General features: G+C 64.9%; 107 protein-coding genes, 1 pseudogene and 2 riboswitches (2 of these 110 cut by a window edge). Of the genes and pseudogenes, 60 read left to right on the forward strand and 48 right to left on the reverse strand.

Annotation, left to right across the window (positions count from 1 at the left end; translation table 11 throughout):
• The 3 genes in view from SCD90_RS02050 to SCD90_RS02060 are tightly spaced (each overlapping or abutting the next) and all read left to right on the forward strand, a layout consistent with a single transcriptional unit that may run on beyond the window.
• A protein-coding gene (locus SCD90_RS02050) for an extracellular solute-binding protein (protein ID WP_319842951.1) crosses the window boundary here: on the forward strand, positions 1-76 show its final stretch. The gene continues 1,025 nt to the left of window position 1, outside the view; 76 of the gene's 1,101 nt are visible here — the last part of the coding sequence; the start codon falls outside the window, past its left edge; its stop codon occupies positions 74-76.
• Positions 73-1,173: an ABC transporter ATP-binding protein gene (locus SCD90_RS02055; RefSeq protein WP_319842952.1), complete on the forward strand. Its 1,101-nt coding sequence runs from the start codon at positions 73-75 to the stop codon at positions 1,171-1,173. Before SCD90_RS02050 ends, SCD90_RS02055 begins: the two co-directional genes overlap by 4 nt.
• Entirely contained in the window at positions 1,151-2,893 is a 1,743-nt protein-coding gene (locus SCD90_RS02060; protein ID WP_319842953.1) for an ABC transporter permease subunit, read from the forward strand. Before SCD90_RS02055 ends, SCD90_RS02060 begins: the two co-directional genes overlap by 23 nt.
• A 28-nt stretch (positions 2,894-2,921) precedes the next feature.
• On the opposite strand, the gene SCD90_RS02065 is transcribed toward SCD90_RS02060, so the two are convergent.
• The 5 genes and pseudogenes from SCD90_RS02065 to SCD90_RS16575 form a co-directional block, all read right to left on the reverse strand.
• Positions 2,922-4,694: a hypothetical protein gene (locus tag SCD90_RS02065; protein ID WP_319842954.1), complete on the reverse strand. Its 1,773-nt coding sequence runs from the start codon at positions 4,692-4,694 to the stop codon at positions 2,922-2,924.
• Positions 4,691-5,572 carry a glycoside hydrolase family 191 protein gene (locus SCD90_RS02070; RefSeq protein ID WP_319842955.1) on the reverse strand — a complete coding sequence of 294 codons (882 nt, stop codon included), beginning with the start codon at positions 5,570-5,572 and terminating at the stop codon, positions 4,691-4,693. The genes SCD90_RS02065 and SCD90_RS02070 overlap by 4 nt, the downstream gene beginning before the upstream one ends.
• A gap of 5 nt (positions 5,573-5,577) precedes the next feature.
• Positions 5,578-7,614, reverse strand: coding sequence for a polysaccharide deacetylase family protein (locus SCD90_RS02075; protein WP_319842956.1), 2,037 nt, complete (start codon positions 7,612-7,614; stop codon positions 5,578-5,580).
• Between the two features lie 279 nt (positions 7,615-7,893).
• Complete coding sequence (locus SCD90_RS02080; RefSeq protein ID WP_319842957.1) at positions 7,894-8,556, reverse strand: hypothetical protein; 663 nt, start codon at positions 8,554-8,556, stop codon at positions 7,894-7,896.
• A gap of 36 nt (positions 8,557-8,592) precedes the next feature.
• Positions 8,593-8,760, reverse strand: a pseudogene (locus SCD90_RS16575) (helix-turn-helix domain-containing protein); the annotation flags it as partial.
• A 208-nt stretch (positions 8,761-8,968) separates the two neighbouring features.
• Between SCD90_RS16575 and SCD90_RS02085 the strand changes: the two are divergent.
• The 11 genes from SCD90_RS02085 to SCD90_RS02135 all read left to right on the forward strand — a co-directional run bounded on the left by SCD90_RS02085 (position 8,969) and on the right by SCD90_RS02135 (position 20,198).
• On the forward strand, positions 8,969-10,369 hold the full coding sequence (locus SCD90_RS02085; RefSeq protein WP_319842958.1) for a polysaccharide biosynthesis/export family protein: 1,401 nt from the start codon (positions 8,969-8,971) through the stop codon (positions 10,367-10,369).
• 8 nt (positions 10,370-10,377) lie between these two features.
• Entirely contained in the window at positions 10,378-11,409 is a 1,032-nt protein-coding gene (locus SCD90_RS02090) for a GAF domain-containing protein (protein WP_319842959.1), read from the forward strand.
• Positions 11,406-12,461, forward strand: coding sequence for a hypothetical protein (locus SCD90_RS02095; RefSeq protein WP_319842960.1), 1,056 nt, complete (start codon positions 11,406-11,408; stop codon positions 12,459-12,461). The genes SCD90_RS02090 and SCD90_RS02095 overlap by 4 nt, the downstream gene beginning before the upstream one ends.
• A complete protein-coding gene (pelF, locus tag SCD90_RS02100; protein WP_319842961.1) occupies positions 12,458-13,966 on the forward strand; it encodes a GT4 family glycosyltransferase PelF in 1,509 nt (502 codons plus the stop codon). The genes SCD90_RS02095 and pelF overlap by 4 nt, the downstream gene beginning before the upstream one ends.
• Positions 13,966-15,351 (forward strand): exopolysaccharide Pel transporter PelG, encoded by a 1,386-nt coding sequence (gene pelG, locus SCD90_RS02105; protein ID WP_319842962.1) that lies wholly within the window; start codon positions 13,966-13,968, stop codon positions 15,349-15,351. The genes pelF and pelG overlap by 1 nt, the downstream gene beginning before the upstream one ends.
• A 271-nt stretch (positions 15,352-15,622) precedes the next feature.
• Entirely contained in the window at positions 15,623-16,459 is an 837-nt protein-coding gene (locus SCD90_RS02110) for a transporter substrate-binding domain-containing protein (protein ID WP_319842963.1), read from the forward strand.
• 33 nt (positions 16,460-16,492) lie between these two features.
• The gene (locus SCD90_RS02115) at positions 16,493-17,146 is read left to right on the forward strand and encodes an amino acid ABC transporter permease (protein ID WP_319842964.1); all 654 of its coding nucleotides are present in this window, start codon (positions 16,493-16,495) and stop codon (positions 17,144-17,146) included.
• A complete protein-coding gene (locus SCD90_RS02120; protein WP_319842965.1) occupies positions 17,143-17,793 on the forward strand; it encodes an amino acid ABC transporter permease in 651 nt (216 codons plus the stop codon). The genes SCD90_RS02115 and SCD90_RS02120 overlap by 4 nt, the downstream gene beginning before the upstream one ends.
• Positions 17,790-18,605 (forward strand): amino acid ABC transporter ATP-binding protein, encoded by an 816-nt coding sequence (locus SCD90_RS02125; protein WP_319842966.1) that lies wholly within the window; start codon positions 17,790-17,792, stop codon positions 18,603-18,605. The genes SCD90_RS02120 and SCD90_RS02125 overlap by 4 nt, the downstream gene beginning before the upstream one ends.
• A gap of 13 nt (positions 18,606-18,618) precedes the next feature.
• The gene (locus tag SCD90_RS02130) at positions 18,619-19,218 is read left to right on the forward strand and encodes an urea carboxylase-associated family protein (protein WP_319842968.1); all 600 of its coding nucleotides are present in this window, start codon (positions 18,619-18,621) and stop codon (positions 19,216-19,218) included.
• A complete protein-coding gene (locus SCD90_RS02135; protein WP_319842969.1) occupies positions 19,215-20,198 on the forward strand; it encodes a D-2-hydroxyacid dehydrogenase in 984 nt (327 codons plus the stop codon). Before SCD90_RS02130 ends, SCD90_RS02135 begins: the two co-directional genes overlap by 4 nt.
• Before the next feature lie 51 nt (positions 20,199-20,249).
• Here SCD90_RS02135 and speB (SCD90_RS02140) read toward each other — a convergent pair whose 3' ends face one another.
• Genes speB (SCD90_RS02140) through SCD90_RS02175 form a run of 8 tightly spaced genes read right to left on the reverse strand, consistent with a single transcriptional unit; the run spans position 20,250 to position 27,062 of the window.
• A complete protein-coding gene (speB, locus tag SCD90_RS02140) occupies positions 20,250-21,203 on the reverse strand; it encodes an agmatinase (RefSeq protein WP_319842970.1) in 954 nt (317 codons plus the stop codon).
• A complete protein-coding gene (gene speB, locus SCD90_RS02145; protein ID WP_319842971.1) occupies positions 21,200-22,192 on the reverse strand; it encodes an agmatinase in 993 nt (330 codons plus the stop codon). The genes speB (SCD90_RS02140) and speB (SCD90_RS02145) overlap by 4 nt, the downstream gene beginning before the upstream one ends.
• 2 nt (positions 22,193-22,194) lie before the next feature.
• The gene (locus SCD90_RS02150) at positions 22,195-22,968 is read right to left on the reverse strand and encodes a creatininase (RefSeq protein WP_319842972.1); all 774 of its coding nucleotides are present in this window, start codon (positions 22,966-22,968) and stop codon (positions 22,195-22,197) included.
• A gap of 10 nt (positions 22,969-22,978) precedes the next feature.
• On the reverse strand, positions 22,979-23,680 hold the full coding sequence (locus SCD90_RS02155) for an SDR family NAD(P)-dependent oxidoreductase (protein WP_319843226.1): 702 nt from the start codon (positions 23,678-23,680) through the stop codon (positions 22,979-22,981).
• The gene (locus SCD90_RS02160; protein WP_319842973.1) at positions 23,677-24,438 is read right to left on the reverse strand and encodes an SDR family NAD(P)-dependent oxidoreductase; all 762 of its coding nucleotides are present in this window, start codon (positions 24,436-24,438) and stop codon (positions 23,677-23,679) included. Before SCD90_RS02160 ends, SCD90_RS02155 begins: the two co-directional genes overlap by 4 nt.
• Positions 24,435-25,208 (reverse strand): ABC transporter ATP-binding protein, encoded by a 774-nt coding sequence (locus tag SCD90_RS02165; protein ID WP_319842974.1) that lies wholly within the window; start codon positions 25,206-25,208, stop codon positions 24,435-24,437. The genes SCD90_RS02160 and SCD90_RS02165 overlap by 4 nt, the downstream gene beginning before the upstream one ends.
• Positions 25,209-25,215: 7 nt before the next feature.
• Positions 25,216-26,070 (reverse strand): ABC transporter permease, encoded by an 855-nt coding sequence (locus tag SCD90_RS02170; protein WP_319842975.1) that lies wholly within the window; start codon positions 26,068-26,070, stop codon positions 25,216-25,218.
• Between the two features lie 2 nt (positions 26,071-26,072).
• Complete coding sequence (locus tag SCD90_RS02175; RefSeq protein ID WP_319842976.1) at positions 26,073-27,062, reverse strand: ABC transporter substrate-binding protein; 990 nt, start codon at positions 27,060-27,062, stop codon at positions 26,073-26,075.
• Positions 27,063-27,166: 104 nt separating this feature from the next.
• Here SCD90_RS02175 and SCD90_RS02180 point away from each other — a divergent pair, with 104 nt between their 5' ends.
• Positions 27,167-28,078, forward strand: a complete 912-nt coding sequence (locus SCD90_RS02180; RefSeq protein ID WP_319842977.1) for a LysR family transcriptional regulator — start codon at positions 27,167-27,169, stop codon at positions 28,076-28,078.
• Here the strand turns inward: SCD90_RS02180 and SCD90_RS02185 are convergent, their stop codons facing one another.
• The 7 genes from SCD90_RS02185 to SCD90_RS02215 all read right to left on the reverse strand — a co-directional run bounded on the left by SCD90_RS02185 (position 28,079) and on the right by SCD90_RS02215 (position 35,691).
• Complete coding sequence (locus SCD90_RS02185; protein WP_319842978.1) at positions 28,079-29,584, reverse strand: amidohydrolase family protein; 1,506 nt, start codon at positions 29,582-29,584, stop codon at positions 28,079-28,081. It lies immediately after the preceding gene.
• A 28-nt stretch (positions 29,585-29,612) separates the two neighbouring features.
• Positions 29,613-30,695, reverse strand: a complete 1,083-nt coding sequence (locus tag SCD90_RS02190; protein ID WP_319842979.1) for an ABC transporter ATP-binding protein — start codon at positions 30,693-30,695, stop codon at positions 29,613-29,615.
• A 7-nt stretch (positions 30,696-30,702) separates the two neighbouring features.
• Positions 30,703-31,512 (reverse strand): ABC transporter permease, encoded by an 810-nt coding sequence (locus SCD90_RS02195; protein ID WP_319842980.1) that lies wholly within the window; start codon positions 31,510-31,512, stop codon positions 30,703-30,705.
• Complete coding sequence (locus SCD90_RS02200; protein ID WP_319842981.1) at positions 31,509-32,390, reverse strand: ABC transporter permease; 882 nt, start codon at positions 32,388-32,390, stop codon at positions 31,509-31,511. Before SCD90_RS02200 ends, SCD90_RS02195 begins: the two co-directional genes overlap by 4 nt.
• Positions 32,391-32,441: 51 nt before the next feature.
• Entirely contained in the window at positions 32,442-33,593 is a 1,152-nt protein-coding gene (locus tag SCD90_RS02205; protein ID WP_319842982.1) for an ABC transporter substrate-binding protein, read from the reverse strand.
• 26 nt (positions 33,594-33,619) lie between these two features.
• Complete coding sequence (locus SCD90_RS02210; protein ID WP_319842983.1) at positions 33,620-34,096, reverse strand: nucleoside deaminase; 477 nt, start codon at positions 34,094-34,096, stop codon at positions 33,620-33,622.
• A 299-nt stretch (positions 34,097-34,395) separates the two neighbouring features.
• Positions 34,396-35,691, reverse strand: coding sequence for an amidohydrolase family protein (locus tag SCD90_RS02215; protein WP_319842984.1), 1,296 nt, complete (start codon positions 35,689-35,691; stop codon positions 34,396-34,398).
• Between the two features lie 573 nt (positions 35,692-36,264).
• On the opposite strand from SCD90_RS02215, the gene SCD90_RS02220 reads away from it, so the two are divergent.
• The gene (locus SCD90_RS02220; RefSeq protein WP_319842985.1) at positions 36,265-36,882 is read left to right on the forward strand and encodes a class I SAM-dependent methyltransferase; all 618 of its coding nucleotides are present in this window, start codon (positions 36,265-36,267) and stop codon (positions 36,880-36,882) included.
• Positions 36,883-36,988: 106 nt separating this feature from the next.
• On the opposite strand, the gene SCD90_RS02225 is transcribed toward SCD90_RS02220, so the two are convergent.
• The 3 genes from SCD90_RS02225 to SCD90_RS02235 are packed head-to-tail and all read right to left on the reverse strand — an operon-like array spanning position 36,989 to position 40,799.
• Positions 36,989-39,145, reverse strand: coding sequence for a xanthine dehydrogenase family protein molybdopterin-binding subunit (locus SCD90_RS02225; protein WP_319842986.1), 2,157 nt, complete (start codon positions 39,143-39,145; stop codon positions 36,989-36,991).
• Positions 39,145-40,146: an FAD binding domain-containing protein gene (locus SCD90_RS02230; RefSeq protein WP_319842987.1), complete on the reverse strand. Its 1,002-nt coding sequence runs from the start codon at positions 40,144-40,146 to the stop codon at positions 39,145-39,147. Before SCD90_RS02230 ends, SCD90_RS02225 begins: the two co-directional genes overlap by 1 nt.
• Positions 40,146-40,799 carry a (2Fe-2S)-binding protein gene (locus SCD90_RS02235; RefSeq protein ID WP_319842988.1) on the reverse strand — a complete coding sequence of 218 codons (654 nt, stop codon included), beginning with the start codon at positions 40,797-40,799 and terminating at the stop codon, positions 40,146-40,148. Before SCD90_RS02235 ends, SCD90_RS02230 begins: the two co-directional genes overlap by 1 nt.
• Before the next feature lie 302 nt (positions 40,800-41,101).
• Between SCD90_RS02235 and SCD90_RS16555 the strand changes: the two genes are divergently transcribed.
• From SCD90_RS16555 to SCD90_RS02250, 4 genes are all read left to right on the forward strand, one after another.
• Complete coding sequence (locus SCD90_RS16555; protein ID WP_341849672.1) at positions 41,102-41,290, forward strand: hypothetical protein; 189 nt, start codon at positions 41,102-41,104, stop codon at positions 41,288-41,290.
• Positions 41,206-41,880, forward strand: a complete 675-nt coding sequence (locus SCD90_RS02240; RefSeq protein ID WP_319842989.1) for an AraC family transcriptional regulator — start codon at positions 41,206-41,208, stop codon at positions 41,878-41,880. The genes SCD90_RS16555 and SCD90_RS02240 overlap by 85 nt, the downstream gene beginning before the upstream one ends.
• Before the next feature lie 91 nt (positions 41,881-41,971).
• Positions 41,972-43,132, forward strand: coding sequence for an alpha/beta hydrolase (locus SCD90_RS02245; protein ID WP_319842990.1), 1,161 nt, complete (start codon positions 41,972-41,974; stop codon positions 43,130-43,132).
• Positions 43,133-43,317: 185 nt separating this feature from the next.
• On the forward strand, positions 43,318-44,289 hold the full coding sequence (locus SCD90_RS02250) for an XdhC family protein (protein WP_319842991.1): 972 nt from the start codon (positions 43,318-43,320) through the stop codon (positions 44,287-44,289).
• 26 nt (positions 44,290-44,315) lie between these two features.
• On the opposite strand, the gene SCD90_RS02255 is transcribed toward SCD90_RS02250, so the two are convergent.
• The 5 genes from SCD90_RS02255 to SCD90_RS02275 all read right to left on the reverse strand — a co-directional run bounded on the left by SCD90_RS02255 (position 44,316) and on the right by SCD90_RS02275 (position 49,679).
• Positions 44,316-45,353 (reverse strand): AraC family transcriptional regulator, encoded by a 1,038-nt coding sequence (locus SCD90_RS02255; RefSeq protein ID WP_319842992.1) that lies wholly within the window; start codon positions 45,351-45,353, stop codon positions 44,316-44,318.
• An 82-nt stretch (positions 45,354-45,435) separates the two neighbouring features.
• Entirely contained in the window at positions 45,436-46,092 is a 657-nt protein-coding gene (locus SCD90_RS02260) for a DedA family protein (protein ID WP_319842993.1), read from the reverse strand.
• A 2-nt stretch (positions 46,093-46,094) separates the two neighbouring features.
• Positions 46,095-47,069 carry an SDR family oxidoreductase gene (locus SCD90_RS02265; protein WP_319843227.1) on the reverse strand — a complete coding sequence of 325 codons (975 nt, stop codon included), beginning with the start codon at positions 47,067-47,069 and terminating at the stop codon, positions 46,095-46,097.
• Between the two features lie 118 nt (positions 47,070-47,187).
• Complete coding sequence (locus SCD90_RS02270) at positions 47,188-48,393, reverse strand: MFS transporter (RefSeq protein ID WP_319842994.1); 1,206 nt, start codon at positions 48,391-48,393, stop codon at positions 47,188-47,190.
• A 323-nt stretch (positions 48,394-48,716) separates the two neighbouring features.
• The gene (locus SCD90_RS02275; protein WP_319843228.1) at positions 48,717-49,679 is read right to left on the reverse strand and encodes an MBL fold metallo-hydrolase; all 963 of its coding nucleotides are present in this window, start codon (positions 49,677-49,679) and stop codon (positions 48,717-48,719) included.
• Between the two features lie 158 nt (positions 49,680-49,837).
• On the opposite strand from SCD90_RS02275, the gene SCD90_RS02280 reads away from it, so the two are divergent.
• From SCD90_RS02280 to SCD90_RS02300, 5 genes are all read left to right on the forward strand, one after another.
• On the forward strand, positions 49,838-50,734 hold the full coding sequence (locus tag SCD90_RS02280) for a LysR family transcriptional regulator (protein ID WP_319842995.1): 897 nt from the start codon (positions 49,838-49,840) through the stop codon (positions 50,732-50,734).
• Positions 50,735-51,145: 411 nt separating this feature from the next.
• A complete protein-coding gene (locus SCD90_RS02285; protein WP_319842996.1) occupies positions 51,146-51,526 on the forward strand; it encodes a VOC family protein in 381 nt (126 codons plus the stop codon).
• 103 nt (positions 51,527-51,629) lie between these two features.
• A complete protein-coding gene (locus tag SCD90_RS02290) occupies positions 51,630-52,136 on the forward strand; it encodes a VOC family protein (protein ID WP_319842997.1) in 507 nt (168 codons plus the stop codon).
• Between the two features lie 372 nt (positions 52,137-52,508).
• Positions 52,509-52,718, forward strand: coding sequence for a cold-shock protein (locus tag SCD90_RS02295; protein WP_319843229.1), 210 nt, complete (start codon positions 52,509-52,511; stop codon positions 52,716-52,718).
• Between the two features lie 644 nt (positions 52,719-53,362).
• Positions 53,363-54,409 carry a fatty acid desaturase gene (locus SCD90_RS02300; RefSeq protein ID WP_319842998.1) on the forward strand — a complete coding sequence of 349 codons (1,047 nt, stop codon included), beginning with the start codon at positions 53,363-53,365 and terminating at the stop codon, positions 54,407-54,409.
• A 29-nt stretch (positions 54,410-54,438) separates the two neighbouring features.
• On the opposite strand, the gene SCD90_RS02305 is transcribed toward SCD90_RS02300, so the two are convergent.
• The gene (locus SCD90_RS02305) at positions 54,439-54,969 is read right to left on the reverse strand and encodes a gamma carbonic anhydrase family protein (protein ID WP_319842999.1); all 531 of its coding nucleotides are present in this window, start codon (positions 54,967-54,969) and stop codon (positions 54,439-54,441) included.
• Between the two features lie 179 nt (positions 54,970-55,148).
• On the opposite strand from SCD90_RS02305, the gene SCD90_RS02310 reads away from it, so the two are divergent.
• The 12 genes from SCD90_RS02310 to atzF all read left to right on the forward strand — a co-directional run bounded on the left by SCD90_RS02310 (position 55,149) and on the right by atzF (position 70,439).
• Entirely contained in the window at positions 55,149-56,153 is a 1,005-nt protein-coding gene (locus SCD90_RS02310) for a tripartite tricarboxylate transporter substrate binding protein (RefSeq protein WP_319843000.1), read from the forward strand.
• A gap of 88 nt (positions 56,154-56,241) precedes the next feature.
• Positions 56,242-56,724, forward strand: coding sequence for a tripartite tricarboxylate transporter TctB family protein (locus tag SCD90_RS02315; protein WP_319843001.1), 483 nt, complete (start codon positions 56,242-56,244; stop codon positions 56,722-56,724).
• 21 nt (positions 56,725-56,745) lie between these two features.
• On the forward strand, positions 56,746-58,284 hold the full coding sequence (locus SCD90_RS02320; protein ID WP_319843002.1) for a tripartite tricarboxylate transporter permease: 1,539 nt from the start codon (positions 56,746-56,748) through the stop codon (positions 58,282-58,284).
• A 120-nt stretch (positions 58,285-58,404) separates the two neighbouring features.
• Positions 58,405-59,097: a GntR family transcriptional regulator gene (locus tag SCD90_RS02325; protein WP_319843003.1), complete on the forward strand. Its 693-nt coding sequence runs from the start codon at positions 58,405-58,407 to the stop codon at positions 59,095-59,097.
• A 68-nt stretch (positions 59,098-59,165) separates the two neighbouring features.
• Positions 59,166-60,413: a CaiB/BaiF CoA transferase family protein gene (locus SCD90_RS02330; protein ID WP_319843004.1), complete on the forward strand. Its 1,248-nt coding sequence runs from the start codon at positions 59,166-59,168 to the stop codon at positions 60,411-60,413.
• Positions 60,410-61,183, forward strand: a complete 774-nt coding sequence (locus tag SCD90_RS02335; RefSeq protein WP_319843005.1) for an enoyl-CoA hydratase/isomerase family protein — start codon at positions 60,410-60,412, stop codon at positions 61,181-61,183. Before SCD90_RS02330 ends, SCD90_RS02335 begins: the two co-directional genes overlap by 4 nt.
• Before the next feature lie 124 nt (positions 61,184-61,307).
• Positions 61,308-62,495, forward strand: a complete 1,188-nt coding sequence (locus tag SCD90_RS02340) for a L,D-transpeptidase family protein (protein WP_319843006.1) — start codon at positions 61,308-61,310, stop codon at positions 62,493-62,495.
• A gap of 46 nt (positions 62,496-62,541) precedes the next feature.
• The gene (locus SCD90_RS02345; protein WP_319843007.1) at positions 62,542-63,333 is read left to right on the forward strand and encodes a phosphodiester glycosidase family protein; all 792 of its coding nucleotides are present in this window, start codon (positions 62,542-62,544) and stop codon (positions 63,331-63,333) included.
• 91 nt (positions 63,334-63,424) lie between these two features.
• Positions 63,425-63,532, forward strand: a riboswitch (guanidine-I (ykkC/yxkD leader).
• Positions 63,533-63,606: 74 nt separating this feature from the next.
• A complete protein-coding gene (locus tag SCD90_RS02350) occupies positions 63,607-64,377 on the forward strand; it encodes an urea amidolyase associated protein UAAP1 (protein WP_319843008.1) in 771 nt (256 codons plus the stop codon).
• Positions 64,378-64,388: 11 nt separating this feature from the next.
• Positions 64,389-65,048 (forward strand): urea amidolyase associated protein UAAP2, encoded by a 660-nt coding sequence (locus SCD90_RS02355; protein ID WP_319843009.1) that lies wholly within the window; start codon positions 64,389-64,391, stop codon positions 65,046-65,048.
• Positions 65,049-65,055: 7 nt separating this feature from the next.
• Positions 65,056-68,646: an urea carboxylase gene (uca, locus tag SCD90_RS02360; RefSeq protein WP_319843010.1), complete on the forward strand. Its 3,591-nt coding sequence runs from the start codon at positions 65,056-65,058 to the stop codon at positions 68,644-68,646.
• A complete protein-coding gene (gene atzF, locus SCD90_RS02365; RefSeq protein ID WP_319843011.1) occupies positions 68,643-70,439 on the forward strand; it encodes an allophanate hydrolase in 1,797 nt (598 codons plus the stop codon). Before uca ends, atzF begins: the two co-directional genes overlap by 4 nt.
• A 186-nt stretch (positions 70,440-70,625) precedes the next feature.
• Here the strand turns inward: atzF and SCD90_RS02370 are convergent, their stop codons facing one another.
• The 3 genes from SCD90_RS02370 to SCD90_RS02380 are packed head-to-tail and all read right to left on the reverse strand — an operon-like array spanning position 70,626 to position 73,337.
• Positions 70,626-71,399, reverse strand: coding sequence for an ABC transporter ATP-binding protein (locus tag SCD90_RS02370; RefSeq protein ID WP_319843012.1), 774 nt, complete (start codon positions 71,397-71,399; stop codon positions 70,626-70,628).
• Positions 71,396-72,214: an ABC transporter permease gene (locus SCD90_RS02375; RefSeq protein ID WP_319843013.1), complete on the reverse strand. Its 819-nt coding sequence runs from the start codon at positions 72,212-72,214 to the stop codon at positions 71,396-71,398. Before SCD90_RS02375 ends, SCD90_RS02370 begins: the two co-directional genes overlap by 4 nt.
• A 58-nt stretch (positions 72,215-72,272) precedes the next feature.
• A complete protein-coding gene (locus SCD90_RS02380; RefSeq protein ID WP_319843230.1) occupies positions 72,273-73,337 on the reverse strand; it encodes a putative urea ABC transporter substrate-binding protein in 1,065 nt (354 codons plus the stop codon).
• Positions 73,338-73,445: 108 nt separating this feature from the next.
• Positions 73,446-73,542: riboswitch (guanidine-I (ykkC/yxkD leader) on the reverse strand.
• A 350-nt stretch (positions 73,543-73,892) separates the two neighbouring features.
• Between SCD90_RS02380 and SCD90_RS02385 the strand changes: the two genes are divergently transcribed.
• The 3 genes from SCD90_RS02385 (at position 73,893) to SCD90_RS02395 (ending at position 77,725) form a co-directional block, all read left to right on the forward strand.
• On the forward strand, positions 73,893-74,333 hold the full coding sequence (locus tag SCD90_RS02385; protein ID WP_319843014.1) for a Ros/MucR family transcriptional regulator: 441 nt from the start codon (positions 73,893-73,895) through the stop codon (positions 74,331-74,333).
• A 239-nt stretch (positions 74,334-74,572) separates the two neighbouring features.
• Positions 74,573-75,703 (forward strand): sensor histidine kinase, encoded by a 1,131-nt coding sequence (locus tag SCD90_RS02390; protein WP_319843015.1) that lies wholly within the window; start codon positions 74,573-74,575, stop codon positions 75,701-75,703.
• Positions 75,704-75,904: 201 nt separating this feature from the next.
• Positions 75,905-77,725, forward strand: a complete 1,821-nt coding sequence (locus SCD90_RS02395; protein WP_319843016.1) for a sensor domain-containing phosphodiesterase — start codon at positions 75,905-75,907, stop codon at positions 77,723-77,725.
• Positions 77,726-77,759: 34 nt separating this feature from the next.
• Here the strand turns inward: SCD90_RS02395 and gntR are convergent, their stop codons facing one another.
• Positions 77,760-78,800, reverse strand: a complete 1,041-nt coding sequence (gene gntR, locus SCD90_RS02400) for an HTH-type transcriptional regulator GntR (RefSeq protein WP_425265620.1) — start codon at positions 78,798-78,800, stop codon at positions 77,760-77,762.
• Positions 78,801-78,924: 124 nt separating this feature from the next.
• Here gntR and SCD90_RS02405 point away from each other — a divergent pair, with 124 nt between their 5' ends.
• From SCD90_RS02405 to SCD90_RS02420, 4 genes are read left to right on the forward strand one after another with little or no spacing between them, the layout of a single operon-like run.
• On the forward strand, positions 78,925-79,479 hold the full coding sequence (locus SCD90_RS02405) for a gluconokinase (RefSeq protein WP_319843018.1): 555 nt from the start codon (positions 78,925-78,927) through the stop codon (positions 79,477-79,479).
• On the forward strand, positions 79,476-80,054 hold the full coding sequence (locus SCD90_RS02410) for a TRAP transporter small permease (protein WP_319843019.1): 579 nt from the start codon (positions 79,476-79,478) through the stop codon (positions 80,052-80,054). Before SCD90_RS02405 ends, SCD90_RS02410 begins: the two co-directional genes overlap by 4 nt.
• Entirely contained in the window at positions 80,051-81,328 is a 1,278-nt protein-coding gene (locus tag SCD90_RS02415) for a TRAP transporter large permease (protein ID WP_319843020.1), read from the forward strand. The genes SCD90_RS02410 and SCD90_RS02415 overlap by 4 nt, the downstream gene beginning before the upstream one ends.
• Positions 81,329-81,371: 43 nt before the next feature.
• Positions 81,372-82,373, forward strand: a complete 1,002-nt coding sequence (locus tag SCD90_RS02420; protein WP_319843021.1) for a TRAP transporter substrate-binding protein — start codon at positions 81,372-81,374, stop codon at positions 82,371-82,373.
• Here SCD90_RS02420 and SCD90_RS02425 read toward each other — a convergent pair.
• The 7 genes from SCD90_RS02425 to SCD90_RS02455 form a co-directional block, all read right to left on the reverse strand.
• On the reverse strand, positions 82,340-84,232 hold the full coding sequence (locus tag SCD90_RS02425) for an L-lactate permease (RefSeq protein WP_319843022.1): 1,893 nt from the start codon (positions 84,230-84,232) through the stop codon (positions 82,340-82,342). The two genes, SCD90_RS02420 and SCD90_RS02425, sit on opposite strands and share 34 nt — an antisense overlap.
• Positions 84,233-84,489: 257 nt before the next feature.
• Positions 84,490-84,969, reverse strand: a complete 480-nt coding sequence (locus SCD90_RS02430; RefSeq protein WP_319843023.1) for a hypothetical protein — start codon at positions 84,967-84,969, stop codon at positions 84,490-84,492.
• Between the two features lie 310 nt (positions 84,970-85,279).
• Complete coding sequence (gene nhaA / locus SCD90_RS02435; protein ID WP_425265621.1) at positions 85,280-86,485, reverse strand: Na+/H+ antiporter NhaA; 1,206 nt, start codon at positions 86,483-86,485, stop codon at positions 85,280-85,282.
• A gap of 169 nt (positions 86,486-86,654) precedes the next feature.
• Entirely contained in the window at positions 86,655-87,839 is a 1,185-nt protein-coding gene (locus tag SCD90_RS02440; RefSeq protein ID WP_319843024.1) for an MFS transporter, read from the reverse strand.
• A gap of 48 nt (positions 87,840-87,887) precedes the next feature.
• A complete protein-coding gene (arsC, locus tag SCD90_RS02445; RefSeq protein ID WP_319843025.1) occupies positions 87,888-88,310 on the reverse strand; it encodes an arsenate reductase (glutaredoxin) in 423 nt (140 codons plus the stop codon).
• Entirely contained in the window at positions 88,307-89,356 is a 1,050-nt protein-coding gene (gene arsB / locus SCD90_RS02450; protein WP_319843232.1) for an ACR3 family arsenite efflux transporter, read from the reverse strand. Before arsB ends, arsC begins: the two co-directional genes overlap by 4 nt.
• Before the next feature lie 47 nt (positions 89,357-89,403).
• Positions 89,404-89,739 (reverse strand): ArsR/SmtB family transcription factor, encoded by a 336-nt coding sequence (locus SCD90_RS02455; protein WP_319843026.1) that lies wholly within the window; start codon positions 89,737-89,739, stop codon positions 89,404-89,406.
• Positions 89,740-89,888: 149 nt separating this feature from the next.
• Between SCD90_RS02455 and SCD90_RS02460 the strand changes: the two genes are divergently transcribed.
• Positions 89,889-90,098: a hypothetical protein gene (locus SCD90_RS02460; RefSeq protein ID WP_319843027.1), complete on the forward strand. Its 210-nt coding sequence runs from the start codon at positions 89,889-89,891 to the stop codon at positions 90,096-90,098.
• A 123-nt stretch (positions 90,099-90,221) separates the two neighbouring features.
• Positions 90,222-91,772 carry an aspartate ammonia-lyase gene (locus tag SCD90_RS02465; RefSeq protein ID WP_319843028.1) on the forward strand — a complete coding sequence of 517 codons (1,551 nt, stop codon included), beginning with the start codon at positions 90,222-90,224 and terminating at the stop codon, positions 91,770-91,772.
• A 53-nt stretch (positions 91,773-91,825) separates the two neighbouring features.
• Here the strand turns inward: SCD90_RS02465 and SCD90_RS02470 are convergent, their stop codons facing one another.
• Positions 91,826-93,085, reverse strand: a complete 1,260-nt coding sequence (locus tag SCD90_RS02470; RefSeq protein ID WP_319843029.1) for a GAF domain-containing sensor histidine kinase — start codon at positions 93,083-93,085, stop codon at positions 91,826-91,828.
• A 551-nt stretch (positions 93,086-93,636) separates the two neighbouring features.
• Here SCD90_RS02470 and SCD90_RS02475 point away from each other — a divergent pair.
• Genes SCD90_RS02475 through SCD90_RS02485 form a run of 3 tightly spaced genes read left to right on the forward strand, consistent with a single transcriptional unit; the run spans position 93,637 to position 95,542 of the window.
• Positions 93,637-95,016, forward strand: coding sequence for a cryptochrome/photolyase family protein (locus tag SCD90_RS02475; RefSeq protein WP_319843030.1), 1,380 nt, complete (start codon positions 93,637-93,639; stop codon positions 95,014-95,016).
• 11 nt (positions 95,017-95,027) lie between these two features.
• A complete protein-coding gene (locus SCD90_RS02480) occupies positions 95,028-95,195 on the forward strand; it encodes a DUF2256 domain-containing protein (RefSeq protein ID WP_319843031.1) in 168 nt (55 codons plus the stop codon).
• Entirely contained in the window at positions 95,192-95,542 is a 351-nt protein-coding gene (locus tag SCD90_RS02485) for a hypothetical protein (protein WP_319843032.1), read from the forward strand. Before SCD90_RS02480 ends, SCD90_RS02485 begins: the two co-directional genes overlap by 4 nt.
• 508 nt (positions 95,543-96,050) lie before the next feature.
• Here SCD90_RS02485 and SCD90_RS02490 read toward each other — a convergent pair.
• Both SCD90_RS02490 and SCD90_RS02495 read right to left on the reverse strand, forming a co-directional pair.
• Positions 96,051-96,815 carry an anti-sigma factor gene (locus SCD90_RS02490; protein WP_319843033.1) on the reverse strand — a complete coding sequence of 255 codons (765 nt, stop codon included), beginning with the start codon at positions 96,813-96,815 and terminating at the stop codon, positions 96,051-96,053.
• A gap of 27 nt (positions 96,816-96,842) precedes the next feature.
• Positions 96,843-97,328: an RNA polymerase sigma factor gene (locus tag SCD90_RS02495; RefSeq protein ID WP_319843034.1), complete on the reverse strand. Its 486-nt coding sequence runs from the start codon at positions 97,326-97,328 to the stop codon at positions 96,843-96,845.
• Positions 97,329-97,917: 589 nt separating this feature from the next.
• Between SCD90_RS02495 and SCD90_RS02500 the strand changes: the two genes are divergently transcribed.
• Positions 97,918-99,219: a S8 family serine peptidase gene (locus tag SCD90_RS02500; protein WP_319843035.1), complete on the forward strand. Its 1,302-nt coding sequence runs from the start codon at positions 97,918-97,920 to the stop codon at positions 99,217-99,219.
• Between the two features lie 28 nt (positions 99,220-99,247).
• Here the strand turns inward: SCD90_RS02500 and SCD90_RS02505 are convergent, their stop codons facing one another.
• Both SCD90_RS02505 and SCD90_RS02510 read right to left on the reverse strand, forming a co-directional pair.
• Positions 99,248-99,976, reverse strand: coding sequence for a DUF1236 domain-containing protein (locus SCD90_RS02505; protein WP_319843036.1), 729 nt, complete (start codon positions 99,974-99,976; stop codon positions 99,248-99,250).
• Positions 99,977-100,030: 54 nt separating this feature from the next.
• Entirely contained in the window at positions 100,031-100,336 is a 306-nt protein-coding gene (locus SCD90_RS02510) for a DUF1236 domain-containing protein (protein WP_319843037.1), read from the reverse strand.
• A gap of 191 nt (positions 100,337-100,527) precedes the next feature.
• Between SCD90_RS02510 and SCD90_RS02515 the strand changes: the two genes are divergently transcribed.
• Both SCD90_RS02515 and SCD90_RS02520 read left to right on the forward strand, forming a co-directional pair.
• Complete coding sequence (locus SCD90_RS02515; RefSeq protein WP_319843038.1) at positions 100,528-100,737, forward strand: hypothetical protein; 210 nt, start codon at positions 100,528-100,530, stop codon at positions 100,735-100,737.
• A gap of 147 nt (positions 100,738-100,884) precedes the next feature.
• A complete protein-coding gene (locus SCD90_RS02520; protein WP_319843039.1) occupies positions 100,885-101,439 on the forward strand; it encodes a DUF2141 domain-containing protein in 555 nt (184 codons plus the stop codon).
• A 27-nt stretch (positions 101,440-101,466) separates the two neighbouring features.
• Here the strand turns inward: SCD90_RS02520 and SCD90_RS02525 are convergent, their stop codons facing one another.
• The 3 genes from SCD90_RS02525 to SCD90_RS02535 all read right to left on the reverse strand — a co-directional run bounded on the left by SCD90_RS02525 (position 101,467) and on the right by SCD90_RS02535 (position 103,936).
• A complete protein-coding gene (locus tag SCD90_RS02525; RefSeq protein ID WP_319843040.1) occupies positions 101,467-101,916 on the reverse strand; it encodes an RrF2 family transcriptional regulator in 450 nt (149 codons plus the stop codon).
• 71 nt (positions 101,917-101,987) lie between these two features.
• Entirely contained in the window at positions 101,988-102,764 is a 777-nt protein-coding gene (gene phnF, locus SCD90_RS02530; protein WP_319843041.1) for a phosphonate metabolism transcriptional regulator PhnF, read from the reverse strand.
• A 5-nt stretch (positions 102,765-102,769) separates the two neighbouring features.
• Entirely contained in the window at positions 102,770-103,936 is a 1,167-nt protein-coding gene (locus tag SCD90_RS02535) for an alpha-D-ribose 1-methylphosphonate 5-triphosphate diphosphatase (RefSeq protein ID WP_319843042.1), read from the reverse strand.
• Between the two features lie 129 nt (positions 103,937-104,065).
• Between SCD90_RS02535 and SCD90_RS02540 the strand changes: the two genes are divergently transcribed.
• The 8 genes from SCD90_RS02540 to SCD90_RS02575 all read left to right on the forward strand — a co-directional run.
• Entirely contained in the window at positions 104,066-104,923 is an 858-nt protein-coding gene (locus SCD90_RS02540; protein WP_319843043.1) for a PhnD/SsuA/transferrin family substrate-binding protein, read from the forward strand.
• 73 nt (positions 104,924-104,996) lie between these two features.
• Positions 104,997-105,746, forward strand: coding sequence for a phosphonate ABC transporter ATP-binding protein (locus SCD90_RS02545; RefSeq protein ID WP_319843044.1), 750 nt, complete (start codon positions 104,997-104,999; stop codon positions 105,744-105,746).
• A complete protein-coding gene (gene phnE / locus SCD90_RS02550; RefSeq protein ID WP_319843045.1) occupies positions 105,730-106,533 on the forward strand; it encodes a phosphonate ABC transporter, permease protein PhnE in 804 nt (267 codons plus the stop codon). Before SCD90_RS02545 ends, phnE begins: the two co-directional genes overlap by 17 nt.
• A 630-nt stretch (positions 106,534-107,163) precedes the next feature.
• Entirely contained in the window at positions 107,164-108,168 is a 1,005-nt protein-coding gene (locus SCD90_RS02555; RefSeq protein WP_319843046.1) for a glycosyltransferase, read from the forward strand.
• Complete coding sequence (glf, locus tag SCD90_RS02560) at positions 108,161-109,309, forward strand: UDP-galactopyranose mutase (RefSeq protein WP_319843047.1); 1,149 nt, start codon at positions 108,161-108,163, stop codon at positions 109,307-109,309. The genes SCD90_RS02555 and glf overlap by 8 nt, the downstream gene beginning before the upstream one ends.
• 5 nt (positions 109,310-109,314) lie before the next feature.
• Positions 109,315-111,363 (forward strand): family 1 glycosylhydrolase, encoded by a 2,049-nt coding sequence (locus SCD90_RS02565; protein ID WP_319843048.1) that lies wholly within the window; start codon positions 109,315-109,317, stop codon positions 111,361-111,363.
• 69 nt (positions 111,364-111,432) lie between these two features.
• On the forward strand, positions 111,433-112,593 hold the full coding sequence (locus SCD90_RS02570; RefSeq protein ID WP_319843049.1) for a beta-glucosidase: 1,161 nt from the start codon (positions 111,433-111,435) through the stop codon (positions 112,591-112,593).
• Positions 112,590-113,543 carry the 5' portion of an ABC transporter ATP-binding protein gene (locus tag SCD90_RS02575; protein ID WP_319843050.1) on the forward strand. Its footprint extends 915 nt past the window's final position, so 954 of the gene's 1,869 nt are visible here — the first part of the coding sequence; the start codon lies at positions 112,590-112,592; its stop codon lies off the right edge, out of view. Before SCD90_RS02570 ends, SCD90_RS02575 begins: the two co-directional genes overlap by 4 nt.

Consider the following 113,543-nt stretch of genomic DNA (forward strand, 5'->3'; position numbering starts at 1 on the left):
CGTCGTTTACCAGAAGCCGGAAGATCTCGACCGTCGTCTCCAGATCTGGAACGACTTCAAGGCCGGCACCCTGTGACCGCAGCGGTCCGTCTCCCGGCACCGGCGCAAGAGGCTGCGAGCGTCCTTGCGTTGGAAAGCATCGACAAGACCTATGAGGGGGCCGATAAACCGGCCCTCGACAGGGTGTCGTTCCAGGTTGCTCCCGGAGAGTTCTTCTCCCTGCTGGGGCCGAGCGGCTCCGGCAAGACCACGATCCTTCGCATGATCGCGGGCTTCGAGACCCCCGATCGCGGCCGCGTGCTGATGGACGGGCATTCCGTGAACCACGTTCCGCCGAACCGGCGGGACGTGCGCACCGTGTTCCAGAGCTATGCCCTGTTCCCGCACCTCACGGTGCGGGACAATGTGCAGTATTCGCTGAAGGTCGGCGGCACGCCTCGGGCCGAGCGCGACCGTCTGTCCGCCGACGCGCTCGCGATGGTGGACATGAGCCCTTATGCCGACCGCCTGCCGCACCAGCTTTCCGGCGGCCAGCGCCAGCGCATCGCCCTCGCCCGGGCCATCGTGTGCCGCCCGCGCATCCTGCTGCTGGACGAGCCGCTGGGCGCTCTGGACCTGCGCCTGCGCCAGCAGATGCAGCACACGCTGGTCGCACTCCAGAAGGAGCTCGGCATCGCCTTCGTCTATGTCACGCACGACCAGAGCGAGGCGCTCTCGATGTCGAACCGGGTCGCCATCATGCGCAACGGACGCATCGCGCAGCTGGGCACGCCGCAGGATCTCTATTTCGCACCCGCATCCGAATTCGTGGCCGGCTTTGTCGGCCGCTCCAACCTCATCCCGCTCCAGTTCGTCAAGACCGGCGGGATTGCCATCGCCGACGTGCTCGGCGTGCCGGCGCCGGAACTGACTGACAGCCGCGAGGGCGCGGCGCGCATGGCGCTGCGGTTCGAGGCGGTCAGGCTGGAAACCCTCTCCGAACAGACGGCACCCGGGCCGACCGGCGTGATCGAGGACGTGCTGTTCCTCGGCACGAACTTCGAAGTCAATGTGCGTTGCGGAGACCTCAACATCATCGCCAGCGTGCCCGCCACCAAGGACCAGCATTTCGCAGTCGGACAAAAGGTCCGCGTCGTCCTGGATCTCAGCCATGCCCGCATCTTCCGTGACTGAAACCCTGCCGGCCTCGGCGCTTGGTTCCCCTGCACATCCGGCCTGGCTGTCCCGCCTCGGCCTCAAGCCGAGCACCGGCATCCTGCTGCTGTGGCTGGTGCTGATCGTGCTGGTTCCCAACCTCCTCCTGATCGGGACGAGCTTCCTCAAGACCAAGAGCGGCTTCCTCGCCTTCGACCCGTCCTTCGACAACTATCTGAGGCTCTGGAAATCCACGGGCTTCTGGGTGCTGCTGGAGCGGACGCTTCGCCTCAGCTTCCTGTCCTGCGTGGCGGGTGCGCTGGTGGCCTATCCGCTGGCCTTCTACGTCGGCCGGGTGGTCCGCCGCCACAAGCCGTTCCTCGTCCTGCTGATCGTCCTGCCATTGTGGATCAGCCTGCTGATGCGCGTCTTCGCCTGGCGGCTCATCCTTGGACAGTCCGGCGTTCTCAACAATTTCCTGGTGTCGAGCGGCCTCCTCGACAAGCCGTCGGAGGCCTTTCTCTACACCTCGTCCTCCGTCATCCTCGTCTTTGCCTATATCTCCATTCCCTTCATCTTTATCTCGACCCTGAGCGCCTTCGAGAAGATCCCGCAATCGCTGCTGGAAGCTTCAAAGGATTCCGGGGCCTCGGCATTCCAGACATTCCGCTTCGTCGTATGGCCGCTGACACGCCGCAGCCTTGCCATTGGCTTCTCGCTGGCTTTCCTCGTCACCGTGGGAGACTATGTGACGCCCGCGATGGTGGGCGGCGTGGACGGCACGACCATTGGCGTGCTGATCGCCTCACAGTTCGGCATGGCGAACAACTGGCCCTATGGCGCGGCTGTCGCGATCGTCCTCATCCTCAGCGTCGGCAGCGTCCTCGCCGTCGTCTTGGTGCTCTGCCCGTCGCGCGGCATCCTGCTGGGAGACGAAGGCGTGCGCGTGATGGCGCCACCGCAGACCCCCGGCGCCCGCGTCGGCGCCTTGTTCTCGGGAGTGGGCTTCACCGCCGCCATCCTGTTCCTCTATGCCCCGCTGGCCCTGATCTTCCTGTTCTCGCTGAACGATTCCACGCTGCAGACCTTCCCGATGCAGGGCTTCAGCACTCGCTGGTATTCCGAGCTCGTCCAGAACGAGGGCCTGCTGACGGCCGCCAGACGGTCACTGGTCGTGGCGTTCTTTGTCGTCACCTTCTCGACGGTGGTGGGCACGGGCTTTGCGCTGGCCTTGCACTACAGCCGCCTCTCCTGCAGCCGCCTCGTGGAGGTCGCACTGGCCTTGCCGCTCGCCACGCCGGGTGTCGTCCTCGGCGTCGTCATGGTGCTGGGCACGGAATGGCTGTCGATCCCGTCCGGCCTCGTCCGCACCGTGATCGGGCAATCCAGCTTCGTCATGCCGGTGACCCTCATGCTGGTGCTGGCCCGCCTGCGGCGTCTCGACCCGACCCTGGTGGAAGCATCGCTGGATGCCGGGGCGACACGGCTCCAGACCTTCGCCTATGTGCTCCTTCCGCTGATCCGGGGCTCGATCACCGGGGGAGCACTGCTCGGCCTCACCCTTTCCGCCGACGACGTGATGGTGACCCTGTTTCTGGCCGGCCCATCACAGACACTGCCGATCTGGGTACTCAACCAGATGCGCTTCGGCTTCACGCCGACGGTGAACGCAGTCTTCGTCGTCTTGGCCGTCGCCTGCGTGCTTCTTGTCCTGGTGGCCACCCGAACAAGCAAGCCGTCCTCGATCGGTGCGAGATAAGCGCCGTAAGCGGCTAGGGCACCACCGCCTAGTCCTTCGGGTAGCTGGCTATGTGCAGGTTCGTGACCCAGGGCTTCCTGAGTTCTACGCGTGTTTGCGCCAGCAGCAGCTGATCGCTGTCGCTGCCTCGGCGGGAACAAAGAATGGCGGCGGCGGATTCCGCGACCGGATATGCTTTTCGCCGGATAGCGTCAGCGGCGATCTGTTCCAGGTAACTGATGGGAGCATCGGCAGCGGTTGGGCCTGACAACTGACTGAGGACCCAGTCGTGTTTGTCCGTGGCCAGAGCAAGGCGGATCATTCCCAGATCGAGAATGCTCGACCCCGCGTGCGCCTGCAGGCCGCTCAGCCGACGCCACCCTTCACGCGGCCTGTCCAGCAGCATGAACAGCACTGCCGCGTCGTCGATCTCCTGCCGGGACAGAGGGATGGCGGATGTTCCCCCGACGGGCGCGTCCCCCGCGAGGACCACCCCGCGTCTCAGGGCTGCGAGCGCCCGCTCCGGCCGCTTGAGCCTGAGTTCGAGGGATGCAAGGCTTATCAAAGCCCCGGCATCATCCCAGTCCTCGCGGGCTGCAAGATGCGCCCAAGGTTTCGCGGCTTCGTTGCTCCCGAGGCTGATCAGGATATTCGCCGTCAGCTGCGGCTGGGCCAGCTGCAGTTCTTCCGGAACAGCCCTGTATACTCTGCGGAGCAGATCCTTGTCGCGCGAGATGATGGCGATCTCTGCCAGCGCCGGAAGAAGATCGCGCGGTACATTTGCCAACCCTATGCGGTCGATCAGACCGCCGACGTAAAGTGGCTTGCGAAGGTGAACAGCGGTTCGCAGCCTCACCTGTTCGTCCGCGGCACCAAGGCTGCGGCGGGCCATCAGCATGTCCACAGCCCGCTCGGCCGCCGACAGGCGCTCCGCGGAATGATTGGCTTCGGCAGCGGCGGCCAGGATTTCGGGTGCCGCGCCTTCGGACGCGAAGTCATCCAGCAGGTCGGCAGCGAGATCGTAGCGGCCCGATCCGGCGAACACCTCTGCCAAGGCCGGTGCCGTCTTCGCTACGTCCCTGCGGTCTGCAAGCCAGGCTCGTGCGCGCTCCAGGGCCACATCCTCATCCCCTGCGGCGACAAGAAGGGCCAGTTCCATGTGGACGGTGTTGAGATCATGCGCCTCCGGAAATGCTTGCCCGAGACGCTTCAGCACGCCGGCCGCCTCCGCTCTGCGACCATGCGTGGCAAGCGCCTGCGCGAGATCGAGGTAGTCGTCCGCGCCAGCGGCGCCGATGTTCAGAAGGCTCGAAAGGGCGGAGATGTAGTCGTCAGGCCGCTCCAGATTGTCATATATCTGAGACAGGTCACGCTGCCGGGCGGCGGTCGGCGACAGCGACTGCATCTTCTCGAGAGCTTCGGCATAGGCGTCGAGATAGCCTGCCGCGGACAGGTATTCGGCAAGCGCGGTCAGGATGGACATGTCGTCGGGATGTCGGGCGCGAAGGACGAGCAGGTCTGTGATCGCACCCTGGACATCGCCGCTGTCGACGCGCGCACGGCTCAACGCCGCCACGACAGCCGGTGATCTCGCGCCTCTGCGAACCTCTTCCTCCAGCCGCGAAATCCCAGATCCGAGATCCCCGCGGGCAATGTCCTGAAGAGCAAGATCGGCATTGCGCGGCAACAGCATCACGCTGCAGCCAATGGCCATCACCACCAGCACGAGGGCAAGCGCCTGTCGTTCCAGGAACGTGCGCATGCGGCGTGGCCAAAGCGCCTGCGCCCGTGCCAGTGCGTGAAGACGGCCGGCGCGTTTCATGGCTCAGGCACGATCGTGGAGAGCTCACGGGTCGACACATAGGGCGTGAAACCGTTGGCCCGCTGCGTCGCATACAGGCTCGCGATGCCTGCGGTGTCTTTCAGGTTCCAGTAATCGAGGGAGAACAGCCGCAATCCGGGATCGCGTTCCCGCGCCTGCCACATCATGGCACGCTGCCACCTGTATTCCTGATCAGACAGAAGCACGTAAGACCCACCGGTGCCTTGATAGCTTGAACGTACGGATTCCCCGAGCAGCATATCGAACTGGCCGGCAATGCGAGGCAAGGTCGCGTATCCGCGGTTGATCATGATCGCGGCCTGCGGGAACGCCTGCCGCAGCTTGCGGACCAATTCCGCCGCGCCCTCGATCATGCCGGCGCCGGCGGCTCCGCTCTTCTGTTCGAGATATTCAGCGTTATCGAGCGTGTCGAGGAAGATGCCGTGGAAGCCGCGCCGGAGAATATCGGGCACCAGTTCCTCGACAACCCGGCGGTGCCAGCGCGAATCCCGCATGTCCACGAAACGTGCGTCGGGCCAGTTCACATTGCGGTTGCCCAACAGGCCCTCGGCGGCGACGTCCCTGTAGTAGGGCCGGTAAGCAGCCACTTCCCCAATGCTGAAATAGCCAAGGATCAGGCTGTTGCTTGCATGGCGAAAGGCAGCGGGTTCGACCTCGGAGTCGAGGACAACCAGATCGTAGCGGCCAATTTCGGGCCGTGCGGCGTGCCCGTAATAGATCATGAACGGGTCGAGCCGCCGGCCTCGCCAATCCTGCTGGGCGGATGCTTTCGGCACACGGACATAGGGAAGCAAGCCGAGCAAGGCCGCAAATTGTCTGCGATCAAGCCGGGGCGTGCCCCGATGCGGCTTGTCCATCGCTGTTACTCCTCGCGTGTGACGGGATCGGCGCTTTCCGCGCTGTCCAGAAGCCGCCGGACGCGGACGGAAAAGACGCCGGCGGAGTTCGTGGCCGGTAGAGAGAAGCTGATCGTGCCATCGGGGCGGCGGGCGACGATCTGCGTCAACGTGCCGGCACCACCTCCCGCCCATGTAACTTGATGGCGGGCGCCATTCGGCACCCGCCAGGTCATCTCGCCGGGGCCGAAGCCTGCAGCGATGAAGCTGAACCCGCTGTCAGCGCGAGCCATGTCGCGCACCGGCCATCTGCTTTCGACGAGGCTGGCCGGCTGCTCGGCGGGTTCAGGGCCAAGGGCCAGAACAGGCGCCGGATGCGCAGGATCCAGGGCGACATAGAGGCTTCCCTGATGGCGGCGCCAGCCCAATACGCCCTGGGAGCGCGCCAAATCGGGCACCTCACCGATCCGGTCGTCGACCCGCATTGTGTTCAGGGCACCACGATCTTCGATGCGCCACTGCCCATCTCCAAGTTCCACGATCCGGCACGTGTAGAAGCCGTTCGCGATCTCGACATAATCTGTGGTTCTGATCGGTGCGATTTCCTGAGCCCTGGCGGCTCGCAGGTTCTCGATCAGCGCGTTCAGGCTCGAAAGCCGTTCTCCGCTGTAGACGTGATAGTAAACGTTGATCGGCTTGAGTCTTCGGGGGCTCTCCATGCGGCGGAGATTCTCGGACAGCTGCTGGAAGCCATAGAATCTTCCAGTCCAGAGATAGGTATAGGTGTTCTCGTTGCTCGCCGCCGCGTAGATCTGCCAGCCTCCCTCGGTGTAGCGTCCCAGCGACGAGACCCAGGATACCGAAGGAAAATTGGCGTCGAACCGTGAGTCCCCGCCATTGATGTTCAGAAGGCCGGCCGCACGGCTTGCCGCAACCGCCCCTGGAAACGGGCTCGTGTCGCCGCTCCATTGCAGCAGGCGAAGAGGCTTGCCCGGCGGAAGGAAGCGCGCGATGTAACCGGCCGCGCCACTGACTTCCAGATCCAGGTTGAAGGCCCTCGCAGAATAGGCGCGCGCAACCGGATGGGCGACCGCCCCGGATGCGCCGGCACAGCGGGCATCTCCGATCCTCTCCCCTGTCGCAGCACCATTCTCGAACATGCCCCAGTAGAACGGATGGCTGTAGGTGTGGCTTGCCGCTTCCACATGAGGCAGTGCGTAGACGGCGTATGCGGCACTGATCGCACGTTCGTCACCGCACCATTCAGGATCGAGGTCCGCTGCTATCGCGGCCACGGTCACGGGCAGATCGGGAAATCCGTTCAGGACTTCGTTCAGGATCACGTCGATCGCACGGGCATTCCGTGTGCGGTAGTTTGCGATCTTCGTTTCATTGCGCCAGCCATCGCCGTCGATGTGGCTGAAGAAGATCCGACGGCCGCCGATCGTCGTGGTGTCGGGCACAGGCAAGCCACCGGTGCCGAATGTCAGCGAGAACAGTCGGAACGGGTTGATGTACCATTGCCGGAAGGTCGAGCCTTCGACCGAGTAGTGAGTGTAGCCGTCCGAGACGAAGCCGGCGAAGGGCGTGACGATCACGAGATCGGACGTGCCTTGCTTGCCCTCGGCGCTCAGGAAGACCTTCGCGTCAGTGTTCAAAGCCCGCAGCGCTTCGGTCACCCTGCCCGCCGGGGGAAGCGCGCGCTCGAACTCGACCATCCCCTGGTCCTTGACGATGGGGGCGGACAGAAATGCCGGATCGTTGGCGTTCCGCAGCATCCGCACGCCAAGACGCCGCAGAAGCCGGTCGACAAGATAAGCTGGCGTCGCTTCGCCGGCGCGAGATCGCTGGAACCCAAGACTTCCGAGGAAGAGGAAACGCGTGCCGCGATCAGCAGCCTCGGAGGCCCATTGCAGGAAGCCGTCGGGATCGTCGTAAACGTCATCCGACCACCAGGTTACGATGCCGCGAACGTCGTCGCGCCCCGCCAAATCGGGCAGTGGTTTCCGGATGTCGTGCGGCTCGACGATCAGGCCGAGATGGTTCAGCGGCATCTCCGCCATGCGGTGCAGCCCGGTATCTGCCCAAGCAACGTCCGAACCGTCATAGAGTGCGATGATGGTGCGCGGCAGGCGATGCGCCGCGGCTCCTGCCGGGACGGATGCCGAGAATAGACACACGAGGCAGACAGCGACACCGGCAAGTTGACGAGACCAGCTAAGTCTGCCGGAATTGCGATACTTTGCTGGATATCGTCTTAGCCTCATTTCCCGATGGCTCGCTTCAACGATGTAATCAACGGATTGCTGCTAATAGTCGCCCTGCCCTGCTCAGTTGATCGGCTAAACTCCACCTTGGGCTGAAGGCCGCCACGCGGCGGGGGACAGCATCTGCTGATCAACAATTGCACCAGGCCTGCCATTCGCAGGCCTTCGCGGAGCATCTGTTAGGCTCGCCTTGGCGAGAGCCGAGGCCAATTGAAGGAGGCGCCGATCTGCTGATCGCACCGTGACGGCAAGCTTCGGCATCCTGGGGAGCCCTCCGATAAGGCTCGTCGCAAAACGGCCCGTCTTCCCGGTGATGCAGGGGGATAGGCCGAGGCCGCCGACCGCAAGCTCATAGGCGCCGGCACTGGAGTTGACCTCCACGATCCGGCTTATGGTGGCCCCGCTTGCGCGCAGCACATGCAAGGCGACGTCCCACATATGCGGCTCTTCGGTCGAACGGATGAAGACCCCGTTGGACACACCGATCCAATGCACGTCCACGGCCAGCGGATCGTCCTCCGCCGCCTGCAACGGCGGCACATCGATACAGATTTCAAGATCGGTTCGTGAAGCAAGCGCCTGCGACGTTCCGAACACCATGACCAGATCACAGGCCCCGGACTGCAAGGGACCAACCACCGACGCCAGGTCGCACGCGCTGAGAAGGCTGGAAATGCCGACACCGATGCGCGACGGGAGCTTTTTTCCTTTCAAGGAGCTCTGGAAGATCTCGTCCATCTTCCGCAGTCCATCCAGGATTCGTTGGCCATCCTCTGAAACGCTTACATTGTGTCCGTGTCGCTCGAATATTCGTACGGCGAACTCTTCTTCGAACCTTTTCACGGCAAGAGATATCGCCGGCTGCGAAAGCCGCAGAAGGTCCGCAGTTCTTGTGAAAGACGCCGTATCGGCGACTGCCAGAACTATCTGGATGTCTCTCATGCGCACGAGGATCTTACCTCCCGGCGGATGTCGTCCGCTGTCTTCTTAGGTTGCATGTTTGCGGGAGCCTCACCAAGGGCCCAATGCATCTGAATTTTTGGGCTTTTGGCCAAGACCTAGGTCTGAGGTCCCGGATTAGATTTATTAATTTTACCAGCCGGTTACGTGGCCCTAACTTACATTCATTCGCATCAAGTGCGGTCTTCGCATGATCGCGGCCGAATTATACTTCCAGAGGTTCACCGTGGGAGCGCATCATTACTTGGTCGGACCTGCGCAAGAGAGCAGGTATTGGTCCACACGATCAATATTCAGACGCTGGCACGGCTACTTCTCAGCCTGCGTTCTCGCGTTCGCGTCTCTCTGGTGCGGATCCCTGGGGGCACAGGAATATGAGCTCGGGCCGCAGGACAAGATACGCGTGGCGGTGGTCGAGTGGGTCCTTGAGGAGTTGCGGTCGCCCATAAACGGGGAGTTCACCGTCGGATCGACGGGGCTGGTCTCACTTCCACTGATCGGCGATGTCTCGGCGCTGGGCACGACCCTCCCCGGTCTGGCAGCCTCCATCTCGGAAAAGTTGAAGGCTAAGCTTGAACTGTCGGAAGAGCCCAAGACGTCTATCGAGATCGTTGCGTTCAGGCCGTTCTACATTCTCGGCGATGTTGAACGGCCCGGCGAGTACGCTTACCGGCCGGCGATGACCGTTCTCCAGGCGATCAGCCTTGCAGGCGGTTTCCGGCGTTCGGAAGCAGGTGCCCTGCAGCTGAAGCGGGAAGCCGACAGCCTTCGCAGCGAGATGACGGCCGGTCTGCATGCGATGGACGAGCACCGTGCCCGCGAGGCGAGACTGGAGGCCGAAATCGAGAGCAGGCCCTCGATCCAGTTTCCCGACGACCTGCTGGGCCGGCAGAAGGAGCCCGCCATCGCAGAACTGCTGCACGGCGAGACGCTTCTGTTCGAAGCGCGCCGCCGCGCGCTGGCATCCAACATGCAGTCCAGCAGCCGCCTGATCACCCTGTTCGACGAGGAGGCGACCTCCCTGGGCCGCTACTCCGCCGCCTTGGCCGAGCAACGGGAAATGACCAGCCGACAGCTGAAGCTGTTCCTTTCTCTGAAGGAGCGCGGCTTGGCCTTGCCAGGCCGGGAACTCGATCTTGAGCGGGCGCTTGCGGATGTCCAGAGCAGGCATCGCGAAGCCGGAGCCCAGACGATCCGGAACGCACAGGAGCGCGCAAGGGCGGAAGCCGCCGTCGCGCAATCGCTCGAACAGCGGCAGATGGAGGCGATCACGCAGCTGCGTGAGACAAGGACGGCCACCGAAACGCTGCGCCAGCGCAATGATCGGACGCGTGCCGCGATCAGCATGATCCAGACCATCTATCCTGATCACGGGCGCCAGGATTATGCGATCGTGCGGCCCGACAGCCCTGCCGGGTCGCAAGCTGCAGCACATGAGAGCACGGCGATCCGTCCGGGCGATGTCCTGCAGGTGACCGTCCGGCAACAACACCCTCAACTGCTCGAACCGTCAGTGGAAGGTCCTGATCAGCACGTCCCCGAACAGGGAACCGGACTGGTCGCGGCGGAGGAGAGGGCCGGCGAGCCATGACGATGCCGATGACCACCGCCAAGCCGCTGGAGGGCGGGCCACAGGTCGTGACGCACGGGCACGGCCCCCTCGCCGCGCTTGGCCTGCGAACCTCGGCGCTGGTGGAAATCCTGCTGTTCCTGGCGGCTGCCTTGCTCATCGGCGCCATCTTGGGCGTCCCGGACCGCTTTGCGGATGTGTCGCCTCACCCGTTCTGGATCATCGTTCTCCTGATCTCATCCTTCTATGGAGTGTCCAATGGCCTCTTGGCGGCCGGGCTCTCAACGGCGGCTCTCCTCGCCGGCAACACTCCGGAGCAGGCCTTTGATGAAACGGCCTCGGTCTGGCTCGCGCGGGAGACCATGCTGCCGCTCATGTGGTTCCTCGCGGCTCTGGCACTGGGCAGCATTCGCGATGGCTTCCGTCGCAAATTCGATGACCTGTCCGCGAAGCTTGCAAAGACGCAGCAACAGGCTGAGGGCATTGCCGAAGCCTATGAACGCCTCATGCAGGGCCAGATCTGCTTGCAGGAGCAGGTTGCGTCGCAATCCCTCACCTTCAGCAGGCTTTATGAGGCTTCGCGCGCCGTCTCCTGCCAGCGCTGCGGAGAGGTGCTTCTCGGCGCCATCGATCTTGTCTGCGCGGTTCTTTCTCCCTCGAAGTCTTCGATCTACCTGCTGAACGGAAGCGAACTCGAGGCTGCCTTGTGCGACGGCTGGGAACAGCAGGATTGCTTTCCCAGCCACATCCCCGCCGGCACCGCGTTGTTCGAAGCCATCGTGACCCGGCGTCAGGTGCTCAGCGTCGATCGGCCCGATGATGAGAACTGCCTGCGAGCCCATGGCCTGATCGCAGGTCCGCTTGTCGATCCACGCACCGGCGAGGTTTTCGGCATGCTGAAGATCGAGCAGGTGGCGTTCGCCGATTTCAACTTCGTCGCCTTGGAGAACTTCAGGATCGTCTGTGAGTGGATCGGCACAAGCCTCGCGGCAGCCATTTCCATCGAGGAGCGAACAGAGCCAGCAACGCACACTCCAGCCGCATCGAGGGAGGCCGCATGATGGACGCAGGGGAAGGCCGCGGGCGGCCAAGCCGCTACGACATGGCCTGTATCTTCGGGGTGGAAGCCTTCCTGTGCATGCTCGTTCTCACCGGGGGGATCGGGGCGGAGCTCGCTATCCTCCTGCATGGTGTCTGGTCAGCCCTGCTGCTGGCGGCATGCACGTCCGCAATGCGCCGCCACGGCCCAGCCAAGTCGCGGCGAGCGCTGTTCATCGCATCCACGGCCCTGCTCGGCCCCATCGGAGCGGTCGGCGGTGCTCTCACCTACGCCGTCGGTCGCCTTCTCGCGCCCCACACCCCGAGCTTCGGGGACTGGTACGCTTCGCTGTTCCCTGACCCGGAAGCCGACATCGTCGATCGCCTCTACGATCAGATTGCCATCAGGGGAGCGGCCGCTGACCGGAATGCGGCCGCCGTTGCCTCGTTCCAGGACATTCTGGCGGGCGGCACCATCGAGCAGAAGCGCCAGGTCCTCAGCCTGATCGCCGATCACTTCAGGCCCGCTTTCGCTCCCGCACTTCAGGAAGCCCTGATCGACAAGGAACCGACAATCCGGGTTCAGGCGGCGAGCGCGATCGCGGTTATCGAGAACCGCTTTCTGGATGGCCATATGCAGCGGCATGCGGCTTGCGCGCGGAGCCCCTCGGATGTTCCGCTCAGGCTCGATCTCGCTCAGCATCAAAAAACCTATGCCGAAGCCGGGCTGCTTGATGACGACCGCCGCCGGCAGGCTCTCCAGCGGGCGCTGTCGCTCTACGAGTCTTCTGTGGACTCCCTTGACGCCGGTGCTGTCGTCGCGATGGGCGATACCCTGCTTCAACTGGGGCGGCCACGGGAAGCGATGACGCTGCTGAAGCCGTTGATCAGCCAGCCAGGGGGGAGCGGACCGTTCGCCGCCTGCTATCTCCGATGCCTCTATGAGCTTGGTCTCTATGGCCGCCTGCGCAGCGAAGCGGCGCGGCTGGAAAGCCCGGCGCGGCGGCAAGCGGGCGAGTGCATGAACGTCTGGGCCGGTGCGGGCAGTGGTCCTCGCCTCCGGGGCGCCCGATGAACTCCCCGACCTACGACTGCGATGTCTGCCTTATTCTCGAAGGAGCCTATCCTTACGTGCCGGGCGGCGTGTCCTCCTGGGCGCACGATCTCATCAAGGCGCATGCCGACCTCCGCTTCCACCTGGTCGTGCTGTGTGCGGACAGCGCCCCGCGAAACCTGTGCTTCGAGCTGCCGGAAAATGTCGTCGGCATGGCGACCATCGCGCTGCAGCAGGAAGAGAAATCCGTCCGCAACGCAGCGTCCACGCGTGCATTGATGGCCGCGCTCGAAGAACCGCTGCAGAGGCTCTTATGCGCGGGCAGCCTCGCCGATCTGTACGAACTGCTCCGCCTCCTGCGAGCACACCCGGCAACTTGTCGGGCCGACCTGCTGAACTCGCAGGCTTCCTTCGAACTGGTGCAGCGCATGTATCTGCGCACGGTGCCTGGCAGTTCGTTTCTTCGCTACTTCTGGAGCTGGCGGTCCCTGCTGGGTGGCCTCTTCTCGCTGCTGTTCGCGCCGTTGCCGCAGGCGCGCGTGTACCACGCCATTTCGACGGGCTATGCGGGCCTCGTCCTTGCCCGGGCGACGCTCGAAACGGGCCGGCCCGGCCTTCTGACGGAACACGGCATCTACACCAATGAACGGCGGATAGAGATCATGATGGCGAACTGGCTCGCCGACGACCTGCCGCCATCTCTGGGCGTGGACCATGCACGACGCGATCTTCGCAATGTCTGGAACGATGCGTTCAGCTCCTATTCCCGCATCTGCTACCAGGCTGCCAGCCGCATCATCACCCTGTACAAGGGTAATCAGCTGCTCCAGATGCGGGACGGCGCGCCGCCTGAGCGGCTGATGATCATTGCCAACGGCGTAGATGCGGATGGCCTGTCCCGCATCTCCGTCGATCCCGCGCCGCGCCCGCCGACCGTCGCACTGATCGGCCGCGTCGTGCCGATCAAAGACGTGAAGACCTTCATCCGGGCCATCGCGCTGCTGCGCGTGACAGTGCCGGACGTGCAGGCGCTGGTGCTGGGCCCCGCGGACGAGGATCCGGGCTACATGGCCGAGTGCCAGAGCATGGTAGCCCATCTGGGTCTTCAGGAGGCGTTCCATTTTCTGGGCAAGGTCAGGCTCGCCGACCATCTAGGCCGCATCGACGTCGTCACGCTGACGAGTATCAGCGAGGCGCAGCCCCTGGTCCTGCTGGAGGCGGGCGCGGCCAGGGTGCCCAGCGTGGCGACCGATGTGGGATCATGCCGCGAGATCATCGACGGACGTGCGGATGAGCAGCCGTCATTGGGACCGGGGGGCCGTGTCGTGCCACCGGGCAATCCGGCGGAAACGGCTCGCGCACTGGCGCAGATCCTGAAGGATCCCACCCTCCGCCTCCGCTACGGCGAGAGCATTCAGCGCCGCGTCACCCTCCACTACAACAAGAACGTGATCGACCGGATCTACGGGGATCTCTACCGCGAATACATCCAGATGCCGGACAGTTCGCAGCGCAGGGCCGCCTGATGGCCGGGATAGGCTTTGCGCTCCGCCGCCTTGCGCAACGCGACAGCTTCGGTTCATCGGTGCAGGCTTATGGCTATGCACTGATGATATCCGGCGGGCCCTGGATGTTCACGGTAGCCGCGCTCGCAGGCGCCGGATGGTTCAGCCGGGATTTGCTGACCATCGAGGCTCAGCCCCGCTTCTCCATCATCATCATCTACAATTTCGCCGCCTCCCTGGTGGCCGCAGGCCCGCTGGTGCTCGTCGCGACCCGTGATCTCGCGGACCGCATCTACGCGAAGAACGTGGCCGACGTGCCCACGTTGCTGTTCGGGGCGCTCGGCACCATCAGCGCGGTACTGGCGGTGACCGGGCTCGCCTTCTGGGGATGGGTCGGGGATCTCACCATCGGCGAGCGGGCGGTGGCCTATGCCAATCTCCTGATCGTAGGCGGCATCTGGATCGCGTCCGCCTTTCTCTCGGCGACCAAGAGCTTCGTTGCCGTCAGCGTCAGCTTCGCCGTCGGCATGGGCCTTGCTTTGCTCCTGAGCGGGCCGCTGGGCGCGCGCCTCGGTGCCGTCGGCATTCTCCTGGCGATGACCATCGGCCTTGCAGTTGTTCTCTACAGCCTGCTGGCCTGCATCCTGGCCATCTATCCGGACCCCGTCGCGGGTCCGGCGCTCTTCTGGGCGGGGCTGAGGAGGTATTGGGAATACGCGGTGGCCGGGTTGGCCTACAACGCGGCTACCTGGGTCGATAAGTGGATCATGTGGCTCTCGCCGGGCCACACCACCTTCATCGGCAGCCTGCCGGCGCACCCGGCCTACGACGCGGCCATGTTCCTCGCCATCCTGTCGGTGCTTCCCTCGATGGCGCTGTTCCTCATCGCCATCGAGACGCGCTTCTACGAAATCTATCTCGAATTCTACCACGGCATAGCCGCGCATGCGACGCTGGCGCAGCTAAAGGCGCTGCACCGCAAGCTGGTCGCTGGTCTCACCGAGGGCATCCGCAGCATTGCAATCCTTCAGGCAGTCATCTGCTATACCGGAGTGGTCGCCGCGCCCGTCCTCATCGATCTCCTTGGCGGTGGCCTGGAGATGATCCCGATCTTCAGGCTCGGCCTTCTCGGCGCGATGTTCCACGCACTGCTGCTCTTCGCGCTGGTCGTGATGTCCTATTTCGACCTGCGCCGCCCGCTGCTTGCGGTGTGCGTTCTGTTCTTCGTCTCCAACGCCGCATTCACGTGGATCAGCGTCGTCGCCGGACCAAGCTATTCCGGCTACGGTTACTTCGCCTCGGCGCTGGTCACCACGCTCTTCGCCTACGTTTTGGCCGCACGGAACATCAAACAGCTTCTCTACGTGACCTTTGTCACCAACAACTGCATGATCAGGATCAGATGACCAGAGGATCTGCCCGGAGGCGTCAGGGGCAATTCTGTGCTCATGATCGAAACCGTCGAGCACGCCATGCGGCCCGACCGAAAACTCACTGACGAGTACATCTGCTTTTCCGAATGCGTCCTTCTATAAAAACCAATTTTTCTTCATGTCATTGCAGTTGATCCTCTGCAAACTCGTCTGGGAGAAACAAGGGTTCGTTCGTCGCGAAGGCGGTGTGGGAACCCCCGCCAACTCCGAGATCGCAGTTCAGAACGATAGACGGAGCCGCCCGATGTCCAAGCTGCTGACCAAATCCTTGATGCTCACGCTGGCGGGCCTGATGCTCGGCTCCACGGCTGCGAGAGCCGACCTGCTGGACGACATCAAGAAGAAGGGCGAGGTCAGCGTGGCGACCGAAGCCCGCTTCCAGCCCTTCGAATATGTCGAGGACGGCAAGATCGTGGGCTATGGCCCAGACATGATGAAGATGGTGTTCGAGAAGTACCTGCCGGGCGTGAAGGTCAAGCAGCTCGATCTGCCCTTCCAGGGCATCCTGCCCGGCCTCGGTGCCAAGAAGTTCGACGTCGTCATCACCGCCGTCACCGTCACCAAGGCGCGCACCGAGCGCTACGCCTTCACCACGCCCATTGCGGAAGCCACGACGGGCCTGCTGAAGAAAGCCGGGGACGACAGCATCAAGGTTCCGGCCGACATCGCCGGCAAGCCCGTGGGCAGCCAGACCGGCGCGGCGCAGCTCCAGGTGCTGAAGGACTTCAATGCCAGCCTTGGCGGCAAGGGTGTGTCCGAGATCAAGGAATATGTCGGCTTCGACGAAGCCTATGCGGATCTCGCCGCCGGGCGCATCAAGGCCGTGGCCCAGTCCGGCGCCAATGTCGCACCGCTGGTGAAGAGCAAGCCGGAGACCTTCGAGTTCATGAAGGAGACGATTGGTCCGAAGACCTATTTCGGCTGGGCGGTGCGCAAGGAAGACGACAGCGCAAGCCTGCTGGCTCTGCTGAACAAGGGGCTGCTGGAACTGAAGGCGAGCGGCAAGATGGCGGAGCTGCAGACCAAGTGGATCGGCTTCACCTACGATCTGCCCGACGAGATCGGCGAGCCCGCGCAGTAAGGCCGGAGATCGCCAGAGCAGGCGTGCGGCAACGTGGATTTCACCGCAGTCATAGCTCAGTTGCCGAGGCTGGTGGCGGGCGCCCAGACGACAGTCTGGCTGTCCGTCGCCGCTCTGGCATGCGGCGCTGTGCTGGGGCTGGTGATGTGCGCAGCACGCCTGTCCGGCAACATCGCGCTGCGCGCAGTGGCCGCCGGGTTCGTGAGCGTCTTCCGCGGCTTGCCGCTTCTCGTGGTCCTGCTGATCCTGTTCTACGTTCCGCCGAATTTCGGCATCGAGACGACGCCGATCACCGCCGCGTTGCTGGGGCTGACCCTCAACACCGCCGGCTACCAGACGGAGATCTACCGCGCCGGCTTCCTCACCTTGCCGCCGGGGCATGCCGAGGCCGCGCGCATGCTGGGATTCAGCAGGCTCCAGATCGCCCGGCACATCTTCCTTCCGCAGATCTTCCGCGTCACCATTCCGGCACTCACCAATGAAGCCGTGGACGTGGTGAAGAGCTCCGGCCTGCTCTCCGTCATTGCGGTGACCGAACTGTTGCGCGTGAGCCAGCAGATCGTTTCCTCGACCTACCGGCCCCTCGAAACCTATCTGGTCTGCGCGGTCTTCTACTTCGTTCTTTCCAGCACGGTATCCTGGACCGGACGCGCGCTCGAACGGCGCATGAGCCTGAAGCCGGCATGATCGACCTGACCGCCCTTGCCGAATTCGCGCCGGCCATCTGGCGGGGTCTCCTCGTGACGGTGGAGATCTGCGCGGTTTCGCTGATGCTGGGGCTCGTCCTCGGCCTCGTGGTCGCACTGCTCGGTCGCCTGCCCTTCCGCCCGCTGCACTGGCTGATCCGCGGCTATGTCGAGATCTGGCGTGGCACGCCGCTGCTCCTGCAGCTCTTCATCCTCTATTACGGCGGCCCCAGCCTTGGCTTCACGCCCAGTGCCTATCTGGCGGGCGTGCTCGGCATGTCCCTCTACACGGGGGCCTACCTGTCGGAAATCTTCCGGGGCGGCTTCGACGCCGTTCCTCCCGGGCAGATCGAGGCCGCGCGCATGCTGGGCTTCACAAGGCTGAAGACCGTCCGCCACATCGAAGTGCCGCAGATGCTGAAGCTCGTCGTGCCGCCCACGACCAACCAGATGATCAGCATCATCAAGGAGTCCGCCGTGCTGTCCGTCATCACCGTGCCGGAACTGACGCTGACCACCACCCGCATCGTCAGCGAGACGTTCAACGTGGTCGAGCCCTATCTGCTGCTGGGCCTCGCCTACTGGTCCATCACCAGCCTCGTGGCGTTCGCCAGCCGGCGCGTGGAACGACGATTGGTGCAGGCATGACCGAACTCATGGAGATCGGCGCGCGCAACGCGGCCATCCAGCTGCGGGGCGTTGGCAAGAGCTTTGGCGCCCACAAGGTGCTGACAGGCATCGACCTCGATATCGGCCGCGGCGAGAGGGTCTGCATCATCGGCCCGTCGGGCTCGGGCAAGAGCACGCTGCTGCGCTGCATGGTGTTCCTCGAAACCTATGACGAGGGCGAGATCCATGTGGAAGGGCGCCTGCTCGGTTATTCGGTCGAGGGCGGCGTCCGGAAAAGAGATGCCGACGTGCAGGTCGCAGCCGTGCGGCGCAATGTCGGCATGGTGTTCCAGCAGTTCAATCTGTGGCCGCACATGACGGCCCTGGGGAATGTTGGCGCCGCCCTGAGGGTGGTGAAAGGCCTGCCGCGCGCGGAGGTCGACCGCATCTCGCGAGAGGCGCTCGCCACCGTCGGCCTCGCCCACAAGGCCGATGACTATCCGCAGCGCCTTTCCGGCGGGCAGCAGCAGCGCGTCGCGATCGCGCGCGCCTTGGCCATGAGCCCTTCCATCCTGCTGTTCGACGAGCCGACCTCCGCACTCGACCCTGAACTTGTCGGCGAGGTGCTGGAGGTCATGCGCAAACTCGCCGGGCAAGGAATGACCATGGTCGTCGTCACGCATGAAATGGGTTTTGCGGCGGAAGTCGCCGACCGCGTCATCTTCATGGATGGCGGCAGGATCATCGAACAGGGGCCGCCCTCGCGCCTGTTCTCCAATCCGCAAAGCCCCCGTCTCGCCCAGTTCCTCGACACCTGGAGATCGCGCAATCACAGCGGCTCCGCATCCTGACCGGACAACCGACATGACCGAGTACAGCACCATTCCCGCCCGCAAGGGCGCCGGCACGCGCCTCCTCTCCGGGCAGTCCGTCATCGTCCGCAACACGCACGGCGAGCAGGTGGTCGACACCTGGGCGTTCAGCACGGAAGACATGACGGAGTTCATGTCCATGGAGCACAGCCGCGCCCGCCTGCTGAAGCTGATCCCGGGCGTGGGCGACAGCCTCGTTACCAACCGGCGCCGACCGATCCTGACGATCACCGAGGACACCTCCGGCGGCGTGCACGACACCCTGATGGCGGCCTGTGACCGCTACCGGTACGAGCAGCTTGGCCATGTCGGCCATCACGACAGCTGCACGGACAATCTCCACGACGCACTGGCCGCCCTTGGGCTGACGCCCCCGGACGTGCCGAGCCCGCTGAACCTGTTCATGAACGTGCCGATCTCCAACGACGGCGCTCTCAGCTTCGCCGCGCCGCCCGCCATGCCCGGCGGCTATGTCACGCTACGCGCGGAGATGGACTGCGTGGTTGTGTTCTCATCCTGCCCGCAGGACATGCTGCCGGTAAATGGCGCCAATTGCGTGCCCACCGACGCGCATTTTCGGGTGGTCGGGTGAGCGGCCCTCTCCACCTCCACATCGAGAACAACCGCGCGCTCGGCCCCGTCTTCGAGGCGACGTCCGACCGTGTGGCGGCGGCGCGGGCGGCGCATCCGGCTTTCGCCGACCTGCACATCACTGTGGGCTATGACGGCGACATCTTCGGCCGCGAGATGCAGACCGCCGACGTGCTGATGGGCTGGCGCTTCGACAAGGACATTGCGGGCCGGGCTCCCAAACTGCGCTGGGTCCATGCGCATGGAGCGGGCGTCAACCACCTGATGCCGCTGGACTGGCTGCCGCGCGGCGCGGTGCTGACCAACAGCCGCGGCGTGCACGGCGAAAAGGCCGACGAATACACGCTGATGGCGCTGCTGATGCTCAACAACCGCCTGCCGGAGAGCGCGACCCATCAGCGAAATGCACGATGGGAGCAGGTTTTCAGCAGCTCCATAATCGGCAAGACGGTGCTCATCATCGGCGTCGGCCATATCGGCGGCGGCGCGGCGAAGTGGGCGCAGGCGCTCGGCATGCATGTCGTCGGCATCCGCCGCAGCGGCGAGCCGCATCCGCATGTGCACGAGATGCACACGCCTGACGCCCTGCGCGGCCTCCTCCACCGTGCCGACTTCGTGCTGATGACCACGCCATCTACTGCCGCAACGCGCCACCTGATCGGACGCGACGAACTCGCGATGATGAAGGATGGCGCCGGGCTGGTAAACTACAGCCGCGCTGACCTGGTCGACTATGAAGCGCTCGGCGAGGAGCTGAAGCGGGGCCGCCTGTCAGCCGTACTCGACGTGTTCGACCCCGAGCCCCTGCCCTCGTCCTCGCCGCTCTGGGGTCTGCCGAACCTCATCATCACTCCGCACTGCTCATCCGATGACGCCGAGCAGTACACGCCCAAGACCCTCGACCTCGTCTTCCGCAATCTGGCGCGGCTGCGTGACGGCGTGCCCCTGCTGAACGTCGTGGACCCCGCACTGCAATACTGACCTTCACGCCCCGGCGAAGCGGCGCCAGCCGCCCGCCCGGGCCGATGCCGCTCAGGTCCGGTTGTGCAGGATGCGGCCGATCAGGTTCAGCAGCACCTGCGCGGCAAGGATGGAGGTGGTGCCGGCGGGGTCATATTCGCGCGCGACCTCAACCAGATCCACGCCCACGACAGTGCCGCGCTTCGTCAGACCATCGAGCAGTTCCAGCACCTCGTAGTACTGAAATCCACCATGGCTCGGCGTGCCGGTGCCCGGCGCGATCGACGGGTCGAAGCCGTCGATGTCGATGGTGAGGTAGTAGCGTTTTCCGGCGGGCACGCGCTCCAGCACGGCCGCGGTGCCGAGCGCCCGGATCTGCCGCACGCTGAGGATGTCCGACCCCATGGCCCGTGCGGCCTCATAACCCTCGCGCGCCGTGGACGACACATTGCGGATGCCGAACTGGGAGAGGCCGGTGACGTAGGGCTTCTCCGCCGCGCGCCGCAGCGGGCTGCCATGGCCGCGCCGCACGCCATGCCGCTCATCCACGAAGTCGAGATGCGCGTCGATCTGGACGATATGGATCGGCTCCTGCTCCGAGAACGCCTCGATGCAGGGGATGTTGATGGAATGATCGCCGCCCAGCACCACCGGGATCGCGCCGGCGGCGAGGATCTTGCGGACGCCCAGTTCGATGTTGGCGTGGCTCCGGTCCGTGTCCGTATGGATCATGTCGGCATCGCCGATGTCCACGATCCGCACCTTGTCCGCTTCGAGATAGGTGACGTCGTCCTCGTGGTCGTAGGCACCGCCGTGGCCGAACGCAAACAGGGTGGAGGCTTCCCGGATCGCACGAGGGCCGGATCGCGCGCCGGAGCGCCATTGCGTGCCAAGGTCGAACGGCGCCCCGAGCACCGCCACATCCGCGTCTATGGCGTCCCAATCGAGGCAGATGGGATATTTGCCGAAGCTGCAGATGCCGACAAAGGGCAGGTTCAGCCGGCCGCTGTCATAAAGGTTGCTCAAGACAGGGATCCTGCGAGGAGTGCCGGCTGTGCGGCGGAGAGGCGGCGGTGAAACCCGTCGGCGATGACGCACAGCAGCTCGAACATGATGGTGGCGCCTGTCAGCGCCGTGAGGTTGCCGAGGTCGAAGGGCGGCGAGACCTCCACGAGATCGGACCCCGCCACGTTCACGCCGGCGAGGGCGCGCACCATCTGCTGGGCCTCGCGCGTGGTCACGCCGCCGATCTCAGGCGTGCCGGTGCCGGGCGCAAAGCTGGGATCGATGACGTCGATGTCGAAGCTCACATAGGTCGGCTGCGAACTGACGATCTCGCGCGCCTCGGCCATGACATCCTCGATGCCGCGGGCAGCGAGCTCCTCGATGAAGACGAGGCGAACGCCCTCGGCCCGCGCGTAATCGTAGTTCGCCGCATCCGAGATGGAGCCGCGAAGGCCGATCTGGATCACGCGCTTCGGATCGAGCAGGCCTTCCTCGATGGCGCGACGGAAGGGCGTGCCGTGATTGTAGCGGCTGGTGCCGAAGAAGCTGTCGTAGGTGTCGGAATGGGCGTCGAAGTGGATCATGCCCAGCGGAGCATCCGAGGCGATGCCGCGCAGGATGGGCAGGGAGATCAGATGGTCGCCACCCGCCGTCAGCGGGATCGCACCGCCGGCCTTCACCTCGCTGTAGAACGCCGTGATGCGGTCGAGGCTTTCCTCGAGCTCGACCGGATTGACCGGCACGTCGCCGCAATCCGCCGCCCGTAGCAGGTCGAAAGGCGAGACGCCGGTCACATGATGCACCCGTCGCACCATGCTGGACTGGTTGCGGATTTCACGCGGACCGTGGCGCGCACCGGGACGATTAGTGGTACCGCCATCGTAAGGCACGCCGATCAGGGCGACATCCACGTCCTGCGGCCGCGCGACCGGCAAGCGCATGAAGGTGGGCACGCCGGCAAAGCGCGGCACCACGCCGGAATCGAGCGGCTGGTAGAGGTCCTGCACCATGGTCAGATCCCGAATTCCTTCCGGACGGCCGCGGTGATCAGTCCGACATGATCGTCCATCAGCCACTGTCCCTTCTCTGCCGACGAACCTTCGGCGCGCGCGAGAACGCCGGAGGCCGGCACAAAGCCATCGGGCAGCGGATAGCGGTCATAGGTCGGGAACACTGCCGGGCCGTCATCCGGCACCTTGGACATGTCCACGCATTCCGGCCGCAGCAGCAGCATCAGCGAGGTTTCCAGCAGGCTGGCGTGCTCCAGTTCCGTGCCTGGGAAACCTTCGGGGAACAGCCGGTCCAGGGTCTCGCGCCGCACGAAATCCCAGTATTCGAGACGCATGACCTGCATGTCGGTGATGCCGTCGCGGCGCAGTTCGCGCAGGCCGAGATCGACGCCCTCGGCGCCCGGCCACGAGTTCTCGAAATGGCCGTTGACCACGACGAGGCGGCGCACGCCGTCGTGGCCGAGAGCCCGGATGACATCGCGCACCACGAGCGAGAAGGTGTTGGCGTCCAGGCTAAGGGTGCCGGGGAACTGCTCGCCGCCGCCGGAGCGCGGGTGAGACTTGTAGCCATAGGGGATGCAGGGCGCGACGAGGCCGCCGACATTGCGGGCCACGCGCTCACAGACGCCGGTCGGCAGCACGACATCCACGTTCAGCGCCATATGCGGGCCATGCTGCTCGGTGGTGCCGAGCGGCAGGAACACCGTGGCGCCGGCGGCGACCTTTTCCTTGAATTCCGGCCAGGTCTGCTCGGCCACCATCACGCTGTCGAACATGTTGTTTTCCTCAGTGCATGCCGGCGCCGCCGTCGACGCTCAGGCATTGTCCGGTTGTGAAGCTGGCAGCCGGCGAGGCCAGGAAGACGATGGCCGCGGCCACCTCTTCTGGGCGGCCGATGCGGCCCATCGGGTTGTTCGTCTCGAGCGCCTTCTGCGCGTCCGTCATGCGGTCGTAGCCCAGCAGCGGGGTATCGACGGGGCCGGGCGCTACGGCATTCACGAGCACGTCCGGGGCCAGTTCCCGCGCCCAGGAACGGGTCAGCGACAGGATGGCCCCCTTGGTGGAGCAATAGCCGGACGCGGTCTGCCGTCCGAGATAGGCCAGTTCAGATGCCACATTGATGATGCGGCCGCCCGGTCCCATCGCCTTAAGCGCCTCGCGCGCCACGAGGATCGCACCGCGCAGGTTGACGGCGTACATGCGGTCCACATCCGCGATGTCGATCTCGCGCAGCGGCGCGTCGATCTCGATGCCGGCACAGTTCACCAGCACGTCGAGCCCGCCCAGCATCTCCGCCGCGCGCGCCACGCCTTGCACGACCTGCGGCTCCTGCGTGAGGTCGACCACCACCCATTTCGCGTCATCACCGGAAGCCAGCCGGTCGAGGCCGACAGCCTCCGCGCCAGCCTCGCGCATGGCTGCGAGCGTGGCACGGCCGATGCCGCTGGCAGCGCCGGTCACCAGCACCCGTTTCCCGGTCAGCGTCATCCCCACGGCACTTCTCCACGGTCGGCGCCAAGGCTCTGGCCGGTGACGTTGGCGGCGAGGTCCGAGGCAAGGAACAGATACGGGCCCGCCACATCCGGCGGCTCCATGAGGCCGGGCAGCGCCTGCACGCCGGTGATCTCCGCGAGCAGATCACCCTCGGGCCGGCCGGTGCGTTCCGCCATGCGACCAAGCGAGCGCATGCTGGCCACGGTGCGCACCCAGCCGGGACACACCGCGTTGACGCGTATGCCGCGCGGGCCGAGTTCCTTGGCCCAGGTCTTGGTGAGGCCGATGACCGCGTGCTTCGAGGCCACATAAGCCCCGAACAGCGGCTCCGCGACGCGGCCCCACACCGAGGCGGTGTTGACGATGGCCCCGCCGTCCACGAGTTGCGGCAGTGCAGCGCGGGTGACGAGGAAGGTGCCGACCACGTTGATCTCCACGACGCGGCGGAAATTGCCCTCGTTCTGGTCCGAGCCGTCGTCGAGCGGCGTGATCAATTCCAACCCGGCATTGTTGATGAGCACGTCGAGAGGACCGGCCTTCGCCAGCATGTCCGCGATCTCCTCGCCGCGGGTGATGTCCACGCGATGGCCGGGCACGCCCAGCCGCTCGGCGGCCGCCGCCAGATCCTCGCCCTCAGCGGCGATCTGCACCGCGGCGCCCGCCTGCAGGAAGGCCTCGGCTATGCCGAACCCGATGCCGCGGCTCGCACCCGTGATGAGGACGCGCTTGTCCTTCAGGCTGGCAATGCTCATTCCTCGTCGCCTCCGGCCTGCCGCAGAAGGCGCAGGATTTCATTGCGCAACGCGAAGAACTCCGCCCCGTCACGCAATTCGAGCGGGCGGTCCGCGCCGAGGCGCGACGTGACGTCGATCTCGGCCAGCAGCCGTGCCGGTCGCTTCGAGAACACGATGACGCGGTCAGCCAGGAACACCGCCTCCTCCACGTCATGCGTCACGAACACCACGGTCTTGGCGTCGCGGCGCTGGATGGCTCGCAGCTCCACCTGAAGCTTCTCGCGCCTCTGCGCATCGAGCGCGCCGAACGGCTCGTCCATCAGCAGCACGTCGGAGCCGGCAGCCAGCGTGCGGGCAATCGCCACCCGCTGGCGCATGCCGCCGGACACCCGGTTGGGGTAGGTATGGATGAATTCGTAGAGCCCCACGAGATCGAGGTAATGGTCGCGGCGCGCCAGCTTCTCGTCCTCCGAGAGGTCGTCGCGGTAGCGCATGCCGAACTCCACGTTCTGGCCCACGGTCAGCCATGGGAACGAGGAATAGGACTGGAACACCATGCCGCGCCGGCGGTCCGGCGCGCCCACCCGTTGCCCCTCCAGCAGGATGTCGCCGCCCGAGGGCTGGTCGAGCCCGCCGATCATGCGCATCAGGGTGGTCTTGCCGCAGCCGGAGGGTCCGAGGAACACCACGAACTCGTTACGGGCCACGTCGAGGTTGAAGCTTGGAGCCACCACCTCCACGCCGCCGAAGCTCTTCGTGACGCCCGAAAACTGAAGATAGCCGCTCATGCCCGCCTCACAGGTAGCGGAAGGCGCGGCGGTGCAGCGCCCGCAGCAACTGGTCGGTGAGGAGGCCGATCAGGCCGATGACCACCACGCCGGCCATGACCTCCGGCGTCTTCATGTAGCGGCGCGCCGTCCAGATCACGAAGCCGATGCCGCTGTCCGCCGCCACGATCTCGGCGATGATGAGATAGGTCCAGCACCAGCCGAGCGTGATGCGCAGATTGTCGACGAGGTTCGGCAGCATGGCGCGGAAGGCTACATCCTTGAGGGCCTGCGCCGGCTTCGCTCCCAGCGTGGAAGCGATCTCGAAATATTCCTGCGGTACGCGGCGCATATCGTCCGAGACCAGCAGGACCAGCTGGAAGAAGGTGCCGAGCCAGAGCAGGTAGATCTTGGTGCTCTCGCCTACGCCGAACCAGATGATGGACAGCGGCACCAAGGCCGGCACCGGCAGGTAGCGGATGAAGTCGATGATCGGCTCCACCGCCGCGCCGAACGCGCGGTAGCTCGACATCAGGATGCCGATCGGCACCGCCATGACGGCCGCGACGGCGAACGCCGTCCAGACCCGCATGGTCGAAATGCCTGCGTGCCAGAGCAGGTTCTGCTGCGTCAGCATGCGCCAGAGCGCGGCAAGGACGGTGCTGGGCGCGGGGAAGAAGACCGGGTTGGTCAATCCCGTCCGCGCCGCGCCTTCCCAGATCAGCAAGACGGCAAGGCTGCCGGCCAGCGCCAGCGCCGTTTCCGTGCGCCGCGGCAAGGCGCGCCGGAAGGTCCACAGTCCGGCACCTCCACGCCTGCGGACGGTCGGCGGGGCTTCGCCCGTCGCCGGCGCTTCAGCCATGCGCCCCGCAACCTCGGCCATGGTCACTCCGCCACGCCTTCCATTGCGGTCGTGTCGATCTGCGAGGCAGCGTCCAGCTTCGTATCGGCGGCGTCGAGTTCGAGGTTGAGCGCCATCACGGTGTCGAAGATGCCGATCAGCGTGCCGGGCTTTTCCTTGGTTCCGATGAGGGCCTTGGATTCGGCGCGGTCGGTGTAGCCGAGGCTGGTGTCGAGGATCTCCTTCACCTCGGCGTCCGACAGATTGTAGTGCGGGGCGGCAAGCTTGATGAACTCGGCCGGATTGCTCTTGTAGAGGTCCACGGCCTTGTAGATGCCGGTCAGGAAGTTCGAATACTTCTTCGGGTTGGCCTTCAGGTCATCCTGCCGGGCGGTGATGACGTCGACGATGATGTCGCTGTCCTTGGACGAGACCAGCACCTTGCCCTTGCGGTTCGGAATGGCGGTGATGGCCTGCGACAGGAACGGCTCATAGGTGCCGACCGCCGCGACAGAGCTGTCGGCGAACACCGCCACTGTGTCCGCGGTCGCGATTTCCTTGACCTGCAGGTCCTTCAGAGAGAGCCCCGCCTTCTTGAGCTCCATCTGCAGCAGGAGGCGCGCCGGGATGTTGGGCTCCACGGCGATGGTCTTGCCCTTGAGATCCGCCACCGAAGCGATGGATCCGTCCGCCACAACGCCGTCGCCGCCGACGGACTTGTCGATGGTGCCGATGATGATGCCGGGGGTGGAGGCATCGCGCGGGCGGCCCTGATGCTCTCCGACCGTGCGCATATCGGCCTCGATATCGCCGCGCGCATAGGCGGCCATCACATTGGCGCGGTCGTCCTCGAAGCGCAGATCGACTTCAAGGCCGAGTTCCTTGAAGTATCCCTTGTCCATGGCAACGAAAACCGGTGCGAAGCCGGGCCAGGTGGGTGACAGGACGCGGATCTTGTCGGCGGCAAGAGCCGGCGCGGAGATCGCGCACAGTGCAATGGAGGCGGCAAACAGGGTGGTGCTGAAGCGTGACATCGTAGGCCCTCCGGAGGACGGAGCCATTCTTGGCCAGCTTCACTTCAGTTAGAATTCATTTTAAGTGAAGCGTGCATCAGGAAACCCGGAAGTTTTGGTCAAGTATGCGCCGCCTCGACAATATTGACCTCCGCCTCCTGCGCATCTTCGTCGCCCTTGCCGACGCCGGCGGCTTCAACGATGCACAGATCCAGCTCAATCTCTCGCAATCCGCGCTGAGCACCCACCTCGCCGCGCTGGAGCGCAAGCTGGGCGGCACGCTGTGCGAGCGCGGGCGGCGCGGCTTCCGTCTGACGGAGTTCGGGCAGGCGACCTACACGGCCGCCCGGCAATTGTTCGCCGATATCGAAGCCTTCGATGCGCGGCTCGGCCGGGGAAAAGAGCGCCTGACCGGCCGGCTTCGGATTGCCATCGTGGACGGAGTGGTCTCGAGCCCCGATCTGAGCCTGCATGGCGCACTTGGCCGCTACCGCAGGCAGGCGCCCGACGTGTTCCTCGATCTCACCCTGGCGACGCCCCAGGATCTGGAGCGACTTGTCAGCGATGGCGCGCGCGACATCGGCATCGGCCCCATGTCACAGAAGGCGCCGGGCCTGACCTATGTGCCGTTCGTGCGGGAGCCGCACACCCTCTATTGCGGCAGCGGTCATCCCCTCTTCTCCCAACGTGACGAGGAAATCGACCGCGACGCGGTGGAACAGGCGGCCTTCAGCGTCCGCGGCTATCTTCATTTCGACGACATCTACCGCGCCAATCACCCGCGACCCTCGGCCACCGTCATGCACATGGAAGCGCAGGTGATGATGATCCTCTCGGGGACGCTCATCGGCTTCCTTCCCCGCCACATCGGCGACGAGTGGGCACAACGCGGCCTGATGCGCGCCGTCCGGCCCGACATCTACAGCTTCACGTCCCAGCACTTCATCACATACAGGACGTCCGACTCCGCCCGGCCGGTCGTGCAGGAACTGGTGCAGCACCTGCGCAAGCCCGGCGAGACATCCCCGGCTTCCTGATCACCCCAGGTCCGACGCCCAGCGCGTGAAGCCGAGATCGTGGCCGTAGCACCGCTTGATGATCTCGGTGAATGCCGGCTCGAACTGTGCGTTCGCGGCCTCGACGCCACTGTGATATTCGAGAAATTCCGGCATCGCGGCGCGGAGCTCGGCCAGCAGCGCCTTCTCGTCGACCTTGGTGAGCCGGCCGTCCTCGACCACGATCTCGCCGTTGACGATGACCTTCTCGATGGACGACCCGTTCTCGCAATAGACGAGGTGATTGCGGATGTCGTTGAGCGGCGTGAAGCTCACCGTTTCCATGTCGAGGATCAGGAGGTCGGCCCGCTTGCCGGGCTCGATGGAACCGATCTGGTCCTGGATCAGGGCCGTGCGGGCACCTCCCAGCGTGCAGGCGTGCAGCACTTCGGAGGCCGTCAGCCAGCGCGACCAGTCCGGATTGTTGACGTTGTGCATCAGGCCGGCGGTGTGCATCACGTCGAACATGCGCGGCGTGTCGTTGGTGGAGATGCCGTCCGAGCCAAGACCGACATGTACCCCGGCCTGCAGCAGCTTGCGGATCGGCGCTGTGCCCGCGCCGAGTTTCTGGTTGGAAATGGCGTTGTGCGCCACCGAGACGCCAGCGCGGCCCATCAGTTCGATGTCGGCATCCGTCACCCAGATGGAGTGTGCGATGGTGGTCCACGGGTTCAGAAGGCCCAGATCGTTCATGTAGGCCATCAGCGTCTTGCCATACATCACCGGTCCGGTGACGCCCTGCACCTTGGTCTCGACGATATGGGTGTGGAACGGCACGCCCCAATCCTTCGCGAGGTCGTTGGCCGCCAGCATCAGTTCCGGCGTGCAGCGCTGGGGCGCGGATGGCGCCAGCATGAAGCGGATGCGGCCCGAGCGTCCGTGGAAGCGGCTGTGCGCGTCCTTCACGAAGGACAGGTAATCGCTGATGCTGACCGGAGGCATCTTCGCGACCTCCTCCTGCAGGTGCTGCGGCACGTGCTCGCGGCTAAAGGGGATGGTGTCGAGGAAGTTCTTGTCCACGACATGGGCGGAGACGGTGGCGCGGATGCCGGCATCGTCATAGGCGTCCACGGCGGCGCCCAGCAGGTGCATCTCCTGACGCGGGCTCTCGTAGAGATCGTCGGTGATGCAGGTTACGCCCGTCTTCAGCGATTCCATCGCCACCAGCATGCTGCGCAGATAGACGAGCCGTGGCGGCAGGGGCTTCGCGGCGAGGATGGGATAGGCGTAGAGCATCCACACCTCGAGAGGCATGCTGTCGTAGCGCCCCTTGAACAGGGCCTCGTTGGTGTGGAGGTGCGAGTTCATCAGGCCGGGCATGACCAGCTTGCCCGTGCCGTCTATGACCTTCGCGCCTTCCGGTGCCTCGAGGTTCGGGCCGACGGCGGCGATGCTGTCGCCCTGGATGTGCACGTCGCCGGTGAAAGGCTCGAAGCCGTGCGCCCCGCCGATCGCGAGGATCGTCGCGCCCTTGATGAACATGTCCATGTCTGTCCTCAACCGTTCGGAAGATGTTTCAGGGCCGAAGGAAGTAGCCGTCGGCGGCGGCCCAGCGCGCGAAGACCCGGGCGCCAGGTGCAAGAGAAAGGGTTTCGAGATCGCGCAGCGGCATCTGTGCCCGAAGCTCCGTGCCGCCCGCGGCCTCGAGGAACACGGTGACGCTGGAGCCGGCGAAATCGAGGGTTGTCACCTCCGCCGCGACCTCGTTGGAGAGGCCGGCTTCCCGCGCGGCGATGGTGATGTTGTCGGCGGAAATCACGAGAAGAGCCTCCCCGCCCGGGGCAAACTCCGGCTGGCTGGAGGCGACCGAGAGGGCGCCCAGCGGGCTTGAGAACGCGAGTCCATCCGCGCCGTGGCCGATGATGTTGCCCGGAATGATGTTGTTGCCGCCGATGAATTCCGCGACGAAGCGATTGCCGGCGCGGCGGTAGATGTCACGCGGTGCACCGACCTGCTGCACCCGCCCCTCGTTCATGATGACCACGCGGTCGGCCATGGCGAAGGCTTCCGAATGGCTGTGCGTGACGCAGACGAAGGTGATGCCGAGCTCGCGATGGAGGCGGACCAGCTCTGCCTGCATCTTGACCTTGAGGTGCGGGTCGAGCGCGCTCAGGGGTTCGTCGAGCAGCAGGATCTCGGGCTCGGTGGCGAGCGCGCGGGCCAGCGCAACGCGCTGCCGCTGGCCGCCGGACAGCTGGGAGGGCGAACGGTCGGCGAAGGCCCCGATGCCCATGCGCTCCATCCATTCGCGCGCCTTTGCGGCGCGCGGGCCGGCTGGCATGCCGCGCTGCTTCAGGCCGAACTCGACGTTCTTCTGCACCGAGAGGAACGGGAACAGGGCATAGCTCTGCCACACCAGCGGCGTGTCGCGTTCCCAGGCCGGATCGTCGTTGAGGCGCCGGCCCCACATGCGGATCTCGCCCGCGCTTGGCTGGTCGAGCCCCGCGATCATGCGCAAGGTCGTGGTCTTTCCGCAGCCGGACGGGCCCATCAGCGCGATGAACTCGCCCTTATGGATGCCGAGCGTCACATCGGCCACGGCGACATGCGCATCATAATGCTTCGCCACGCCGTCCAGTTCGATCATGGTCACGGACATGGCGGCCTCACTTCTGCTTGCGTGCGCCGAGGCTGCGCCCGGCGAGGATCTGCGCCAGAACGACAAGTACGACGCTTACGGCGAACACCAGGGAGCCGACCGCGTTGATGCGCGGGCTCACCTGCCCCTGCAGCATGGCCAGCACCCGCACGGGCAGGGTTTCCTGCAGGCCCGAGACAAACCAGGCGATCATGTACTCGTCAAACGAAACCGAGGCGGTGATGAACAGGGCCGCAAGGATAGACGGCGCCGTGAAGGGCAGGATCACCTCGCGCAGGGTCTTCCACGGCCCGCTGCCGAGATTCCAGGCTGCGGGTTCGAGATCGCGGTCGAGATCGTTCAGCCGCATCCGGATCAGCGCCATGGCGAACGGCGCGCAGATGACCACATGGCCGGCGATGATGCCGAACAAGGTGCCGGACAGACCGATGCGCCCCTCAAAGGTCAGCATGGCGACGCCGAGGATGACCGGGGGCACGGTGGGCGGCAGCGAGGCCAGCGCCATGTAGGCGGACTTGCCGAAGAAGCGGAAGCGATAGTCCACATAGGCCGCGGTGAAGCCGATGAAGGTGGCGATGACGGCCGAGCCGCCGGCCACGATCAGGCTGTTGACCAGGCTGCGGCGCACCGTGGGATCGGCCAGCACCGCCTCGTACCATTGTAGGCTGAACCCGCCCCAGGGCAGGCTCGGGAAGCGGTCGGCGTTGAACGAGAACACCACCGTCGACAGGATCGGTGCGAAGACAAAGGCGAAGACCAGAGCCGTCCAGCCATAGAGGAAGGTGCCGCGCAGCACGCGGCCAAGGGTGCCGCTCATGCCTTGCGCCCCCCGTAAGCGATGCGCAGCAGCACGCCGAGGACAACCGTCAGGGTCACGATCATGCTGACGGCGACGACGGAAGCGCGCGGCCAGTGGTTGCCGGACTTGACCTGGTCGGCAATCAGGATGCTGAGGGTCGGCGGCTTGGACCCGCCCAGGAATTGCGGGCTGATATAGTCCCCGAAGCACAGAACGAAGGCGAGCGCCGCTGCTAGCACGAGGCCGACGCGCGCGGACGGGATGATGACCGTGAAGACCGTGCGCAGCCGCCCGCAGCGCAGATTGTGCGCGGCCTCGACGAGCCGCATGTCGATGGAGGACAGCGCAAAGGTTTGGAGCAGCACGACCAGCGGCAGCGTCAGCGTGAGAAAGCCGATCAGCGTGCCGGTCGTGGTGTTCAACACCTGCACCGGGCCGAGGCCGAGCGGCGCGATGACGTAGTTGATGATGCCCTGCGGGCTGAAGAACACCTGCATGGAATAGATGCGCACAGGCAGGCTGGTGAAGAACGGCACAACCAGCATGAACACCAGGAGCCGCCGCATATGGGGCTTCAGCCGGAACGCCATGGTGTAGGCGGCGGGAAAGGCGATGACGCTGGCCAGCGCCGCCGCAAGCAGCGACAGCCACAGCGTGTAGATGAAGGCGTTGTGGAAGAAGCCCGCCTTCATGATGGCGATCCAGTTCGCCATGGTGAAGTCCGGCTGCAGCCGGAAACTCTTCACCGACCAGAACGTCATGGCGACAAGGAAGCCCAGGGGCACGACGAAGAAGGCCGCCTGCCACAGCGGGCTCGGAAGGCCGAGCACCGCCGCGAAGCGCAGCCGCTCTGCGCGCGAACGCGGGCGTGTGGTGGCAGGCGGGGATGTGCTCATGGCGGGATCGTAAGAAGGGCGGCGCGCGGCCTGGGGCTGCGCGCCTGCGCCTTACATGCTCTTGAACTCGGACCAGATGTCGTTCCACTCCTCAATGTCCTGCTGGACAGGGATCTGGCGGATCGAGATCTTGCCGTCCTTGTACTCGTCCATGACGTTGCGGGCGTCGAAGGTGTGCCGCAGCTTCTTGGCGTCCTCCGGGGCCTCCTTGATCATCAGGTCCCAGCCCTTCTTGTTGGGGATCGATGCCCAGTAGGACGGCAGGCGCGCGGAGCGGAACTGCCCCTCTGGCGAGGCCGCGTACTGGATGAACGCCTTGGCGAGGTCCTTCTTCGGCGAGCTCTTCACGACGGACATCGATTCCGTCCACTGGATGCCGCCCTCGTCCGGCACAGAGGCCGCGACCGGCACGCCTTCCTTCTGGAGCAGCAGCACCACCCAGTCGCCGATGCCGGGGATGACGCCCGCGCTGCCATTGGTCAGCGCCGCGAACTGATCGGCCATGCTGTAGAAGCCGCTAGCCTGTGGCTTCAGCGAGAACAGGGTCTCCTTCACCTTCTCGAGTTCGGCGTCCGAAATGTCGAAGGGGGACTTGTTGCCGGTGTAGAGGCTGAGGCAGCCCATGGTCGGCAGGTACCAGTCGAAGAAGCCGACCTTGCCCTTGGCCTTGGGACTCCACATGGCCTTGTAGGACTTCACGTCCTCCTCGGTCAGCACATCGGTGCGGTAGGCCATGCCGAGATAGCCGAACCGGATCATCACCGAATAGAGCTTGTCGTCCGCCCAGTGCAGCGGGAACTTCTGGAACTCAGGCCAGTAATCCGCCAACGGGTAGTCCGCCGGGTTCATCTCGTCGATGAAATCACCCTCGCGCAGCATGCCGATATACTCGGCGTCCGCCAGCACCACGTCGAAGGAGCCGGGAGGCGACTGGTTCATCAGGGCCAGCATCGGCTCACCGCCGACATATTCCTTGGCGACGACCTTGACGCCGTATTTTTCCTCGAATGGCTTCACGAAGGCCGGGTCGGCATGGCCCGGCCAGGACAGAAGGTTCAGCACCTTGTCCTGCGCATAGGCCTCGCGCTGGGCGGAGACGCCAAGCGCGGCAGCACCGGCCAGCGCACCGGCGCCCTGAAGAAGCTGGCGGCGCGTGGGCCTGAGAAGAAGGCCGCGGGGATCCGTGATTTTGAAGCTCGACACGATCGGCACCTCTGTGATGGGCGTGGTTATTGGGGAATCTTGTAGGTCGGCAGCGCGGTCCACTCGTCGATGACCGCCCGTGCCTCATCGGGAAGCACACGTTGTGCCGTAATCGGCCGGCGCAGCAGGTCCGCGCGAACCGTGTCCCGCAGGGGACGCAGATCGAAGCCGATCTCGTCGGCATCCTGCAGGGTGTTGGCATAGTACATGCGGCTGACGCGGGCCCACCACATCGCGGCGACGCAGAGCTCGCATGGCTCGCAGGTCGTGTAGAGGTCGCAGCCGCTGAGATCCCAGGTGCCGAGACGACGGCAGGCGTCGCGGATCGCCTCCACTTCGCCGTGCGAGGTGGGATCGCTGTTGTTGACGACGTTGTTCACGCCCTCGCCGACGATCTCGCCATCCTTGACGACAACCGCTGCGAACGGCGCCGAGCCCTTCGCCAGCATCTGCTCGCGGCTGAGCGCAATGGCGCGACGCATGAAGTCTTCAGGTGCAGGCATCAGCTCTCCTGCCGTCCAAGACCTGACTATCCGGGTGGCGGGTCAGGCTGCCGGCCAGACGCCAGATTAGGTTTGCGATCCACCATCAAGAAAAGACGTTTTTTCGATGCCTGCTATAAGCAAAACAGATAGCTAACCGTTTGGGCAAGTGGCGGATGTTATTGGCGAAAGCTTCACTCGGCGACGCCCATAAATTCGGCATCGTGATCAATGACGATGCAGAGAATCTTTTTTCGATGACGCCCGCGCTGCGGGGCGGATTAGCGGCGAGAGCCGCTAACCGCGCGCATGATCACGCCTCAGTTCGGAAGCTTGGGGGCATAGAGCCAGGGCTCCACGATGCCAGGCCTGCCTGCGAGGTCGAGCCTTGCACTGCGAGGCGCCGAGCGGGAGATGACCCGGCCGCGCCGCACGACCGCCAGGCGCGCCGGCCGCAGCCGGATGGCCTCCACGGGGTCGCGCGCTTCCAGCAAGACGAAGTCGGCATTGCAGCCCGGCGCAAGCCCATAGCCGTCCAGCCCGAACGCCTTTGCGGCGTTGACCGTGACCGCGTCGAAGCTGGCACGCATCGCCGCCAGGCTGGTCATGTGTCCGACGTGAACAGCCATGCTGGCCACATCCAGCATGTCGGCATTGCCGAGCGAGTACCAGGGATCGAGCACGGAATCCTGCCCGTAGGCGACATTGATGCCCAGCGCCATCATCTCCGGCACGCGCATCATGCCCCGCCGCTTGGGATAGGTGTCGTGGCGACCCTGCAGCACGATGTTGGCGATGGGATTGGGAATGCAGTGGATGCCGGCTTCGGCGATCAGCGGCAGCAGCTTGGATGCGTAGTAATTGTCCATGGAGTGCATGGAGGTGAGGTGCGAGCCCGCCACCCTGCCCTGCAAGCCCAGCCGCTGCGTCTCATAGGCGAGGGTCTCGATGTGGCGGGACATCGGGTCGTCCGTCTCGTCGCAGTGCAGATCCACGGGCAGCCCGCGTTCGGCCGCGATCTCGCAGAGCGCGGTCACCGAGCGGCGGCCATCCTCCATCGTGCGCTCGAAATGCGGAATACCGCCAACGACGTCCACGCCCATGTCGAGCGCGCGCTCCAGATTGGCGGCGATTTCCGGCCTGCGGAAGTACCCGTCCTGGGGAAAGGCCACGAGCTGGAGATCGAGATAGGGCTTTACCCGCTCGCGCACGTCGAGCAGGGCTTCGACGCCGATCATGTGCGAGGCGGTGACATCCACATGGCTGCGAACCGCCAGCAGTCCTTGCGCCACCGCGAGATCGCAATACCGCAGCGCGCGGTCCGCCACATCGTCATGCGTCAGCGTGGGGCGCTTCTCGCTCCAGAGCTGGATCCCTTCGAGCAGTGTGCCGGTCTCGTTGAGGCGCGGATTGCCGAGCGAGAGGGTGGCATCCATGTGGAAGTGGATGTCGATGAAAGGCGGGCTGACCAGCTTGCCCCCGGCATCGATCTCCTCGCCTGCATCCGCTTTGAGGCGGCGCTCCACGGCTGCGATCTTGCCGTCGCGGCAGCCGATATCGAGCCCGGTGCTCCCGTCCGGCAGGTTGGCATTGCGGATGATGAGGTCGAAGGTCACGGTGTTTTTCCCGCTGCTGCTGGTGGATGGCGAGGTGCTCCGCCTCGCTTGCATCAACCGTGCCGCCGAGCGTGCCGGCGGGGTGAATACGCCGCGGGCCTAGAACGTCATCGGATTCTGCGCAAGCTGGCCCGGCCCCGGTTGCGCAGAAGCAGGTCGACCACCGCCTAGGGGCGGCGTCACCCTAGGCCGGCACTAACTCCGCCTCCAGGCGCCACGTTAGCCCAAGTTTCTTTTGCAAGATTAGGCAATTTATTTGCTTCATTCGGCATTCTTAACATCGCACGCCTTCGGTAGCATCCTGGTTCGGAGATGCGCCCGGTCGATGCAAGATGCATCGCAACACACGATCATACTCCAGTATTCATCATGATTATGAGGCATACTGTTTTTTCTAAGTCCAAACCTCTACTATGTGGAAACTAGCGCTACTACAGCAATCACCAAGCTTGGTTCTCCATACATTCTGACGCTGATCGGCTGAATACTTTTCCTCGCCGTCCAGACGCCGTTCGCACGCAAGACGGGTGCGCTGCCGCGCAGCCTTCCTAATCTGCAACAGGATCACAAGACATGAACTATCAACACCGCAGCGAGGCGTTCAGCTTCTTCCGGGCATGGGTAAAGGATCCATGGCGCGTGGCGGCGATCTCACCATCGGGGCCCGCTCTCGCCAATCTCATGACATCCGGAATTTCGGCCGATACAGGCCCCGTGATCGAGCTCGGACCTGGCACAGGCGCATTCACGAGGGCCTTGCTGGAACGGGGGGTGCGGCAGTCAGACCTGGCCCTTGTCGAGTTCGGTTCTGAATTCGCGACCGCCCTTCATCATCGGTATCCCCGCGTGCGCACGCTCTGGATGGATGCCGCGCGCCTGCACACGGTCCGCCTGTTCGATGGCCGACCCGCCGGTGCCGTGGTGAGCGGGCTACCGCTCCTGTCCATGCCTGCGCGCAAGGTGGCAGCCATCCTGAACTCATCGTTCCGCAAGATGGATCCGGGCGGCTCCTTCTATCAATTCACCTACGGTATGGGGTGCCCGGTGCCGCGCCGGATCCTCGATCATCTTGGACTTCAGGCGGTGCGGACAGGCGGCACGCTGTCCAATCTTCCGCCGGCATCCGTGTACCGGATACAGAGGAAGCCCACACCGTTCAGCCAATCCCGCCCTGACACCGAAACGCTCTGACCAGCGATGTCCATCGCCGCGTAAGCGCCACCCGCACCGGCAAGGGACTGACCCTGACCGTTGCGGGTGACGAGGGAGCGCATCAGATAGCGGTCGCCCCAGGGGGCTAGAGCAGGTCCTCGATGCGGATGGGGAGCTCCCGCAAGCGCTTCCCGGTGGCATGGTAGATGGCGTTCGCGATAGCCGCTGACGCTCCAACCATCGCAACCTCCCCGAGCCCCTTCGTACCCACCGCGTTGGTCAGGGGGTCCGGCTTGTCTATGAAGCCGACATCGATCTCGCCGATGTCGGCATTCACCGCGAGCACATAATCCGCAAGATCGCTGTTGAGCCAGCCGCCGAAACGCGGATCGACTTCCGTCTCTTCGCGCAACGCGGCGCTGATCGCCCACACGACGCCGCCGCGCACCTGGCTTTCCGCCGGACGGGGCGCGACGACACGGCCGCAATCGGCAATGCTGACCACACGGGGCACCCTGATGCGTCGCGTCCTCGGCTCGACGCGCACCTCGACGAAGTGGGCGATGTAGCTGAACGTGGTGAAATCGGGATAATCGGGCCCCGCGATCTGCATGCCGGTCTGGCGCAGCCTGTCGAGGGCTTCCGGCCCCTGCCCGGGAGCCACGTTGCTGACCTCGACCTGAAGCGAGGGGCGGCGCACGGTCGCCAGCTTCCGGTGCAGATTGCCGCCGACTTCTCGGCCGGCGAGGAGTTCCTCCATGGCTGCGTTCATCCGCTGGACGGCCGCATGCGCCGCCGGAACGACGCTGGCGGTGCCCCAGGAGCCGGCCGTGATGTGCTGCGGAGCCACGGTGGTGTCGCCGATCTGGATGTCGAGCTTTGCGGGATCGATCGCCAACCCGTCCATCAAGACGGCTGCGATGACGCTGCGGATGCCCTGCCCCATTTCGTGCCCGGCCACCGCAAACCGGGTGCTCCCATCGGCGCCGATGCGCAGAGTGGCGATGGTGGGCGTAGTCAGGCCTTGATAGGCGCCGCTCGCCATGCCCCAGCCGATCTGCGTGCCATCTTCCGCAATCATGGAGCCGGGCGCCCGCGAACGTCGCTCCCATCCGAAGCGGCGAGCGCCTTCGCGGATGCACTCATGCAGGTGGCGCGAGGAAAGCGGCCGCCCATTTGTGGGATCGACGGCCGTGTCATGGGCCAGGCGAAAGGCCACGGGGTCCACGCCGAGTTGCTCCGCGAACTCATCGATTGCGCTCTCGAAGGCGAAAAGGCCGGGCTGTTCACACGGAGCCCGCATATAGCCGGGCGATTGCGTGTCGATCCTGACATTCGCGGCCGTACCCAGATAATCGACACCGTAAAGCTGCACCGGCGAGTCGTGATAGTGCGGCGGGAACTGGCCCCTGCGCGATTGCTGCTGATCCGCATCATAGCGCACGGCGATCATGCGCCCGCCTGCGTCCGCGCCCAGTTCGATGCTGTGCCGGCTTCGCGGACGGAAGGTCGCGTTGTGGAAGATCTGCCCGCGCGGCACGACGAGCTTGACCGGGCGTCCGGTCAGGATCGCAGCCTGCGCGACCAGGGCAGATTGCCGCTGCGCCGCGCCCTTCTGGCCGAAACCACCGCCCGTCGAGGGGCTCTTCACGTCGATGAGGCGCGGGTCGAGCCGCAGCGCGCCCGCGACGCCGTTCTTGACCCCTGCGGTGTGCTGCGAGCCCTCATAGATGGTTAGGCGCCCGTTCTCCCATACCGCCGTGGTCGAGAGCATCTCGATAGGATTATGGTGCTGGGCCGGCGTTTGGTACTCGGCCTTAAAGCGGTGCACGGCACGGTCCATAGAGGCTGCCGCGTCACCGGCCTTCACTTCAGGGGTGGGTTGCCGCTCGCCTCCTTCGCTGTCGATCAGCGGGGAAAACGGCGCCTCGGCGTAAGTGCAGGTCACGGCTTCCGCACCCTCGATGGCGGCTTCCAGCGATTGCGCGACGACGAGGGCGACGGGCTGCCCGCGATAGGCGATCTCATCGATGATCGTCGGTGGCGGCGGAGGTCCACCGCTTCCCGGCACAGGCACCGGAGGCGGCGGAAAGTCGGCCGCTGTCAGCACGCGGATGACGCCGGGCAAGGCCAGCGCCTCTTCCGTCGCAACGGAAATGACGCGCCCCTTCGCGATGCGGGACGGCACCATCATGGCGTAGTGCATGCCCGGCAGCGGCACGTCCGCGGCGTAGCGGAGGCTGCCTCGCACCTTTTCGACGGCGTCGAAGCGGGGGCGGTTGGCAAAGGCGGTGGTCGACATCAGATGCTCCTCGACGCAGCAATGGTGATGGCGTCGGCAACGGTGCGCGCGCCGAGTTCGATCTTGAAGGCGTTGTGGTGGCCCGGAACCGCTTCGGCGAAGGCCGCCCGACCGGCCTTCAGTGCCAGTTCGGGGGTCAGCGTCTTGCCGGCGAGTTCGGCCTCCGCGGCCGCGGCACGCCAGGGACGCGTTGCGACGCCTCCAAGCGCTATGCGGGCCCGCTCGACACGACCGCCCCTCATCTCCAGGGCTACGGCGGCAGAGGCCAGTGCGAACGCGTAGCTCTCGCGGTCCCGGATCTTGTGATAGGTCGAGGCGCGGCCCGCCGCCGTCTTGGGCACGACGATCGCGGTGATCATCTCGCCGGGCGCCAGGTTGAACTCAAGATGGGGAGTGGCGCCGGGGAGGCGGTATAGATCCTCGATCGGCATGGTCCGCATGCCCGTTCGACCGATGACGTCGACCCGCGCATCCAGTGCGACGAGCGCGACCGGCAGGTCTCCGGGGCTGACAGCCGTGCAGAACCCGCTGGTGCCGAGGACTGCCTGGCCGCGATCAAGGCCGCCCATCGCGCCACAGCCCGAGCCCGGCTCGCGCCTGTTGCAGGGATAGAAGCCGTTGGCACCATTGCGGAAATACAGACACCGTGTGCGCTGCAGCAGATTGCCGCCGATGGTCGCCATGTTGCGCAATTGCTGCGATGCGGCCTTGCTCAAAGACTCAGCAAGAACCGGATAGTCGCGAAGCACGACCTCGTCGGTTGCTACCGCACTCATCCGTGCAAGCGCCTGGAAGCGAAGCACATCGCCCGCCGTGTCGATGCCGTCCAGTTGCTGGATGGCGGCGACGTCGATCAGATGCCGCGGCTGCTCGATGTCGAGCTTCATGAGATCGTAGAGCGTCGTGCCCCCGGCGATGAAGCGGGCGCCCTCACCTGCACGGGAGAACATCTCAACCGCCTCGGCGGCGCTTGTGGGGCGGGCATAGCTGAACGCGTGCATCAGCTTCTCTCCATCCGAACAGCGGCGTCCTGTATGGCCGCGACGATGCCGACATAGGCGCCGCACCGGCAGATATTTCCGCTCATATATTCGCGGATACGTTCCTTTGACGTCGCGTTACCTTCCTGTACGCAAGCGACGGCGGCCATGATCTGTCCAGGCGTGCAGTAACCGCACTGAAGAGCGTCGTGATCTATGAATGCCTGCTGCATCGGATGCAGCGCATCCCCGGGCGACAGTCCCTCTATCGTCAGGACCGTCCGGCCGTCCGCCTTGGCCGCCATGGTGAGGCAGGATGCGACACGTTTTCCGTCGAGATGGACGGTGCACGCGCCGCACTGACCGTGATCGCAGCCTTTTTTTGCTCCCGTCAGGGTCAACCGCTCGCGGAGAAGATCGAGCAACGAGGTCCGCGGATCGATCTGCAGCGTGAGGAACTCGCCGTTGATCGTGGTTTGCAGCAGCAAGGTGTCCGTCGCGCCTGGAAGCGCCGCGCCGCCGGCTTGCTGCGCCACTCCTATGCCGGAGCCCTGGGCCGCCAGGACTGCTGCAGCGGTGACGGCCGCACCGGCCTTGAGGGTGTCGCGGCGCGAAAAGCCGGTGGCCCCGTCCTCATGCATGCCGCGCCCGTGGATCGCGTCGTCGTCGGCCATGTTACCTCCTGCAAACGGCCGGCTTAGGAGCTTCCGGCTGTTGAGAGACTAGCGCGCGACACGGCTCAAGATCTTGCCCGTGCTTCCGTAAGACTTGCCAGATTCTCCAACTGCGATGACACATCAAAAGGCCGCTGATAGATCTCTGTCTCAAGATAAGGGAGCGGGTTGTGCAGCCTTTAAGGCAAGCCGTACTTGACTACGCCGCCCGCCACAGGGACCAGAATGGCTGGGCGCTTCCTCCAGTACCGGGGCTGCGGCTTCGCTATGTGGAGAGGCCCGGCAGCGAACAGCACGAGGTCGTGCATCCCATCGTCATCATCGTGCTGCAGGGCATCAAACGCATGGTGATTGGCAATGAGGATCTGGTGGTGGCGGCGGTCAAACGGCCATCATCAGCGCCGACATGCCCATCTTCACCTGCGTGGAAGAAGCGTCTCCCGAAGCGCCATATCTTGCCATGGGCATCGATATCGATTTGGCGGTGTTGACCGATATCACGATGCACGCCTCCGCAGCCAACTACAGAGAACGTTATTCTTTATCCAGCCCAAGTACAGCCTATGCCGAGAATGCCACCTTGGAGTGCGCTTCACGCCTCGTCCAGCTTTGCGACCGCTCGGACGCGGTGCCGCTCTTGCACGAGGGTATCATGCGGGAACTTCACTACTGGTTGCTCTCCGGACCCCACGGAGAGAATCTGCGAGCGCGGTGCGACCCGACGAGCCACGCCAACCGGCTCGCGGCCGCCGTTGCCCTGCTGCGCACTGATTTCAGATCGCGCCTGCCGATCGGTCGCCTGGCGGCAACTGCCGGAATGAGCGTCAGCGGGTTCCACGGTCACTTCAAGCGCCTCCTCTCGTTGTCGCCCGGGCAGTACCAGAAGCGCCTGCGCTTGCTGGAAGCCCGGCGCCTGATGATGGAGAGAGGAATGTCTGCCAGCGGGGCCGCGTTCGAGGTCGGCTATGAGAGCGTGCCTCAATTCACGAGGGACTATGCCCGCCTGTTCAAGGCGCCACCCAAGCGCGACATGTTGCGCATGCGATCCAATGCGGCACAGCGCGATCGGGCCGTGGCCTGATGCGGAGCACCGGGACGAAACCTTTCAGCCGCGGTGCCGCAGCGCCGGCGGCAGGTCGCCGTTCATGATCAGATCGTGCATCGCGGTCCTGATGTGTCTGGTGCTGGGCGGCTGCGCCGCCTCGGAGACCGCTCGGGCTCAACTGTCGCGCTCTGAAAGCGAAGCCTCTTCGGAGGCTCCGTCGTTCGAGGATTATCGCCGCGCGACCCGGGCGCAACTGCTGAGGGAACGCTCGTTCCAGAGTTCCGACACCGAAGCTGAGCTGAGCTGGAATGGCCCGTCGGAATGGCGACCGGAGGGGCGCACGCCCGGCGGCCGCTACCGTAAGGGCATCCTGCTTGTTCACGGCCTGGGAGACTCGCCGTGGTCTTTTCATGACATAGCGCCGGAGCTCGCAAGAAACGGATTCCTCGTGCGGACGGTCCTGCTTCCGGGACATGGAACAAAGCCGCAGGATCTACTCGACGTGTCCGTGCACGATTGGCGGCGCGTTGTCCGGGAACAGGCCGCTGCGATGCTGGGCGATGTCGATGAACTCTATCTCGGTGGCTTCTCTACTGGCGCGAACCTTGTCGCGGAGCACGCCTACCACGATCCCCGGATTGCCGGACTGGCGCTTTTTTCGCCGGGCTTCAAGAGCACGTCACTGGACTGGGCCGCCCCCGCTCTGGCCAGAGTTCGCCCCTGGCTCGTCGAACCGGACGGGGAGACGACGTCCCAGAACGTCGTGCGCTACATGACGGTGCCGACCAACGGACTGGCACAGTTTTCGCTGAGCAGCCGGTCTGCCCGGCAGCTTCTGGAGAGCCGCCCCTATGACAAACCGGTGTTCATGGTCGTGGCGGAGAACGATTCCGTGCTCGACACCCGCTATCTCGCCAAAACCTTCGAACGTGCCTTCACCCATCCACGCAGCCGCTTGATCTGGTACGGAAGCCCACTTGCCCGCCAATCAACCAGAGTGCTCGTCCGGAACGACCGTTTGCCTGATCTGCGGATCAGCCAGTTCTCGCATATGGGCGTGATGTTTGCTCCCCGTAACGCGATGTACGGAGCGGAGGGGAGCCTGCGTATTTGCCTGAACGGCCACGACCGAAGCGCTGCGCGCGCCTGCGAAGCTGGGAAGGACGTCTGGTATTCGGATTGGGGCTATCGCGAGAAGGGCAAGGTACACGCAAGACTTACATTCAATCCATACTTCTCGTGGCAAACGTCGATCATGAATTCAGTTCTGGCTGCCCCGGATACATAGATCCCGGACATCGAAACCTGAACCCATCCGCTTCCGCTTTGTGCAGCGCATCCTTGCTGCAGGCAGACCGCGAGCTTCGTAGAGCGCGGGCTCACAGCCTGGAGTTCAGGAAGCCCCAGAAAGCATCGCGATCCCGCCGGGCTGGCATCCGCTTTCGCCACGTCGGTAACCCACCAAGAGGCCAGATGAAGAACCCGTCGAGCATCTTCCGTTTCCTCCTTGACGCCTCCAGCCGTCGGGAGAGCAGCGCCCTCGTCACCATAACGGGCGTTCGAGGCGGCTCCTCACGAGAACTCGGTGCCCACATGGCCGTCAGCGAGACCGGCGCCACATCAGGATCCGTTTCCAGTGGGTGCGTTGAACGCGTGATCGTCGGCGAAGCCCAGCGTGTCATCGCTTCAGGACAGGCGGAGATCCTGCGGTTCGGAGTTGGATCCCGCTATCTGGATGTCCGGCTGCCCTGTGGAGGCAGCCTCGATCTTCTCGTGACACCTCATCCCGCCGATCGGGCACTTCTTCGCGCAATCCGCCTCCTTGAGGAGCGGCGGCCGGCCACGCTGCAGTTGAGCACGACCGGAGAGGTTCAGGCGGAAGATGCCGGCTGTTCTGGCCTCCCGGAATGGTCCGAAGATACTTTCACGGTGACACACAGTCCGCTGCTGCGACTTTGCATCATCGGCGGAGGACAGGAGGTCGAGGCGCTCGTTCGCCTGGCAAAGACCCACGGCGCCGAGGCAGTCGTGTTGAGCCCTGACGCCGCAACCGTGGAGGCCTCCTTCGCCCGCGGAGCGCTCGCGTTCCACCTCGAGAGCCCGTCATTTCCTGTCGAAGATGTCTGCGACTCCCACACGGCTGTGGTGACCTTGTTCCATGACCATAGCTGGGAACCTCAGATCCTTGCCGCAGCCCTCGGCTCCGATGCCCTTTTCGTCGGCGCCATGGGAAGCGCTTCAACCCAGCACAGGCGACTGGAACGCCTACAACCTCTAGGTGTGCCTGCAGACCGGCGGAACCGGCTTGCCGGCCCTATCGGGCTTGTCCCCGGCGCGCGCGATCCGGACACGCTGGCGGTCTCGATCCTGGCTCAGGCGGTCGCTGAGTACGAAGCACACCGCCGCGCTTCCAGGAGGATCATGGCCCGCCCCGGCATCGTCTAGGCTATTCAGAACGTCCCTGCCTCGGGTTAGGCGCTTCGCACCGCACGACCCAAGTACTTCGTATGAAGGCTCTGCTGCATCATGACATCCTGCTTCGGTGCCATGCCGAACGTCCGCGTATATTCCCGGCTGAACTGGGAAGGGCTTTCATAGCCTACTTTATACGCCGCATCGGCTACCTTGGCCGCCTCCGACACCATCAGCCGCCGGGCCTCCAAAAGCCGCAGCTGCTTCTGGAACTGCAATGGCGTCATCTTGGTCAAGGCTTTGAAGTGCTGATGAAAAGAGGACGTGCTCATCTGAGCGGCCTCGGCCAGTTGTTCGCCGGAGAGGGTCTGAGCAAAGCGCGTGTGCAGCAAGGCAATCGCCTTGACGATCCGCTCGATGTTCGATCCCGGCAGAGCCAGCTTTCTGAGCTGGTGCCCGTTTGGGCTGCTGAGAAGCCAATAGTAGATCTCCCGCATGACCACGGGATAGAGGATCGGGATCGACTTCGGCTGACCAAGCATCCGCACGATACGCTCAAAGCATCCAGCTAAACTCTCATCCACCTTGCCGACGAACAACCCGGGACCCAGGTCCGATGCAGGCACGGCGCCTGGCGCGTCCATCTGCTCGATCACTTCACGCATCATCGCGACGTCGAATTCGAGGGTGACGCCGATGTAAGGTGTTGTCTGGCTGGCCTGCACGACCTGCCCCCTCGCGGGGAGCTCCATCGTTACGACCAGGCACTCCATGATTCCGTATTCGAGCACATCCTCACCGATCCGCAGTTCCTTCGCACCCTGAAGCACGACGCAGAGCGACGGGCGGTAAATCCCTCGCATGGGAAGTATCGCCTGGCACAAGCGTACGATGTTGAAGCCTTCGATAGGTGTCGGGAACAGACCTTCGCCGCCGCCCTGGCTCTCGATGTAGGCGTTGACTGCCGTCAGGATGGGGGACGGTGCTCGAGCCTGCGGCGGGCTGAGTGGCCAGCGCAGCACCCGGTTGTCGGGCTGCGAAGCGTCCTCACTTGCAGGAACAGGCAAACTTCCTGCGAATTCTGGTGTTCTGCTCATAGAACGCTCCGTTTAGTTCGAATCCCTGAAATGGCTTCGTCTGGCGCGGCCCATCGGCCCGGGCCAGTCATGCTCCGCAGCGTCATGCAAATGGCGTTCTTGCGCCCGTGGCGATCTGCGTGGCCCGGAGCCCCGATCGAGCACGGATGCTTCGGGCGATCCAGAGCACGCCCGCTTCGACGCTGAGGAGACAGCCCAGAGCCCCCATGGTCAACACCGTTGTATTCAGGTCCGACATCAGGTGTGACGCGGCAAAACCTGCAAGAATAAACAGGCCGTTCCAGACGGCGACGCCCATCGTGGATGCGAGGAGAAAGCGCCGCGTACTACCCCCGAGAACGGCGGCGAAGGCGGGCGCAAAAAGCCGCAAAGTCGGCACGAGCTGCATCCCGAACGCAAGGCCGCTTTGGTTCCTTCGGAAGCTCGCCTGCCATCGCTCCATGCGAACATTGGAGATGCCGAAGATGCGGCCCGCGCCGCTGATGAGGCGGGAGGAGCGAGCATCCCCCAAAGCCCGCACAGCGAAGAAGCACAGCGCGCAACCCAGCGCGCCGCCGGCAGTGATTGCCAGGAATGCGGCAGGCAATGACCAGACGCCTTCCGCCGCGCCCACGCCGACCGACAAGAGCAGGCCGTACGAGGGCAGAACCGGCAGAAGTCTTTCTGCCAGCCCCATCAGGCAGAGACCAAGGAGACCGTAAGCGGCGACGACGGACGCGATGTCCGCGAGCGGGTCCATAGCTAAGCTCCGTATCCAACGGCCACCAGCTGGTGCTCGATCAGGAGCGGCTGGAGCGCTGATGAGCGGAACGTCACGCCGACCAATCGCTCGGAGATCTCCCACAGCCGGCTTGCGCCAGCGGCATCGAGCGCCGCTTTCGGGAACTTGGCTTCAGCCGGAAAGCCGCGCGTTTCTCTCAGCCGGTCTGGGCCGTAATAGCCGCCTTTCTTGGCGTCCGGAGACGTCGCCGCGAACAAAGTCGGCAGGGCGCCCTGGGGAACCGGCTGGAACAGGAACCACAGCAGTGAACGCAATATGCCCTGAGGGCTGAAACGGCCGGGTGCATTGTGGAGAAGGTCGGTCCGCGAGATTCCGGGATGAGCCGCGATACTGGCGATGCCCCAGCCGGCGGCATCGCTGCGCCTCTGCAGTTCAATGGCGAACATCAGGCACGCCAGCTTGGACTGGCCGTAAACCGGCATCGGGCGATAGCCCGTCTCGGCCTGAAGGTCGTCGAAGTCGATCGCACCGCCGCGCGCCGCAATGCTGGACACCGTCACGACGCGCGGCTGGTTTGCCCGCAGCAGCAGGGGAAGCAAACGGGCCGTCAACGCGAAGTGGCCGAGATAGTTCGTGCCGAACTGCAGTTCGAATCCGTCGGACGTGGTTTCACGCCTTGGCGGCGTCATGACCCCGGCATTGTTGATGAGCAGGTCGAGGCTATGGCGCGTGTCATCCATGCGCCGCGCGAAGTCGGCTATGGATGCAAGGCTTCCGAGATCAAGCAGTTCGAAGGCCACGCTGGCGTGGGGGAAGGCGAGCCGGATGCGCGCGACAGCCTCGGCGCCCTTCGCCGGATTGCGGCCGGCGATGATGACATCCGCACCCGCGGCAGCCAGCGCCAATGCGTCTTCAAAGCCTAGGCCGCCTGTGCCGGTCACGACCGCCGTTCGGCCGCGTTGGGAAGGAATGTCGTCTCTGGTCCAGTCGGTGATCATGGCAGGTCCTCGATGTCGGGCGGCCACTGGGTCGCAGTTCGGCCGAATGGAATTTGCCGGTGCCAGGGATCGAGGGCCGCCGTCAGGCAGCCCTCCGTCTGTTGGCCGGATGGCGTCAGGTCTGGCGGAGCCATGCTGCGGCGCGCCTGTTCGCGACCAGAAGGGCCAGCCCGGTCAGGAAGCTCGCCGCCGGCACAACCATCAGGCCGAGGCCGAGGCCGTTCGGCATGTCCGCCGCAGAGGCGGCATCGCTGATGAGGCCCACCATGAGCGGCGCGAGAGCGGGGCCTAGAAGTCCGGAACCGATCAGGACCAGACTGGACGCAAGCGCCTGCTTACCCGGCCCTGCCAGAAGATGCGCTCCGCCGAAGGCCCAGGGCATCAGGAAAGCAAAGCAAAGCATGCCCGGCACCAGCAGGGCGATGGACATCCAGCCTGTCGGCACGAGCCATGCAAAAGCCGTGGTGAAGCTGGCGAGCAGGAAGAGCAGCCCGGGGGGACCGAAGACGCGTCCGGTTCCGGAACGGACCACCGCGTCGAACGCACGACCGCCGACCAGCGTGCCGATCAATCCCATGGCGCCCTGCAGGAGGCCGAAGGACAGCCCCACCTCGCTGGCGGTGAAACCGTGGGTCCGCATCAGGAAGGGCGCCGAGAACGCATAGAACGGCGCAGATGCGAAGCCACCGATCAGCGCTGCGATCATCAGCCAACGAAACTGCGGAGAAACGGCAAGCCCCAGGCTGGCCGCCAGGAACGGTTCATCCTTGCTGGTGACCTGTGCGCGCCGGGGCGTCGAACCCATCACGAAGAACGTCAGCACCCCGATCAGCGCGCCGACTGTGCCGGCGCCAATGAGAGCGGAGCGCCAGCCCAGCGTGTCGGCAATGGCCCCGCCGGCTGCGAAACCGATCATCGTTCCGAGAGGGATGCCCATCGAAAACAGGCCAATGGCCAGGCCGCGGCGATCAGGTCGCACTTTCCGGGCGATGAGGGCATGACCTGCCGGGATGGCTCCGGCCTCACCGAAGGCAACGCCGAACCGGGTCATGGCCAGGAACAGGAAGCTTGCGCTGATGCCGCCAAGCGCTGTCATCGCGCTCCAGACCAGAATGCACGAGACAAGAACGAGCCGTGGCGAACCCCGGTCCGAAGCACGCGCCAGGGGGAGAGACAGCAGCGCGTAGCAAACGGCGAACGCCATGCCGGTGATGAGGCCCATTTGGGTATCACTCAGCGAAAGATCGCGCTTGATAGACTCGGCGAGGATGAACGGAAGTATCCGGTCGACCTGGCTGATGATCTGGATCAAGATAAGCATCGCTATGATCGAAGCCAGCCGCCCTCCTTCGGCATAGCGCTCGGAAGACTGCACGTATGCTGCCTGGCTTATTCGGGGCCTGATCTGCGGAGACGCGGATATATTAGTCATAGGCGTCGATGACCTCTTGGGCTAACTAACGTTAAGCTATCCGGAGGGCGCCAAGCTCAGAATGCCGGATACCGCAAAAAACTTGCCTAATCTTGCGAGGGGCGGCTGCTCGATTTGGCCGGCCCCAGAACTGGGCGTCGCGTCCGTTACGCTGACATCCCGCTGCCTGCCGGGTCTCTGAGAGGATGCCTCCCCTTGCCGGCTCTTCAGGCTCAGAACTGCCATCCGGCAGGAACCCACGCGTAGCCGCTCTCAGTCCGCAGGATCCGGCCCAGGCCCGGAAACGGGTAGTGGAAGCCGAGGACGAGCATCCGGTCCGCGGCTGCCCGGTCGAAGATGCGCCGGCGCGCCGTGGCGGCGGCTTCCTGGTCGCGGTCCGGGCCCGGCCGCCAGGGCCGGTCGATGTTGACGACCGGGTGGTAGGCAAGATCGGCCGTCAGGAGCAGTTGATCGCGGCCCGACTGAACCAGGAACGCGGCCATGCCCGGCGTGTGGCCGGCTGCCGGGATCGTGGTCAGGCCGGGCACGATTTCCGCGCCGGCCTCGTAGAGTTCGACGTCACGGGCATAGGGCTGCACGCTTCGCTTGATGTTGTCGGCGAAGCGCCGACGAAAATCCGGCGGCACCGGCATGTAGGACAGATCGGGCTCTGCTTCGACGAAGAACGCCCAATCCGCCCTTGGTGCCATCACCCGCGCACGGGGAAAGGCCCGGCCGCCCTCGGCGGTCCGCAGATTGCCGACATGATCCGGATGCGTGTGCGAGATGACGACGAGGTCGATGTCCCCGCCCGACAGGCCGAGCGCCCGAAGATTGTCGAAGAGGCGTCCGCCATTCGGCCCCATCGTGTTTCCGGCACCCGCCTCAAGGAGAATGCGGCGGCCGTCGATCTCCAGAAGCACAGTGTTGAGATTGAGAGTCAGGACATCGGTCGGCAGAAAAGCGCGGCGCAGGACGTCCTGCAGTTCGGCCTCCGGGGCGTCTCCGGCATAGACCTTGGGCGGGCCGCCGATGATGCCGTCGCTCAGCACGGTCGCCGCGATGTCTCCGATCCGGAAGCGGTAATGGCCGGCATTTGCGCTAGGGGCGGTCGCAGCCGGTTGCGCGGCAACCGATCCGCCGATCGTGCTGGTCAAGAGCGCTCCGGACGCGCCGGCAGCGACGGCGGACAGCATGATCCTGCGTCGGTTGATCGTGAGCATTCATTGCCTCGTGCGGGGTGATTGTTTGCCGGCGGCGGGAAGCCGCTCCGTTCCCGAGCAAGAAGGTGACGCACGGACAGTGCGTTGATAAGCTCAACAGATCAGATCACGCTGATCTGCTGGAGAGATCAATGCGCCCCTCCATACGGCTCGATCACCTGGAGACATTTGCGCTGATCGTCCGCTCCGGCGGCTTTCGCGCCGCGGCTGCCGAGCGAGGCGTGTCCTCCTCCGTCATGAGCCAGACCATGGCGACGCTGGAACAGGCGCTCGGTATCCGGCTTCTGAACCGAACGACGCGCAGCGTGGCAGTGACCGAAGCCGGAGAGAGGCTGCTCGGGCGCCTTCGCCCAGCGCTGGACGACATCCGGCAAGCGCTCGTCGAGGTCGATCAGTTGCGGGACGAACCTTCCGGAACACTGCGCATCAACGCGCCGGGACCGGCGGTCGACCATGTCCTCTGCCCGCTGGCCTTCGCGTTCATGGAAACGCATCCGGGGGTACGGGTCGAGATCGTCAGCGATGCGGCCATGGTCGACATCGTCGCGGAGGGCTTCGACGCAGGCGTCCGTTTCGGACAGCAACTTGCCCAGGACATGATCGCAGTGCCGCTGGGGCGCCCCCTGCGGTACGCGATCGTCGCCACACCGGACTATCTGCGGCAGCGTGGACGGCCACGCATTCCGGCCGATCTCATCGGTCACGATTGCGTTCGGCGCCGCTATCCCGGCGGGGCGCTCGCGACCTGGGCATTCGAAAAGCAGGGTGAGGCGGTCGAGATCGCACCGGAAGGGCGGCTGACCCTGAGCTCGGCGCATCAGGAGCTTCAGGCGGCACTGGCCGGGCAAGGCATTGCACATGTGATCGATGACTATGCCCGCCAGGCCATCGAAAATGGCAGCCTGGTAGAAGTGCTCGCCGACTGGAGCCCAAAACTGCCGAGCTGGTTCCTCTACTACCCGAACAAGCGGCACAGCAGTGCAGCCATGCGGGCTTTCCTTGAATTCGTCCGCAGATCCACACGTTGAACATTGGTGACCGCGCCGGAGCGTGGCTCGAAGCGCCGTGGCATCACCTGCCTCTGATCGGCGGGCCTTGCACCGAGTGATCCAGCGACGCCACCTTCACCTTGAGTGCCGGTGCCCCTCCGAGCTGACGCCCAGCGGTTTTCGTTCTCAGGTCCTGAGCGTTGGCAGTTTGGCGGCGGAGCGACGGTGAAGCCGGCTTTGGGAATTTTTCAGCCGAAGCTGGCGAACCGCCTCGTCCAATCGGGCAGGCATCCCGCAGCGCAACGCTGCTCCGGGCAAGGTCCGTTGCGTGGACGACGGGAGGATCGTTGGACGGGCGCCATGTCGTGGCTCGGCCTTCGGCTGGACATCGGCAGCCGTTTATGTTGATATCAATATAGCTTCCTGCACACTATCGGTGAGGGAAAGGCCGTGCTCAAGAACAACGATTCCTCAGCGATCGTCGCCGTTTCCGACCTCGAACGCGCTCGGCGCTTCTATGTGGACGTGCTGGGCCTCGAACCTGTCGGAGAAGACATGGACGGGGTGATGGTGTTCCGCACCGGCGCCACGCAGCTTGTCGTCTACTGCTCAGACGCGGCCGGCACGAACCGCGCCAACGCCGTGGTCTGGGACGCGGGCGGAGAGATCGATCTGATCGCGACTGACCTTGCCGCAAAGGGCGTGGTCTTTGAACACTATCCCGGGATCGGCGAGTTCCGCGCCAACATCCATCATGTCGATGGGATGAAGCTTGTCTGGTTCAAGGATCCGGACGGCAACATCCTGCACGTGAACCAGATGCCGGGCTGAGGCAGAGACAGGGGTGGTTCCATGAACCCGCCCCTTTATCGGGAGCCTTGCGGGCGCCGACCCGCTGACCTCGCCGGCATGGCTGCACGCGAAAGGACAAAGATTGGCCAACCCGAAGAACACCATCTGCATCTGGTACGACAAGGATGCCGAGGCTGCGGCCCGCTTCTACGCCGAGACCTTTCCCGACAGCGCCGTCGAGGCCGTTCATCGTGCCCCGAGCGACTATCCAGCCGGCAAGGAGGGCGACGTGTTGACCGTAGGGTTCACCGTAGTGGGCATACCCTGTATCGGCCTGAATGGCGGCACTGCCTTCAAACACAATGAAGCTTTCTCGTTCCAGATCGCCACCGACGACCAGGAAGAGACCGATCGTTATTGGAACGCCATCGTCGGCGATGGCGGTCAGGAAAGCGCGTGCGGCTGGTGCAAGGACCGGTGGGGCGTGAACTGGCAAATCACGCCGCGCGCCCTGACGGAGGCAATGGCAGCGGGCGGCGCAGAAGCCAAACGGGCATTCGAGGCGATGATGAAGATGAAGAAGATCGACGTCGCCGAGATTGAAGCTGCACGAAGCGGTCACCCACTGCCTTCCGGATCTTCCGATTGAGGGCTCGCGAGAGCCACGCTGCGGACGATCATTCAATCGATGGGTTCGATGGAAGGACAAGGCCGGTCGGGGCGCAATGGGGTGCTTGAGAGAGCGTTTGAGAACTCTCCTCTCCTCCCGGGCGATCGGGGGAAGGAGGCGCATCGTGCCACCTGGAACGCCGATGGGAGCACCAAGACGGCTCACCGCACGGCAGAGGATTTCCGCGATGAGGTTGCGTTTAGGCGAGCGGGGACCTAAAATGATCAGATCGAATTTGATGCTGAACGTTGTTTTTTGCCCGATGGGCTCTGACGATCTTCTCGATAATGTCGATATTTCTCGCGGTTCCTTCTAACGGGGACCGCAACTATGCACTTCGAAGGAATCGTCATGCCTACTGGAACAGTGAAGTTCTTCAATACGACCAAAGGTTTCGGCTTCATTCAGCCTGATGATGGCGGACAGGACGTTTTCGTTCATGCTTCCGCTGCCGAGCGCGCTGGTGTCCACCCGCTCCAGGAAGGTCAGAAGATCAGCTTCGACATCGTGAACGACAGCCGCAGCGGCAAAAGTTCTGCTGAAAACCTTCAGTCCGTCTGAATCGATCTGACGACCTCGCCAGTCATGCACTGGCGGATCAGATGCAATGACAGAAGACCGGCAATGCCGGTCTTCTTTGCGTTTAGCACCCCCGCATCGCCCGTTCTTGCCCTGGCGCAGCGGGCATAGCTTGCTGAGCGCTCCCCCGCTGGCGCCTGCCGACGCGGATGCTGGACCTCTCGAGGCGGTGATCACGACGCGGGACAAAAAGAAGCCCCGCCGGGTTGGGAGTGGCGAGGCTTCCAAGTGTCCGTTGAGCGTTCTTAGACTTAAGTCGTAAGCCGCCATATAGTTCCTTGCAACGCGTGTGAAGAAGCCCAGCCAAGCCAAGCGCTGGCGGGGCGGAAGAAATCGGAGATGGAGCGGCGCAAACTTCACTCCGCCTCGGCCAACATGCCGGTGCAGCGTGTCGATACCCTAGCAGCAGAATTCCGCCAGCCGCCTTCAATGCGCCACGCTGGCGCTTCAATGCGGCTCTAGATACAACGTCTTACAGGCATACCCGCAGAAATCCGGAAGCACCGGCCCATCGCGGCGCCCGGATCAGCGTGATCGACGAAAGCCCCTTCGCCATCGCGCTCAAGGCCCGCCGTCGAGGACGGCGGGCTGTGTCCACGATGTTTGGTTCTGACAGGATGCCTTGGATGCCGCACGCGACTACTCTGCAGAACAGCCCGTCGGCGCCCGAAGTGAGCGCGCGGGAACTATCACGTGCGCTGGCAAAATACCGCGAACCAAAAGCTCTGCGCAGCGTCTTCGAACTCGCGATCACTCTCATCCCATTGGCGGTTCTCTGGGGGCTCATGTGGCTTTCCCTGACGACGGGCCATGCCTGGCTCTATGCGCTGCTGATCTTCCCCACCGCGGGATTCCTCCTGCGGTCGTTTCTCATCCAGCACGATTGCGGGCACGGCTCGTTCTTCGCGTCCAGGCGCAGGAATGACTGGACCGGCAGAGCGCTGGGAGTTCTGACGCTTACGCCCTACGAGTATTGGCGTCGGACTCACGGGGTTCACCACGCAAGCTCAGGCAATCTGGACCGCCGGGGAATCGGTGACGTCGACACCCTGACCGTCCGCGAATACGAGGCGCTCGGCTATTGGGGAAGGCTGAAATACCGTCTGTACCGGCATCCGGCCGTGATGTTCGGCATCGGGCCGTTCTATCTCTTCTTCATGCAGTACCGTGTGCCCCTTGGCCTGATGCGCGCCGGCACGGTGCCGTGGATCAGCACCATGGCGACGAATCTTGCCGTTGCCCTCGCTGCCGGCACATTCATCTGGCTGACGGGCTTCGTGACCTTTCTCCTTCTGTACATGCCGGTGATGCTGCTCGCGGCGTCCGCCGGCGTTTGGCTCTTCTATGTCCAGCACCAGTTCGAAGAGACCCATTGGACCGAGGACAAGACCTGGAACGCGCAGGAAGCGGCATTGCACGGGAGTTCGCATTACGATCTCCCCCGTGTCCTGCGCTGGTTCACCGCCAATATCGGGATCCACCACGTCCATCATCTGGCCAGCCGTATCCCCTATTATCGCCTGCCTGAAGTGCTCCGCGACCATCCCTCCCTCATCGATGTGAGCCGCCTCACACTCATGCAAAGCTTCCGCTGCGTCCGCTTGGTGCTCTGGGATGAATCCCGGCAGCGGCTCGTGTCGTTCGCAGATGCCGGTCTGGCGGGTCGAGCCTAGAAGCCGCCCCGGCCCGGCGGCCCTCCGCACTAGCCTATCTTGACCAGCCCTGCGGCGAAGCGGCGGCCGTTCTGCACGTAGTGCTCGGCAACCTGCCGGATCTGGGCCACCTGCTCGGGCGCGAGGGTGCGGATGGCCTTGGCCGGCGCGCCCACGATCAATGAGCCGTCTGGAAAGCTCTTTCCCTCGGTGAGCAGTGCGTTGGCTCCAACAAGGCAGTTTCGGCCGATCTCCACCCCGTTGAGCAGGGTGGCACCCATGCCGATCAGGGAGCCGCTGCCGATCGTACAGCCATGAACGATGGCACGGTGGCCCACCGTCACATTGTCACCGATGAGCAGTGGAAATCCGGGGTCGGCGTGCAGCACGGCCCCGTCCTGAACATTCGTGCCCACTCCGATCGTGATGCTGTCGTTGTCACCGCGGATGACCGCTCCGAACCACACGGTCGAGTCCTGACCTAGCCGTACCTTGCCCATCACATGAGCATCAGGTGCGATCCAGGTGGAGGAGCCTTCTGCGATCTCCGGCTGAACGCCGTCCAGGGAATAGATGGGCATCGTTCCTCACTCTTCGGTCTTAGATTGGGCCGTCCGCGATCGACCGATCATCCACAGGGTACGCTAATCGAGCCATGCGCCTGATTGCCATCAGCTATGCGATATCGTATCAATAATTATTGATGCGATTTCAAGACGGGCTGTCCCAACGGGCCTGCCAGGAAGAACGGGAGCGAAACATGATCAGAAATTCTCTTCGGATCGCGGCCATGGTTGGCGCGTCGCTGGCCCCACTGGCCGGCGCGGCAGCGGCTGACTGGACGCCGAACCGGCCGGTTGAATTCGTGGCGGCGGCCGGCCCCGGCGGCGGCACGGACACCTTCGCCCGCGTCGTGCAGTCCGCCTTGACCAAGGACAAGCTGCTCACCACCGCCATCATCGTCACTAACAAAGCCGGCGGCAGCGGTGCCGAGACATTCATCGACGCGCGCTCCAGCAAGGGCGACGCCTACAAGCTCTTCTTCGGGACGCAGGATGCTTACGTGCTCCCGCTCGCGAACAAGCTGTCCTACAGCCTCGACAACCTGACGCCGATCGCGGCCCTGGCGTTCGATCCCTTCATCCTGTGGGTGAACCCCAAGGCCTCCGGCATCGAGGACGTCGCCGGCTTCATCGCCAAGGCGAAAGAAGCGCCGGGCAGCGTCAAGATGGGCGGAGCGAAGGCCAAGGAAGCCGATGCCGCGCTTGTCACGCTCATCGAGCGCGCAGCCGACATCAAGCTCTCCTACATCCCCTACAAGAGCGGCAGCGAAGCGGCCATCCAGGTCTCCGGCGGCCACATCCAGGGCAATGTCAACAATCCCAGCGAGAGTGTCGAGCAATGGCGTGGTGGCACGCAGAAGCCGCTCTGCGTCTTCGAGGAGGAGCGGCTCGCCGACACCACGGTGATCGCTGACGGCCAGTCCTGGAATTCGATCCCCACCTGCAAGGAAGCCGGCCTGAACGTTGGATCCTTCGCTCAGCCGCGCACCGTCTGGGGCGCCAAGGACATGCCGGCGGAGGCCCTCGCCTTCTACACCGACCTGCTCAAGAAGGTGGCGGCCAGCGAGGAGTTCAAGGCCTACCAGCAGCGCGGCGCGCAGATCCCCCGGGTGCTGACGGGCGATGAATTCAAGGCATTCATCGAAACGCATGAGCAGAGCTATCGCGAGATCTACAAGCAGGCCGGCTGGCTGCGCGAGTAACCACGGCACGGCAGCCGGGGCGTAGCTTCGCGCCGGCTGCCCTCTTCATGTCTGTTGGACGGCGGGCCACGTGTCCGGGAGCGTTTTCATGGAAATCTCACGCAGAACAGGCGAGATCGGCGCAGCGATCGTCACGGCGCTTCTCGGCATCATCGTCTGTTACGGCTCGACCGAGAACGGCATCCAGTGGGATTCCTCCGGCCCGCAGCCCGGCTACTTTCCGTTCTACATCGGCTGCCTGATCATCTTCGGCAGCGTGGCCACCATCATCCAGACGCTGCTGCGCCGGCGCGACGGCGAGGAGCCCTTCGTAGACGCCGAGCGGCTGCGCAATGTGGTTTTCTTCTTCCTGCCGATCATTGCCTTCGCAGCCATTTCCATCTGGCTCGGCCTCTACATCGGCATCTTCATCTACATCTTCTTCACGATGTGGATCCCTGGAAAGATGAAGCTCCACAACGCCCTTCTCACGGCGATCATCGTGGTCGCCGTCAACTACATCCTGTTCGAAGTGCTGTTCACGGTGCCCCTGCTCAAGGGTCCGATCCTGAACGCGCTCGGCATCTACTGACCCCGCGGGCGAGGACGGACCATGGGCAATTTCGGCCTGCTTTTCGAGGGCTTCGGCGTCGCGCTGACCTCCTACCACATCATGATCATGGTCGTAGGCGTGCTGCTCGGGCTCGTCGTGGGCGTGCTCCCCGGTCTCGGTGCGCCGAATGGCGTCTCCCTGCTGCTGCCGCTGACCTTCACCATGGATCCGGTCTCGGCGATCATCCTGTTGACCAGCATGTATTGGGGGGCGCTGTTCGGCGGCTCCACGACCTCGATCCTGTTCAACATTCCCGGCGAGCCGTCCTCCGTCGCCACCACCTTCGACGGCTACCCCATGGCCAAGCAGGGTGAGGCGGTGCGCGCCCTGACGCTTGCCTTCTGCTCGGCCGGCATCGGCGCGCTGACGGGCGTTCTCGTCATCACGCTTCTGTCCGGCTGGGTCGCCAATTTTGCGCTGCGCTTCGGGGCCGCCGAATATTTCGCGGTCTACTTCCTGGCCTTCTCCAGCTTCATCGGCATGTCGACCGGATCACCGTTCAAGACCCTGGTCTCCATGATGCTGGGCTTCGCCTGCGCAACGATCGGCGCCGACACCATCTCCGGCGAGAGCCGCCTCACCTTCGACTTCGAGGAGCTGATCGGCGGCATCAGCTTCCTCATTGCGGTCATCGGTCTGTTCGGTCTCGGGGAACTGCTCACCACCATGGAGGAAAACCTCGAATTCCATGGTGTGAAGGCCAAGCTCGACATCCGCACGATCCTCCGAACCATGGCGGAACTGCCGCGCTACTGGGCCTCGATCCTGCGCAGTGCCGCCGTCGGCATCTGGATGGGCATCACGCCCGGCGGCCCGACCGCTGCATCCTTCATGAGCTACGCGCTGGGCCGCCGGTTCTCGAAAAATGGTGCCAACTTCGGCAAGGGTGCGCCCGAGGGCGTGATTTCGCCGGAAACCGCCGACCATTCCGCCGGCTCCTGCGCACTGCTGCCCATGCTGGCGCTGGGCATCCCCGGTTCCGCGACGGCCGCCGTGATGATGGGCGGTCTGATGATCTGGGGCCTGGCGCCCGGACCCATGCTGTTCACCCAGCGCCCGGATTTCGTGTGGGGGCTGATCGCCAGCATGTATGTCGGCAACGTCATCGCCGTGATCCTCGTGCTCGCGACCGTTCCGCTGTTCGCCTTCATCCTGCGAGCGCCGTTCCGCATCATGGGGCCCATGATCACCATGGTATGCATCATCGGCGCCTACACGGTGGCAAGCCACACCTTCGACATCTGGCTGGCGCTTGTGTTCGGCCTGGTGGGCTACGTGTTCAAGAAGCTGGACTATCCCTTGGCGCCGTTCGTGCTGGCCATGGTCTTGGGCCACAATGCCGAGGACTCGTTCCGGCAGGCCATGCTGACCTCAGGCGGTTCGGCCTCCATTTTCTGGTCCAACGGCCTTGTGGCCACGATGATGTTCCTCGGCGTCTTCTTCCTGCTGCTGCCACTCATCTCGCTTGTCCTTCGGCGGGCAGGAATCAACTTCCGCAGCCGCGCGATCGAGAAGGAGGCCGAGGCAGGATCGGTATGAGGCATTTCTCATTGGCTGCCCCATGTCTAATCTGACCGGCACGATTGTATCCGGACCGTGAGCGAGAGAAGTTTGATGGCGCGGGACCCTATTGTCAGGCAGAGCCTCCACGAGTCCCTCGTGGCACCGCTTCGGGAAATGATCCTGAACGGCGAACTGCGGCCGGGTGAAAAGGTGCCGGAGGAACAGCTGTGCGAGCAGTTCGGCGTGTCACGCACGCCGATCCGCGAGGCGCTCAAGGTGCTGGCTGCGGAGGGTGTTCTCCAGATCCTTCCGCACCGCGGCGCCATCGTCTCCCGCATCACGGAAGACCAGATCAACGAGATGTTCCCGATCATGGCCTCGCTGGAACGGCTGGCGGGAATGCTCGCCTGCCAGGTGGCCAGCCAAGCCGACATCGCGCGCGTGCGAAAGCTGCACGACGACATGATGGGCTTCTACAAGGCGGACGACGAGGCCAGCTACCTGCGCAGCAACCGGCTGATCCACGAAGCCTTCTTCGTCATCGCCGGCAACATCACACTGCTTTCGTTCTATCAGCAGATCCTCACGCGCATTCACTCCTGTCGTTTCGTCGTGCGCAAGACGCCGGAGCATTGGCGCAAGGCGGTGGCGGAGCATGAGGAGATGATCGCCGCTTTCGAAGCACGTGATGGCGAGCGGCTTGCGGCACTGCTGGAAAACCACGTCACCGATACCACGGTCGGCATCGCTCGCGATTACCTTGATCGCGAGCGCCCGGTTCCGCCCACGGCGGCAGCGGCCCCGAGCCGGCGCATGCGGGCGCCCGCCATCTCCGATCGTCCAATCTAGGCTGATGAGGGTGCGGCCCAGGGGCTGCACCATCTCTAATTATTGATTATGAATTGAGGGTAGATGCGATGAGCGAAGTTCTCGAACACACCACCGCCGAGACGCCGGATGCGAAATCGGCAGCATCCTTGCCGCTCGCAGGTGTGCGCGTGCTGGATTTCAGCCAGGTGATGGCGGGTCCGTTCTCGACCATGCTGCTGGCCGATCTCGGCGCGGACGTGATCAAGATAGAGCCGCCGACCGGCGACCAGACCCGAAGCGCCATGGGATTCAAGATGAAGGGGCCCGACAGCATGGGCTTCCTCAACATGAACCGGAACAAGCGCAGCGTGACCTTGGACCTCAAGACCGAGGCCGGCCGCGAGGCGTTCTACAAGCTGGTCGAGACCGCCGACATCCTGGTCGAGAACTACCGGCCCGGTGTCGTGAAGAAGCTGGGCGTCGATTACGAGACGCTGAAGACGATCAATCCGGGGCTGATCTATGCCTCCATCTCCGGCTTCGGCCAGACCGGCCCCTGGGCTGATCGTCCCGGTTTCGACCTGATGGCGCAGGCCATGTCGGGCGTCATGAGCGTGACCGGCCATCCCGGCGGCGCTCCGGTGAAGGCCGGCGTGCCCGTGGCCGACATCGGCTGCGCCCTGTTCTGCACCTATGCCCTGCTCAGCGCCTATATCGGCCGGCAGAAGAGCGGCGAAGGCCAGTACATCGACGCCTCCCTGTTCGAGGCTGCCCTCGCCTTCTCCATCTGGGACACGTCCGAATATTGGGGCACCGGCGTGATGCCGACGCCGGTCGGCACCTCCAACAAGATGAGCGCGCCCTATCAGGCCGTGAAGTCGAAGGACGGCTACTTCGTCATGGGCGCGACCAACCAGAAGCTTTGGACGCAGCTCTGCAACCAGCTCGGACGCCCGGACCTGCTGGACGACGAACGCTTCGCCACCAATCCGGTGCGCCTGAAGAACCGCGAAGCCCTTATCGAGGAACTGGAGAAGGTGTTCGTCACGAAAACTTCGGACGAATGGGTGGACGAACTTCTCGCCGTCGGCATCCCGGCGGGCAAGATGAGCAGCTATCCCGAAGCCTTCGAAAGCGAGCACGGCAAGCACCGCAAGATGCGCATCGAGATCCCCCACCCCATCGAGGGCACGGTGCCGAATATCGGTTTCCCGGTGAAGCTGATGGGCACGCCGCAGCAGATCCGCATGCACCCGCCGCTGCTAGGCGAGCACACCGAGAGCGTGCTGGCGGAAGCCGGCCTCGACGATGCCGCCGTGGCCGACCTCAAGGCGCGGGGAGCGTTCGGAGCATGAGCGGGCAGGTTCACTACACCGTCGCGGACGGCGTCGGATCGGTCGTGTTCGACCGTCCGGAAGCCCGCAATGCGATGACCTGGGGCATGTACGACGCGCTCGCCGAGATCTGCGGCAGGATCGCGGCGGACCGCAGCCTGCGCGTCGTCACCTTCAGGGGCGCCGGCGGAGAGGCGTTCGTCGCGGGCACCGATATCGAGCAGTTCCGCGAGTTCAAGACCGGCGGGGATGGCCTGGCCTATGAGGAGATCATCGACGCCCGCATCGGTGCGCTCGAGAGCCTGCCGGTCCCGACCATTGCCGTGGTCGAGGGCTTCGCCATCGGCGGCGGACTGGCGATCGCTGCCGCCTGCGATTTCCGCATTGCTACCCCGGCGACGCGCTTCGGCATCCCCATCGCCCGCACGCTGGGCAACACATTGTCCATCGCCAACACGGCGCGGGTGCTGGCGCATTTCGGTCCCGGCCGGGCCAAGCGCATGCTGATGCTGGCCGAGCTTCTCACGGCGCAGGAAGCCCGTGACTGCGGTTTCCTGACGGAGGTCGCCGAGCCGCAGGACCTTGAAGCCCGGCTCGCCATCCTCGTCTCGAAGCTGTCGGCCAATGCCCCTGTGACGATGCGGGTGCAGAAGGAAAGCATGAACCGCATCGTGCATGCTGGCCTGCCGCACGGCGACGATCTGGTAGCGGAATGCTATGGCAGCCGCGACTTCAAGATCGGCGTCGAGGCGTTCCTGACCAAGCAAAAGCCGGTCTGGACCGGCGAGTAGTGCAGAAGGGGCGCCAGGAGCGCTGCTTCCGGTCCTGATAAAATGTGAGCGGTCCTGTTAACGGCCTGTTCACCGTATTGGCGTGGGATACGCGGCGGCCCTCTGCCGGCCCCGGAGCCAATTCGTGTCGAACCGTCTTCGCGTCACCCTTTCGTCCCTGGCGTTCATCATGCTTGGCCTCGGCAGTGCCGGTGCCGAAAGCACGAGCCTCATGGATGACGATCCGATCGGTCGAGAGATCACCGGCAGCATCGGCCTTGTCCCCGCAGCGCCTCCCGCCGCCGTTGAGCAGGCTCCGACGGAACCGGCGCCAGCAGTCGTAAAGGAGCGTTTCCCTCCGGGCGAATTCGTGCTGGCCGCCAACACAGCCGTGTTCAGCCCCGAGCCGTTCGCACGCGGCAAGCACGATCCGCGCATGGCCAAGCTTCAGGTTCTGCTGGATCGCGCCGGCGTGTCGCCCGGCGTCATCGACGGCTTCTTTGGCGGCAACGTCTCCAAGGCGATTGCCGCTGCCCAGCGCATCAAGGGCCTCACCGAGGACGGCGTGCTGAGCGCTGAACTCTGGCGTGCCCTGGAGCGCGAAGCCGAGGACGCGTTCGTCGTCTACGAGATCGCCGAGGAAGATGTCGCGGGTCCGTTCGTCGCGCAGATGCCGACCGACTATGCGGAAATGGCCCTGCTTCCCGGGTTGCACTATCGCAACCCTGTCGAACTGCTGGCCGAGCGCTTCCACATGGACGAGGAGTTCCTTCGCGCCCTGAACCCGGACATCGACTTCGACAGGCCGGGCTCCACAATCGTGGTCGCCAATACGGGCTCGAACGTCAAAACGAAGGTCGCGCGGCTGGTGGCGGACAAGGCCAAGCGCCAGTTGCTGGGCTACGATGCAGAAGACAATCTCGTCGTGGCCTATCCCGCCACGATCGGCAGTTCCGACCTTCCCTCGCCCAGCGGCGTGCACGCAGTGAAGAACACCGCCGTCAGCCCGGAATACTGGTATCGGCCGCAGGTCAATTTCCAACAGGGCAACAACACCAAGGCCCTGCGCCTGCCCCCGGGGCCCAACAACCCCGTGGGCGCGGTGTGGATCGGGCTCGACAAGCCGACCTATGGCATCCACGGCACCCCCGAGCCCTCCAAGATCGACAAGACGAACAGCCACGGCTGCATCCGTCTGGCGAATTTCGACGTGCTCGAACTGGTGAAGCTGGTCGAGAAAGGCGTCCCGGTCGAATTCACGGGCGACCGGCTGGACATGACGGCGGTGGACCCGGCTTCGGAACTCAACGAAGTGCGAACTGTGGCCGAATGAGCCGCATGTGAGTGGACTGCTGTCGGACTTGCGGTGAGGATTGCGGATGTTTTCCTCGTCGACGCTTCGCAACGCCGCTGCGGCGGCGGCATTCTTTGTAGCTGCCAGTTCCGCTGGTTCACGAGCTGCGGATGCGAATGGCTGTGCCCAGGAGACCTTTGAGAGCGGCCGCTATGCGGTCTGCACGGTGGACGCATCCGCGTCCGGCCTGCGCCTCTTCTGGAACGATGGCGAGGGCAAGCCTTTCCGCAACTTTTCGAATCTTGCGAAGGCAATCGAGGGTGGAGGCGGCGAACTGCTCTTCGCGTTGAACGGGGGCATGTATCAGCGCGACTTCACTCCGGTCGGCCTGCACATAGAGGACGGACAGGAACTGCGCCCGGCAGACCGGGCCAGCGTGGAAGGTCCACCGGCAAAGGTGCCGAACTTCTACAAGAAGCCGAACGGCGTCTTCTTCATCGGCGAAGGGAAGGCGGGCATCCTGCCGACCGAAGTGTTTCTGCAGAAACGCCCCGAGGCGCGGTTCGCGACGCAGTCCGGACCCATGCTGGTGATCGAGAACGAACTGCACCCGGCGCTGATCCCCGGATCGACCGACAAGACGCGCCGCAGCGGCGTCGGCATCTGCGCCGAAGGTCAGGTGCGGTTCGCAGTCAGCGATGATGCCGTCAACTTCCACGACTTCGCCCGGCTGTTCAGGGACGGGCTGGGCTGCCGCGACGCTCTTTTCCTCGATGGCGGGCGCGGCGTCGGCCTCTATGTGCCGTCGCTCGGGCGGAATGACTGGTCCTGGTATGGCGGCTACGGGCCGATCATCGGTCTGGTGACGCAGCGCTGAACATCTGGGCAGCCCGTGCCGTCTTCTTAGGCAACGCCGGAAGGATCGTCCGAGGCGCATGGCCATGAAGCTGGCACGGCCGTTGCAGGTACTTGTCTGTCGCTAGGGTTCCGGCCGTCCTCCACGGTGCTGGTCCGAGAGCAACACCCCGCCTGGGAGACATCGGGCGGGCACACGGCGGGACAAAAGCCCGGGAGATCTGACCAGCGGATGCGCCGCGAGGTTTGGATTTTCATTCCGGCCCGTCGCGCTCCATCGCAGTGGAGCAGTTCCTTGACCGACACTCGATCCTTCTCAACGTCCGGCTTGCGTGCCAGCCCACCGCCGAATTCCGTGCTCTACGAGACGGTGCTCGCGGGCGGCAAGCACTGGTCCTTCACCATGAAGGCGGGCACCGCCCTGCGCCTCATCGACATAGAGGGCGGGGCCAATGCCGGCATGCTGTTCTACAATCCCGCGAACCTGCTTGAGCGCTACAACGCCCCCGACACGCTGAAGTGCCAGCACACCTTCAAGCTCACGGCCGGCAATTGCCTGTACTCGGACATGGGTCGCATCTTCTGCTCCATCACCGAGGACAGCATGGGCTGGCACGACAGCGTGTGCGGCAATCTCAGCGCTCGCATGGTGGAGGAGCGCTGGGGCGCGCGCGACTACCAGCACGACCGCAATGACTGGAAGCAGAACGGCCGCGACAGCTTCCTCGTGGAGGCCGCCAAATACGGGCTCGGAAAGCGCGACCTCGCCGCCAATGTGAACTGGTTCTCCAAGGTGGCCGTGGAGGATGACGGCACCATCGCCTACGTGCCCGATGCCTCGAAGGCCGGCAACCATGTCGAGCTGCGCTTCGAGATGGACACGCTCGTCCTCATGCACACCTGCCCGCACCCGCTGAACAAGGCTGAGAGCTATCCCTGGCGGCCCGTGGGCGTGGAATTCCGCACGTCTGCTCCCGTCCCGGAGAGCGATGCCTGCCGCCTGTCGAGGCCGGAAAATGCGCGCGGTTTCGAGAATAACCGCCTCTATCACCTGTGCGGCTGCTGAGGGAGCGCGTCATGAACACGGAAAGCACCCTCAACCCCGCCCAAGCCATGTACCGCCAGACGGTACCGGCAGGTGACTACTGGCTGCATATTGTGAAGCGCGGCGAAACCCTCCGCATCGTGGACCTGGAAGGCAATCAGGCCGCCGACACACTGTTCTTCAGCGCGGAAAATCCCGGCGAGCGCTACAGCGCCACCGACACGATCCGCGAACAGGGCAACATCTTCCTCGGCACGGGCACGCGCATCCTGTCCGACGAGGGCAATGCCATGCTCACCATCACCGCCGACACCGTCGGGCGGCACGACACCGTGGGCGGTGCCTGCTCCACCGAGGCCAACACCGTGCGCTACGATCTGGAAAAGCGCACCATGCACGCCTGTCGCGACAGCTGGATGCTGGCCGTGGCCGAGCATCCGGAGTTCGGCCTGACCAAGCGCGACATCACCCACAACATCAACTTCTTCATGAACGTGCCGGTGACCTCGGAAGGCGGGCTGACCTTTGCCGATGGCCTCAGCGCGCCGGGCAAGTATGTGGAGATGCGCGCGGAGATGTCCGTCATCGTCCTGATCTCGAACTGCCCGCAGCTCAACAACCCTTGCAATGCCTACAATCCGACCCCGGTCGAGCTCCTGATCTGGGACGCGCCCGCCATGGCGGAGGCGTGAGGCCGCCATGTTCCGCAAGGTCCTGATCGCAAATCGCGGCGCCATCGCGTGCCGCATCATCCGCACGCTCGACCGCATGGGCGTAGCCTCCGTCGCTGTCTATTCGGAAGCGGACCGGCACTCCCTGCACGTGTCTCGGGCCACCGAAGCCGTCTGCATCGGCCCAGCCCCTGCCGCGCAGAGCTACCTGAACGCCGAGGCCATCCTTGATGCTGCCAGGCGCACAGGCGCCGAGGCCATCCACCCCGGCTACGGCTTCCTCTCCGAGAACCCGGACTTCGCGGCAGCCTGCGCAGCCGCTGGCATCGCCTTCATCGGCCCGGGCCCGGAGCACATGCGCGCTTTCGGGCTGAAGCACCGCGCCCGCGAACTGGCGGAAGCGGCGGGCGTGCCACTGGCGCCCGGCGGCGGGCTGATCGCGGATGTGGACGCCGCCCGCGCGGAGGCCGAGCGCATCGGCTATCCGGTCATGATCAAGAGCACCGCCGGCGGCGGCGGCATCGGCCTTCAGCTCTGCCGCACGGCAGAGGAGATCGGCCCGCTTTTCGAGCGCGTGACGCGCCTCGCCGGCAACAATTTCAAGGATGCGGGCGTCTTCCTCGAAAAGTTCGTGGAACGCGGCCGCCACATCGAGGTGCAGATTTTCGGTGACGGCGCAGGCCGCGTGCTGGCGCTGGGCGAGCGGGACTGCTCCGCGCAGCGACGCAACCAGAAGGTCGTGGAGGAAACACCCGCGCCCGGCCTCACGGACGAGCAGCGCGCCGCTCTATTCGCCATCGCAGAGCGGCTCGGCGAAAGCGTGTCCTACGCCAATGCCGGCACCGTCGAATTCCTCTACGACGTGGACGCGGGCGCCTTCTATTTCCTTGAGGTGAACACCCGCCTGCAGGTGGAGCACGGCGTCACCGAGGAGGTGACGGGCATCGATCTCGTGGAGTGGATGGTGCGGCAGGCAGCGGGCGAGGACGTGCCGCTGGAGCGCCGGCCGGAGCCGAAGGGCCATTCCATACAGGTGCGCCTCTATGCGGAGGATCCGGGCCGGGCGTTCCGCCCCAGCGCCGGCCTGCTGACGCATGTGCGCTTCCCGGATGCCCGGGTCGAGACCTGGGTCAAGGCCGGCACGGAGGTGCCGCCCTTCTACGATCCCATGATCGCCAAGCTCATCGTCCATGGCTCGGACCGCAGGGATGCCTTGGCGAAGCTCGCGACGGCGTTGGACCAAACCGAACTGGCCGGCATCGAGACCAATCTCGATTATCTCCGCTATCTGGCGGTGCTGCCTGCCCTTGAGCGGGGCGAGATCACCACCCGCACCTTGGAGGGACTGGACTACCGCCCTTCAACGATCGAGGTCATCAGCGGAGGCACCCAGACCACGGTGCAGGACTGGCCGGGCCGCACGGGCTACTGGTCCGTGGGCGTGCCCCCGTCGGGGCCGATGGACCACCTGTCGTTCCGCCTCGCCAACCGCTCCCTCGGGAATGCGGCGGATGCGGCGGCGCTGGAACTCACCCTCTCCGGACCAACGCTACGCTTCGACCGCGCAACGACCATGTGCCTGACGGGGGCCGCCATGCCCGCCACGCTCGACGGACAGCCGGTGCCGTTCTGGGAGCCCGTGCCTGTCGGGGCAGGGCAAGTGCTGGCGATCGGCAGCGCCACGGAGGCCGGCACTCGCGCCTATCTGGCGGTGGCCGGCGGCTTTCAGGTGCCGGCCTATCTAGGCTCGCGCGCCACCTTCACGCTGGGCAAGTTCGGCGGCCATGGCGGGCGTGCGCTGCTGCCGGGCGATGTGCTGCATATCACCGGCGCCCAGCCAACAGACTTTGCCGCGATCCCCGAGGAGTTGCGTCCCACCCTCACGCGCGACTGGCAGATCGGCGTGCTCTACGGCCCCCACGGAGCGCCGGACTTCTTCACCGACTACGACATCACCACTCTGTTCGCGACGGACTGGGAGGTGCACTACAATTCCAACCGCACCGGCGTTCGGCTCATTGGCCCCAAGCCGCAATGGGCGCGCACAGATGGCGGCGAGGCGGGCCTGCACCCCTCCAACATCCACGACAACGCCTATGCCATCGGCGCGGTGGATTTTACCGGCGACATGCCGGTGATCCTCGGACCCGACGGGCCGAGCCTCGGCGGCTTCGTCTGCCCCGTCACCATCGTGCAGGCCGAAATCTGGAAGATGGGGCAGCTCTCGCCCGGCGACCGGGTGCGCTTCGTGCGCCTCGATCCGCGCGTGGCCGATCAGGCGGAGGCCGACCAGACCGCCAGCATCGACGCGCTCGCACCGGTTGAGGCGGCTCCGGTCGGCGACGCCGGCCCGGACGCTGCGGTGCTGCTGACGCGCGCGGCCCGGGGTGAGAACCCGGCCGTGGTCTACCGCCGGCAGGGCGACCGCTATCTGCTGGTGGAATATGGACCACTGGTGCTGGACCTCGACCTGCGCTTCCGCGTCCATGCGCTGATGCTGGAAGTGGAGCGCCGCGAGCCTTCGGGGATCGTGGACCTGACACCCGGCATCCGCTCGCTGCAGGTGCACTACGATCCCGAACACCTGCCCCTCGGCGCGCTTCTCGCGCTGTTGCAGGAGGCGGAGGACGCCCTGCCCTCCATAGACGACATGGAGGTGGAGACGCGGATTGTCCACATGCCCTTGTCGTGGGACGACGAGCAGACCCAGCTCGCCATCCGCAAATACACCCAGTCGGTGCGGCCGGACGCGCCGTGGGCGCCGTCGAACATCGAGTTCATCCGCCGCATCAACGGGCTCGACAGCGTCGAGGACGTGAAGCGCATCGTGTTCGAGGCCAGCTATCTGGTGCTGGGTCTCGGCGACGTCTATCTCGGCGCGCCGGTGGCGACCCCGCTCGACCCGCGCCACCGCCTCGTCACCACCAAGTACAATCCGGCCCGCACATGGACGCCGGAAAATGCAGTTGGCATCGGCGGCGCCTATCTGTGCGTCTATGGCATGGAGGGACCCGGCGGCTACCAGTTCGTGGGCCGCACCTCTCAGGTCTGGAACGCGTGGCGCAGCACGGCGGAGTTCGAACGCGGCAAGCCGTGGCTGCTGCGCTTCTTCGACCAGATCCGGTTCTACGAGGTCTCACATGAGGAGCTCATGCGCTTCAGGGACGACTTCCCGCACGGAAAAGTCGGTCTTCGCATCACGACCGAACGCTTCAGGCTGGCGGACTACCGCCGCTTCCTCGCCGAGAATACAGAGGGCATCGCAGCCTTCAAGACGACCCAGCAGAACGCCTTCGAGGAGGAGCGCGCCCGCTGGGAAGCCTCCGGACAGGCCGTGTTCATGGAACGAGAGCCGGAGCCTGAAGAGGACGAGCATGCGTTGCCGCCGGGCGGCAGCGCCGTGCCGAGCCCCATTCCCGGCAGCGTCTGGAAGATAAACGTCGCGCCGGGAGACCGTGTGTCGGCCGGCGACGTGCTAATCGTGGTGGAAGCCATGAAGATGGAAATCGAGGTCAAGGCGCCGGCCAATGGCGTGGTGCATGAACTGCGCTGCGTAGAAGGCCGAGCCATTTCGCTGGGGCAGACCCTGGCCGTCCTGATGCCGGAGAAAGCCGCATGAACCGCCCCATCGACCTCGCCGCCCTCGCCGCGGCCTATGCCGGCGGGCTCGATCCCGCGGACCTCGTCCGGGACATCCGCGCCTCGATCGTCGCCGGCGGCGAACGTCCGGTCTGGATCACGCTGGTTCCGGAGGAAGACCTTCTGGACAGGTGCAAGGCCATAACGGCCGCCCGTGTGGCAGGGCAGAGCCTGCCCTTGTTCGGCGTGCCGTTCGCGGCGAAGGACAATATCGACGTGGCCGGCCTGCCCACCACGGCAGGCTGCCCCGACTTCGCGTTCGTGCCGGAGCGTTCCGCCAATGTAATCGAGCGGCTGGAAGCCGCCGGCGCCATCCTCATCGGCAAGACGAACCTCGACCAGTTCGCCACCGGGCTTAACGGCACGCGCTCGCCCTTCGGCATTCCCTCCTGCGTGTTCGACGCGGATTATGTGTCGGGTGGATCGAGCTCCGGTTCGGCGGTGGCTGTTGCCTCTGGTCTCGTCAGCTTTTCACTCGGCACCGACACCGCCGGCTCCGGGCGCGTGCCGGCCAGCTTCAACAACATTGTCGGCCTCAAGCCGACCAAGGGGCTGATCTCCACGCGGGGTGTCCTGCCGGCCTGCCGCAGCCAGGACGTGGTGTCGGTCTTCGCCGGCTCCGTCGATGATGCGCTCGCGGTGACGGAGATCGCCGGCGGCTATGACGCCGAGGACATCTACTCCCGCCACGCGCCAGCCGCGACCTTTGCCGGCGCGGAGTGGGAGCCCGGCTTTCGCTTCGGTGTGCCGGACACCCCCGACTTCTTCGGCGACGCCGAGGCGGAAAGGCTGTTCCATCGGAGCGTTGCCCATCTGGAAGCGCTTGGCGGCACTGCCGTGCCGTTCAATCTCGCGCTGTTCCAGGACGCGGCCCAGTTGCTCTATGCCGGCCCCTGGGTCGCCGAGCGGCTGGCCGCCATCAAGGGCTTCGCGCGCACGAAGCCGGAGAGCATCCACGAGGTCGTGCGCGGCATCATTCTCGGGGCCGACAAGTACAGCGCGGTCGATGCCTTCGAAGGTCAGTACAAGCTGGCGGAACTCACTCGCCGCGCGGAGGCCGAGTGGGCCCGCATGGACGTGATGCTGCTGCCTACCGCCGGCACCATCTACACCATCGCGGACATGCTGGCGGATCCGGTGCGCCTGAACTCCAACCTTGGCGCCTACACCAATTTCGTGAACCTGATGGATCTTTCCGCCATCGCCGTTCCCGCAGGCTTCCGGCCGAACGGCCTGCCATTCGGCGTCACGCTGATCGGGCACGCGTTCGAGGATGGCGCCATCGCAGCCCTTGCCGATCGCCTGCACCGGCGCCTTGGCCAGCCGTCGGTCGGCAATACAGGGCATCCCTTGCCCGCCCTTACGGCGCGGCCCGCATCGCGCACCGGCCATGTCGAGCTTGCCGTGGTCGGCGCGCATCTGATGGGGCAGCCGCTCAACCACCAGCTTACCTCGCGGGGTGCGCATCTCGTCTGCGCCACCCGCACCGCTCCCGGCTACCGCCTCTATGCGCTGTCCGGCACCACGCCGCCGAAGCCCGGCCTAGCCTACGACGGGGAAGGCGCGGGGCTCATCGAGGTCGAGGTTTGGAGCATGCCGGCAACCGCCTTCGGCAGCTTCGTCGCGGAAATCCCGCCGCCGCTGGGCATCGGCACCCTGACCCTGGAAGACGGGGCGCAGGTAAAGGGCTTCATCTGCGAGCCGCACGCCTTGTCATCAGCCACCGACATCACGGTGCATGGCGGCTGGCGCGCTTATCTTGGCGCCCAGTAGAACCGGCTCTGCGCCACGTTGGTGGAGCTCTCTACCACCGGACGCTGAAACGTATGGGTCCCGGCCTTCGCCGGGACCCCCTGAACTCGAGGAACCTTCGCGCGTCCCGGCGAAGGCCGGGACCCATGCCCTCCGAGACGCGGTTGAAGCTCAGGGAGCGCCGCACGCCACGCTGGCCCACTCAAATCACCCCGCCTCGGATTTCACCCGCAGCCGCTCCATCAGATCACGCCGTTCCGCCTTCGCGTTCAGCGGCAGGTCGTAGGTGATGTTGGCCCCATAGGCGCCAGGTGCCTGCGGGTCGCGCCGCACCTTATCGAAGGCCAGCACCCGGGTCGCCAGCGCGAATCCCTCCTTCACGTCGTGCGTGACCATGAACACGGTCATGCCGTTCTCGCGCCACAGCCGGCGCACCAGTTCGTACATCTGGACCTTGGTGCCGGCGTCGAGCGCGCCGAACGGCTCGTCCAGCAGCAGAACCTTCGGGCGGCGCACCAGCGTCTGGGCGATGGCCAGGCGCTGCTGCATGCCGCCGGAAAGCTCGCCCGGATATTTGTCCACGCTGTCGCGCAGGCCGACCTCCTCGATCACGGCGTTCGCCTCGGGCACCGAGGCGCGGCGGCGCGCGCCGAACAGCTTGCCGAGCAGCGGCGAACGCTCGAATTCGAGGCCCAGCAACACGTTCTCCAGAACGGTCAGATGCGGGAACACCGAATAGCGCTGGAACACCACGCCACGGTCAGGTCCCGGTTCCTTCGGCAGGGGCGCGCCGTCCAGCGTGACGGTGCCGCGCGTGGGCTGCTCCATGCCGAGCATCATCCGCAGGAAGGTGGTCTTGCCGCAGCCGGAGGGCCCGATCAGCGCGCAGAACTCACCGGAGGGCACGGAGAGGTTGATGCGCTCCAGCACCACCTGATCCCCGTACTCCTTCCACAGATTGCGGATCTCGACGGCGCTCATCGCGCGTTCCTCGCAAGCCAGGGGAAGCAGCGGGCGTTCAGCAGCCGCAGCAGGAAATCGATGAGGAAGGCCAGCAGCGTAATCCACGCGACGTAGGGAAGGATCACGTCCATCGCGAGATATCGGCGGACGAGAAAGATGCGGTAGCCGAGCCCGTTGGTGGCGGCGATAGCCTCCGCCGAGATCAGGAACAACCATGCGGGACCGAGCGAAAGCCGCACGGAATCGATAAGGCGCGGCAGCATCTGCGGCAGCACCACGCGCACGATGATCTGCCATGTGGAGGCGCCGAGCGTCTGCGCCTTGATGACGAGTTCGCCCGGCATCTCCAGCACGCGCGCCGAGAGATCGCGGATCAGGAAGGGCGCGACGCCGATGACGATCAGCATCACCTTCGACAACTCATCCAGCCCGAACGTGATGAACAGGATCGGCAGGATCGCCATGGGCGGAATAAGCGAGAGCACCGCCACGAGCGGCGCAAACACCGCCCGCACATAGGGCAGCACCCCGATCAAAATGCCGAAGACGAGGCCGGCCAGAGTGGCAATGCCGAGCCCGAGGCCGAGGCGCGTCAGGCTCGCCGCCGTGTCCGCCCAGAGCAGGTACTGTCCGCTGCGTGCATCAGGCTCGAAAGCCATGCGCTGGATGGCGGCGGCGAAGCTGGAGAACGCCGGCAGCAGCTTGTCGTTCGGGTTCTCCGCCAGCCGCGCCCCCGAGGCCACGAGATAGACCAGCAGCAGGAGCACGAAAGGCAGCGCGCCCAAAAGAAAGGACGCGCCGCGATCAGGCTTGAGGTTGATAAGGCGCCGCATCACATCTCTCGCCGAACGAGGTCAGAGCGGCGCGGCACCGTGGCGCCGCGCCTGATCCTCAGAGCGCGCCGGTGGCCGCCATGTTCATGTAGGTATCGTCGAAACGCAGCTTCACATTGCCCGCATTGCCCAGCGTCTTGCCGCCGGGGAACGACATGCCGACCTCGTCCGGGCTCTTCGCGCCCTCGCCCAGCAGGCCATGGCTGAAGGAGAACTTGCGCACCCGGTCCATGGCCTCGACGAGGGCTGGATCGCGGGCGAATGCGACGGCCTCCTTCGGGTCGGAGTAGAGCTTCGTCGTCTTCAACTGGTCGTCGAAGCTTTCGGGTGTGCTGCCGGAAAGCTTTGCCATCGCCTCGCGCGCCTCGCCGCCTTTTCCGAGCGCTGCCAGCGTTTCGTACCACGCACCGGCGAGCGCCTTGCCGAAGTCCGGGTTGTCGTTGAGGGCTTCGGTGTTCACCAGCAGCATGTCGATGATCTCCATCGGGATCTTGCTGGAGTCGAACACCGCCGTCATGCCGGGCAGCGCCTTGATCTCCGAGACGAGCGGGTTCCAGGTCACCACGGCCGTGACATCGGGCGTGCTGGCCACCGCGATCATGTCCGCGTCGGAGGTGTTGACCACCGTCACGTCCTTCTCGCTGAGGCCGACCGTCTCGAGCGCGCGCGCCATGAGGTAATGGGAAACGCTCAGCTCCACGAGGTTGACCTGCTGGCCCTTGATGTCGGCCAGGGATTTCTTGCCCTTGAGGATGACGGCGTCATTACCGTTGGAATAATCACCCAGGATGAGCGCCGTGGAATCCACGCCGCCGGCCGCCGGAATGGCCAGCGCGTCGCCGTTCGTCACCGTCACGCCGTCGAACTGGCCGGCCGTGAACTGGTTCACCGATTCCACGTAGTCGTTGATCTGCACGACATCCACGGTGAGGCCGTATTTGTCGGCCCACTTCTTCAGGATGCCGCTGTCCTCGGCGTACTGCCACGGCACCCAGCCCACATAGATGGACCAGCCGACTTTGAACTCCTTCTTGGGAGCGGCCGCGGCCGGTGCGGAAAGCGTGGCGGCAAAAACGGCCGCGGCAGAGAGGGCGCCAAACCAGCGCAGGATACCCGTTCGCATCATGAACTCCTCGTCTCGGGGGCTCTGCGAAGTCCGGTTGTCCTGTCGGGGCTGGTCAAGGCGTCGAGACCCGCCCGCGACCGGACCTCTGGTCCCTCGCGGCTTAGGATCTCCCGGGCTTTTATCCCGCCGTGGCTCCGCCTGAGGCGGGAGTGCATCTCTCGGACCAGCGCTCAGGCGAGCCGGAACCCTAGATGCATTATGAGCCTAGCAATGCAGGTTGCGTGCCACCTGCCCTGAACGCGTGGCCGGCCTGCAAGAGCGACGCGCCTGCACAAGTTTTCATCATTGCGTCGCTTCTGCGGGCATGCTGCTAAAGAGCATTCCTGAACCACCTGGCCGAGACCGCGACTTCCGCGATCAGGCGCCGGTGCATCAACTGAAGCCCGACATTTCGCTGTGAGAGCTGACGCAGCCTATGTGTCTTGCAGCCCTTCATCAGCAATAGATTGTTCTTAAAACCTTAGAAGTCTTGCAGCGGGACTGATCTTAGGTCTTGATGCGGCCAATGGCTGCTGGCTGGGGCGGCGAGGTTAAAAAAGTAGGTTGCTTACTATGAACGATATTGTCGACGACACGGATCATCTTCACCTGGCTGCGGAAATCGTCACCGCCTATGTCGCCAACAACACCGTGCGTCCGTCCGATCTCCCCCAGCTGATAGCGGATGTTCATGCAGCGGTGCTGAAGTTGTCGGGTCCTGTTCAAGAAAAGCAGGCCGAGGCGCAGGCTCCCGCGATCCCCGTGCGTAAATCGATCACGCCGGACTTCATCATTTGCCTGGAAGACGGCAAGAAGTTCAAATCGCTGAAGCGGCACCTTCGCACGCAATACGACCTCACCCCCGAGCAGTACCGCGAGAAGTGGGGCCTTCCGGCCGACTACCCGATGGTGGCGCCGAACTACGCCCAGGCGCGCTCGGCTCTTGCGAAGCAGATGGGCCTTGGACAGGCGCGCAAGCGGGCGACCGCAAAGCGAGCCACTGCCAAGGCTTGATCTCCACTATCTCCCAGCATCGATCCAGAAAGCTCCCACGGCCGCGAGGTCGTGGGAGCTTTCTGTTTGGGCGTCGCCAGCTCGCGGTGTCTCGTCCGTCCACCAGTTCGGGATGACGGGCGCAGCCGTTTCGCTGATCCGGCCTTGCGATCCTCCCCTTCAGGAATGCGCGGGATCGTGCGATGAAGGCCCATGCTGACGCCGACCTCCCCCGCTTTCGCTGCCGATCCCGTGACCGCTTGAAACAGCACAGCCCTGTTGCGCCTGGCCTGACTGGCGAACAGATCGAGGAAGCGCGGCTTGCCGCGTTGGCCTCCTACGACATCCTCGACACTCCGGCCGAACAAGGTTTCGACGATATCGTGCATCTTGCGCGCGAGATCTGCGCGACCCCGGTGGCGCTGGTCAGCCTTGTTGCGGCCGACCGGCAATGGTTCAAGGCAAAGGAGGGTTTCGATGCCTGCGAGACGCCGATCGAGCAATCAGTCTGTGCGCACGCCCTGCAGTCCTCGGACCTCCTGATCATCCCCGACCTCGCGCTGGATCCCCGGACGCGCGGCAATACCCTGGTGACCGAAGAACCCCACATCCGCTTCTATGCCGGCGCTCCGCTGATCACGGCGGCGGGGATCATCATAGGAACGCTGTGCGTCATCGACCGCGTGCCGCGTCCCCACGGATTGACCACGGCACAGGCTGAAAACCTGCAGCGTCTGGCCGGCCAGGTCATGACCCAGCTCGACCTCCGGCGGGCCCTCAAGGAGCAGCATGAGGTTGAAGCGCAGCGGCAGCTGTTGAACGCTGAATTATCCCACCGCCTCAAGAACACCCTCGCCATGGTGCAGGCGATAGCCAATCAGACGCTCCGCGGCGTCACGGAGCAGGACGCGGTTACGGCGTTCAAGAAGCGCATCATCGCCATAGCGGCCGCCCATGACGTGCTTCTCCGGGAAAGCTGGGCGGCTGCGGACATGCGGACGGTGGCCAAGGCGGCGCTGGGCATCTTCGATGCGCCCTTCAGGTTCGACGTGTCCGGGCCGGACCTCACCATCGGCCCCCGCGCTACCCTCTCCGTGTCGATGCTGATCCACGAGCTGGCGACCAACGCGCTGAAGTATGGCGCCCTCTCCGTCGATGGCGGCCGCGTGTCTGTTGCATGGCACCTGGAGGCGAACAGCGACGCCACCGACGTCGTCCTGAACTGGACCGAGACCGGAGGACCGCCCGCGAGCGAACCCGCACGTCGTGGGTTCGGGTCGCGCCTGATCGGGATGGGCCTGGTGGGATCGGGAGCCTGCGAGATCCACTACCTTCCCGCAGGATTGCAGGCTCGCTTCAGCGCGCCGCTGGACGCCATGCAGCAGCAATAAGGCTTCCGTCGCACGCTGTTTTCGCCCGGCCTCGGACTGCCAGAACTTCTGCGGAGACCCATACGAGGGACCGGCAGCATGTCCTTGGCGAAGGCGTTAAGCCGACGATTACCCTAGCCACAGGATGTCCGGTTCGCCCCCCCGGCACGTGCTATCGTGCTGATCGACGCTCCAGGGCGGGCATGTTGGCCGGGTATGTACGTGTTTGATTCAAGAATTCAGGTCGAACAGGTTCGCCTCGACGCTCTACGCAACCTCAACATCCTGGATACCCCACCGAGCGAAAGCTTCGACAGGATCACGCGAACAGCCGGCCGCATCTTCGACCTGCCCATCGCCGCGGTATCGCTGACGGACGCTGACCGTCAGTGGTTCAAGTCCCGCATCGGCGTCGATCACTGGCAGATCCCGCGCGAGAACGCCCCGTGTTCTGAAGTCTCGGAATTCGCCGGCACCGTGGTCATCAAGGACTTTCAGGACAGCGCCTGCTACCGCGACAGTCATCTGGGCCGCTCCGGCATCAGGTTCTACGCTGGCGCTCCTCTTGTGACGCGGGATGGCCACGCGCTCGGCGCCCTGTGCGTGCTGGGTACGGAGCCGCGTGACGCGACGCCTGAAGAGATCTCCGCCCTTGAGGACCTGGCTGCCATGGTGATGGCCCAGATCGAGTTGCAACACGCGTTCGGCCGCATCGATCCGGTGAGCGGCCTGCCGAACCGCAACCAATTGCTCGATGATCTTGAGGATCTGGCGCGCGACAAGGCCGACAAGGCTTGCTGCGTGACGGTGATCGATCTCATCAGCGCTGTCGACCTGGCGAATTTGCTGCGTGTCGCGGGTCCGTCCTTCCTGGACGACCTGATAGCGTCGTCAAGCCGCTCGGTGCGGCAGACGCTGGGCCGCACCTCGGGCCTCTACCATATCGCGGCGACCCAATATGCATATGCTTCCACCGGACAGGATCTGGAGGAGCTGTTTGCCGAAACACTGCAGGTAAGGGCAGGATTGCTTGCCGATAGCCGCCTTGCAGGGGAGACCTTCTCGATCACGCCCGCGATCGGCCTTGCGCCCTTTGTTCTAGGCAAAGCCGCTCCCCGCGATGTCCTGCGCATGGCCCATAGCGCCGCGCAGGATGCGCGCGACGCGGATACGGGCGCCGGCATTTACTCGCTCGCACTCGATGAAGCCCACCGCCGCCGCTTCGCGCTTATCGGCCGAATGCGCGAAGCACTCGTGCGACCCGGCGAACTGTGGCTGGCCTATCAGCCCCGCATCGATCTTCGCTCGGGCCATTGCGTGGGCGCGGAGGCGCTGTTGAGGTGGAACCACCCGGTGCTCGGCGCTGTCTCGCCCGGCGAGTTCATGCCTCTGATCGAGCAGACCAGGCTTGCGCGTGACGTGACGGAATGGGTGATCAGGTCCGTCTTGATGCAGGCTGCCGAGTGGATCTCCCTCGGGCGCAACCTCGTCCTGTCGCTGAACATCTCGGCCTCCAACCTGGCCGAGGAAGACTTTGCCGAGCGGCTGATCGCGGCGGTGACATCTGCAGGTCTGCCGCCCTCGGCCATCGAGATCGAACTGACCGAGAGCGCGATCATCGAGAAGGGTGAACTTCCTATCGAGCACCTGAAGCGCATCAACGACGCCGGCCTCGGGATCGCCATCGATGATTTCGGGACAGGCTACAGCAGCCTCTCCTATCTGGAGCACATTCCTGCCAAGGTGCTGAAGATCGATCGCTCGTTCATGAAAACCCTGGGCTCCGACCCGCGATCATCCACCCTCGTAGGAGCCATGATCTCCCTCTCCCACGATCTCGGCTACCGGGTCGTGGGAGAAGGCGTCGAGACGGAGGAGGTCTACCGCCTTTTGCAGCAGCTTGGCTGCGACGAGGCCCAGGGGTTCCTGATGTGTCGTCCCCTTCCAGCCGCGGACATGATATCGTGGCTTGAGGAACGGTCCTTGCCGCCTTTGCCTCTGCGGCGGCTGGCAGATCTGTCGAACGACCTGCACTGGAACTGAGAGCGGTTCCGTAAGCCGGCGGTTTCGGCTCAGCTTACGTGGCGGGCCCGGCCGTGCTGTCGCGCATAGCTAGTTCGAAGCCGAGATCCACGATCCGCTCTTCGATGGGTTCTTCCTGGATCGCACCCAGCGCCATGCGCATGGACAGCAGGCCCATGTCGTACCGATAGGTGCGGACGCTGCTGAGCGAAGGCGTAGCGGCCGCCATCATCTCCAGGTCGTTGAAGCCGGCAATGCCGACCCGGCCCGGAACAGGCAGTGCCATGTTCTGGCATTCGAACAAGGCACCGAGCGCGAGGTCGTCATTGTTGCAGAACACGGCGTCGAGACCGGCGGAGCGGGTCGCGAGGTCGCGGAACAGGTGGCGACCCAAAGTCACCGAAGAAGGCGCCGGCGTGGTGATGATGATGGAGGGATCCCCGAGCCCCGCCTCGTCCATGGCATCGTGGTAGCCCTGCAGGCGGCGCTGCGAGCGCGGGTCCATGCGCGCGCCTATGAAGCCGATCCGTCGGTACCCCGAGGCGATAAGATGGCGCACGACGGCCGCGCCCGCATCCCGGTGTGAGAAGCCAACCATCATGTCGATGGGGTCGGGTCCCGTCTCCATGATCTGGACGACGGGGCAGTCCGCGTCCTGCAGGATCGCGCGGGCCGTCTCGGTCTGGTCGATGCCGGAGACGATGAGCGCCGAGGGCTTCTGCCGCGCGAAGGTCGTGAGAAGGCGCTCCTCCTCCGCAGGCTGGTAGCGGCTGTTGCCCAGCTGGATCTGATAGGCTTGGCCTTCCAGCGCGTCATACATCCCGCGCAGGACATCGGCGAAGACGTTGTTTGTGAGCGACGGAACGATCACGCCGATCACGTCCGTGCGCGACGATGCAAGCGCCCGCGCATTCGGATCGGGCACATAGCCGAGCGCCTCGACTGCGGCGGCGACATTGCCGCGCAATTCCTCGGAGACCTTCTGTGGCTCGCGCAAGGCGCGCGACGCCGTGATGGGGCTTACTCCCGCGAGCCGCGCCACGTCCGCGATGGTCGGCCGGCCGGCGCCGCGGCGCCTTCTGGAGGTGCGGTCCATTCTCGTCATCCTCCCAGCGATTGGCAAACTGCAGGGCAGCGCAAAAGGCGCATGACCCAGCTTGACCCACGTTAATGGTAGCGCTACCATTTCTGCAACGAAGAAGAACACGAGCAGGGAGCGAATGATCGAGATCAGCGGATCTGCCCCCGTGCGTGCCGCACACGTCATCGTGGTCATGGGCGTTTCGAGCAGCGGAAAGTCTTCCATTGCACAGGCGCTTGCCGCCCGGTTCGGGTTCCACTTCGTCGAGGGCGACGACCTGCATCCAGCGGAGAACGTGGAGCGGATGTCCCACGGCTTGCCGCTCAGCGATGAGAACCGGCTTGGCTGGCTCGACACGATCGCCGGCATCATTGCCGACGCCGATCCCTGCCGTGGACTGGTTGTGACCTGCTCCGCGTTGAAGCGGAGCTACCGCGAACGCCTGGCGGCGGCGAGCCCGCGCGTCATCTTCCTGCACCTCGCGGGAAGCCGGGACCTGATCGCCAGCAGGATGGCACTTCGCGAAGGGCATTTCATGCCGCTCAGCCTGCTCGACAGCCAGTTCGGCGACCTTGAACCACCGGGGCCTGATGAAAACGCCGTCACGCTGGATATCGCCCGCGAGCCCGGCGAGTTGCTGGAGCAAGCCGGCAAGCTGCTGCATCTTACACCGGCGTCAACGGTGACGGCATGAACCAGGTCTCCCGTCTTCTGGTGCGCGTGGTTGAATGGAGCATGGCCGTGCTCCTTGCGGTCATGGTCGTTCTCGTCTTCGCCAATGCTGCGGGGCGGTACCTCCTTGCTTCCGGCTTTCCCGAGGGCGAGGAAATCGCCCGCCTTTGTTTCGTGTGGCTGATCTTCTTCGGAGCCGCACTCGCCGTGCATGAGCGGGCGCATGTCGGCATCGACATGCTGGTGCAGCGCTTCGGCCCCACGGGCAAAAAACTGTCGCTGGCTGCGATGGACCTGCTGATCCTTTACGCGCTGTGGCTGTTCGCCGAGGGAAGCTGGCAGCAGACCGTCATCGGCATGGAGAGCCGCACGGCGGTGACCGGCATTCCGCAGGCGGCCTATGCCGCTGCGGGCCTTGTCTGCGCAATTGCGATGGCTGCGCTGTACATCCTCGACCTGCTGCGCCTCCTGACAGGTCGCGTCCGCGAGGACGAACTGGTGCAGGTGCGCGAGACCGCTGGCCAGGACGAAGTCCTGATCGCGACGGATGCCAGGGCCAAGGCCGTCCACGCATCGCCCGAGGCGCCGAAGCCATGACCATCGTCGTCTTCCTGGGATCGCTGCTCGGCCTCATGGCCTTTGGAATGCCCATCGCCTTCGCGCTGATCCTCAGCGGCGTGGCGCTGATGTTCCACCTCGATTTCTTCGATGCCCAGCTGGTCGCGCAGAACCTGCTGAACGGCGCCGACAATTTCCCGCTGATGGCCGTGCCGTTCTTCCTGCTGGCCGGCGAATTGATGAACGCGGGTGGGCTGTCCAGGCGGATCGTCCACCTCGCGATGACGTTCTTCGGGCACATCCGTGGCGGCCTCGGCTTCGTCGCCATCGGAACGGGATTGCTGCTCGCAAGCCTGTCCGGTTCCGCCATCGCCGACACGGCCGCTGTGGCTGCGCTCATGATCCCCATGATGCGGCGCTACGGCTACAATCTGGAGCGCTCGTCCGGCCTCATCGCATCCGCCGGCATCATTGCGCCGATCTTCCCGCCCAGCATGTCGTTCATCATCTACGGCGTCGCCACCAATGTCTCGATCACCAAGCTCTTCATGGCCGGCATCGCCCCGGCCCTGATGATGGCCGGCACCCTGTTCGTGGTTTGGAGCTGGATCGCGCGGAAAGAGAACGTTCCCGTGGAGGAGCGCGCCAGTTGGGGCGATTGTTTCCGCGCAATCGTGGACGCGTTCTGGGCCCTGCTGATGCCCGTGATCATCATCGGCGGACTGCGCGCGGGCCTGTTCACGCCCACCGAGACGGCGGTCGTGGCGGCCGTGTACGCGCTGATCATCGGGCTGTTCGTCTATCGCGGCCTGCGCGTGTCGGACCTTCCGGCCGTGTTCATCGCCTCGGCCAAGACCACCGCCGTCGTCATGTTCCTCGTCGCGTCGGCGATGTTCACCTCCTACATGATCACGCTTGCCGACCTGCCCGGCGAGATCATCGGAATGCTCGAGCCCATCCTCGACCACCCGAAGCTGCTCATGGCCGCCATCGTGATCCTGCTGACCCTCGTGGGGACGGCGATGGACCTGACGCCGACGATCCTGATCCTCGGTCCCGTTCTGGCGCCGCTGGTGGTCAAGGCCGGCATCGACCCGGTCTATTTCGGCGTGATGTTCGTCATCACCGGCGCCGTCGGCCTGCTGACCCCGCCCGTGGGCACGGTGCTGAACGTGGTCTGCGGCGTGGCGGGCGTGTCCATGCAGGGCGTCATCCGCGGCGTCTGGCCCTATGTCATCGCCTACACGGTGCTGATCGGCCTGTTCGTCATATTCCCTGAACTCATCACCGTCCCTGCAAGCTGGCTGCACTGACGGACAACTGCGGAAAAGCCCGCGACATCAAAGGGAGGACAACATGAAGCATCTTGCCACCGCAGCGCTGTTCCTTGCGCTCGGCACCGTCTCCAGCGCCGCACAGGACGTGCAGTCGCGCCTCATCCGCTTCGGCTACGGCCTCAATGAGGACAGCGTGCAGGGCCGCGCCGTCCGCAAATTCGCCGAGGATGTCGAGAAGGCATCCGGCGGCAAGATGAAGGTGCGCAGCATCGGCGCCGCCTCGCTGGGCCCGGACACGCAGATGCAGAGCGCCCTCGTGGGCGGCGCGCAGGAGATGATGGTCGGCTCCACGGCCACGCTCGTCGGCACCGTCAAGGAGTTCGGCATCTGGGACACCCCCTTCCTGTTCGCCAACGAAAAGGAAGCCGACGCGGTTCTGGACGGCCCGACCGGCCAGAAGCTGCTCGACATGCTGCCGGAGAAGGGCCTCGTCGGCCTCGTCTACTGGGAGAACGGCTTCCGCAACCTCACCAACAGCCGCAAGCAGATCACCAAGGCCGAGGATGTAGAAGGCCTGAAGGTTCGCGTGATGCAGAACCAGGTCGCGCTCGGCACGTTCAAGGCCGTGGGCGCGAATGCGGTGCCCATGGCGTTCTCGGAGTTGTTCACCGCGCTCGAGACCAAGGCTGTCGATGGTCAGGAGAACCCGTTCACCACCATCCTGTCGTCCAAGTTCTACGAGGTGCAGAAATACCTGACGGTGACGAACCACATGTACAGCCCGTGGGTCGTGCTCGTCAGCAAGAAGTGGTGGGACAAGCTTTCGGCCGACGAGCAGAAGATCCTGAAGGATGCCGCCATCGCCTCCCGCACCTTCGAGCGTGAGGACAACCGCGCGACTTCGGCGAAAGCGCTCGAAGACCTGAAGAGCGGCGGCATGGACGTCGCCACGCTGCCGGAAGCCGAGATCGCCAAGTTCCGCGACAAGTCCAAGGACGTGATCGACCAGGTGATCGCGTCCGTCGGCAAGCCGCTGTGGGACGAGGTTCAGGCCGAGATCACCACCGTCCGCGGCAAGTAGCGCGCCCGATCAGCCGCGGCAGCAGCGCTGCCGCGGCTTTCTCGCAAAGGCGCCCTCACTCCGCAGGCACGGCGCGGGCCGAGGCCGCTTTGCCGCGGTTGAAAGCCATGACCGCGAGAGTCACGGCCAGCCAGACGATGGCCAGCACCCACCACACGCCGCCATAGATCAGGGCCATTCCGACCAGCCCCGCCTGCAGCGTAATAGGCCATCGGGATCAGGGTCATGCGGATGATTTCGCCTTCCCGGTCCACGAGGCCGACCACGGCCGAAGCCGCCACCACATTGTGCACGCAGATCATGTTGCCGGCCGCGCCGCCGACCGCCTGGAGCGTGACCACGGCAATGGTGGCAAGGCCGGTCAGGCCGATCTGCTCGGCGGCCGAGAACTGGAACAGCGAGAACATCATGTTCGACACGGTGTTCGAGCCCGCGATGAAGGCCCCGAGCGCGCCGATCAGCGGCGAGAACAGCGGCCAGGCCGAGCCCGTGACCGACGCCACCGTCTCGGCGAGCACCAGCGGCATCGACTCTAGCGGACCGCGTCCCGTGTTCAGGAAGACCTGCACCATTGGCACCGCAATCAGCAGGGCCGGCGCGGCGGAGATCATCGTTCGCGCCGAGTTGGACCAGGCACGGCCATAGGCCGCTCCGCTCATCCGGAACAGGAAGAACGAGATCAACGACGCGATGATCAGCACGGTGCCGGGAGAGTAAAGCAGCTGTGCGCTCGCATTGATCCCAGAGCCGAACAGGTCGGTGAAGGCAATCGTCGTGTCCGGCGAGGTCAGGAAGGCCTTGAGTGGCGCGATGGTGCGCGTGGCGATCAGCAGCACAGCCACGATGACATAGGGGGACCAAGCCCGCAGCAGCGAGATGTGATGCCCTGCCGCCGGAGTGGCGGCCCCGCCGGGAGCGGCAGCCGGAGCAGCGGCAGGGTCGGCCTGCATGCTGCCGAACCAGTGGCCGTTCCAGCCGGCGCGCGCGGGAAACTCGAACACCGTCTTGGGCATCAGGAAACCGCGCCGTGCCGCAGGCACCACAATCAGCAGGCCGATGAGGCCGCCGACGAGCGACGGAAACTCGGGCCCGAGGAGCCACGCGACCAGATAATAGGGAATGGTGAAGGCCAGTCCGCAGAACAGCGCGAACGGCCAGACCTCGAACCCCTCGCGGAACGAGCGGTTGGCGCCAAAGAAACGCGTCAGCATTCCAGCCATAATCACGGGAATGACGAAGCCCACGATGGCGTGGACCATCGCCACGTTCGCTCCCAGCTGGACGATGTATTCCGGAAGGGTGAGCGGCGCGATGCTCTGCGCGACGCCCTCATTGTTCGACAGTCCGGTCGTGACGCCGACCAGCATTGGCGTTCCCACTGCGCCGAAGGAGACGGGCGTGGACTGGATGATGAGAGTGGCGAGGACTGCAGCCATCGCAGGGAAGCCCAGCGCCACGAGAAGCGGCGCGGCGACGGCGGCGGGGGTGCCGAAGCCGGAGGCGCCTTCGATCATGGAACCGAACAGCCACGCGATGATGATGGCCTGGATGCGCCGGTCGGGGGACAGATCCGTGAAGCCCTGCCGAATAGCATTGATGGCGCCGCTCTCCTGCACAGTCTGCAGCAGGAGGATGGCTCCGAAGATGATGAAGAGGAGCGCAAGTGCCGTCACCGCGCCGTTGACGGTCGCACCTGCAACGGTGCCGACACTCTGGCTCCAGACGCCGAGCGCGAGGGCCACGGTCGCGACATAGGCCACCAGCATGGACAGCTTGGCCGAACGGCGCATCTCGACAAGAAGAAGGAGAACGATAGCTATCGGAAGCAATGCCAGAGCGAAGAGCAAGCCTTGGGGCACAAGTTCCTCCTGGAATTTTTAAATTATGGGATCGACGGCGTAGCGGACGCTGGTCTAGGGGGCCAACTTTAAAAGACGGTCGCCTGCCGGCGGTAGCCTGAGCTGTCCTGATCAGGACATCGTGATCTGACAGGCACCCAGCGGCCGTAATGTTTGCCGCTTCGAAGCGGCCCTGCGCCTGGACCCCGTCTCCGTATCCGAGATGGCCGAACCGCGCGTGCCCGTCGTTCGGCACGTTTCGCACGCACCCATCGGGGCTAAGGCAGCTTGTCGGCTTCAAGCACTTTGTAGGTCGCACCGCCCGACAGGGGGGCGCCGCGGAGTTCCAGCTCCTCCTGGAGAGCCTTGGCGAATGTTCCGCCACGGCCGCCGAACACGATCCAAAGCGGCACGCCCACCGTGGTGCCGAGCGCGGCGATGCTGACGGCACCGGAGCCGGAAAGCGCAATGGCGGCCGCCGCGCCGAGCAGGCCGACCCGGGCGGCCGCACCGCGTTCATCCCATCCAAGCCGCCGGATCTCCCGTGCGATCGTCCGAAGAGCCGGCCACAGGAGGTGCCTGTCCATGGTTGCCGCCAGCGCGTCCTTCGCCTTCACGGCCGGGTTGCCGGACGACGCCCGGACCTGAAGCAGCCGGGAGACCCACGCATTCAGCGCGTCGCGTTCCGGAATGGACGCAGATTGCGCGATGCGAACGGCGAGATCCCGTGCCGGCAGGCGTTCATTCTTGAGGTCCATGGTGCAGATGGCTCCGATTGCGATGGCAAGCTTATCACCGTTCGGACACGGATTCACACAGAGCGGCGGCGCGGGTGGCCGACAGCAGAGGCTGTGGCTCACGGGACAAGCATTTGGCGGGCGACATAGTCCGCCTAGCCGGCACGGGCGAACGCGGCATGCTTGAAGATTGGTGCGGCCTTGGCGGATCGGTGTCCGCAACCTGGTCGGGCGGAGCGCACGGCTGCGTCCTATCTGGGCTTCCTGCGCTCAGGCGCAAACCCAGGCCATCCCTGGCCTGGGTCGTATGGTCGGAGAAGTGCCGCGACTTCTAAGCCTCCTCGGCCCAACGGCGTGACGGCGTCGTGGCCAGCAGCAGCGCGCCGAGGAGGCCGGACAGCAGCGACCCCATCAGCACGCCCACCTTCACCTCGTCCTGCAATTGGACCGAGGTGGGGAACGCCAGAAGGCCGATGAACAGGCTCATGGTGAAGCCGATGCCGCAGAGCAGCGAGACACCGTAGAGCTGCCGCCAGTTGGCACCGTCCGGAAGGGCAGCCCAGCCGAGCCGGATGGCAAGCGCCGCGAAGCCGAACACACCCGCCTGCTTGCCGAGGAACAGGCCCGCCGCGATGCCGAGAGGAACGGGGTCGAGCAGGTTGCCGGGCGAGAAGCCGGCGAAGGACACCCCTGCATTCGCGAAGCCGAAGATGGGCACCACCGCAAAGGCTACCCAGGGCTGGATCGCGTGTTCGAGCTTCAGGAGTGGCGGCTCCGTCTGCTGCGTGTCCGGCGTATCGACGACAAGCGGAATGGTGAAGGCAAGCACGACGCCCGCAAGCGTCGCGTGGATGCCGGAAAGGAGCACCAGCGCCCACAAAACCACGCCGAGGACCACGTAGGGGATGAGGGAATGCACGCGTGCGCGGTTCATCACGACCAGGGCAACCGTCACAGCCGCGGCGCCCAGCAGGGCCATCACATCGAGTTCCGCGGTATAGAACAGCGCGATGATCACCACGGCTCCGAGGTCATCGATGATGGCAAGGGCCGTGAGGAAGACCTTCAGCGACAGAGGTACGCGCGAGCCGAGCAGAGACAATACGCCGAGAGCGAAAGCGATGTCCGTCGCGGCCGGGATGGCCCATCCGCGCAATGTCTCGGGGGAACCCGCATTGAAGGCCACATAGAACAGTGCGGGAGCGATCATCCCGCCCAGAGCCGCCAATCCCGGCAAAGCTCGGCTCGACCAGGTGGAAAGCTGGCCGCCGACCACCTCCCGCTTGATCTCAAGGCCGACCAGCAGGAAGAACACCGCCATCAGCGCATCGTTGATCCAGTGCAGGACACTGAGTCCCGCGATGTAGGTGCCGAGAGCGCCTGTATACGTGCTGGCAAGGGGGGAGTTCGCGACCACCAGCGCAAGGGCTGCGGTGAACATCAGGATCAGACCGCCCGCCGCCTCGCTCGCCATGAAACGACGCAAAAAGCCTGACGGACGCGGGGACATCTCACGTGGGGTTTTGGCTGCGGCCATAGCTTCGCCTTCCTCGATAAAAGGTTTCTTTCTTCTCCGTGGTTTTAGGGAAGCCCAAGGCGCACGCAGCACGCGCCTGCGGCGTAACTATAGCTCAGACGTGCGAAATGGCCAGCATAAGCGCACGCTTCGGCCAGTTACGCCTTGGCGGCGCACAGTGAGCGGAAGGTCAGGTTCGCGCCCGCACCGCGAGGAAAAGGCATGCCATCAGAGCGAGGTTCGCGCACGCCGCCGCCACGATGGCCAGATTGGCGGCCGACACATTGACGCCGATCAGCATGCCGAGCGCCACGGGAGCGGCAGACTGCGCGATCAAGCTCGGCCGTGCCAGCTTGCCCATCAGCACGGGGTATCCATGCGGCCCGAAAAGGGCGAGCGGAAGCGCGCCCTTGGCGATGGAGTTGATGCCGACGCCTGCGCCGTAGAGCATGATCGCCAAGGCAGGCGCGCTGCCGATCCCGAACAGGAGCATCAGCCCCAGCGCCACCAGAAGCGTTGCCGCCATCATGGTCCACACGGGGTGGTAGCGCGCGCCGAGCACCCGTTCGAGGACGCGGGCACCGACCTGCGAGGGGCCGATAAGGCCGCCTAGGAATACCGCCGCCGCGAGTGATTGGCCGTGCGCCTGCAAGATGGTGAGGAGGTGCACCGACATCGCGGACTGGATGAAGGCCGCCAAAGTCAGGACGGCGGCGAGAAGCAGCACGATGCCGGGCTTCCGCGGCTCCACCTGCGCCGCCTCCGTGCCGGCGTGCGCACCTGCCCCGCGCCCGCCCGGAAGAGTCAGGTAAAGCGGAAGCGTGATCAAGAGGTGCAGGGCGGCATAGGTGAAGCAGGCGCCTCGCCAGCCGACCGCCTCCACCAGAAAGGCGCTCAGCGGCCAGCAGATCGTGCTGGCGAAACCACCGAAAAGCGTGAGGGTCGAGATGGCGGTCCGCGCATCCCGACCCAGCATCGCACCAAGCGAGCTGAACGCGGCGTCGTAAAGGCCCGCGCCCATTCCCACGCCGATCAGCGCCCACGCGGCGAAAAACATCGGAAGGCTGGAGGAACTGCCCAGCGCCGCCAGGCCGGTGCTGAGGAGAACCGAACTCGCGGCAAGCACGACGCGCCCGCCATACCCGTCGATCAAGCGGCCGACCTGAACGGACACCAGCCCCGCGACCAGCATGGCCGCCGAGAGACCGCCAACCACCATGCCGAGAGACCACCCGGTGTCGGCCGCGATGGGAGCCGCCAGAACCGCCGGCAGGTAATAGCTCGACCCCCAGGCGAGGATCTGGCCGATGCCGAGGGCTCCGATAGCCCGGCGGCGTCGCGCCAGCCCGAGACCTGGCAGTGTGGTCGAGATCATCAGATGGCGCCGAGTTGCACGCGCTCATTCGGCAGGTCCGCAACGGCATCAGCCAACGCGCCGGCCCTCGGCATCGATCAGCAATGCGCCATCCTCCTTGGTGAACGGCCCCTTCTGCGGCAGCGGCAGGATATCGAGCACGACCTCGGACGGCCGGCAGAGCCTGACCCCTTCGGGCGTCATCACGAAAGGCCGGTTGATCAGGATGGGGTGCGCCATCATGGCGTCGAGCAGGGCTTCGTCCGATAGCCCCCCGTCGGCGAGGCCGAGTTCGGCATAGGGCGTACCCTTCTCCCGCAAGGCCCCGCGCACCGTCAGCCCTGCATCCTGGATCATCCGGTGCAACGTCTCGCGGTCGGGAGGGGTTTGCAGGTATTCGATGGCCTGTGGTTCGACACCCGCATTCCGGATGAGCGCCAGCGTGTTGCGGGACGTGCCGCAGGCCGGATTGTGGTAGATCGTGACCTTCATCGCGTGGTCTCCGGAAGGGGGCATGCGCTGCCGCGTTCGTACCAGCCGCGCGATCGCTTCACGATCGCGACGACCGACAGCATCACCGGAACCTCGACGAGCACGCCCACCACGGTGGCAAGCGCGGCGCCGGAATTGAGCCCGAACAGGCTGATGGCGGCGGCGACAGCCAACTCGAAGAAGTTGGAAGCGCCGATCAGTGCGGCCGGCGCAGCCACGCACCAGGCGACGCCGAACCTGCGGCTGAGCCAGTATGCCAGGCCTGCGTTGAAATAGACCTGGATCAGGATCGGCACGGCCAACAAGGCGATGACGAAGGGCTGGGCGAGGATCTGTTCGCCCTGGAATGCGAACAGCAGGACGAGCGTGGTGAGCAGAGCCACCAGCGATACCGGCTGGATGCGCGCCAGCGTGCGGTCGAGCGCCGCCGGTCCGATTGCGAGAAGCGCACGCCGCCAGAGCTGCGCCACCACGACCGGAACCACGATGTAGAGCAGGACCGACAGCAACAGCGTGTCCCAGGGCACCGTGATGGAGGCCACGCCGAGCAGCAGCCCAACGAGGGGCGCAAAGGCAACGACCATGATCAGGTCGTTCAGGGCAACCTGGCTGAGCGTGAAGTGCGGCTCTCCCTCGCAGAGGTTCGACCACACGAAAACCATGGCGGTGCACGGCGCGGCGGCGAGGAGCACGAGCCCGGCGATGTAGGAGGTGATCTGGTCCTGCGGCAGATAGGGCGCGAACAGGTGGCCGATGAACAACGTGCCGAGCAGCATCATCGAGAACGGCTTCACGCCCCAGTTGATGAACAAAGTCACGCCGACGCCGCGCCAGTGCTGGCGCACCATGCCGAGCGAGCCGAAGTCGATCTTGAGCAGCATGGGGATGATCATGAGCCAGATCAGCACGGCCACTGGAAGGTTGACCTTCGCGACCTCCGCCGAGGCGATGGCCGCGAACAGGCCCGGCAGGAGCGTTCCGAGGCCAATGCCCACGACGATGCAGGCCAGCACCGAGACGGTGAGGTAGCGTTCGAAAGTGCTGATCGCGGGCTTGGCAACCGCCGCGGGTGGCTGAAGGGCAGCGCTGGACATCAGGGGCAACACGGCGCGAGTTCGTCGATCAGCGGCACGCACAGATCCGGCCGGCCGCCGCAGCAATCCTTCAGCATGAAGAGTGTCAGCGCGCGGAAGCGATCGAGATCCGCGCGGTAGATGATGGAGCGGCTGCGGCGCTCGGCGCGGGCCAGACCGGCACGGGACAAAACCGCGAGGTGGGAACTCATCGTGTTCTGCGGCACGGCCAGCAGACGAGCCACCTCGCCGGCGGCCAGACCTTCGGGCTCGCACCTGACCAGCAGCTGAAACGTGTCCAGCCGCGTCGCCTGCGACAGGGCCGCCAGTCCAAGAAGAGCTCCTTCCTTATCCATATATCTACGTACCTAGATATATGGTAGCAGGTCAATAGCTGTTTGTGCCTGACGGGTCAGACGCCTTTGCCCAAGACATCGCAGGGTCGACTTCTGGATGGCTGTGTGGTTCGCTTCGCGAGGATGGCGACTGACCGGCGGAGACCAGAATGAGCAACGGCCTGAAATCCGGCCTCGGATCACGATGGAAGCTCTTCGCGATCCTCATCTTTGCCGCCGGAATGCTGGTGCTCCATGTTGCCGTGGGCGGCCTCCTGACACTCATCGGGCCCGATTACGGGCTCGGCGTCATCACGGGGTGCGTGTTGGCGGGTATCGCTTACTGGATACATCGCCGGCGGACATCTGCCCTCCGGTAACCGGGAATCCGCCGCGCTTTTCGGGCGAACGACACGCCGGGCACAAAGCTACATCGAAGACCCTGCGCCCATCGCGGCGCCTAGCGCGCAAGTGTGGCTCTCGACGTCTGAATGGAGGACTGGATGACGAACACCAATGCTGGGGCGCACCCACCAGAACATCCCCCGGCTGGTGGAGGCGCCGACCCTCGGCCGGCAAGCGTGCAGGTGGCCAGCAGCGAGATCATCTCACTGGCCGACGTACCGACCCGGACGGAGCATGACCTGCTCGGCGACGCGGCCATTCCGGCAGATGCGTACTGGGGCGTTCACACGCTCCGCGCGGTCGAGAACTTCCCCATCACCGGCGTGCCCGTCGGGCATTTTCCGGAGCTGGTGAAGGCCCTGGTTCTCGTGAAGCAGGCGGCGGCGCGCGCCAACGCGCGCCTCGGCAACCTGCCCGCGGACAAGGCCTCGGCCATCGAGAAGGCCTGCGTGCTGATCGCCGGCGAGCCCCGCCTGCACCGGCAATTCGTGGTGGATGCCGTGCAGGGCGGCGCGGGAACTTCCACGAACATGAACACCAATGAGGTGGTCGCCAATGTGGCGCTGGAGACGATGGGCCTCCCGCGCGGAAACTATGCGGCGCTGCATCCCAATGACGACGTCAACATGGCGCAGTCCACGAACGACGCCTACCCCACTGCCCTGCGGCTTGCCGTGATCTTCGGCACCGAGCCGCTGATCCGCGCGCTGGATGAACTGGCCTATGCGTTCAAGGCGAAGGCCGTCGAGTTCGGCGATGTGCTGAAGATCGGCCGGACGCAGCTTCAGGACGCTGTGCCCATGACGCTGGGGCAGGAGTTCGACGCCTTCTTCGCCACCATCAAGGAAGACGTGTCGCGGCTGCGCGAAGTGTCGGCGCTGTTCTGCGAGGTCAATCTCGGGGCGACGGCCATCGGCACGGGCATCAACGCCGATCCGCGCTATGCGGCACTGGCCATCGAGGAACTGGCGAGGCTCTCGGGCGAACCGCTCGTTCCCGCCTCGAACCTGATCGAGGCCACGTCAGACATGGGCGCCTTCGTCTTGTTCTCGGGCGTGCTCAAGCGCGTCGCCGTCAAGCTGTCGAAGATCTGCAACGATTTGCGCCTGCTCTCGAGCGGCCCCCGCGCCGGCTTCGGCGAGATCCGGCTTCCCGCCGTCCAAGCGGGCTCCTCGATCATGCCGGGCAAGGTGAACCCGGTCATACCCGAAGTGGTCAACCAGGTGGCCTTCATGGTCATCGGCCACGACCTCACCGTCACCCTGTGCGCCGAAGGGGGGCAGCTTCAGCTCAATGCCTTCGAGCCCACCATCGGCTACTGCCTGCTGTCTTCGCTGCGCCACCTCACCGCTGCCATCACAACGCTGACCACGCGTTGCGTGAACGGCATCGAGGCCGACCGCGAGCGTTGCCTTGCACTGGTGGAGAACTCGGTCGGGCTGGTCACCGCCCTCGTGCCGCATCTTGGCTACGAAACATGTTCGCGCATCGCCAAGAGGGCGCTTGCGGAAAACCGCCGGGTCGCCGACCTCATTCTCGAAGAGGGGCTGCTGACACCCGCCGAACTCAGCGAACTCCTGCTGATCGAGGCGATGACGGCGCCTACCCGCATGAGGACGCCGGCGGGGATGAAGCCGATGGGCGCCTGAGCTTCCCTGCTCCGCTTCGTGTGCCGCCCGGCTCGGCAGCAGAGATGCCGAGCCTAATTCTGTTCTGTGCGCGCCGGCCGTTCGGAGGCCTCGATGGCTAGGTCGGAGGGCAGCTTCAGCGTGAAACTTGTTTCGCGCTCGTCGGACGAGACGTCCAGCGAGCCGCCATGCGCCCTCGCGATTTCGGACGCGATGAACAGACCGAGGCCCAGTCCCTGCATGCTGGCATGCTTGGGCCCCCGGTGAAACGGCTTGAACAAATGGTCGAGGACCTCTGCCGGGATCGGCTGGCCACCATTCGAGACCGACAGATGTAAGCCATCGCTCCCCTGCACGGCCCTCACGCGGATCGGCTTGTCCTCGGCACCGTGGGTGATCGCATTGCCGAGCAGGTTGGAGAACAGCTGCGCCAGGCGCGCGTGATCACCGTCGACCGGATGATCGAGCGCCAGTTCGGCCTCGATGGTCCGGTCGGGCCAGGTCAACCTCAACTCGTCGAGCACATCCGTCAGCGTGGGCTCCAGCAGCTTGCGCTCCCGGGCAAGCGCGATCCCGCCCCCGAGCCGTCCACGCGCGAAATCGAGCAGGTTGTCGATCAAGCCACCCATGCGTGCTGCGGAGGCAGCCATCATGCGCAGGATCCTGTCCGACCTTTCATCCTGCGGCTTCCGGCGTAGCAGGTTGATGCCGCTGCTGAAGCCGGCGAGAGGGTTGCGCAGGTCGTGTCCGAGGACAGCGATGAACTGCTCCCTCAGTTCAGCGGTCGCGTTCGCATCGAGAAGATTGCTTTCGGTCGTCGCGCGCCTGACGCGCTCGTCCTCCAGATCGTGCTCTGCCTTCAAGAGCTTGAAGCCGGCATCGACATGCATGGCGATCAGCTCTGAAAAGAGCTTGAAGGTGCCGACGGCGTTCCCGCTCTTCAAATCCGTGGGCCGGGGATCTATCGCACACAAGGTGCCGAAGAAGCTTCCGTCCGTAAGCGTGACCGGGACCGAGATATAGCTCTGGAAGCCATAGAGAGCGGGCGTGGGATGACTGCAGTAATCGGGATCTTCCGCGACATTGTCGATGACCACGACGGTGCGATGATCTCGGATTTCGTTGCAGATGGTGGTGGCGAGTTCGAGTTCGTCACCCGGCTTCAATCCAAAGCTGATCCTGTCCAGCACGTCGCAGGCAACCCACTGCTCCCGGGTCACGCGCGCAACGGCCGCAAAGCCCATGCCGGTCGTATTGCAGACGATCTCGAGGATCGCGGGAATTGCCGCGATGTTACGGACGACGTCGAGATCCTGGGCGATGTCTGGCTGCATTCAGGCATTCCTAGCAGGCAGATCCCGCTTCCGGAACAAGCTTTCCCGACGGGTCGATCACACGGATTCCATCCGCAGTTCATCGGCAACGACGATGTGGATGCCACCATCCTCGTCGCTCCCGTGGTCGCTCTGGATTCGCACACGTCGCGCGAGACTGCACAGCGCAAGGTGCCCCGAATTCAGGCTTCTTGGCTGCCCGGCCCAGATGTGAAGGTTCTTCAAGAACTTCGGGAACCGTCTGGCTGTCTACAGGTTATTGCTTCGACGGTGCCGGATAGGGCCTGCCACTAGGCGGTGCGCTCACCCCGGAAGCACTTGGAAATAGCCGCTCTAACCGTGAGCATTACAGAGCGGCGGCATACTTCCGGCACCTATCGCTTCCTCATCATTCGATCTGCAGCCATCAAGACTTTGTGGTCCCGGCGCATCTGCGATCATTCGCCAGATAATCTATAAGGCTGCGCCGCGCGGTTCTGTTAACCCACAGAGATTGACGGGCGTGGACCTTCGTTTGCGCAACCGAGAACGATCTCGCGCATTACCGTTCGATGAGCAGCACACGTCCGCCGAGCATTGTCTGGTTCAGGCAGGACCTGCGCATCGCAGATCAGGCGGCCTTTGCACGGGCCGCTGCCGACGGCCCGCTCGTCGCCGTCTACGTGCTGGACGATGAAAGCCCCGGTGACTGGCGGATCGGCGGGGCCCAGCGCTGGTGGCTGCATCATTCCCTTGCCTCGTTGTCCGCCTCGCTGAAGGCACTCGGTGGCCGCCTCGTATTGCGACGTGGCAGAGCCGCGGACGAACTCTTCCGACTGGCGCAGGAGGTCGGCGCCGCCCGGGTGCACTGCCTTGCCCATTACGAACCGTGGTGGCGCGCCGCAGAAGCCGAACTCGGGGAGCGGCTTGAACTTGTTCGGCATCAGGGCCGCTTGCTTGCCGACCCTGCAAGGGTGCGCACCGGCTCCGGAACACCGTTCCGCGTCTTCGCCCCGTTCTGGCGTGCCTTGCAGGCCATCATGCCGCCGGCACCACCCCTTCCGGCCCCCGCGGAGGTCTTGTGGCACCGGCAGGATCTCGCGGGAGACGATCTACGGGACTGGGATCTCCTGCCCACGAAGCCGGATTGGGCCACCGGCTTCAGGGAATGGGCGCCGGGCGAGGATGGGGCGCGATCCGCGCTCCACGTATTCGAAACGGGCATTGAGGATTATGGCGAGCGGCGTAACCTGCCGTCGACCGCCGGCACGTCACGTTTGTCGCCGCATCTGCATTTCGGCGAGATTTCCCCTTCGACGGTCTGGCACACGCTCGCCGAGGAACGGGGAGCGGGGCCATACCTCCGGGAACTGGCCTGGCGGGACTTCTGCTCGGCCCTCATCCTGCAATTCCCTGATTACGCAGACGCGGATGGACGCGCGACTTTGGAAGGCCTGCCCTGGCGGGATGGTCCCGAGGCGCAGGCCGACTTCATCGCCTGGACACGAGGCCGCACGGGCTATCCCATCGTCGACGCCGGCATGCGGCAGCTCTGGCACACCGGGTGGATGCACAATCGCGTGCGGATGATCACCGCGAGCTTCCTGGTCAAGCACCTCTTGATCGACTGGCGTCGCGGCCAAAGATGGTTCTGGGACTGCCTCGTCGACGCCGATTTCAGCCACAACAGCGTCAACTGGCAGTGGGTCGCCGGCACCGGCGTGGATTCCGCGCCGTTCTACCGGATCATGGCGCCACTCACGCAGTCCGCCAAGTTCAACGCGGCTGGCTATATCCGGCATTGGGTTCCCGAACTGGCGGAATTGGGGGACGATCAGATCCATGATCCGCATGGCACCCGCGCGGCACCGGCGGACTATCCCGCGGCATTGATCGGCCATCGTGAAGCGCGGGAGCGCGCACTGGCGGCCTCTGCAAGCACGCGCCGATAGCGGCGACGGTCATGGCCAAGCATCGCGCGAAAGCCGACCTGCCTTCCAAGCCATGCGAATGCTGCGGCCGGCCCATGGTGTGGCGCAAGAGCTGGCGCAGCAACTGGGAGCAGGTCCGTTATTGCTCGGACAAATGCCGAATGCGGAAGACGGCGGCACCTGCAGGGGCGCAGCGATGAAGTATCCGGTGACCCCGGATGGCCGCTACTTTGTCGTGCGCGGGCGCCTGTGGCGCATGTCCGATCCCGGATTGGGCGAGGAACGGCGCGGGCAGTTGGTCGGTGAGCTGATGGAGGCCAGGCGAGCCGTTCGCCATGCCAAGGCCGCCGATGACGCCGCACTGCTCTCGGAAGCCCGAGCGGCGGTCGATCGGGCCAAGACGGCGCTGGGCGAGAGGGGCCCCACCTGGTGGAACGACGGCTCCGCCGACCTCAATCGCAGCATGGTCCTCAAGACCATTTATGCCGGCTGGTACAAGGCACAGGCCGAAAACTCAGCCTGCGAAACGCCAGAGCACACCTGCTGACCAGAGCGCGACTTGGCCGCACGGGATGTCTCGTCCTAGGGGCCGGGCAAGGCCGCGACAGTTCTTGAGGGATATCAGGTTGCAGGCGATCGGCCGGAAAACAGCCAGGATCGACAAGAACCCGCACAAGCTGCACGTCCGCAATCGTACTCGTTAACGGTCCGCCAAAATCGAGGGGTGCATTGGACAACGTCAGGCGATATACAACCCCCGTTCTATCTTGGGTTGAGCACTCCGATGCACCCTAACCTCCTGATCGTTCTCTGGGCGTCCGCGCTTTTGGTGCTGGGTCTGATCTGGCTGGCCACGGCCGTACGCGAGCCGAACGACTAGTGCGATCGGTCGGGCTGACAAACGGTGTCACGGCGTCGACGTCCGCAATGTCCGGTCCGTTCAGTTGCCGAAGGCCAGGAAACCAGCGGCCGCCAGCGTGGTGATCCACAAGGCGGCAAGACCCAGAACCATTACCCTGGACCAAATGCGCTCGCGGCCCGGACCTTGCTCAGTCTCAGGTTCCGGTTTCATGGCTCTCGCGAAGGCGGGTCAGGACACGCTGTTCGTCCTGCCCGGTAAGCCGTGCGCCCGCCTCGTTGTGCTGGAAGAAGGAATCCGCAGGATGACTTCCGGACGATGGCGTGAAAGCATCGGTCGGGCCGCCCGCAACGCGGCTTGCCAGCAGAACCCGCCATGGGCGGCCCGGCGAAGCGCAGGTCACGGCTTCCGTGTTGGCCTCCGGGCTTTCCAGATTGACCTCCCGGCACACGCCACCGCCCTTCATCTCGACGGTGGACATCACCCGTAGTCGGCCCTGCTGGAGTTCCGCCGTGTCGCCGGAGGTCAGCTGGTACATCAGCGCCGAGGCCTCACCGGATTCGAGCGTTGCGAAGGGCCCGCTGACCTGAGGCCGCCATGGCTGCAGGACCACCAGCAGTGCAAGGGCACCGACGAAGGCGCCGACAGGCGCCCAGCCCAGGCCGCGGAGCCAGGCCCGCCACGGCTCGCCCTTCGGCCGCGCGGGTGGCGCCTTGGCAATCGGCCTTGCATCGCGGCCACGCGCCCGCGCAGCAAACGCAAGATCTTCATCGACCGGCCCCAGCCCTTCGATGGCGTAGACGGCCCGCACCAGCCGCCGGCTGCGCAAGAACACGACGAGGCGTCCCACAAGCGCTGCGTCCGTCATCATCGCGGCTTCGAGAGCGTGTGCGACCGATGCGTCCAGTTCACCATCGGCGTAGGCCATCAGGACTTCATCGCTCGGAATGAACTCATTCATCTGGCCCAACCCCTTCCGCCCTCGTCATCATGCCGCCTCTACCGCGCTGTTCAACCTTTTGCGCGCCCTTGCCAGCCGGCTCATCACCGTTCCGATCGGCACCCCCAGGACCTGGGCCGCCTCTCCATAGGAAAAGTCCTCTACGCAGACGAGAAGCAGAACCTCCCGCTGCTCGGCCGGGAGCGCGTCGATCGCCTTGCGAACATCGTCGAGGATCAGCTTGTCCATCGCGCGCTTCTCGCCCCATTCGCCGACAAGGTCGGTTCGCTCGTCCACGGGCTCGGGATAGCCCTCCGTCCTGCTGCGCCTTGCCCAGTCGATCCACTGATTGCGCAGGATGCGAAAGGCCCAGGCGTCGAAGCGAGTCCCCGGCACCCAGTCTTCGGCGTGAGCCCACACGCGCTCGCAGGTCGCCTGAACCAGATCATCGGCCGTGGCCGCGGAGCCGGTAAGGGTTCTCGCAAGCCGCCGAAGCCTCGGCAGCAGGGCTAAAAGTTCCGGTTCAACGCTCATCGTGATCTCGGCCGATGCCTAGTGAACGGAGGACAAAGCGCATTATTCCGTCACGCGCACGATTTTTTTGGAACCTCTCTAGACTGACTGAGCGTTACAATGCGGCGTGCAGTCGCCAAAGGTCGTCCTCATTATGCGTCGCTTTCAATTTGCGCTGAGCCTGACGGCGGCACTTCTGCTGTCGGTCAGCCCACTGCCGTATTTCGAAGGCGTCGGTTCCGGCGCCGCTTTCGCGCAGCAGGGCGGCAAGGGTGGTGGAGCCGGACGAGGAGGCGGCGGCCCTTCCTCAAGCCGAGGTGGCGGCGCTGGAGCAGGAGCCGGAGCGTCAAGGGGCGGGTCAGCGGCCGCCGGCGCACGAGGCGGGGCCATGGGCGGGGCGACAGGCGCATCGGCATCCTCGACAGGGCAAGCGAAGTCGGCCGCGGGCCACGCAAGGGCTAGCGCCGCCCAGGCAGCGGCAGCCGAGAGACGAAGCGCCGCACGTGCTGCGGCACAAGCTGCAGCGGAAGGCGATGCGGCCGCGCGTTCCGCAACGAAGGCTTCAGCGAAGAGCACCCCCGGCAAGGCTGCGGCGACCAAGGCCAAAGCGGTGAAAGCTGCAAACGAGAAGGCACGCGCCAGAAACGCGCAGCGCCAGCAGGCACGGGCCGAAGCTACGCGTCTATCCGGGCTCCCCGCCTCGGACACTCGCCAGCATCAGGCGCGCGAACTCGTCGCGTCCGGTTTGTCGGACACGCAAGTCGCGGCGCTGCGACGCCGCGGCTTCACGATTCAGGAGAGCGAGCAGCTTTCGTCCGGGAAACGTGTCGTGCGGCTGGGCGTGCCGCGTGGCCTTGCCCTCGAAAAGGCCCGGCAGCAGGTGGACGCGTTGGGAACGGGCATCAGCGCCGATCTGAACCACTACTATCGACCGGCCTTGCATGCGGAGCATGACGCCGCAAAGCCTTGCAGCGGTGCCTTGTGCGGTGCCGCCGACATGGTCGGGTGGGACAAAGCGGGCTATTCTTGCGGGCCCTCGCCGCGGGTCGGGATCATCGACACCGCACTCGACCTTGACGCGAAGGATCTTGCCGGGCGCCGGATCGAGGTTCTCCAGCCTGCAGGCCAGAAGCGCGGCTCTTCACCGGGCCATGGCACGACAATCGCATCCTTGCTGGGCACCCTGCTTCCTGACGCCCGATTTATCGCCATCGACGGCTTCACTGCGGGAGAAGACGGGCAGGACCGCACCGATGCCCTCTCGCTCGCGAAGGCCATAGACCGGCTGACCTCCCACGGCGTTGATGTGATCAATCTCAGCCTGTCAGGCCCGCCGAACCGCCTCGTGCAGGAGGCTGTTACGAGTGCGGTGGAGCGCGGCGTCATCATTGTTGCCGCGGCAGGGAATGACGGAGCTAAGGCGCCCCCATCCTACCCGGCAGCCTATGCCGATGTGCTTGCCGTGACCGCCGTCGACGCCGAAAAGAACCTCTACCGCCGCGCCAGCACTGGCGACTACATCGACCTCGCGGCGCCGGGTGTCGGCATCTTCGGTGAATCGAAGGCGGAAGGCCCGTCTCAGGGCACATCCCTGGCGACGCCTTTCGTCGCCGCCGCTGCGGCCGTCCTGAAGGCGTCCAACCCCGGCACCACGCCCCGGAATGCAGGAGCCCGGCTCAAGGCCGGCGCATTCGATCTCGGACCTGTCGGTTATGACGAATTTTACGGCTGGGGTTTGGTGCAGACGGCTGGCCTGTGCGCCGATCCGGGACTGATCGCCTCGCAGGGGGCACCTTCGAGCAGCGCAAGTGCCGGGAAACTGCCGGCCCTGGAAGGTCCAACCACTCTTGAGCAGGCCGGCGTTGCCTCCGCCACGGCTGCCGAGGTGTCCCCGGCAGCCGGACAGAAGTAGACGGGAGGGGCTGCCCCCTTCCGGTAGGTCAGCCTTCGATGATCGTGACGACGGTGTAGTTATCCGGCTTCACGATGACAATGCGGCCGTCGCTCAGAACGAAGTAACGATAGCCGCGATACTGCGGAACAATCGTCACGATTTCTGTCGGCAGCGAGAGAAGCTCCACCGTACGCGGCACGGAAACGCCGACCGAGACGTTGAAGTCGACGTTCACGCGCCTGACATCGCGGGTGACGATCTTCGAGCGGATCTCCGTGCGCTGGGTGCTGGACAGGTTGACCGACGTGGAGTTGCTGTCACGGCGGGTGCTGTCGGCACCTTCACGGGAGGAGCGATCCCGTTCGCCCTCGCCGGTCCGCTGACCGTCGCGGTTCGCGTCACGCTGGCCATCCGTGCTGCGCTCGCCGGCCGCACCTTCTCGTGCGGTACCGCTGCGGGGCTCGGACGCCGTGGACGAACCGGAACCCGACGCTGCGGGTTCACGAGCCTTGCCCGGCTCCGTTGCGGAACCGGCAGCAGAGCCCGACCCTGAGGCCGTGCCGGACGTGGCACCCGAGCCGGTGGCCGAACCTGTGGCCGAGCCGGAACCCGTGGCTGAGCCCGCACCCGCGGCGGAGCCGGAACCGGTCGCTGAACCCGAACCCGTGGCCGAGCCGCTGCTCGCCGGAGGAATCCGCTCGGAGCCGCCTGACGTCTGGGCGCCCGCTATGCCTGCGCTCGCGAGAAGCGCGGCCAGTGCGACAGTCGAAAACATGGAATTTTTCATTGCGTCACCTCCTGTACTTCCAGTGCGATTGTTCGGTGTGCGTCAGTCGATGATCTGAACGACCTTGCGGGTCTTCGGCTCGACGAGAACGGTACGGCCGTCGATGACCACGTAGCGGTAGTTCGAAGCCGACGGAACGCCCGTTACGGTGTGCAGCTCCACGGTCTCCGGAAGGACCGCGCCCACGCTCAGCCTTACATCGGCCGGCAGGGTAGCAGCAGTCGTCTTCTGCTTGACAACGTATTCGCGGATCTGGGTCTGCTCGACTGGCGACACGATCACGGTCTCGGCAAGTGCAGCAGTGGAAAAGAGGCCTGCGGCAGCGATGAGCAGAAGGGTCTTCTTCATAGTGATCTCCTTTTACGTCCCCCGCATCCAAGAACGAGCGTCGCGTTGCTTTATTCCCGGGCAATTGCGAAATCCGTAAGCAGCATGATCGAGAGAACGCACAGCCCTGCAGCAGTTCGGAGGTCGAAAAGCCCGCCGTCTGGCCTTCTGCGCCGGCGTGTGGGAAACAGCCGTCTCGCGAGAGGAAGACGATGAGCTGGGATGTTGTGAATTTCGCGGTCGGCGCTTTGACGCTGATCGCGGGGCCTGCGCTTGGCTACTGGGTCGCCGGAAAGACGCGCAATCCGAGGACCGGGCTTGTGGTCGGCCTTCTCGCAACGCCCAAGATCCTGCTGGTCTCCTTCCTCCTCTGGACCTTCACAGGCATCCCCGACTACTGGGGCTTCATCGCGGAGCGCTGAGAACCGGGATAAGCTTCGGGTAATCTGGAAGGTGTCGCAGGGTCAGGGGCGTTTTACTTCTTGGCGTCCCGTGATTCTCGACCTGCCGTAATTTTGACAGGCGCGTTCCGCACGGTGACCCGAACCTGATCTTTTTACGAGGCTTCCATGATCCCGGCCAAACATCTCCTGGCTACTTCCTTGATCCTCGCCGCAGGCGTGGTTTCAGCCCGTGCGGCCGAGGTCATCGTCCTGATCGATGGCATCGACACAGGGCGCGGCACCGTCGCGGTGGCGATGTGCGACAAGGGTCCGCTGGATGAGTGCCGGCAATTCTCAGGCAAGACGAAGGCTACTGCGGAGACCCTCGGCTACCATTTCAGCAAGATCCCTGCCGGGAAATACGCGTTCGTCGCCACGCAAGACATTAATGAGAGCGGAGAAAACGAGCGGAACATGCTGGGAATGCCCAAGGAGCCCTTTGCCGTCGGCAGCCCCGAGACCAGCCTGATGCCGCCTCCCACGCATGAAACCATCGCATCCGAGATCGTCGAGGGGCGCAGCAATGTCGTCCGCATGACCCTGCGGACGATGACAGGCAGCCAGAAGAAAAAGGGCGTGCCGGTCAAGACGGTCGAAGAAGTTCCGTTGATCCCGGTCGATGCGTCCGCCGTGCCGCTTCCGGTCGCCGGCGGCAAGAAGCAGCCGGCGCCTGTGCGATGACGTTGCCTTAGCGCCCTCCGGGGCGCCCTAGATCTCGTAGACGAACTCATCCATGGGATTGCGGCCGAAGCGCTCCATCTCGGCCAGGGTGCGCTTGTCCAGCACCTGCGCCAAAGCCTCACGCGCTTCAAGCATGAGCAGCCGCACCTTGCACTCGTCCTCGCTGACGCAATCCTGGCAGCGCGAGTAGAAGTTGCGGCTGACGCAGGGCACGGCCGCGAGTGGGCCATCGAGCGTGCGGATGATGTCGCCGACGATGATCTGGTCGGACGGACGCGCAAGCATGTAGCCGCCGCCGCGCCCGGGCTTGCTGGTCAGGAATTTGGCCTGCCGCAATTCATTGAGGATCGCGTCGAGAAACTTCTTGGGAATGCCGTGCCTGGCGGCGATGTCGGCGATCAGCGCGGGCTTGCCCTGCGGCATGCCCGCGAGATGGGCCATGGCCTTGAGGCCGTATTTTGCTTTGGCTGTCAGCATCGCTTCCTACGCAGCTAATGGATGGACCGCCGCGAGACAAGCTCCTTCCCGAATTGCGGGGCAGGCGCTGGCTAGAAGATGAAATTGACCGAGGTCAGCAGCCAGCAGCCACGCGCCCATTCCACCCGCGCTCCATCCCCGTTCTCGTTGATCGAGCTCGTCCGGAACACAGGCGTGCCGGGCGAGAGCTGCAGCAGCGCCGCCTCCTCGGCCGTTGCGAAGCCGCCGCTGATGAGCGTTTCGAGGCGCCTGTATTTCTGAACGCCGTGGGCGAGATACGCATCGGTGACGGACTGACGCCGCAGGTAAGCGGGCTCGAAATTCGGCAGCAGCCGGGCCGGAAACAGCTTCGTGCTGGTGTAGATCGGTTGCCCGTCGGCGCAGCGCAGCCGTGAAAGGCGGATGACCGCCGTGCCGGGTTCGATGCAGAGCTGCCGGGCAATCTCGAGGTCGGCCGGCTCCTCGGCAAGGTGCAGCGTGCGCGTGGTCAGCACCTTGCCGTCGGCCTTGAGGCTTTCGGAAAAGCGGCTTCCATCCCGCACCATCAGCGTGGAGGGAAGGCTTCGCACGAAGACGCCCACGCCCTTGCGTGAGGTCAGGTGCCCTTCCTGCTGCAATTGCAGGAAGGCACGGCGCAGGGTGACGCGGGTGACGCCAAGTTTCTCAGCGATATGCACTTCGCCCGGAAGCTGCGCGCCGGGTTGCAGGTAGCCATTATCGATCAGCGTCAGCACGTAGTCGTAGATCTGCTGCCAGATCGGCGCGTCCGCCCGAGGGCGAAACACAAGGCCCTCGAAGCCGGAGATTGCGCCGCCGCCCGTGGGCTGCAGCCGGGTGCTCTTGTTCACGACCTCTACTCCGCAGCTGCGGCGAAAGCGCCGCCCGTCTGCTCGACCAGTGAACGCCGAGCATACACGATCTGGCCTGCGACCATTGTGAGGACGACCTGCGGATGCGCCGGATCGGATGCATCGACCAGCAGCAAATCGGCGCGGCGGCCGGGCTCCAGCACGCCCCGATCCGTCAATCCCGCCGCTTCCGCGGGATTGCGAGACACCAATGGCCAGGCCTCGGCCAACCCGCCGGGCATCTCCGCCGCCAGCTTGAAGGCCGCGTGCAGAGGCGAAGGATAATGGTAATCGCTGGTCAGCACGGTGCAGAGGCCCTGCCGCACGGCCTGCGTGGCATCCAGCGCGCCATTGTGGCTGCCGCCGCGCACCACATTCGGTGCGCCGAGGATGACGTGTTCGCCGGCACTGCGCGCCTCCGCCGCCGTCTCCAGGTTCATCGGGAACTCCGAGGAGGTTGCGCCCAGCGCGCGAAAACGCTGCCGTTCCTCGGGCGAGCATTCGTCATGGGCGAGCAGCACATTGCCCCGTTCGGTCGCGCGAGCGGCCATGGTCGCAACCGCGGCATCCACTTCCTCGCGGCGGCTCCAGACGCGCTCGAGCAGGGCCATGTAGTCCTCGCGGGACAGGCCGGACCGCTCTGCCATCTGCCCGATCTTGCGGGCGATATGGCCCTTCAGGACCGAGCCGGTCGTATGATCGTTGAAGGCCAGGATGGGCCGTGGCTCGGCATCGAGCCAGCCCGTCACCTCCTCCATCGCATCCAGCGCGAACGTCTCCCAGCGGATGTGGAGGCGCGTGTCGCAACCCAGCCGGGGGCGCAGGCGCGTCAGTTCTTCCAGCAGCCGCCGAGCCGCCTCGACGGAGCGCAGCCCCGGCTCCCAGGACACCGTCACGCCATGGAAGGCGGTGGTGATGCCGTTGGCCAGCATCTGCCGATCGGTGTCCAGCAGGGCCATGGCCGTGTCGAAGCGCACGCCCGGCCGGGGCATGATCTGGCGCTCGAAAGCATCCCCATGCACGTCCACGATCCCCGGCAGCACCGACAAACCGGCGGCATCGATCACCGATGCGGCGATGTCCTGCACGTCCGCTGCTACCTGCGCACCGGTGATCGCGATGTCGCGCTGTTGTCCGTCAGCGCCCACCGCGCCCCTGATGATCCAGCTCATGCATGCCCCCTCTTACGTTGTGGTCCTCAGGGGGCTCCTTAAGCCCGGCTGATGTCACGCACGCGTCACTTGCTGTCTATACAGAAAAGCAGGTCACAAGGTTCCTGTCTATACAGCAAAGGCTGACAGATGATCCGCACACTCGCTTCGGCGCTCGCCATTTCGCTCACCATGCTCCTTCCCGCCGCAGCCGAGCCCGTGCGGTTCGCCGTGACCGACGTGGAAGGCCTCGAAGCTCTCCAGCAGGAGTTCGGCGGCTTCCAGAAGTCGCTCCGGGAGATCACCGGCCTCGACATCCAGCTCATCCCCGTCAGCTCGCGCACCGCGGCCGTCGAAGCGATGAACTCGGGGCAGGTGGAACTGGTCCTCACCGGCCCGGCCGAATACGTCATCATGAAAGAGCTGAGCCAGCCGCGCATCGTGGTGGCCTGGCAGCGCCCGGACTACTTCGCTCAGATCGCCGTGCTGGCGAACGGGCCGATCAAGTCGCTGGACGACATGAAGGGCAAGAAGATCGCCTTCGGCTCCGTGGGCTCGACCTCGCAGCATCTCGGACCGGCGCAGGCCCTGGCCGATCACGGCCTGAACTATGACAAGGACTACCAGTCCGTCATCATCTCCCGGAACGTTGCCGCCGAGGCCCTCATCCGCGGCGACATCGCCGCCATCGGACTGAACTTCGGCCACCTCAACTCGATCCGCGCCGCGTTCCCCGATGCGGGCTTCACCGTGCTGGCCCGCGGCCGCGACCTGCCCAACGACATCCTCGTTGCCCGCAAGGACATCCCCGAAGAGGTCTTCACCAAGGTGCGCGACGCCTTCGTGAAGCATGGCCCGGACCTGATGAAGTCCGTGCTGACGGGCGACGACAACAAGAAGTTCAAGGGCGGCGTGTTCCTGACCGACATCAAGGACAGCGACTACGACTATGTCCGCTCGATGTACCGCACCATCGGCGTCGACACCTTCAACAAGTTCATGGACTGACGCGACCCGCCGGGCGGCGGCAAATCTGCCCGGCACCGCGCCTTCGGACCCATTCGCGAGACCGCACCGGCACATGCAAGACATCATCCGCACACGCGACCTCGCGAAGAGCTACGCCAATGGCCATCCCGTTTTCAGCGGGGTGGCAATCGACATTCGCTCCGACGAGCGCGTCGCACTGATCGGTTCCAACGGGGCAGGCAAGTCCACGCTGCTGAAATGCCTGATCGGCCTGCTGCCCTCCAGCACGGGCGAAATCGCCACGCTTGGCGAGACCTTCACCGCCACCCCCACGGCCGCGCAGCTCAACCGCCTGCGGCGTCAGATCGGCTTCGTGTTCCAGAACCACGGGCTGGTGAGCCGCCAGTCGGTGCTCACCAATGTCATCCAGGGCAAGCTCGGGCTTCCCGGCAGCTGGCGCGCATGGCATCATTCCACCGCCCGCCGCCAGTGGCGCGAGGAGGCGATGGATGTGCTCTCGGAGGTGCGGCTGGCTGACAAGGCCGCCTCGCGCGCCGACCAGCTGTCCGGCGGCCAAGCTCAGCGCGTTGCCATCGCCCGCGCCCTGATCCGCAAGCCCAAGCTCCTCATCGCCGACGAGCCCGCCGCCAGCCTCGACCCGGCGACGGGTCGCGACGTCATGCAGATCTTCTCCGATCTGGCGCACGAGCACGGCATCACGCTGGTCTACACCACGCACGATATGGACCACGCGCTGAACTATTCAGACCGCGTCATCGCGCTGAAATCCGGCGGGGTGTTCTTCGACCAGCCCACCTCAACGCTCACGCGGGACGATCTGCGCCATGTCTTCCATAGCTGAGCGCCTGCCGCCCTCGCGGCTGCCCCGCATCTCGCCGATCACCTTCACGCTGACGGTGGCGGCGGTGGCGCTCGTCATCGCCAGCATCGGCGAAGTTGCGCCCACGCCGGCACAGCTCGTCGACGGCGCACCTCGCATGGGCAACCTGCTCTCGCGCATGCTCCCGCCGAGCACTGATCCGGCCTTCCTCAGCCGCATGGGCTGGCGCATCGTCGAGACCTTCCAGATCGCACTGGTCGGCACCGTGTTCGGCGTCCTTCTCAGCCTGCCCTTCGCATGGATGTCCGCCAAGGGCATCACCCCCATCGGGCCCTTCCGGCACCTCTTCAAGGCCACCATCTCGCTGTTCCGCACCGTGCCCGATCTTGTCTGGGCGCTGCTCTTCGTCTCCACCCTCGGTCTCGGCGCGGTGGCCGGCACGATGACCATCGTGGTCGACACCATCGGCTTTTGCGGGCGGTTCTTCGGCGAGGCGATGGAGAACGCCGACAAGAAGTCCCAGGAGGCCCTGCGAGCCATCGGAGCCAGCCGGTTCTCTGTCCTGCTCGGCGCCGTCGTCCCTGACGCCATGCCGTCCATGATCAACACCAGCCTGTTCGCACTGGAAAAAGCGGTGCGATCCTCTGTGGTGCTCGGACTTGTCGGTGCGGGCGGCATCGGGCAGGAACTGAAGGTCGCGTTCGACCTGTTCCAGTACCGCAATGCCTCGGCCATCATCCTGGCCATCTTCCTGATCGTACTGGCGATGGAATTCGTTTCGGATCGCTTACGCGCGCGGTTCCAGTAGCCCTCTGCTCCGGCGCCCTGCGGGCCGGCTAGTTCAGTAAACAAATTGTCGCGCGCCTGGGATGCCATCTACCAGCGCGGCGACTCTTCTGCTACCAAAGTCGTAGCGGGGCTGAGGGGTACCTGCTCGGGCCAGCACTCCCAGAACTCGCTGGTCCGGTTCTCGTTCGTAGGTCCGGGAACGAGGGGCTGCTGCGAATCCAAGGGCGTGGCAGCCCCGCCTCGGCGGGTTGATCGGTCGGTATAGGTGCCTTGCAGGGGCACGTTTGGGATTGCTTCCGGCAGGCAGATGAAGCGCGGGCCTTCAGGCGCCACCTGCCCCCCGAGTCGTACAATTGTGTACCTGCCTGCTTCACCCGGAACCTACGGTTCATCAATCGGCTTACAGGCTTGGGCTCACGATCTCATCGATCGCAGCCGCACGCTCTCATAATAAGGCCGCCACATGCGCGTTCAGTCCTTCGCCGACGGGTATGCTTTGTCCAGTGCCGCGCCGCCAATCCTTTGCTTCTCGCATCTACGTTGGAATTTTGTCTATCAAAGGCCCCAACATCTTCTTGGTCGTGCTGCGCGGACTCGTACCGTCTACTTCTTCGAGGAGCCAGTGCATGCCGAGGTCGAGCAGCCCCGCTTGGACCTGTCGAGGCAACCGGAGGGCGTCGTCGTCGCCGTGCCTGTTCTTCCCAATGGGATGAACGGCCCTCAGGCCATCGAGGCGCAGCGTGACCTCGTCGACGACCTGGTGGAAAGCCTGCCGCACCGCCAATGGGTGCACTGGTACTACACACCGATGGCGCTTTCGTTCTCGCGGCACCTGAGCCCCGGTCTGTGCATCTACGACAATATGGATGAACTGTCGGCTTTTCGCGGCGCCCCACCCCGGATGGTGGCGCTCGAGCGGGAATTGCTTCGCCGTGCGGACATCGTCTTCACCGGAGGGCAGAGCCTCTTCGAGGCCAAGAAGGATCGGCATCCCAACGTCCACGCCTTTCCGAGCAGCATCGATGCCGGTCACTTCCACCAGGCGCGTGGCAAAGCCCTGGACGAGCCGGAGGATCAGGCCGCCATTCCTCATCCCCGGCTCGGTTTCTTCGGCGTCATCGACGAGCGGATGGACGTGGACCTCGTCGGCCGCATGGCCGATCTCAGGCCCGATTGGCAGTTCGTGATGATCGGGCCCGTCGTGAAGATCGACCCCGCCGCGCTGCCTCAGCGTCCGAACCTGCACTGGCTTGGCGGCAAGAGCTATCAGGAGCTGCCGGCTTATCTGTCGGGGTGGGATGCCGGCATCATGCCGTTCGCGATCAACGAATCCACCCGCTTCATCAGCCCGACAAAGACCCCGGAATTCCTCGCCGCAGGTCTCCCGGTCGTGTCCACCCCGATCCGGGACGTCATTCGGCCCTATGGAGATCTTGAGCTTGTCGAGATCGCTGCGGACGCCGAGACCTTCGTGCAGAAGGCGGAGGAGGCTATCGCCCGGGCCGGAGAGCCGTGGCTCGCACGTGTCGACGAGCACCTCGCCACGATGTCGTGGGACATGACATGGCAGAGCATGGACCAGTTGATGGCCAGTACGTCCCGGCGGCCGGCCATCACGGATCTGCCCGATGTGGCGGAGGCGATCCATGTTTGACTGGCTCATCGTCGGCGCCGGCTTTGCCGGCAGCGTGCTGGCGGAACGTCTCGCCACGGAACGCGGGGACAAGGTGCTCGTCATCGACCGCCGCCCGCATATCGGCGGCAACGCCTATGACCGTTACGACGATGCCGGCATCCTGATGCACCAGTACGGCCCGCACATCTTCCACACGAATTCGCGTCAGATTTTTGAACACCTCTCCCAATTCACTGAGTGGCGCCCGTACGAGCACAAGGTGCTGGCGGAGGTGGACGGAGTTCTTGTCCCGATCCCGATCAACCTGGACACGGTGAACACGCTCTACGGGCTGGACCTCACCTCCGAGGAACTGGAAGCGTGGTTTGCCGAGCGCGCGGAGCCGGTCGATGAGATCCGCACCTCCGAGGACGTGGTGGTCAGCAAGGTAGGGCGCGAACTCTACGAGAAATTCTTCCGCGGCTATACGCGCAAGCAATGGGGCGTCGACCCATCCGAACTCGACAAATCGGTCACGGCTCGCGTTCCCACCCGCACCAACAGGGATGACCGCTACTTCGGCGACGAGTTCCAGGTGATGCCGCTTCATGGCTACACCCGCATGTTCGAGAACATGCTCAACCACCCGAACATCAAGGTGATGCTGCAGACGGACTTCGCGGAGATCCGGGACGAGATCGCCTATGACCGCCTGATCTTCACGGGGCCCATCGACGAGTTCTTCGACTTCCGGTTCGGCAAGCTGCCCTACCGTTCACTGAGCTTCGACCACCAGACGCTCGACACCGAATGGCACCAGCCCGTTGCAGTCGTGAACTACCCGCAGACGCAGGACTACACGCGCGTCACCGAGTACAAGCACCTGACGGGCCAGCAGAGCGCGCGGACAACCCTGACCTACGAATATCCCGCCGATGTCGGCGATCCGTATTACCCGATCCCCCGGCCGGAGAACGCCGAACTGTTCAAGAAGTACGAGGCCCTTGCCAAGGAAACGCCCGATGTCTGGTTTGTCGGGCGGCTCGCCACCTACCGCTACTACAACATGGATCAGGTTGTCGGTCAGGCGCTCGCCACCTTCAGGCGCATCGAGGAAGCCCATCCCAAGACCCCGGCAGTTGCCGTGAACGGCGCAGCACCGCGGCTCGGGGTGGGTTGAGCATCATGGACCCGCTTACCCGGGGCAGCTTGCCCGAGGTTTGGGGCGGGGTTGAATGCACGATCGTGCGCCTGCGAAACCGCTGGCGCGACCAATCGGTCGAAACCGGGCATCGCGAGCGGCTGGACGATCTTGACCTGATCGCCGCACTCGGGATTCGCACCCTGCGCTATCCAGTGCTGTGGGAGACGGTGTCGCCCCACTCGCCCGATCATGCCGACTGGTCGTGGCATGACCGCCGGCTGGCAAGGCTGCGGGATCTGCGCATCCAGCCGATCGCCGGCCTTCTGCACCACGGCAGCGGTCCCGCCTATACGGACCTGCTCGATCGCGAGTTGCCGGAGAAGCTGGCGAAACATGCCGAGGCTGTCGCCCGCCGCTATCCGTGGATCGAGAGCTTCACGCCCGTCAACGAACCGCTGACCACTGCACGCTTCAGCGGGCTTTACGGCCACTGGTACCCGCATCATCGCAGCGTGCCGAGCCTGCTGCGCGCGCTGGTCAACCAATGCCGCGCCGTCGTCCTTTCGATGCAGGCTATCCGCCGCGTGACACCGGGTGCGCGGCTCGTACAGACCGAGGATCTGGGCAAGGCGTTCAGCACGCCCTTGCTCAGCTATCAGGCCGACTACGAGAATGCGCGGCGATGGCTGACCTTCGATCTTCTCACCGGCCGCCTCACACGCGGCCATGAGCTCTATGACCATCTTGTCGAAAACGGAATTCGCGAGGACGAGCTGTCGTTCTTCGCGGACCGGCCATGTCCGCCGGACGTGCTCGGCATCAACCACTACCTGACGAGCGAACGGTTTCTCGAGCATCGGCGGGATCGACTTCAGGGCCACCGAACCGGATCGAACGGCCGCCACCGCTATGCCGATCTCGAAGCCGTGCGCGCGGACCTGCCAGCGGGCAGCACGGGGCCCGAAGCGCGCCTCATCGAGGCTTGGGATCGCTACCGCTTGCCGGTTGCCGTTACCGAGGTGCACCACGGCTGCAGCCGCGACGAGCAACTGCGCTGGATGGACGAGGTCTGGAACGCGGCATTGGCCTCTCGCCAGCGCGGCGCCGACATCCGCGCCGTCACGGTCTGGGCCCTGTTCGGCGCCATGGACTGGAACAGCCTGCTCACCCGCCGCCACGGGCACTACGAGGTCGGCGCCTTCGACACGCGGAGCGCACCGCCCCGGATAACTGCCCTTGGCCGTGCGACGAAGCAGCTGGTGCAAAACGGCCGCATGGAACATCCCGTGCTCGATACCCCCGGATGGTGGCGGCGCGACGAGAGGCTCTACCGGCCCACCAGCTCCAAGGTGATCAGCCTGCGGACGCCTCGGCGCAAACTGCTGCTGGTCGGCGCGCCGGGCGTGCTGCGGGAAGGCGTCCTGAAGACCGCAAGGCACCGTGGGCTGGCCTGTGCGACAGCCGATGACGGCAGTCCTGACATCTTGGCGATGATCGAGCGTCACAGACCCTGGGCCGTGGTCCACACGGGCGGGAGCGAGGGCGGGGGGGCGGATCTCTCCGCCCTGGCGTCGGCGTGTGGAACGGCTGGCGTACCCTTGTTGACGTTCGGCGCCGATCCTTCGGAGGCTGCGCCAGATGCGGGTCGCCTCCCCGCTGGCGGTGTTCTCGCCATACGTCGAGGACCGCTCTTTGCGCCTTGGGAGGTGGATGACCTCATCTTCCCGCTTTTGGACAAGCTTGCCCTCGGGCGTCCGTTTTCTGCCCGTCAGATGCCGGACACAGCACCGAGCTATGTACCAGACCTGGTTCATGCGGCGCTCGATCTGCTCATCGACGGGGAGCGTGGCACCTGGCAGCTCACGAACGGGGGTGCGGTTTCGCACTGGGCGATCGCCCGCCGTCTTGCCGCACTTGGCGGCTATGACCCTCACCTCGTTCAGGCGGAAGCGGCAGCAGGCGTGGACAGCAGGCGGAGACCGGCTTCAGGGCACTGCGCGCTCATGCCAAGTCTCGACAGCGCATTGGGCCGCTACATCAGCGAATGCGAGGCGCCGGTACATCGGCCGGATGTCATCGCCGCAGAGTGAGCCGCAGAGCTCACCTCCAAAAGAAGCAGGGCAGGAAACCTCGGAGACAGTCTGAGACGGAGGCCAGAAATGGCGGAACCCTTATTTCAGAGTTTTCTGCTCGCGGGCTTCGAGTGTTCTTCGCACCGCCGTGCCGACGGGCGCAGGCTCGATCTGCTGTCGGCGACAGGACATGATCGTTGGGCCGCGTCGGACTACCGGCACATCTCGGAACTTGGGCTGAGAACCGCGCGCGACGGCCTTCGCTGGCACCTCGTCGAGAGAATACCCGGACATTACGACTGGTCGAGCTTCCTGCCGATGCTGGACGCGGCCGAAGAGGCCGGCGTGCAGGTCATCTGGGATCTTTGTCACTATGGCTGGCCGGACGACATCGACTTCTGGTCGCCGGCCTTCGTGGACCGCTTCGCCCGTTTTGCCGCGGCTGCCGCCGGCCTGGTGCGCGACCGTTCCGGGCGCCCCGCGTGGTACTGCCCCATCAATGAGATTTCGTTCTGGGCATGGGCCGGAGGAGACCAGGGCCGCATCAATCCCTGCGCCTTCGGACGCGGCGCAGAGGTCAAGCGCCAGCTTGTGCGCGCCTGGATCGCGGCGGTCGATGCGATACGGGAGGTCGATCCCTCTGCGCGCTTCACCAGCGCCGAGCCGCTGATCCACGTGACGAGCGGATCGCAGGACCCGCAGCACATCTACCAGGCCGAAGAGTACAGGCTGTTCCAGTACGAAGCGCTGGACATGGTGACCGGGCGGCGGGAGCCCGAACTTGGCGGGCGGCCGGACTGCCTCAACCTGCTCGGCCTGAACTTCTATCCGGATAACCAATGGTACTTCGATGGCCCGCCCATCCCGCTGGGACATCATGCCTACCGGCCGCTGGGCGACATGATCGCGGATGCGGCCCGTCGTTTCGGCGTTCCCGTCTTCCTTGCGGAGACGGGGGCGGAAGGCTCGGCCCGCGCCTCCTGGCTGCATTATGTGCTGGAGGAGGTGGCCCATGCAGTGGAGGCTGGAGTGCCCGTGGAGGGCGTGTGTCTTTATCCGGTGCTCGACTATCCGGGATGGGACAATGACCGGATGTGCCAGGTTGGGCTTCTTTCCACGGCAGATGCCGAGGGCCGGCGCGATGTCCATGGCCGCCTGCTTCGCGAGATGGAACGTCAGGTGCCGGGCCTGAAGCAGCAGCGCGACGCCGCCCGACGGCACTTCGCACATGAGGGCGCCCGGTCTTGAAACGCGTCTTCCGGCGGCCGCCGACGTCCGACGCGCAGGCGCGCGTGGACATCACCTCGGCCCCACCGCCCTTCCTGGAAGGTGCGTGGCCGTTCATCGTCCACTACCTGCATGGGCGGACCCTGCAGTTCGGGGCTTTGGCAGCCATGGTGGTCTGTGCCGCCGGCTGCGCGGTCGGCGTCCAGTACGTCATCAAGCTTCTCGTCGACGCGATGGCCGGCCCGCGCGATGCCGGTCTGGTCTGGATGCCGCTCGGCATTTTCATCACGCTGATCGCGGTCGAAAGCGTTCTCTGGCGGCTCAGCGGCTGGCTTGGTTGCCACGCCACGGTCGGTGCGGGCGTGGACATGCGGCTCGACCTGTTCGGTTACCTCAATGGCCAGCCCATGCGCTACTTCGCGGAGAACCTGGCCGGTTCGCTCGGCCACCGCATTACGTCGACGGCTGGCAATTTCGGCGCCCTCGTGAACACCGTGGTCTGGCGCATCCTGCCGCCGTGCGTGGATTTCGTCGGCGCGATCATCGTCTTCTCCATCGTGGACTGGCGGATGATGCTCGCCCTGGCCGGCTCGGTCATCGTCATCACGACCGGGCTCATCTTCTTCGGCGAGCGGGGGCGGCCCCTTCACCGCGCCTATGCCTCGGAGGCCAACCGCGCGGGTGGAGACCTCATCGACGTCATCACCAATATGTGGGCGGTCAAGTCGTTCTCGGCGCGGCAGCGTGAGGTGGAACGCCTCGGCCGGCACTTCGAGGTGGAGGCGGCGGCCCAGCGCAAGAGCTGGATGTACACGGAGAAGGCCCGTCTTCTCCACGATATCGCCCTCTGGTTCATGGCCGGCGCCATGCTCGGATGGGCGGTATGGCTGTGGACGCAGGGGGGCATCACGGCTGGCGACGTCATCGTGGTGAGCACGCTCACCTTCCGCATCCTGCATGGCTCCCGCGAC

Source organism: Terrihabitans rhizophilus (genome assembly GCF_033898525.1).
Classification (GTDB): Bacteria; Pseudomonadota; Alphaproteobacteria; order Rhizobiales; family Methylopilaceae; genus Flaviflagellibacter; species Flaviflagellibacter rhizophilus.

Excerpts from the sequence above, each read along its gene's own strand:
- SCD90_RS02060 (WP_319842953.1), top strand. The coding sequence starts at position 1,151 with ATGCCCGCATCTTCCGTGACTGAAACCCTGCCGGCCTCGGCGCTTGGT.
- SCD90_RS02065 (WP_319842954.1), bottom strand. The coding sequence starts at position 4,694 with ATGAAACGCGCCGGCCGTCTTCACGCACTGGCACGGGCGCAGGCGCTT.
- SCD90_RS02070 (WP_319842955.1), bottom strand. The coding sequence starts at position 5,572 with ATGGACAAGCCGCATCGGGGCACGCCCCGGCTTGATCGCAGACAATTT.
- SCD90_RS02075 (WP_319842956.1), bottom strand. The coding sequence starts at position 7,614 with ATGGCGGAGATGCCGCTGAACCATCTCGGCCTGATCGTCGAGCCGCAC.
- SCD90_RS02080 (WP_319842957.1), bottom strand. The coding sequence starts at position 8,556 with ATGGACGAGATCTTCCAGAGCTCCTTGAAAGGAAAAAAGCTCCCGTCG.
- SCD90_RS02085 (WP_319842958.1), top strand. The coding sequence starts at position 8,969 with ATGATCGCGGCCGAATTATACTTCCAGAGGTTCACCGTGGGAGCGCAT.
- SCD90_RS02090 (WP_319842959.1), top strand. The coding sequence starts at position 10,378 with ATGACCACCGCCAAGCCGCTGGAGGGCGGGCCACAGGTCGTGACGCAC.
- SCD90_RS02095 (WP_319842960.1), top strand. The coding sequence starts at position 11,406 with ATGATGGACGCAGGGGAAGGCCGCGGGCGGCCAAGCCGCTACGACATG.
- pelF (WP_319842961.1), top strand. The coding sequence starts at position 12,458 with ATGAACTCCCCGACCTACGACTGCGATGTCTGCCTTATTCTCGAAGGA.
- pelG (WP_319842962.1), top strand. The coding sequence starts at position 13,966 with ATGGCCGGGATAGGCTTTGCGCTCCGCCGCCTTGCGCAACGCGACAGC.
- SCD90_RS02110 (WP_319842963.1), top strand. The coding sequence starts at position 15,623 with ATGTCCAAGCTGCTGACCAAATCCTTGATGCTCACGCTGGCGGGCCTG.
- SCD90_RS02120 (WP_319842965.1), top strand. The coding sequence starts at position 17,143 with ATGATCGACCTGACCGCCCTTGCCGAATTCGCGCCGGCCATCTGGCGG.
- SCD90_RS02125 (WP_319842966.1), top strand. The coding sequence starts at position 17,790 with ATGACCGAACTCATGGAGATCGGCGCGCGCAACGCGGCCATCCAGCTG.
- SCD90_RS02130 (WP_319842968.1), top strand. The coding sequence starts at position 18,619 with ATGACCGAGTACAGCACCATTCCCGCCCGCAAGGGCGCCGGCACGCGC.
- speB (WP_319842971.1), bottom strand. The coding sequence starts at position 22,192 with ATGGTGCAGGACCTCTACCAGCCGCTCGATTCCGGCGTGGTGCCGCGC.
- SCD90_RS02150 (WP_319842972.1), bottom strand. The coding sequence starts at position 22,968 with ATGTTCGACAGCGTGATGGTGGCCGAGCAGACCTGGCCGGAATTCAAG.
- SCD90_RS02155 (WP_319843226.1), bottom strand. The coding sequence starts at position 23,680 with ATGACGCTGACCGGGAAACGGGTGCTGGTGACCGGCGCTGCCAGCGGC.
- SCD90_RS02160 (WP_319842973.1), bottom strand. The coding sequence starts at position 24,438 with ATGAGCATTGCCAGCCTGAAGGACAAGCGCGTCCTCATCACGGGTGCG.
- SCD90_RS02165 (WP_319842974.1), bottom strand. The coding sequence starts at position 25,208 with ATGAGCGGCTATCTTCAGTTTTCGGGCGTCACGAAGAGCTTCGGCGGC.
- SCD90_RS02170 (WP_319842975.1), bottom strand. The coding sequence starts at position 26,070 with ATGGCCGAGGTTGCGGGGCGCATGGCTGAAGCGCCGGCGACGGGCGAA.
- SCD90_RS02175 (WP_319842976.1), bottom strand. The coding sequence starts at position 27,062 with ATGTCACGCTTCAGCACCACCCTGTTTGCCGCCTCCATTGCACTGTGC.
- SCD90_RS02180 (WP_319842977.1), top strand. The coding sequence starts at position 27,167 with ATGCGCCGCCTCGACAATATTGACCTCCGCCTCCTGCGCATCTTCGTC.
- SCD90_RS02185 (WP_319842978.1), bottom strand. The coding sequence starts at position 29,584 with ATGGACATGTTCATCAAGGGCGCGACGATCCTCGCGATCGGCGGGGCG.
- SCD90_RS02190 (WP_319842979.1), bottom strand. The coding sequence starts at position 30,695 with ATGTCCGTGACCATGATCGAACTGGACGGCGTGGCGAAGCATTATGAT.
- SCD90_RS02195 (WP_319842980.1), bottom strand. The coding sequence starts at position 31,512 with ATGAGCGGCACCCTTGGCCGCGTGCTGCGCGGCACCTTCCTCTATGGC.
- SCD90_RS02200 (WP_319842981.1), bottom strand. The coding sequence starts at position 32,390 with ATGAGCACATCCCCGCCTGCCACCACACGCCCGCGTTCGCGCGCAGAG.
- SCD90_RS02210 (WP_319842983.1), bottom strand. The coding sequence starts at position 34,096 with ATGCCTGCACCTGAAGACTTCATGCGTCGCGCCATTGCGCTCAGCCGC.
- SCD90_RS02220 (WP_319842985.1), top strand. The coding sequence starts at position 36,265 with ATGAACTATCAACACCGCAGCGAGGCGTTCAGCTTCTTCCGGGCATGG.
- SCD90_RS02225 (WP_319842986.1), bottom strand. The coding sequence starts at position 39,145 with ATGTCGACCACCGCCTTTGCCAACCGCCCCCGCTTCGACGCCGTCGAA.
- SCD90_RS02230 (WP_319842987.1), bottom strand. The coding sequence starts at position 40,146 with ATGCACGCGTTCAGCTATGCCCGCCCCACAAGCGCCGCCGAGGCGGTT.
- SCD90_RS02235 (WP_319842988.1), bottom strand. The coding sequence starts at position 40,799 with ATGGCCGACGACGACGCGATCCACGGGCGCGGCATGCATGAGGACGGG.
- SCD90_RS02240 (WP_319842989.1), top strand. The coding sequence starts at position 41,206 with ATGCCCATCTTCACCTGCGTGGAAGAAGCGTCTCCCGAAGCGCCATAT.
- SCD90_RS02245 (WP_319842990.1), top strand. The coding sequence starts at position 41,972 with ATGTGTCTGGTGCTGGGCGGCTGCGCCGCCTCGGAGACCGCTCGGGCT.
- SCD90_RS02250 (WP_319842991.1), top strand. The coding sequence starts at position 43,318 with ATGAAGAACCCGTCGAGCATCTTCCGTTTCCTCCTTGACGCCTCCAGC.
- SCD90_RS02255 (WP_319842992.1), bottom strand. The coding sequence starts at position 45,353 with ATGAGCAGAACACCAGAATTCGCAGGAAGTTTGCCTGTTCCTGCAAGT.
- SCD90_RS02260 (WP_319842993.1), bottom strand. The coding sequence starts at position 46,092 with ATGGACCCGCTCGCGGACATCGCGTCCGTCGTCGCCGCTTACGGTCTC.
- SCD90_RS02270 (WP_319842994.1), bottom strand. The coding sequence starts at position 48,393 with ATGCTTATCTTGATCCAGATCATCAGCCAGGTCGACCGGATACTTCCG.
- SCD90_RS02275 (WP_319843228.1), bottom strand. The coding sequence starts at position 49,679 with ATGCTGTCCGCCGTCGCTGCCGGCGCGTCCGGAGCGCTCTTGACCAGC.
- SCD90_RS02280 (WP_319842995.1), top strand. The coding sequence starts at position 49,838 with ATGCGCCCCTCCATACGGCTCGATCACCTGGAGACATTTGCGCTGATC.
- SCD90_RS02295 (WP_319843229.1), top strand. The coding sequence starts at position 52,509 with ATGCCTACTGGAACAGTGAAGTTCTTCAATACGACCAAAGGTTTCGGC.
- SCD90_RS02300 (WP_319842998.1), top strand. The coding sequence starts at position 53,363 with ATGCCGCACGCGACTACTCTGCAGAACAGCCCGTCGGCGCCCGAAGTG.
- SCD90_RS02305 (WP_319842999.1), bottom strand. The coding sequence starts at position 54,969 with ATGCCCATCTATTCCCTGGACGGCGTTCAGCCGGAGATCGCAGAAGGC.
- SCD90_RS02310 (WP_319843000.1), top strand. The coding sequence starts at position 55,149 with ATGATCAGAAATTCTCTTCGGATCGCGGCCATGGTTGGCGCGTCGCTG.
- SCD90_RS02315 (WP_319843001.1), top strand. The coding sequence starts at position 56,242 with ATGGAAATCTCACGCAGAACAGGCGAGATCGGCGCAGCGATCGTCACG.
- SCD90_RS02320 (WP_319843002.1), top strand. The coding sequence starts at position 56,746 with ATGGGCAATTTCGGCCTGCTTTTCGAGGGCTTCGGCGTCGCGCTGACC.
- SCD90_RS02330 (WP_319843004.1), top strand. The coding sequence starts at position 59,166 with ATGAGCGAAGTTCTCGAACACACCACCGCCGAGACGCCGGATGCGAAA.
- SCD90_RS02335 (WP_319843005.1), top strand. The coding sequence starts at position 60,410 with ATGAGCGGGCAGGTTCACTACACCGTCGCGGACGGCGTCGGATCGGTC.
- SCD90_RS02345 (WP_319843007.1), top strand. The coding sequence starts at position 62,542 with ATGTTTTCCTCGTCGACGCTTCGCAACGCCGCTGCGGCGGCGGCATTC.
- SCD90_RS02355 (WP_319843009.1), top strand. The coding sequence starts at position 64,389 with ATGAACACGGAAAGCACCCTCAACCCCGCCCAAGCCATGTACCGCCAG.
- uca (WP_319843010.1), top strand. The coding sequence starts at position 65,056 with ATGTTCCGCAAGGTCCTGATCGCAAATCGCGGCGCCATCGCGTGCCGC.
- atzF (WP_319843011.1), top strand. The coding sequence starts at position 68,643 with ATGAACCGCCCCATCGACCTCGCCGCCCTCGCCGCGGCCTATGCCGGC.
- SCD90_RS02370 (WP_319843012.1), bottom strand. The coding sequence starts at position 71,399 with ATGAGCGCCGTCGAGATCCGCAATCTGTGGAAGGAGTACGGGGATCAG.
- SCD90_RS02375 (WP_319843013.1), bottom strand. The coding sequence starts at position 72,214 with ATGCGGCGCCTTATCAACCTCAAGCCTGATCGCGGCGCGTCCTTTCTT.
- SCD90_RS02380 (WP_319843230.1), bottom strand. The coding sequence starts at position 73,337 with ATGCGAACGGGTATCCTGCGCTGGTTTGGCGCCCTCTCTGCCGCGGCC.
- SCD90_RS02385 (WP_319843014.1), top strand. The coding sequence starts at position 73,893 with ATGAACGATATTGTCGACGACACGGATCATCTTCACCTGGCTGCGGAA.
- gntR (WP_425265620.1), bottom strand. The coding sequence starts at position 78,800 with ATGGACCGCACCTCCAGAAGGCGCCGCGGCGCCGGCCGGCCGACCATC.
- SCD90_RS02405 (WP_319843018.1), top strand. The coding sequence starts at position 78,925 with ATGATCGAGATCAGCGGATCTGCCCCCGTGCGTGCCGCACACGTCATC.
- SCD90_RS02410 (WP_319843019.1), top strand. The coding sequence starts at position 79,476 with ATGAACCAGGTCTCCCGTCTTCTGGTGCGCGTGGTTGAATGGAGCATG.
- SCD90_RS02415 (WP_319843020.1), top strand. The coding sequence starts at position 80,051 with ATGACCATCGTCGTCTTCCTGGGATCGCTGCTCGGCCTCATGGCCTTT.
- SCD90_RS02420 (WP_319843021.1), top strand. The coding sequence starts at position 81,372 with ATGAAGCATCTTGCCACCGCAGCGCTGTTCCTTGCGCTCGGCACCGTC.
- SCD90_RS02430 (WP_319843023.1), bottom strand. The coding sequence starts at position 84,969 with ATGGACCTCAAGAATGAACGCCTGCCGGCACGGGATCTCGCCGTTCGC.
- nhaA (WP_425265621.1), bottom strand. The coding sequence starts at position 86,485 with ATGGCCGCAGCCAAAACCCCACGTGAGATGTCCCCGCGTCCGTCAGGC.
- SCD90_RS02440 (WP_319843024.1), bottom strand. The coding sequence starts at position 87,839 with ATGATCTCGACCACACTGCCAGGTCTCGGGCTGGCGCGACGCCGCCGG.
- arsC (WP_319843025.1), bottom strand. The coding sequence starts at position 88,310 with ATGAAGGTCACGATCTACCACAATCCGGCCTGCGGCACGTCCCGCAAC.
- SCD90_RS02455 (WP_319843026.1), bottom strand. The coding sequence starts at position 89,739 with ATGGATAAGGAAGGAGCTCTTCTTGGACTGGCGGCCCTGTCGCAGGCG.
- SCD90_RS02460 (WP_319843027.1), top strand. The coding sequence starts at position 89,889 with ATGAGCAACGGCCTGAAATCCGGCCTCGGATCACGATGGAAGCTCTTC.
- SCD90_RS02465 (WP_319843028.1), top strand. The coding sequence starts at position 90,222 with ATGACGAACACCAATGCTGGGGCGCACCCACCAGAACATCCCCCGGCT.
- SCD90_RS02470 (WP_319843029.1), bottom strand. The coding sequence starts at position 93,085 with ATGCAGCCAGACATCGCCCAGGATCTCGACGTCGTCCGTAACATCGCG.
- SCD90_RS02475 (WP_319843030.1), top strand. The coding sequence starts at position 93,637 with ATGAGCAGCACACGTCCGCCGAGCATTGTCTGGTTCAGGCAGGACCTG.
- SCD90_RS02480 (WP_319843031.1), top strand. The coding sequence starts at position 95,028 with ATGGCCAAGCATCGCGCGAAAGCCGACCTGCCTTCCAAGCCATGCGAA.
- SCD90_RS02485 (WP_319843032.1), top strand. The coding sequence starts at position 95,192 with ATGAAGTATCCGGTGACCCCGGATGGCCGCTACTTTGTCGTGCGCGGG.
- SCD90_RS02490 (WP_319843033.1), bottom strand. The coding sequence starts at position 96,815 with ATGAATGAGTTCATTCCGAGCGATGAAGTCCTGATGGCCTACGCCGAT.
- SCD90_RS02495 (WP_319843034.1), bottom strand. The coding sequence starts at position 97,328 with ATGAGCGTTGAACCGGAACTTTTAGCCCTGCTGCCGAGGCTTCGGCGG.
- SCD90_RS02505 (WP_319843036.1), bottom strand. The coding sequence starts at position 99,976 with ATGTTTTCGACTGTCGCACTGGCCGCGCTTCTCGCGAGCGCAGGCATA.
- SCD90_RS02510 (WP_319843037.1), bottom strand. The coding sequence starts at position 100,336 with ATGAAGAAGACCCTTCTGCTCATCGCTGCCGCAGGCCTCTTTTCCACT.
- SCD90_RS02515 (WP_319843038.1), top strand. The coding sequence starts at position 100,528 with ATGAGCTGGGATGTTGTGAATTTCGCGGTCGGCGCTTTGACGCTGATC.
- SCD90_RS02520 (WP_319843039.1), top strand. The coding sequence starts at position 100,885 with ATGATCCCGGCCAAACATCTCCTGGCTACTTCCTTGATCCTCGCCGCA.
- SCD90_RS02525 (WP_319843040.1), bottom strand. The coding sequence starts at position 101,916 with ATGCTGACAGCCAAAGCAAAATACGGCCTCAAGGCCATGGCCCATCTC.
- SCD90_RS02535 (WP_319843042.1), bottom strand. The coding sequence starts at position 103,936 with ATGAGCTGGATCATCAGGGGCGCGGTGGGCGCTGACGGACAACAGCGC.
- SCD90_RS02540 (WP_319843043.1), top strand. The coding sequence starts at position 104,066 with ATGATCCGCACACTCGCTTCGGCGCTCGCCATTTCGCTCACCATGCTC.
- SCD90_RS02545 (WP_319843044.1), top strand. The coding sequence starts at position 104,997 with ATGCAAGACATCATCCGCACACGCGACCTCGCGAAGAGCTACGCCAAT.
- phnE (WP_319843045.1), top strand. The coding sequence starts at position 105,730 with ATGTCTTCCATAGCTGAGCGCCTGCCGCCCTCGCGGCTGCCCCGCATC.
- glf (WP_319843047.1), top strand. The coding sequence starts at position 108,161 with ATGTTTGACTGGCTCATCGTCGGCGCCGGCTTTGCCGGCAGCGTGCTG.
- SCD90_RS02565 (WP_319843048.1), top strand. The coding sequence starts at position 109,315 with ATGGACCCGCTTACCCGGGGCAGCTTGCCCGAGGTTTGGGGCGGGGTT.
- SCD90_RS02570 (WP_319843049.1), top strand. The coding sequence starts at position 111,433 with ATGGCGGAACCCTTATTTCAGAGTTTTCTGCTCGCGGGCTTCGAGTGT.